Origin of the sequence: uncultured Sulfitobacter sp., assembly GCF_947502895.1 — a bacterium.
GTDB lineage: Bacteria > Pseudomonadota > Alphaproteobacteria > Rhodobacterales > Rhodobacteraceae > Sulfitobacter.
This window is the reverse complement of the sequence record NZ_CANNBM010000004.1, coordinates 171,965-287,307: the sequence shown is the minus strand read 5'-3', so window position 1 is coordinate 287,307 and position 115,343 is coordinate 171,965. Positions and strand designations below refer to the sequence as shown.

At 55.3% G+C, this 115,343-nt stretch carries 98 protein-coding genes and 3 tRNA genes (2 of these 101 running past the window's edge); 45 read left to right on the top strand and 56 right to left on the bottom strand.

Annotated elements, in window-relative coordinates:
* From Q0903_RS16405 to Q0903_RS16375, 7 genes are all read left to right on the top strand, one after another.
* Nucleotides 1–142: the end of a cyclopropane-fatty-acyl-phospholipid synthase family protein gene (locus Q0903_RS16405; protein ID WP_299417118.1), read on the top strand. The gene continues 1,067 nt to the left of window position 1, outside the view; 142 of the gene's 1,209 nt are visible here — the last part of the coding sequence; its start codon lies beyond the left edge, outside the window; it ends in the stop codon at nucleotides 140–142.
* 30 nt (nucleotides 143–172) lie between these two features.
* Nucleotides 173–613, top strand: coding sequence for a TrgA family protein (locus tag Q0903_RS16400; protein ID WP_299030548.1), 441 nt, complete (start codon nucleotides 173–175; stop codon nucleotides 611–613).
* Nucleotides 614–616: 3 nt separating this feature from the next.
* The gene (locus Q0903_RS16395; RefSeq protein WP_299417115.1) at nucleotides 617–1,729 is read left to right on the top strand and encodes an NUDIX domain-containing protein; all 1,113 of its coding nucleotides are present in this window, start codon (nucleotides 617–619) and stop codon (nucleotides 1,727–1,729) included.
* Nucleotides 1,730–1,768: 39 nt separating this feature from the next.
* Complete coding sequence (locus tag Q0903_RS16390) at nucleotides 1,769–2,803, top strand: cysteine synthase A (RefSeq protein ID WP_299417114.1); 1,035 nt, start codon at nucleotides 1,769–1,771, stop codon at nucleotides 2,801–2,803.
* Nucleotides 2,800–5,229: a DUF3772 domain-containing protein gene (locus Q0903_RS16385; protein WP_299417112.1), complete on the top strand. Its 2,430-nt coding sequence runs from the start codon at nucleotides 2,800–2,802 to the stop codon at nucleotides 5,227–5,229. The genes Q0903_RS16390 and Q0903_RS16385 overlap by 4 nt, the downstream gene beginning before the upstream one ends.
* The gene (locus Q0903_RS16380) at nucleotides 5,226–5,945 is read left to right on the top strand and encodes an alanyl-tRNA editing protein (protein ID WP_299030544.1); all 720 of its coding nucleotides are present in this window, start codon (nucleotides 5,226–5,228) and stop codon (nucleotides 5,943–5,945) included. Before Q0903_RS16385 ends, Q0903_RS16380 begins: the two co-directional genes overlap by 4 nt.
* A 70-nt stretch (nucleotides 5,946–6,015) precedes the next feature.
* Nucleotides 6,016–6,105, top strand: a tRNA-Ser gene (locus Q0903_RS16375).
* Between the two features lie 129 nt (nucleotides 6,106–6,234).
* Here Q0903_RS16375 and Q0903_RS16370 read toward each other — a convergent pair.
* On the bottom strand, nucleotides 6,235–6,447 hold the full coding sequence (locus tag Q0903_RS16370; protein ID WP_299417110.1) for a hypothetical protein: 213 nt from the start codon (nucleotides 6,445–6,447) through the stop codon (nucleotides 6,235–6,237).
* A 284-nt stretch (nucleotides 6,448–6,731) separates the two neighbouring features.
* Nucleotides 6,732–7,301: a DUF882 domain-containing protein gene (locus Q0903_RS16365; RefSeq protein ID WP_299030541.1), complete on the bottom strand. Its 570-nt coding sequence runs from the start codon at nucleotides 7,299–7,301 to the stop codon at nucleotides 6,732–6,734.
* Between the two features lie 343 nt (nucleotides 7,302–7,644).
* Between Q0903_RS16365 and Q0903_RS16360 the strand changes: the two genes are divergently transcribed.
* Genes Q0903_RS16360 through Q0903_RS16340 form a run of 5 tightly spaced genes read left to right on the top strand, consistent with a single transcriptional unit; the run spans nucleotide 7,645 to nucleotide 12,280 of the window.
* Complete coding sequence (locus tag Q0903_RS16360; protein WP_299417108.1) at nucleotides 7,645–9,261, top strand: L,D-transpeptidase family protein; 1,617 nt, start codon at nucleotides 7,645–7,647, stop codon at nucleotides 9,259–9,261.
* 33 nt (nucleotides 9,262–9,294) lie between these two features.
* On the top strand, nucleotides 9,295–10,386 hold the full coding sequence (lpxD, locus tag Q0903_RS16355) for a UDP-3-O-(3-hydroxymyristoyl)glucosamine N-acyltransferase (protein ID WP_299417106.1): 1,092 nt from the start codon (nucleotides 9,295–9,297) through the stop codon (nucleotides 10,384–10,386).
* 34 nt (nucleotides 10,387–10,420) lie between these two features.
* Nucleotides 10,421–10,684 (top strand): acyl carrier protein, encoded by a 264-nt coding sequence (locus Q0903_RS16350; RefSeq protein ID WP_299030533.1) that lies wholly within the window; start codon nucleotides 10,421–10,423, stop codon nucleotides 10,682–10,684.
* Nucleotides 10,681–11,889 carry a beta-ketoacyl-[acyl-carrier-protein] synthase family protein gene (locus Q0903_RS16345; RefSeq protein ID WP_299030532.1) on the top strand — a complete coding sequence of 403 codons (1,209 nt, stop codon included), beginning with the start codon at nucleotides 10,681–10,683 and terminating at the stop codon, nucleotides 11,887–11,889. Before Q0903_RS16350 ends, Q0903_RS16345 begins: the two co-directional genes overlap by 4 nt.
* 1 nt (nucleotide 11,890) lies before the next feature.
* Nucleotides 11,891–12,280, top strand: a complete 390-nt coding sequence (locus Q0903_RS16340; RefSeq protein ID WP_299417103.1) for a VOC family protein — start codon at nucleotides 11,891–11,893, stop codon at nucleotides 12,278–12,280.
* A gap of 58 nt (nucleotides 12,281–12,338) precedes the next feature.
* On the opposite strand, the gene Q0903_RS16335 is transcribed toward Q0903_RS16340, so the two are convergent.
* Nucleotides 12,339–12,959, bottom strand: a complete 621-nt coding sequence (locus Q0903_RS16335) for an invasion associated locus B family protein (RefSeq protein ID WP_299030529.1) — start codon at nucleotides 12,957–12,959, stop codon at nucleotides 12,339–12,341.
* 495 nt (nucleotides 12,960–13,454) lie between these two features.
* On the opposite strand from Q0903_RS16335, the gene Q0903_RS16330 reads away from it, so the two are divergent.
* Nucleotides 13,455–15,047, top strand: a complete 1,593-nt coding sequence (locus Q0903_RS16330; RefSeq protein WP_299417101.1) for a helicase HerA-like domain-containing protein — start codon at nucleotides 13,455–13,457, stop codon at nucleotides 15,045–15,047.
* A 108-nt stretch (nucleotides 15,048–15,155) separates the two neighbouring features.
* Here the strand turns inward: Q0903_RS16330 and Q0903_RS16325 are convergent, their stop codons facing one another.
* The 8 genes from Q0903_RS16325 to Q0903_RS16290 all read right to left on the bottom strand — a co-directional run bounded on the left by Q0903_RS16325 (nucleotide 15,156) and on the right by Q0903_RS16290 (nucleotide 23,258).
* Nucleotides 15,156–16,493 (bottom strand): branched-chain amino acid ABC transporter permease, encoded by a 1,338-nt coding sequence (locus Q0903_RS16325; RefSeq protein WP_299417099.1) that lies wholly within the window; start codon nucleotides 16,491–16,493, stop codon nucleotides 15,156–15,158.
* Nucleotides 16,490–17,503 carry a branched-chain amino acid ABC transporter permease gene (locus Q0903_RS16320; RefSeq protein ID WP_299030522.1) on the bottom strand — a complete coding sequence of 338 codons (1,014 nt, stop codon included), beginning with the start codon at nucleotides 17,501–17,503 and terminating at the stop codon, nucleotides 16,490–16,492. The genes Q0903_RS16325 and Q0903_RS16320 overlap by 4 nt, the downstream gene beginning before the upstream one ends.
* Nucleotides 17,503–17,961, bottom strand: a complete 459-nt coding sequence (locus tag Q0903_RS16315; protein WP_299417208.1) for a GNAT family N-acetyltransferase — start codon at nucleotides 17,959–17,961, stop codon at nucleotides 17,503–17,505. Before Q0903_RS16315 ends, Q0903_RS16320 begins: the two co-directional genes overlap by 1 nt.
* Before the next feature lie 2 nt (nucleotides 17,962–17,963).
* Nucleotides 17,964–18,782 (bottom strand): ABC transporter ATP-binding protein, encoded by an 819-nt coding sequence (locus Q0903_RS16310; RefSeq protein ID WP_299030520.1) that lies wholly within the window; start codon nucleotides 18,780–18,782, stop codon nucleotides 17,964–17,966.
* Between the two features lie 115 nt (nucleotides 18,783–18,897).
* On the bottom strand, nucleotides 18,898–19,680 hold the full coding sequence (locus Q0903_RS16305; protein ID WP_299030519.1) for an ABC transporter ATP-binding protein: 783 nt from the start codon (nucleotides 19,678–19,680) through the stop codon (nucleotides 18,898–18,900).
* A 126-nt stretch (nucleotides 19,681–19,806) separates the two neighbouring features.
* Nucleotides 19,807–21,000 (bottom strand): ABC transporter substrate-binding protein, encoded by a 1,194-nt coding sequence (locus Q0903_RS16300; RefSeq protein ID WP_299030517.1) that lies wholly within the window; start codon nucleotides 20,998–21,000, stop codon nucleotides 19,807–19,809.
* A 162-nt stretch (nucleotides 21,001–21,162) separates the two neighbouring features.
* On the bottom strand, nucleotides 21,163–22,257 hold the full coding sequence (locus Q0903_RS16295; RefSeq protein ID WP_299417095.1) for a hypothetical protein: 1,095 nt from the start codon (nucleotides 22,255–22,257) through the stop codon (nucleotides 21,163–21,165).
* Nucleotides 22,254–23,258, bottom strand: a complete 1,005-nt coding sequence (locus tag Q0903_RS16290) for a GlxA family transcriptional regulator (RefSeq protein ID WP_299417093.1) — start codon at nucleotides 23,256–23,258, stop codon at nucleotides 22,254–22,256. The genes Q0903_RS16295 and Q0903_RS16290 overlap by 4 nt, the downstream gene beginning before the upstream one ends.
* A 185-nt stretch (nucleotides 23,259–23,443) precedes the next feature.
* Between Q0903_RS16290 and Q0903_RS16285 the strand changes: the two genes are divergently transcribed.
* Nucleotides 23,444–24,814, top strand: a complete 1,371-nt coding sequence (locus Q0903_RS16285; protein ID WP_299030511.1) for a class II 3-deoxy-7-phosphoheptulonate synthase — start codon at nucleotides 23,444–23,446, stop codon at nucleotides 24,812–24,814.
* A 42-nt stretch (nucleotides 24,815–24,856) separates the two neighbouring features.
* Here Q0903_RS16285 and Q0903_RS16280 read toward each other — a convergent pair whose 3' ends face one another.
* Complete coding sequence (locus Q0903_RS16280; RefSeq protein WP_299417091.1) at nucleotides 24,857–25,582, bottom strand: PAS domain-containing protein; 726 nt, start codon at nucleotides 25,580–25,582, stop codon at nucleotides 24,857–24,859.
* Between the two features lie 276 nt (nucleotides 25,583–25,858).
* Here Q0903_RS16280 and Q0903_RS16275 point away from each other — a divergent pair, with 276 nt between their 5' ends.
* From Q0903_RS16275 to phoB, 10 genes are all read left to right on the top strand, one after another.
* Nucleotides 25,859–26,749 (top strand): YicC/YloC family endoribonuclease, encoded by an 891-nt coding sequence (locus tag Q0903_RS16275; RefSeq protein ID WP_299417089.1) that lies wholly within the window; start codon nucleotides 25,859–25,861, stop codon nucleotides 26,747–26,749.
* 3 nt (nucleotides 26,750–26,752) lie between these two features.
* Nucleotides 26,753–27,394 (top strand): guanylate kinase, encoded by a 642-nt coding sequence (gene gmk, locus Q0903_RS16270; RefSeq protein WP_299030506.1) that lies wholly within the window; start codon nucleotides 26,753–26,755, stop codon nucleotides 27,392–27,394.
* Nucleotides 27,391–27,912: a gamma carbonic anhydrase family protein gene (locus Q0903_RS16265; protein WP_299417087.1), complete on the top strand. Its 522-nt coding sequence runs from the start codon at nucleotides 27,391–27,393 to the stop codon at nucleotides 27,910–27,912. The genes gmk and Q0903_RS16265 overlap by 4 nt, the downstream gene beginning before the upstream one ends.
* 4 nt (nucleotides 27,913–27,916) lie before the next feature.
* Nucleotides 27,917–28,954: an ATP-binding protein gene (locus tag Q0903_RS16260; protein ID WP_299417085.1), complete on the top strand. Its 1,038-nt coding sequence runs from the start codon at nucleotides 27,917–27,919 to the stop codon at nucleotides 28,952–28,954.
* A 148-nt stretch (nucleotides 28,955–29,102) separates the two neighbouring features.
* Complete coding sequence (locus tag Q0903_RS16255) at nucleotides 29,103–30,140, top strand: substrate-binding domain-containing protein (protein WP_299030499.1); 1,038 nt, start codon at nucleotides 29,103–29,105, stop codon at nucleotides 30,138–30,140.
* A gap of 80 nt (nucleotides 30,141–30,220) precedes the next feature.
* The gene (gene pstC, locus Q0903_RS16250) at nucleotides 30,221–31,732 is read left to right on the top strand and encodes a phosphate ABC transporter permease subunit PstC (RefSeq protein ID WP_299417082.1); all 1,512 of its coding nucleotides are present in this window, start codon (nucleotides 30,221–30,223) and stop codon (nucleotides 31,730–31,732) included.
* Nucleotides 31,729–33,054 (top strand): phosphate ABC transporter permease PstA, encoded by a 1,326-nt coding sequence (gene pstA, locus Q0903_RS16245; protein WP_299417079.1) that lies wholly within the window; start codon nucleotides 31,729–31,731, stop codon nucleotides 33,052–33,054. Before pstC ends, pstA begins: the two co-directional genes overlap by 4 nt.
* Nucleotides 33,055–33,067: 13 nt before the next feature.
* A complete protein-coding gene (gene pstB, locus Q0903_RS16240; RefSeq protein ID WP_299030490.1) occupies nucleotides 33,068–33,865 on the top strand; it encodes a phosphate ABC transporter ATP-binding protein PstB in 798 nt (265 codons plus the stop codon).
* 4 nt (nucleotides 33,866–33,869) lie between these two features.
* Complete coding sequence (phoU, locus tag Q0903_RS16235) at nucleotides 33,870–34,580, top strand: phosphate signaling complex protein PhoU (RefSeq protein ID WP_299417077.1); 711 nt, start codon at nucleotides 33,870–33,872, stop codon at nucleotides 34,578–34,580.
* A 3-nt stretch (nucleotides 34,581–34,583) separates the two neighbouring features.
* On the top strand, nucleotides 34,584–35,273 hold the full coding sequence (gene phoB, locus Q0903_RS16230) for a phosphate regulon transcriptional regulator PhoB (RefSeq protein ID WP_299030484.1): 690 nt from the start codon (nucleotides 34,584–34,586) through the stop codon (nucleotides 35,271–35,273).
* 68 nt (nucleotides 35,274–35,341) lie between these two features.
* On the opposite strand, the gene Q0903_RS16225 is transcribed toward phoB, so the two are convergent.
* Both Q0903_RS16225 and Q0903_RS16220 read right to left on the bottom strand, forming a co-directional pair.
* Entirely contained in the window at nucleotides 35,342–36,373 is a 1,032-nt protein-coding gene (locus Q0903_RS16225) for an ACP S-malonyltransferase (protein WP_299417074.1), read from the bottom strand.
* Nucleotides 36,370–38,553 carry an alpha-ketoacid dehydrogenase subunit alpha/beta gene (locus Q0903_RS16220; RefSeq protein ID WP_299417072.1) on the bottom strand — a complete coding sequence of 728 codons (2,184 nt, stop codon included), beginning with the start codon at nucleotides 38,551–38,553 and terminating at the stop codon, nucleotides 36,370–36,372. The genes Q0903_RS16225 and Q0903_RS16220 overlap by 4 nt, the downstream gene beginning before the upstream one ends.
* A gap of 338 nt (nucleotides 38,554–38,891) precedes the next feature.
* Between Q0903_RS16220 and aroQ the strand changes: the two genes are divergently transcribed.
* A complete protein-coding gene (aroQ, locus tag Q0903_RS16215) occupies nucleotides 38,892–39,326 on the top strand; it encodes a type II 3-dehydroquinate dehydratase (RefSeq protein WP_299417071.1) in 435 nt (144 codons plus the stop codon).
* Nucleotides 39,323–40,078: a LuxR family transcriptional regulator gene (locus Q0903_RS16210; RefSeq protein ID WP_299417070.1), complete on the top strand. Its 756-nt coding sequence runs from the start codon at nucleotides 39,323–39,325 to the stop codon at nucleotides 40,076–40,078. The genes aroQ and Q0903_RS16210 overlap by 4 nt, the downstream gene beginning before the upstream one ends.
* Nucleotides 40,079–40,467: 389 nt before the next feature.
* On the opposite strand, the gene tsf is transcribed toward Q0903_RS16210, so the two are convergent.
* The 5 genes from tsf to Q0903_RS16185 all read right to left on the bottom strand — a co-directional run bounded on the left by tsf (nucleotide 40,468) and on the right by Q0903_RS16185 (nucleotide 44,304).
* Nucleotides 40,468–41,343, bottom strand: coding sequence for a translation elongation factor Ts (tsf, locus tag Q0903_RS16205; protein WP_299030469.1), 876 nt, complete (start codon nucleotides 41,341–41,343; stop codon nucleotides 40,468–40,470).
* A gap of 79 nt (nucleotides 41,344–41,422) precedes the next feature.
* Nucleotides 41,423–42,211, bottom strand: a complete 789-nt coding sequence (gene rpsB, locus Q0903_RS16200; RefSeq protein ID WP_299030466.1) for a 30S ribosomal protein S2 — start codon at nucleotides 42,209–42,211, stop codon at nucleotides 41,423–41,425.
* 171 nt (nucleotides 42,212–42,382) lie between these two features.
* Nucleotides 42,383–43,216, bottom strand: coding sequence for a lysophospholipid acyltransferase family protein (locus Q0903_RS16195; RefSeq protein WP_299417069.1), 834 nt, complete (start codon nucleotides 43,214–43,216; stop codon nucleotides 42,383–42,385).
* Nucleotides 43,213–43,977 carry a GNAT family N-acyltransferase gene (locus Q0903_RS16190; RefSeq protein WP_299417068.1) on the bottom strand — a complete coding sequence of 255 codons (765 nt, stop codon included), beginning with the start codon at nucleotides 43,975–43,977 and terminating at the stop codon, nucleotides 43,213–43,215. Before Q0903_RS16190 ends, Q0903_RS16195 begins: the two co-directional genes overlap by 4 nt.
* 144 nt (nucleotides 43,978–44,121) lie before the next feature.
* The gene (locus Q0903_RS16185) at nucleotides 44,122–44,304 is read right to left on the bottom strand and encodes a DUF3553 domain-containing protein (RefSeq protein WP_299417066.1); all 183 of its coding nucleotides are present in this window, start codon (nucleotides 44,302–44,304) and stop codon (nucleotides 44,122–44,124) included.
* 33 nt (nucleotides 44,305–44,337) lie between these two features.
* Between Q0903_RS16185 and Q0903_RS16180 the strand changes: the two genes are divergently transcribed.
* Complete coding sequence (locus Q0903_RS16180) at nucleotides 44,338–44,934, top strand: histidine phosphotransferase family protein (protein WP_299417064.1); 597 nt, start codon at nucleotides 44,338–44,340, stop codon at nucleotides 44,932–44,934.
* Here the strand turns inward: Q0903_RS16180 and Q0903_RS16175 are convergent.
* From Q0903_RS16175 to Q0903_RS16125, 11 genes are all read right to left on the bottom strand, one after another.
* The gene (locus Q0903_RS16175; protein ID WP_299417063.1) at nucleotides 44,931–46,190 is read right to left on the bottom strand and encodes a glutamate-5-semialdehyde dehydrogenase; all 1,260 of its coding nucleotides are present in this window, start codon (nucleotides 46,188–46,190) and stop codon (nucleotides 44,931–44,933) included. The two genes, Q0903_RS16180 and Q0903_RS16175, sit on opposite strands and share 4 nt — an antisense overlap.
* A gap of 9 nt (nucleotides 46,191–46,199) precedes the next feature.
* A complete protein-coding gene (gene proB / locus Q0903_RS16170) occupies nucleotides 46,200–47,306 on the bottom strand; it encodes a glutamate 5-kinase (protein ID WP_299417061.1) in 1,107 nt (368 codons plus the stop codon).
* Nucleotides 47,294–48,328, bottom strand: coding sequence for a GTPase ObgE (gene obgE, locus Q0903_RS16165; RefSeq protein WP_299030448.1), 1,035 nt, complete (start codon nucleotides 48,326–48,328; stop codon nucleotides 47,294–47,296). Before obgE ends, proB begins: the two co-directional genes overlap by 13 nt.
* A gap of 16 nt (nucleotides 48,329–48,344) precedes the next feature.
* Nucleotides 48,345–48,878, bottom strand: a complete 534-nt coding sequence (locus tag Q0903_RS16160) for a GNAT family protein (RefSeq protein WP_299030445.1) — start codon at nucleotides 48,876–48,878, stop codon at nucleotides 48,345–48,347.
* Nucleotides 48,879–48,880: 2 nt separating this feature from the next.
* Nucleotides 48,881–49,483, bottom strand: a complete 603-nt coding sequence (locus Q0903_RS16155) for a LysE family translocator (RefSeq protein WP_299417059.1) — start codon at nucleotides 49,481–49,483, stop codon at nucleotides 48,881–48,883.
* The gene (locus tag Q0903_RS16150) at nucleotides 49,480–49,986 is read right to left on the bottom strand and encodes a GNAT family N-acetyltransferase (RefSeq protein WP_299417057.1); all 507 of its coding nucleotides are present in this window, start codon (nucleotides 49,984–49,986) and stop codon (nucleotides 49,480–49,482) included. The genes Q0903_RS16155 and Q0903_RS16150 overlap by 4 nt, the downstream gene beginning before the upstream one ends.
* Nucleotides 49,983–50,540: a GNAT family protein gene (locus Q0903_RS16145; protein ID WP_299417055.1), complete on the bottom strand. Its 558-nt coding sequence runs from the start codon at nucleotides 50,538–50,540 to the stop codon at nucleotides 49,983–49,985. The genes Q0903_RS16150 and Q0903_RS16145 overlap by 4 nt, the downstream gene beginning before the upstream one ends.
* 102 nt (nucleotides 50,541–50,642) lie before the next feature.
* Nucleotides 50,643–50,912 carry a 50S ribosomal protein L27 gene (gene rpmA / locus Q0903_RS16140; protein ID WP_299030431.1) on the bottom strand — a complete coding sequence of 90 codons (270 nt, stop codon included), beginning with the start codon at nucleotides 50,910–50,912 and terminating at the stop codon, nucleotides 50,643–50,645.
* Between the two features lie 11 nt (nucleotides 50,913–50,923).
* Complete coding sequence (locus tag Q0903_RS16135; RefSeq protein ID WP_299030428.1) at nucleotides 50,924–51,655, bottom strand: 50S ribosomal protein L21; 732 nt, start codon at nucleotides 51,653–51,655, stop codon at nucleotides 50,924–50,926.
* Between the two features lie 244 nt (nucleotides 51,656–51,899).
* The gene (locus tag Q0903_RS16130; RefSeq protein WP_299030426.1) at nucleotides 51,900–52,745 is read right to left on the bottom strand and encodes a DUF2059 domain-containing protein; all 846 of its coding nucleotides are present in this window, start codon (nucleotides 52,743–52,745) and stop codon (nucleotides 51,900–51,902) included.
* Nucleotides 52,746–53,588: a DUF2059 domain-containing protein gene (locus Q0903_RS16125; protein WP_366141511.1), complete on the bottom strand. Its 843-nt coding sequence runs from the start codon at nucleotides 53,586–53,588 to the stop codon at nucleotides 52,746–52,748.
* Between the two features lie 159 nt (nucleotides 53,589–53,747).
* Here Q0903_RS16125 and Q0903_RS16120 point away from each other — a divergent pair.
* Nucleotides 53,748–53,837: transfer RNA gene (locus Q0903_RS16120), tRNA-Ser, on the top strand.
* A 358-nt stretch (nucleotides 53,838–54,195) separates the two neighbouring features.
* Here Q0903_RS16120 and Q0903_RS16115 read toward each other — a convergent pair.
* The 5 genes from Q0903_RS16115 to Q0903_RS16095 all read right to left on the bottom strand — a co-directional run bounded on the left by Q0903_RS16115 (nucleotide 54,196) and on the right by Q0903_RS16095 (nucleotide 70,571).
* Nucleotides 54,196–61,332 carry a DUF4214 domain-containing protein gene (locus Q0903_RS16115; RefSeq protein WP_299417053.1) on the bottom strand — a complete coding sequence of 2,379 codons (7,137 nt, stop codon included), beginning with the start codon at nucleotides 61,330–61,332 and terminating at the stop codon, nucleotides 54,196–54,198.
* Nucleotides 61,333–61,631: 299 nt separating this feature from the next.
* A complete protein-coding gene (locus tag Q0903_RS16110) occupies nucleotides 61,632–64,784 on the bottom strand; it encodes a DUF4214 domain-containing protein (protein WP_299417051.1) in 3,153 nt (1,050 codons plus the stop codon).
* Nucleotides 64,785–64,987: 203 nt separating this feature from the next.
* Nucleotides 64,988–69,106: a Calx-beta domain-containing protein gene (locus Q0903_RS16105; protein ID WP_299417049.1), complete on the bottom strand. Its 4,119-nt coding sequence runs from the start codon at nucleotides 69,104–69,106 to the stop codon at nucleotides 64,988–64,990.
* A 336-nt stretch (nucleotides 69,107–69,442) separates the two neighbouring features.
* Entirely contained in the window at nucleotides 69,443–69,841 is a 399-nt protein-coding gene (locus Q0903_RS16100; protein WP_299417047.1) for a thioredoxin family protein, read from the bottom strand.
* Between the two features lie 16 nt (nucleotides 69,842–69,857).
* Complete coding sequence (locus tag Q0903_RS16095) at nucleotides 69,858–70,571, bottom strand: cytochrome c biogenesis CcdA family protein (protein WP_299030409.1); 714 nt, start codon at nucleotides 70,569–70,571, stop codon at nucleotides 69,858–69,860.
* Between the two features lie 211 nt (nucleotides 70,572–70,782).
* On the opposite strand from Q0903_RS16095, the gene Q0903_RS16090 reads away from it, so the two are divergent.
* Nucleotides 70,783–73,851 carry a Hint domain-containing protein gene (locus Q0903_RS16090; RefSeq protein ID WP_299417045.1) on the top strand — a complete coding sequence of 1,023 codons (3,069 nt, stop codon included), beginning with the start codon at nucleotides 70,783–70,785 and terminating at the stop codon, nucleotides 73,849–73,851.
* 1 nt (nucleotide 73,852) lies between these two features.
* Here the strand turns inward: Q0903_RS16090 and Q0903_RS16085 are convergent, their stop codons facing one another.
* Nucleotides 73,853–74,593 (bottom strand): RlmE family RNA methyltransferase, encoded by a 741-nt coding sequence (locus Q0903_RS16085; protein WP_299030403.1) that lies wholly within the window; start codon nucleotides 74,591–74,593, stop codon nucleotides 73,853–73,855.
* Nucleotides 74,593–75,714 carry a Ppx/GppA phosphatase family protein gene (locus Q0903_RS16080; protein ID WP_299030400.1) on the bottom strand — a complete coding sequence of 374 codons (1,122 nt, stop codon included), beginning with the start codon at nucleotides 75,712–75,714 and terminating at the stop codon, nucleotides 74,593–74,595. The genes Q0903_RS16085 and Q0903_RS16080 overlap by 1 nt, the downstream gene beginning before the upstream one ends.
* A gap of 266 nt (nucleotides 75,715–75,980) precedes the next feature.
* Between Q0903_RS16080 and Q0903_RS16075 the strand changes: the two genes are divergently transcribed.
* From Q0903_RS16075 to Q0903_RS16065, 3 genes are read left to right on the top strand one after another with little or no spacing between them, the layout of a single operon-like run.
* Nucleotides 75,981–76,277: a virulence factor gene (locus Q0903_RS16075; RefSeq protein ID WP_299030397.1), complete on the top strand. Its 297-nt coding sequence runs from the start codon at nucleotides 75,981–75,983 to the stop codon at nucleotides 76,275–76,277.
* 35 nt (nucleotides 76,278–76,312) lie between these two features.
* Nucleotides 76,313–77,233 (top strand): methylenetetrahydrofolate reductase, encoded by a 921-nt coding sequence (locus Q0903_RS16070; RefSeq protein WP_299417042.1) that lies wholly within the window; start codon nucleotides 76,313–76,315, stop codon nucleotides 77,231–77,233.
* 11 nt (nucleotides 77,234–77,244) lie between these two features.
* Nucleotides 77,245–78,324, top strand: coding sequence for a methyltetrahydrofolate cobalamin methyltransferase (locus Q0903_RS16065; RefSeq protein WP_299030391.1), 1,080 nt, complete (start codon nucleotides 77,245–77,247; stop codon nucleotides 78,322–78,324).
* 65 nt (nucleotides 78,325–78,389) lie between these two features.
* On the opposite strand, the gene Q0903_RS16060 is transcribed toward Q0903_RS16065, so the two are convergent.
* Together Q0903_RS16060 and Q0903_RS16055 are read right to left on the bottom strand one after the other, a co-directional pair.
* A complete protein-coding gene (locus Q0903_RS16060) occupies nucleotides 78,390–80,171 on the bottom strand; it encodes a gamma-glutamyltransferase family protein (RefSeq protein ID WP_299417040.1) in 1,782 nt (593 codons plus the stop codon).
* Nucleotides 80,172–80,370: 199 nt separating this feature from the next.
* Nucleotides 80,371–87,492, bottom strand: a complete 7,122-nt coding sequence (locus tag Q0903_RS16055; protein WP_299417037.1) for a DUF4214 domain-containing protein — start codon at nucleotides 87,490–87,492, stop codon at nucleotides 80,371–80,373.
* A gap of 512 nt (nucleotides 87,493–88,004) precedes the next feature.
* Here Q0903_RS16055 and Q0903_RS16050 point away from each other — a divergent pair.
* From Q0903_RS16050 to Q0903_RS16030, 5 genes are all read left to right on the top strand, one after another.
* Nucleotides 88,005–88,694 carry a M20/M25/M40 family metallo-hydrolase gene (locus tag Q0903_RS16050; RefSeq protein WP_299417035.1) on the top strand — a complete coding sequence of 230 codons (690 nt, stop codon included), beginning with the start codon at nucleotides 88,005–88,007 and terminating at the stop codon, nucleotides 88,692–88,694.
* 29 nt (nucleotides 88,695–88,723) lie between these two features.
* The gene (locus Q0903_RS16045) at nucleotides 88,724–89,761 is read left to right on the top strand and encodes a TRAP transporter substrate-binding protein (protein WP_299417032.1); all 1,038 of its coding nucleotides are present in this window, start codon (nucleotides 88,724–88,726) and stop codon (nucleotides 89,759–89,761) included.
* A 67-nt stretch (nucleotides 89,762–89,828) separates the two neighbouring features.
* Nucleotides 89,829–90,329 (top strand): TRAP transporter small permease, encoded by a 501-nt coding sequence (locus Q0903_RS16040; protein ID WP_299417030.1) that lies wholly within the window; start codon nucleotides 89,829–89,831, stop codon nucleotides 90,327–90,329.
* Nucleotides 90,326–91,618: a TRAP transporter large permease gene (locus Q0903_RS16035; protein WP_299417029.1), complete on the top strand. Its 1,293-nt coding sequence runs from the start codon at nucleotides 90,326–90,328 to the stop codon at nucleotides 91,616–91,618. Before Q0903_RS16040 ends, Q0903_RS16035 begins: the two co-directional genes overlap by 4 nt.
* A 310-nt stretch (nucleotides 91,619–91,928) precedes the next feature.
* Nucleotides 91,929–92,306, top strand: coding sequence for a VOC family protein (locus tag Q0903_RS16030; RefSeq protein ID WP_299417027.1), 378 nt, complete (start codon nucleotides 91,929–91,931; stop codon nucleotides 92,304–92,306).
* 331 nt (nucleotides 92,307–92,637) lie between these two features.
* On the opposite strand, the gene Q0903_RS16025 is transcribed toward Q0903_RS16030, so the two are convergent.
* From Q0903_RS16025 to Q0903_RS15975, 11 genes are all read right to left on the bottom strand, one after another.
* Nucleotides 92,638–92,714: transfer RNA gene (locus tag Q0903_RS16025), tRNA-Arg, on the bottom strand.
* An 87-nt stretch (nucleotides 92,715–92,801) separates the two neighbouring features.
* On the bottom strand, nucleotides 92,802–94,022 hold the full coding sequence (locus Q0903_RS16020) for a cysteine desulfurase (protein WP_299417025.1): 1,221 nt from the start codon (nucleotides 94,020–94,022) through the stop codon (nucleotides 92,802–92,804).
* A complete protein-coding gene (locus Q0903_RS16015) occupies nucleotides 94,015–94,605 on the bottom strand; it encodes a YIP1 family protein (RefSeq protein WP_299030366.1) in 591 nt (196 codons plus the stop codon). The genes Q0903_RS16020 and Q0903_RS16015 overlap by 8 nt, the downstream gene beginning before the upstream one ends.
* Nucleotides 94,602–95,090: a YIP1 family protein gene (locus Q0903_RS16010; RefSeq protein WP_299417023.1), complete on the bottom strand. Its 489-nt coding sequence runs from the start codon at nucleotides 95,088–95,090 to the stop codon at nucleotides 94,602–94,604. The genes Q0903_RS16015 and Q0903_RS16010 overlap by 4 nt, the downstream gene beginning before the upstream one ends.
* A 1-nt stretch (nucleotide 95,091) precedes the next feature.
* Nucleotides 95,092–96,372, bottom strand: coding sequence for a Fe-S cluster assembly protein SufD (gene sufD, locus Q0903_RS16005; RefSeq protein ID WP_299417021.1), 1,281 nt, complete (start codon nucleotides 96,370–96,372; stop codon nucleotides 95,092–95,094).
* Entirely contained in the window at nucleotides 96,372–97,127 is a 756-nt protein-coding gene (sufC, locus tag Q0903_RS16000; protein WP_299417018.1) for a Fe-S cluster assembly ATPase SufC, read from the bottom strand. The genes sufD and sufC overlap by 1 nt, the downstream gene beginning before the upstream one ends.
* Before the next feature lie 90 nt (nucleotides 97,128–97,217).
* Nucleotides 97,218–98,018, bottom strand: a complete 801-nt coding sequence (locus tag Q0903_RS15995; RefSeq protein WP_299417016.1) for a polysaccharide pyruvyl transferase family protein — start codon at nucleotides 98,016–98,018, stop codon at nucleotides 97,218–97,220.
* Between the two features lie 48 nt (nucleotides 98,019–98,066).
* Nucleotides 98,067–98,258: a hypothetical protein gene (locus Q0903_RS15990; RefSeq protein WP_299417014.1), complete on the bottom strand. Its 192-nt coding sequence runs from the start codon at nucleotides 98,256–98,258 to the stop codon at nucleotides 98,067–98,069.
* Entirely contained in the window at nucleotides 98,258–99,781 is a 1,524-nt protein-coding gene (gene sufB / locus Q0903_RS15985) for a Fe-S cluster assembly protein SufB (protein ID WP_299417012.1), read from the bottom strand. The genes Q0903_RS15990 and sufB overlap by 1 nt, the downstream gene beginning before the upstream one ends.
* Nucleotides 99,782–99,806: 25 nt before the next feature.
* Nucleotides 99,807–100,970, bottom strand: coding sequence for an aminotransferase class V-fold PLP-dependent enzyme (locus Q0903_RS15980; protein ID WP_299417010.1), 1,164 nt, complete (start codon nucleotides 100,968–100,970; stop codon nucleotides 99,807–99,809).
* 47 nt (nucleotides 100,971–101,017) lie between these two features.
* Nucleotides 101,018–101,476, bottom strand: coding sequence for an Rrf2 family transcriptional regulator (locus Q0903_RS15975; protein WP_299417008.1), 459 nt, complete (start codon nucleotides 101,474–101,476; stop codon nucleotides 101,018–101,020).
* Nucleotides 101,477–101,647: 171 nt separating this feature from the next.
* Here Q0903_RS15975 and Q0903_RS15970 point away from each other — a divergent pair, with 171 nt between their 5' ends.
* From Q0903_RS15970 to Q0903_RS15955, 4 genes are all read left to right on the top strand, one after another.
* Complete coding sequence (locus tag Q0903_RS15970) at nucleotides 101,648–102,301, top strand: alpha/beta hydrolase (RefSeq protein ID WP_299030338.1); 654 nt, start codon at nucleotides 101,648–101,650, stop codon at nucleotides 102,299–102,301.
* On the top strand, nucleotides 102,301–102,534 hold the full coding sequence (locus Q0903_RS15965) for a hypothetical protein (RefSeq protein WP_299417006.1): 234 nt from the start codon (nucleotides 102,301–102,303) through the stop codon (nucleotides 102,532–102,534). The genes Q0903_RS15970 and Q0903_RS15965 overlap by 1 nt, the downstream gene beginning before the upstream one ends.
* Nucleotides 102,534–103,121 carry an HD family hydrolase gene (locus tag Q0903_RS15960; RefSeq protein WP_299417004.1) on the top strand — a complete coding sequence of 196 codons (588 nt, stop codon included), beginning with the start codon at nucleotides 102,534–102,536 and terminating at the stop codon, nucleotides 103,119–103,121. Before Q0903_RS15965 ends, Q0903_RS15960 begins: the two co-directional genes overlap by 1 nt.
* A gap of 93 nt (nucleotides 103,122–103,214) precedes the next feature.
* On the top strand, nucleotides 103,215–104,429 hold the full coding sequence (locus tag Q0903_RS15955; protein ID WP_299030330.1) for an NADP-dependent isocitrate dehydrogenase: 1,215 nt from the start codon (nucleotides 103,215–103,217) through the stop codon (nucleotides 104,427–104,429).
* 85 nt (nucleotides 104,430–104,514) lie between these two features.
* Here Q0903_RS15955 and Q0903_RS15950 read toward each other — a convergent pair whose 3' ends face one another.
* Nucleotides 104,515–104,718 carry a DUF6356 family protein gene (locus Q0903_RS15950; RefSeq protein ID WP_299030328.1) on the bottom strand — a complete coding sequence of 68 codons (204 nt, stop codon included), beginning with the start codon at nucleotides 104,716–104,718 and terminating at the stop codon, nucleotides 104,515–104,517.
* Nucleotides 104,719–104,834: 116 nt separating this feature from the next.
* Between Q0903_RS15950 and Q0903_RS15945 the strand changes: the two genes are divergently transcribed.
* The 3 genes from Q0903_RS15945 (at nucleotide 104,835) to typA (ending at nucleotide 107,558) form a co-directional block, all read left to right on the top strand.
* A complete protein-coding gene (locus tag Q0903_RS15945; RefSeq protein ID WP_299417002.1) occupies nucleotides 104,835–105,293 on the top strand; it encodes an Lrp/AsnC family transcriptional regulator in 459 nt (152 codons plus the stop codon).
* 12 nt (nucleotides 105,294–105,305) lie between these two features.
* Complete coding sequence (locus Q0903_RS15940; protein WP_299030322.1) at nucleotides 105,306–105,638, top strand: SMR family transporter; 333 nt, start codon at nucleotides 105,306–105,308, stop codon at nucleotides 105,636–105,638.
* 102 nt (nucleotides 105,639–105,740) lie between these two features.
* A complete protein-coding gene (gene typA / locus Q0903_RS15935) occupies nucleotides 105,741–107,558 on the top strand; it encodes a translational GTPase TypA (RefSeq protein ID WP_299030319.1) in 1,818 nt (605 codons plus the stop codon).
* A 102-nt stretch (nucleotides 107,559–107,660) separates the two neighbouring features.
* Here typA and Q0903_RS15930 read toward each other — a convergent pair whose 3' ends face one another.
* From Q0903_RS15930 to recA, 3 genes are all read right to left on the bottom strand, one after another.
* Nucleotides 107,661–107,948 (bottom strand): DUF1330 domain-containing protein, encoded by a 288-nt coding sequence (locus Q0903_RS15930; RefSeq protein ID WP_299417000.1) that lies wholly within the window; start codon nucleotides 107,946–107,948, stop codon nucleotides 107,661–107,663.
* 3 nt (nucleotides 107,949–107,951) lie between these two features.
* Nucleotides 107,952–110,606 (bottom strand): alanine--tRNA ligase, encoded by a 2,655-nt coding sequence (gene alaS, locus Q0903_RS15925; protein WP_299416998.1) that lies wholly within the window; start codon nucleotides 110,604–110,606, stop codon nucleotides 107,952–107,954.
* A 141-nt stretch (nucleotides 110,607–110,747) separates the two neighbouring features.
* Nucleotides 110,748–111,818 carry a recombinase RecA gene (recA, locus tag Q0903_RS15920; RefSeq protein ID WP_299030311.1) on the bottom strand — a complete coding sequence of 357 codons (1,071 nt, stop codon included), beginning with the start codon at nucleotides 111,816–111,818 and terminating at the stop codon, nucleotides 110,748–110,750.
* Between the two features lie 203 nt (nucleotides 111,819–112,021).
* Between recA and Q0903_RS15915 the strand changes: the two genes are divergently transcribed.
* On the top strand, nucleotides 112,022–112,621 hold the full coding sequence (locus tag Q0903_RS15915; protein WP_299030308.1) for a gamma-glutamyl kinase: 600 nt from the start codon (nucleotides 112,022–112,024) through the stop codon (nucleotides 112,619–112,621).
* Here the strand turns inward: Q0903_RS15915 and Q0903_RS15910 are convergent.
* Nucleotides 112,618–114,930, bottom strand: coding sequence for an ATP-binding protein (locus Q0903_RS15910; RefSeq protein ID WP_299416996.1), 2,313 nt, complete (start codon nucleotides 114,928–114,930; stop codon nucleotides 112,618–112,620). The two genes, Q0903_RS15915 and Q0903_RS15910, sit on opposite strands and share 4 nt — an antisense overlap.
* 130 nt (nucleotides 114,931–115,060) lie before the next feature.
* Nucleotides 115,061–115,343, bottom strand: partial view of an RsmB/NOP family class I SAM-dependent RNA methyltransferase gene (locus Q0903_RS15905; RefSeq protein WP_299030305.1) — the 3' end only. It continues 881 nt past the right edge of the window; the window shows 283 of its 1,164 coding nt (coding positions 882–1,164); its start codon lies off the right edge, out of view — the gene reads right to left on this strand; it ends in the stop codon at nucleotides 115,061–115,063.

Sequence of the window (115,343 nt, the reverse complement as noted above, 5' to 3'; positions counted from 1 at the left end):
CGAGAAGTGGGACCAGATCGCGGCAATGGGTTTTGACGAGCGGTTTAAAAGGATGTGGAATTTTTACCTCACTTCTTGCGCTGCGACATTTGACAGTGGAAATTGTGATGTAACGCAGATTACGGTGCGCAAGCCGGGTTGATCCGGTGCGCGCTACCGAAGGAAGATCACGATGCCTACAGCTGCACGCCTTGTCGCTGCGATCCTGCTCTCTATTCTAGGGTATATCCTGTCCGATCTTGTACGGCCGTTGATGCCCGAAGGAACCGACTTTGGTTGGTTCAACTATGTGAACGCCTTCACAGGTCTATGCATCGGTTGGGTCGTTATGGGCAGTCGGGCAGGGCGCGGATTTGTGCAAGGCATCAACAACGGTCTCACGGGTGTGGCTGTTCTGTTTATTTGGTGTCTGGCGATACACTCGTGCTACGAAATGTTCCGCCTTGCCATGCGCAACCGGTATGATGGCCCAATGGAAGCGATCACCGCGATTTTCTTGATCGCCTCCGAGTTCGGACTGCTAATCGCAACCCCTGCGGTGCTGGGTACAGCAGTTGCAGGCGCGTTAATCATCGGGCCGGCAGCGGATTTTGCGGCAAAGCGCTGGCGCTAAGCTGTGACAAATGCATTGTTTTTCTACGGCACGTTGCGACATTTGCCGCTACTTGAAGTTGTTTTGGGCAGACCGTCGGACACTATCCAAATAGACGCCACCCAGCTGGATGGCTACGCCGTCTATGCCGTCGCGGAAGAGCCGTTTCCGACGATACAACGGTCGTCGGGTGCATCGGCCAAAGGTGTATTGGTCAGCGGGCTTACGGACGAGGATGTCAGGCGGCTCGACTTTTATGAGGGCGGATTTGACTATGATCTCATAGATGTCACGCTTGTTAATGGTGCGCAGGCACAAATGTACATTTGTGCGCCGGATCGGTGGGCCACGGCTGGCGCATGGGATTTTGACGCTTGGACAGCTGATTGGGCATCACTGTCATGTCATGCTGCGCGCGAGGTAATGGGGCACTATGGTGTTCTGGACCGCAAAGAAGTGGCCGAAATTTTTGGACAAATTCGTGGCCGCGCGTGGTCTAAAGTCCTCGCCGAGCGGAGCGCACCGAGCCAAGGTGTGTTTCGAGGCGATGTTGAAATTATTCGGAAAACTCGTGCTTACACAGGCTATTTTGCTGTAGATGAGGTGCGGCTGCGGCACACGTTGTTCGATGGTGGCCAATCAGATGTGTTGGACCGGTCGTATTTTGTTGCGGGCGATGCTGCATTGGTACTGCCTTATGATCCGCAGCGTGACTGTGTTTTGGTGGTCGAGCAGATGCGCATGGGCCCTCTGGGACGCGGCGACGCCGAGATCTGGCATCTGGAACCTATCGCGGGGCGCATTGATCCGGGCGAAACGGGTGAACAGGCAGCATTGCGCGAGGCCATGGAAGAGGCGGGCCTGACACTGGACTCGCTTGAGACGGTCGCGCGTGGTTACTCCAGTCCCGGTGATTCAACAGGATTCTATCATATTTTTGTGGGTGTAACAGAATTGCCCGACAGCATTGCAGGAACCGCAGGCCTCGTGTCAGAAGATGAAAACATTCGTTCGCGTTTGTTTTCATTTGAGGAATTTATCGCAATGGCAGAGCGTCAGGCGCTTGCCAACACACCGCTGACACTGTTGGCCTATTGGCTGGCACATCATCGAAGCAGGTTGAGGTCCGCGATCTAGGCAGCTAGATGTTGCACAGACACAAAGAGAGGTCCTGAGATGCATGTAGCGCGCGATCTGGAACAAGCAGTAGGCAATACGCCCCTGATCAAATTGCGTGCGGCCAGTGCGCTGACAGGATGCGAGATTTACGGCAAGGCCGAGTTCATGAATCCCGGACAATCGGTGAAAGACCGTGCGGCGTTGTTTATCATTCGCGATGCCATCGCGCGCGGCGATCTAAAGCCGGGTGGCACAATTGTAGAAGGTACGGCTGGAAATACGGGCATTGGATTGGCGTTGGTAGGGGCCTCGATGGGGTTCAAATCTGTTATTGTCATTCCCGAGACCCAATCGGAAGAAAAGAAAACCATGCTGCGCCTTGCAGGGGCGGAGCTGGTGGAAGTGCCCGCCGCACCGTATCGCAACGTGAACAACTTTATCCGGTACTCCGAACGGCTGGCCAAGGCGTTGGCGCGCTCCAGCAATGAGGGTGTGATTTGGGCAAACCAGTTCGACAATACCGCCAACAGACAGTCCCACATCGAAACCACGGGTCCCGAAATATGGGCGCAGACGGACGGCAAGGTCGACGGGTTTATCTGTGCCGTCGGTTCGGGTGGTACGCTGGCAGGGACGGCGATGGCGTTGCAGCCAAAGGGCGTAAAGATCGGTCTTGCTGATCCTGATGGTGCAGCCCTGTATAGCTATTACACCAAAGGAGAGCTGGCGACAGAAGGCGGGTCAATCGCAGAAGGCATCGGTCAGGTCCGCATCACGCGCAATCTTGAAGGGTTTACGCCTGATTTTGCCTATAATATTCCCGATACGGAAGCACTGCCTATCGTGTTTGATATGCTGGAGCATGAGGGATTGTGCCTTGGTGCATCCTCGGGGGTGAATATCGCAGGTGCCATCCGCATGGCGCGCGAAATGGGGCCAGGTCATACGATCGTGACGATCTTGTGCGACTATGGCACGCGCTATCAGTCCAAACTGTTCAATCCTGCATTCTTGCGTGAAAAGAACCTGCCTGTTCCTGCATGGCTGGACCGTGCGCCGACTGATGTACCATCGGTTTTCGAGGACGTATGATCCGAGCCCTGCAAAGGGCGATCCGGCCTGCGCTGATCGCGGTAATGTTGCTCTGCGCGTCGGTGTCTGGCGCGCAAGACCTAACAGAAGTAGATTTGGCGAATTGGAACGTCATTGCTACACGCTCAGAAGCAGCAGTTGACGATCCTGATACCGCCAACGAGGCGTTAGAGGCGTTACGTGCGCAAATTGTGACCTACCGCGAAGCATTTGCAACCTCACGCGGAATAAATGCGACGCGCATCGCGAGCTTGCGGGATCAATTGGCCCTTTTGGCACCGGCCCCTACGGACGGAGAGGCCGCACCAGAGGCTGCCGAAATCGCGCAAAAACGTGCGGAACTCGAAGAGCAGCTGGCGACATTGACAGCACCCGCACAGGTTGCCGATAGCGCTTTTGCCCGTGCTGACGGGTTGGTGGGCGAGATTGATGCAATCTTGCGCGAGCGGCAGACCGAAGCTTTGTTCGAAGTGATCGAGACACCGCTCAATCCCGTATTATGGCCGAGTGCAGTGCAAACCTTGCAAGGTGCCGTGTCTCAGCTTTGGGTGCCGAGTGCAGCGCGTGAAGTTGTCGCCCGCCGCGCAGAGCTGCGCCGCAATATCCCTTTGATCCTTCTGTCGTCACTTGCGGGTCTGGTTTTGATCCTTCGTGGGCGGCGCTGGTCAAAGCTGATTGTCGGGCGCCTGCGTAAGAATGGCGCACGCGGCATCGGAATTTGGCGGTTTGTTCTGTCGTTGCTGCGCATTTTGTTGCCCCTAGCGGGACTGGCGCTGCTAACATTTGCTGCCCACCGGACCGGATATCTGGGCGAACGGGGTGAGCAACTCGTTGTGCTGATACCGATACTGGGCGGGGTCATGCTTGGCTTTCGCTGGGTTGCAGAGCAGGTTTTTGCACGCGAAGAAGACGAAGCACTGCTGGTTCTGGATGAAAAAGACCGTACCGAAGCGCGGTTCTGGGTGAGTGGCATTACGCTGTTCATGATTTTTGACCTCCTTTTGTTGAGTATTCTGGAACTGGATCAAAGCGATACGGCCACCAAAACTGTGGTGAGCTTTCCCTTCACGCTGATGATTTGCTATTCCGTCTACCGGATTGGGCGACTGCTGCGTCGCTACGGCACCGAAGTCGTAGAGAATGAGGATGAGGAAACCACCCGTGCCAGTACGTTGGCACATCTTGTGCGCAGTCTGGGAACAGCAGCGATCACTGTAGCGATCGCCGCGCCTTTGCTGCAGGCCGCTGGGTATTATAACGCGGCGACGTTTCTGGTCCGTCCTACAGTTCTTTCATTGGTTATTCTTGGGCTGGTGCTGGCACTGCAACGGTTTGGGGCCACGGTATACGGTGCCATCACGGGGCAGGGTCAACAGGCCCGCGAGGCGCTGTTGCCTATCTTCATCGGGCTTATTCTTTTGCTGTGTGCAATGCCTGTACTCGCCCTTGTCTGGGGGGCGCGTGTTGCTGACCTGACCGAGATTTGGGACACGTTCCGCCGCGGCTTTGCTCTTGGCGACTCTCGTATATCTCCTACAGATTTTTTGACTTTCACTTTGATTTTTACGGTAGGTTATTTGGCGACCCGTTTGGCCCAAGGGGCGCTGAAAACCAACGTTCTCCCTAAAACCAAGATCGATAAAGGCGGGCAGAACGCGATTGTTTCAGGCCTTGGCTATGTCGGTATTTTCACGGCCGCGCTTTTGGCGATCACGGGCGCGGGGATTGATCTCAGCTCGCTTGCGATCGTGGCGGGAGCCCTGTCCGTTGGCATTGGGTTCGGCCTTCAGAACATTGTATCCAACTTCGTGTCGGGGATCATTCTATTGATCGAGCGTCCGATTTCAGAGGGCGACTGGATCGAAGTGAGCGGTGGGCAGATGGGCTATGTGCGCGATATCTCTGTGCGCTCGACCCGCATCGAGACGTTTGACCGCACGGATGTGATCGTACCGAATGCTGATCTGGTGAGTGGGACGGTTACGAACTACACCCGCGGCAATACGCTGGGCCGTGTGATTATCCCGATTGGTGTGGCTTATGGGACTGATACGAAACGGGTCGAGGCGATTTTGCAAGAGATTGCAAATGACCAGCCTATGGCGTTGGCAAATCCGGCGCCGACTGTGCTGTTCGTAAATTTTGGCGCTTCGTCGATGGATTTTGAAATTCGTATGTTTTTGCGGGACGTCAACTGGATGATGGTCGTCAAAAATGATGTGAACCATGCAATCGCTAAACGGTTCATGGAAGAGGGCATCGAGATACCCTTTGCACAGCAGGACATTTGGGTGCGCAATCCGGAGGCACTGGGCGCGCAACCAAACACGAATGCTCCGGAAAGCCGGACAGCGCCACAACCAGAATCCGTTCAGAACGCAGATGAAACAACGCTGGATGCCGCAAAAGGAGAAGGCGACCGATGACACATATGCTCTTTCGGGATGATCCTTACTTGCGCGATGCGCCTGCTCGGGTGATTGCGCATACTGTTGAGGGCGGTATCGTTCTGGACGCCACTGTTTTTTATCCCAAAGGTGGCGGCCAACCAGGCGATAGCGGTTGGCTGGAATGGGACGGTCAGCGGCTTTCTATAGCAACAGCAGTAAAGGGCGAGGGCGGCCATATCGTTCTTGTCCCGTCAGAGCCATTGGCCCTGCCGCCCGTGGGGGCACATGTGGTGCAACAGCTTGATTGGGATCGCAGGCACAGGCATATGCGCGTGCATACGGCACTCCATCTGCTGTCGGTAGCTGTTCCTTTCGGGGTTACAGGAGGCTCTATTTCGGCGACGCATGGGCGGCTTGATTTCGACATGCCCGATGCTCCTGACGACCGCGCCGCATTGGAGGACCGTCTGAACGCCTTTGTCGAGCAAGACGCGCGGGTGAGCGACGGATGGATAACCGAAGAAGAGTTGGAAGCCGCGCCTGAGCTGGTCAAGACCATGGCCGTCAAGCCACCGCGCGGTGCAGGCGATATCCGCCTGGTTCGTATCGGTGAAGAGAGCGACTGGGTAGACCTTCAACCCTGTGGCGGCACCCACGTCGCAAGAACAGGCGAGATTGGCGCGTTGCGGCTAGGAAAGATTGAAAAGAAGGGCCGGATGAACCGCCGGATTTACCTGCATCTCGACAGTTGAATGTTTGCACGTCTTTGGCTTCATTTCGTGCTTGCGCTTACGCACAGTCCCTTGTTAAAGACCCCCCAATGGATCGGTGGCCGAGTGGTCGAAGGCGCACGCCTGGAAAGTGTGTAGGCGGGAGACCGTCTCCAGGGTTCGAATCCCTGTCGATCCGCCACTACCCCTTTTGTTTTAACTAGCATTCTACCGTGCAAAGTTATTTCTGTTGGTAAATATGTTTGCTGGTGCATGGCAGAAACAAGTCAGTGCGCCACTTTTTTGGTACTGCCCGTACCGCTGGCGGTGTTCACAACCCATTCGCCGCATGCGCACTATTGCGAACACCAGCCGTCACTACACGTAACCCCAAGAAGCCCTCACGAAACAGCTTGATCCCGTTGCCTGTGCGCGGTGGTGGTCCAGCACTGACGATAGCGACGTCGATCGGCGCGTACAGTTGGTCGTCGGCCACTGATGTGTGACCAAAGTCCGAGAGGGCAGCTTCGACGCCTTCGTTCACGTCTGCAGGCCGTGTGACATCCCAAGCGCCAACGGGATCCGGAACTGGAATAAAAAAGAACTCAAAGCGCAGAAATGAACTCTTGCGCGGGCTTCGATCAACCGCGCCTATTTGCTCCGGTATCGCAGGGATCAGGACACTGGACCCGATTTCTAAATCCCATGATACCTGCACGCAATTTACGCGATGAAGGGTATATACATCTACCTACAATTTGGGACTGTCTCACCCACGAAAAAAGCGCCCTAGGGCGCTTCTGTCTGGTTGATCGTTCCTGCCGAGGCTTAGCGACCCCAGGTACGGACGGTACCGCAATCCATATGCACAAAGTTCGACCCGGAGTAGCTGCCAACACCACCGCCGCGGCAAACAGCAGCCGCTTTGGCGATCTGGCGTACCGAGCGGGAATTCAAACGCAGGTCAGCGGCCTGACCACGCATGTGAAGAGAGTTCTTGGCAACCCCGCGTGAGCGGGACCGTAGCATCGCATTGGTTTTGGGGCTGCGATAACCAGACAACAGCATGTAAGGCTCGTCAGCGTCCATAAGGTTATGGGCTGCGGCCATAATGTCGACAGTGCGCAGGTCCATTTTCTTTACGTCATTGGTGCGCCAATCCCGCATGAAGTAGTTCACTTCTTTCACGGCATCGCGGATGTACTTGCCTTCGATCCAGTAGATCATGTCAATCCGTTCACCGGTGCGACCAGAGTACATCTTGATGCGGCGGATATCGCCACCGCCGCGCAGAAAGCCTGCTGCATTCGAATACGTCGGGGCTGCTGTTACTACTGTCGCCGCGAACGCGCCAAGAAGGCCGCGTCGGGTCATGCCCGAAATGTTGCTTGCTGTCATACTATCTGTCCCGTTTCTTGCCCAAGTGAGGCGTGCCTGTGGATCCTGCCAATGTGCCCATGATGTTACACGGACCTTATTTTCATCTCCCCAGATGCCTTATCTCTATTGCATAGAGAAAAATTGGAACCAAGAGGTGAATCAGTTCTGATGAGATTGTCGGGAATTTTCGGCAATTTCTTGCGCATTTGTAGTTGATGTTGCGGCATCGCAGCGAGGGCAGGTGACCTTTAGGCGACAATAACAGCAGAATTCCGAATAATCTCTTTTTTGTGAATGGACTTAGCGTGCTGCATTCACGAAAACTTGTCCCAAGGGAACTTACATTTTCAGGAAGAAATTTATGCTGCCAAAGTTTGATATCTTCACCGCTCCACGGTCAGTCGCTCTTGCGCTGGCTTTGGGGGTACTATTTGTCGCAGGTCCACAGCCGGCAGATGCGCAAGTCACTGCATTCAAACAGGCTGTCGCCGAGACTGGTTCGCGCGATGATGATATTGCGAAATTTTACCGCGCCCAGAACTTTGAAGGTGTCTGGACGGGAACCGATCCAATACATGAGGCCCGCCGCGCAGCATTGATGGATGCGTTGCGCCGTGCGGGCGACCATGGTTTGCCTGTCGCGCGCTACGGTGTTGAGGCACTTGAACGGAAAATGGCCTCCGCGCGCTCCGCCCGCGATCTGGGCATTGTAGAGGTTGAGCTGACGCGCGTCTTTCTGCAGTACGCCCGCGACATCCAAAGCGGCGCTTTGGTTCCTCAAAAGGTAGTGAGCGCGATCAAGCGGGAGGTCACTTACACAGACCGCGCGGAATTGATCTCGGGTTTTTTATCTTCTAGCCCAGCAGCTTATCTGCGTGGTCTGGCGCCCCGCACGATGGAGTATGCTGCTCTGATGAAGCAACGCATGCTGCTTGAGGAACAATCCCAGCGGGGCGGATGGGGTCCTACCGTCAACGCCAGCTCGCTCAAACCGGGCGCATCAGGGGCTGCCGTAATTGCATTGCGTAACCGTTTGATGGTCATGGGTTTTCTTGAGCGTTCCAATGCCAAAACCTATGACGCCGCGATGACCGAGGCCGTCGACAAGTTTCAAAAAGCGCATGGCCTGAATGCTGATGGTGTCGCGGGCAGCGGCACGATCAAACAGGTTAATATCGATATCAATACGCGCCTGAAATCAGTCCTTGTCGCCATGGAGCGGGAGCGTTGGTTGAGCAAAAAACGGGGCAACCGTCATATTCTTGTTAATATCCCAGATTTCACAGCCAAGATCGTCGACAACGGCCGTGTCACATTCGAGACGCGTTCGGTTGTTGGGGCAAACAAATCTGACCGCCCAACACCAGAGTTTTCGGATGTGATGGATCACATGGTGATCAATCCCAGCTGGTATGTGCCACGCTCGATTATTGTGGGAGAGTATCTGCCCGCGCTGCGCCGCAACCCGAATGCAGTGCGCCACATCGAAATCACAGACCGCCGTGGGCGGGTGGTGAACCGCTCGGCAGCGAACTTTGCCAAATATACTGCGCGCAATTTTCCTTACTCCATGCGCCAGCCTCCCAGCCGCTCGAACGCGCTGGGGCTGGTGAAATTCATGTTCCCAAACAAATACAACATCTATCTGCATGATACGCCTGCAAAAAATCTGTTTAGCCGCGAAGTGCGGGCCTACAGCCATGGATGTGTACGCCTGAATGATCCGTTTGATTTCGGCTATGCGTTGCTGGCCGTGCAAGAGGACGACCCAAAGGCATTCTTCCAGTCGCACCTGCGCACTGGTCGCGAGTCGCGGGTGAATCTGGACGAGCCTGTTCCGGTGCATCTGATCTACCGAACTGCCTATACAGACGCACGTGGGAACCTGAACTTCCGCCGTGATGTTTACGGCCGCGATGCACGTATTTGGGATGCGCTGCAAAAGGCAGGGGTGGAACTTAACCGCGTTCAGGGGTAAATCTGCGCGCAACCTTGAGAGGGGACGCGCGACATGACCCATACCGTAAAAGACATTGCAGTGGCGCTGGGGGCAGAGGCCTTTGGCGCCACTGATATTTTGGTGCGCCGCGCAGCTGAACCTGCAAGTGCGGGCCCCGATGATCTCGCCCTCGCCATGAACCCGAAGTACGCCGAAAGCCTTGGCGAAGGGGAAGCGCGCGCTGCAATGCTTTGGGAGGGGGCCGATTGGCAGGCACTCGGGCTGGAAGCCGCAATAATCGCTCCGCGCCCGCGCTACGCTATGGCTGGCCTTACTCGGATGCTGGATGCGGGGCAGGGGTTTGTGCAGGGGGTTCATCCGACTGCCTTTGTTGATCCACAAGCTGTTCTGGGTGATGGTGTTAGCGTCGGGCCGCTTGCCGTCATCTCCGCAGGTGCACGGATCGGTGCGGGCAGTGTCATCGGGCCACAGTGTTTCATCGGCTGGAATGCGACACTGGGTGAAGGCGCCTATCTACGGGAAGCGGTCAGCATTGGCGCCCGTGTCACCATCGGCGTACGGTTTATTGCCCAGCCGGGTGCGCGTATCGGCGGCGACGGGTTTTCGTTTGTGACTGCAGAGCCATCCAGTGTTGAAAGTGTGCGTAAAACACTGGGCGATCAGGGCGATGCAAAAGCCCAAGACTGGACGCGGATCCATTCACTGGGATCTGTCCGTATCGGGGATGATGTGGAGATCGGTATGGGGGCCACGATTGATTGTGGCACCATCCGCGACACGATGATCGGCGATGGCACCAAGCTGGATAACCAAGTGCACATGGGCCATAACGTAGTGATCGGGCGCAATAGTTTGATTTGCGGTCAGGTCGGAATCGCGGGCTCAGCCACCATCGGTGATAATGTCGTACTGGCGGGCCAATGCGGTGTGAACGACAATATCTTTGTCGGCGACGGCGTGATCGCGGGCGGTGGCACAAAGCTGATGTCGAATGTACCGGCAGGCCGAACCATGTTGGGCTATCCCGCCACGCAGATGGACAAGCAGGTCGAAGGCTACAAAGCACTGCGCCGTTTGCCGCGTCTGATGCGCGACGTTGCGGAACTGAAAAAGATGGTTTTCAAATCCTCGACAGATACCTAAATGCAATCCGCACATGCGGAAAGGAATCCCAGCCATGAACGTACAAGATCAGGTCATTGCCATCATCGCCGAACAGGCCGTGCTGGAGCCTGAGGACGTAACACTGGACAGTACGCTTGAGAGCCTCGGAATAGACAGTATGGGTGTGGTCGAAAGCATCTTCGCGATTGAAGAAGCGTTTGATATCACAGTGCCTTTCAATGCCAACAAACCGTCCGAGTCTGATTTTGATATCACATCGGTTGCAACCATCATCGCAGGGATAGAGCGGCTACGGGCCGAGCAGTCCAGCGCATGAAGCGCGTCGTCATCACGGGCGCGGGTACAATCAACGCTCTGGGTCACAATGTGCCCGATACCTATGCCGCTATGCGCGAAGGTATCTGCGGGATAGGCCCGCTGGATTTTCGCGATGTAGAGCGGTTACAAATACGCATTGGCGGGCAGGTCAAAGGTTTCGAGGCCGAAGGTAGATATAACCGCCAGCAGATATCGCTCTATGATCGCTTTACCCAGTTCACGCTCGCAGCGGCACGTGAAGCGATTGAGCAATCGGGCCTTGTGTTCACAGGCGATCTGGCCGCCCGCTCGGGAGTGGTTCTGGGAACCGCGGGTGGTGGCGTAAGCACATGGGACGACAACTATCGCGCCGTCTATGAAGAGGGCAAAAACCGCGTGCATCCTTTTGTGGTGCCAAAATTGATGAACAACGCTGCCGCCAGCCACGTCAGCATGGAATGGAACCTCAAGGGGCCGTCTTTCACAGTATCAACGGCATGCGCTTCCTCAAACCACGCTATGGCGCAGGCGTTTGCGATGGTGCGTTCTGGCATGGCACCGGCCATGGTGACTGGTGGATCGGAATCCATGCTGTGCTTTGGCGGTGTCAAAGCATGGGAAGGGTTGCGCGTGATGTCGCGCGATGCCTGCCGCCCGTTTTCGGCGAACCGTAATGGCATGGTACAGGGTGAAGGTGCAGGTATTTTCGTTTTCGAAGAGTATGAGCATGCCCGTGCAAGAGGGGCCGATATTTTATGCGAGTTGGCTGGTTTTGCCATGTCCTCGGATGCTTCGGATATCGTTATGCCTTCCAAGAACGGTGCTGCGCGCGCGATGGCAGGTGCATTGGCGGACGGGCGCATTGACGCCTCCGAGGTCGGGTATATCAACGCACATGGCACAGGTACGGCAGCCAATGACAAAACCGAATGTGCCGCTGTCGCTGATGTTTTTGGCCAGCATGCCGACCGCCTGATGATCTCATCAACCAAATCCATGCACGGACACCTGATCGGCGGTACAGGGGCTGTTGAACTGCTGGCCTGCATAATGGCGCTGCGGGACGGTGTCATCGCCCCTACAATTGGCTATGAAGAACCCGATCCTGAATGTGCGCTGGATGTTGTACCGAACACCGCCCGCGAGGCGCAGGTGGATGTGGCGCTGAGCAATGCGTTTGCATTCGGTGGGATGAACGCGGTTGTCGCCTTGCGCCGCATCTGACATGAGCCAGACCATTGCCCATATCGCCCTTGTAGTGCGCGATTACGACGAAGCAATTGCATGGTATCGCGACGTATTAGGGTTTGAATTAGTCGCAGACGAATACCAGCCCGAGCAGGATAAACGCTGGGTCGTGGTGCGCCCATCAGGGGGTGGCACTTCGCTGCTTTTGGCGCGGGCAAGCACGAATGATCAGGCCGAATTTATCGGCAATCAAGCGGGCGGACGCGTAATGATGTTTCTGCAAACCGATAATTTTGACCGTGACTATCAGAGTTACCGAGACCGCGGTGTGCGCTTCGTCCGCCCGCCAACGGTTCAGCCCTATGGCAAGGTCGCGGTTTTCGAAGATCTCTACGGGACCAAATGGGATCTAATCCAGTTCTCGTAATCCATAAAAAAAGCCGCCCGAACACTGGGGCGGCTTTCTAACTTGGTCGCGGAAACGGTTACTGGTTCAGAACCGATACTTTGTCATAGGATGCTGTGAACCCTTCGAGTGACATGGTCAGGATGACTTTCTGGTCGGGGGCCAACGCGGGCACAATCGTCATCTTGGCTTCGTTACCACGTTTGAACGCAGACACGTCCTCTGCAGTCAGGCCCAGACGTACGTAACAGCCAACAGGGTTACAGAACGCATATGGATAACGCCGCGCCTTGCCACCGTCGATTGAGATGGTCAGCTGCTGGGGCAGTGCGGTTTCAAGCGGTACGATAATGGTCGCGCCGGAAACTGCTTTGCCGCCAGAGGGCAAGCGGAACAGAGATACCTCGGCAACTGGCGCGTCTTGGTCGTCTTTCATGAGTTGGTACATCTGGCAGGGCTCTTCGCCTTCTTCCACCTTGATGCACCGCATTTCCCATGCGCCGATTGTCTCACGCGTGTAAGGCTGGCCGATTTCAGCCTCTTTGTTCTCGTCATCTGCAAAGCTGAGCTGATCCTCTACCGAAGTGGAGGCAGGCGCGTTTTCGTCCGTTGTTACCGTTACAGTCTGTGCAAAAGCCGAAACAGGTGCAAAAAATGCAAGAGCCGCACAAATTGGCAGAGCTGTCAAAAATCTGTTCATGGGAAATCCGTCGTTTCATTTCTGTTACCTTCGCATACCACTCCGAACAGGGGATGTCAGGGGGATTGCGGCGCCGTTTGCGTACCCTTTGGCATTTTTCTGCTTAGAGTGCTGCCGCCTGTAACAATTGAAATGTGCCAAATGCCCAGACACAAAAAAAGAGGACGCTAGCGGCCCTCTTCTTTCGGTATTTTCATACTCCCTGCCGGACTGTGCCGACTTATTGAGGTAACGATATGCAAGCGGCGCTACGTGGTCAACAGGAAAAGGAAGAAACTTTTGCCATTGAAATTCAACCATTTGGTCAAAAATAAGATGAAAAAAGTGCCGTACCCGAAGGTACGGCCAGTCTGACAGGGAGGAAGTGTCGAACGGTCAAGGACATTTGTCCGTCCGACAAATTCACTATGGCGTACAAAGGTTAAGTAAGTATGCTCTCGCGGGGCGCTTTGCACAGGCCAGAGCGGCGGAATTTGGTAACAGGAGCGTTTGATCGTGAGTTCTGATCTTTTCATCGGGGGCGGCGGGCCAGACTATGGCACGCAGCAGTTTTTATCTCTCAAATACGCGAACCGCCACGGGCTGGTTGCAGGGGCGACAGGTACGGGCAAGACGGTCACACTCCAGATCATGGCAGAGGGTTTTGCGGATGCTGGCGTGCCTGTCTTTCTATCGGATGTGAAAGGCGATCTGAGCGGTTTGGCGGTGGCAGGCGATCCCGCGCACAAACTGCACGGGCCCTTTACCGAGCGGGCAGAAAAAATCGGATTTACCGATTTCAAATATGATGCTTTTCCAGTCACCTTTTGGGACTTGTTCGGGGAGCAGGGACACCCTGTCCGCACAACTGTATCTGAGATGGGACCGCTTTTGCTGGCGCAGTTGCTCGGGCTGACAGAGGCGCAAGAGGGCATTCTGAACATCGCTTTCCGCGTCGCAGACGAAGATGGCATGGCGCTGCTGGATCTCAAAGACCTGCAGGCATTGCTGGTCTGGATTGGAGAGAACGCCAAAGAACTCTCGCTGCGCTACGGGAATGTCTCGACCTCATCCATCGGGGCCATCCAGCGTCGCCTTCTGGTACTGGAAAATCAAGGTGGAGCTAAATTGTTCGGGGAGCCGGCCTTGGCCCTATTGGATCTGATGCGCACGGATGCAGACGGGCGCGGGATGATCAATATTCTTGCTTCTGACCAACTGATGGGCGCGCCAAAACTCTATGCGACGTTTCTGCTGTGGCTGCTCTCCGAGCTGTTTGAGGAACTGCCCGAAGTAGGTGATGCGGATAAACCCAAACTCGTCTTCTTTTTTGACGAGGCTCATCTGCTGTTTGACGACGCCCCCAAAGCATTGGTCGACAAGGTAGAACAGGTAGCAAGGCTGATCCGCTCAAAGGGTGTTGGTGTCTATTTCATTACGCAAAACCCTGCTGACGTGCCCGAAGATATCCTCGGGCAACTGGGCAACCGCGTCCAACACGCCCTGCGCGCCTTTACCGCCAAAGACCAAAAAGAGCTGCGGCTTGCGGCCCAGACCTATCGTGACAATCCGGCCTTCAGCACCGAGGAAGCAATCCGCGAAGTTGGGGTTGGCGAGGCAGTCACATCCATGCTTCAACCAAAGGGCGTGCCAGGGGTGGTCGAGCGTACATTGATCCGGCCGCCGTCTTCCCAATTGGGACCAATATCGGATGCGCAGCGCCGTGCGTTCATGGCGTCTTCGGCTATGGCAGGCAAATACGATACTCCTTTGGACCGCGAAAGCGCCTTTGAAATTCTGCGGGGCCGCGCCGAAAAAGCAGCCGCCGAGGCAGAGGCTGCCGAGGCGGCTGTCGAAAAGGCAGAAGCAGATGCAAAAGCGGCCAAAACAGCAGCTGCACAAACCCCATCGCTGCGCGAGTTCAAGAAGGCGCGGCGCTACGCAGGCAAAACAACCGAAGCGCCACCACGTCGTACAAGCAGCCGCCGCGTCCCGGCAGGCGAGGGGATTGGCGGTGCGATCGCCAATGTGGTCATCAAAGAGTTAAAGGGCACAACAGGGCGCCGCATTGTTCGCGGCATTCTCGGCGGATTGTTCAAAGGCCGTTGACCCGAACCAAAGAGGGCGCGCCGACATCTTGTCAAAGCGCGCCCTCCGTCTTCTTTATTTTTCCTTTAAACTCAATCCTGCAGGAAACCCACGTGATCCTGTCAGCCTTTATTTCTCCGGTATCAGCCCGCGCGGGCTAAATCGCAGTACAAGGATCATTATCACCCCCATGGTCATCAGGCGCATTTGTGCGGCACTGTCGATCAGATGGGCGCGCAGCCAATTGTCCTCGGCCATACCAGATGTGATGATATCCATGATGAACAGGCCAATAGGCTCCACCTGCACCCATAAGAACCAGATCAGGAAGCCGCCAAGGATTGCACCCAGATTGCTGCCTGATCCGCCAACGATAACCATGACCCATATAAGGAAGGTAAATCGCAACGGCTGATAGGTGCCGGGGGTCAGCTGTCCGTCAAGCGTTGTCATCATCGCACCGGCAATACCACAAATTGCAGAGCCCAGAATGAACACCTGCAAATGGCGTGCTGTCACGTCTTTGCCCATCGCTTCGGCCGCAACTTCGTTATCGCGGATCGCGCGCAGCATCCGCCCCCAAGGCGAATTCAGCGCACGCTGCGTAAGCCAGAAAATGATCCCCAGTACGATCGCAAATAGGGCTGCATAGAGCAGCTTTACAAAAATCGTCGAACCTTCGACAGGGTCAAAGCCCATCGAGGCCGCACGTTCGACAAAGGCGGCAGAGTTCTGAAGATCAAGCTCGTAGGGAACAGGGCGCGGCACACCGACCACGTTCTTCACACCGCGTGTCAGCCAGTCTTCGTTTTTCATGACAGCGATGATGATCTCGGCAATGCCAAGCGTCGCAATCGCGAGGTAATCCGATCGCAGGCCTAGCGCCGCTTTGCCGATCAGCCATGCAGCACCTGCGGCAAACAATCCACCCACGGGCCATGCGATCAGCATGATCCACCCGTTGTCACGGTAAGTGTCCGCTGTGCCCGGGTTCAACCCGCCCAAATAGCCGGTTGCCGCCGGGTTCACGTCTTCGATCAAACCGACAGAAGGGTCGAGAAAGCCGCGAAATACAAAAAAGCCAAAGATAAGAATTGCCGTTATCGCAAGGCTGCGGTTCCGCCCGGCTGCCATACGTTTGTAGGCAAATACTGCTGCAACAATCGTTCCCGCACCCAGAACCAGCGCCAGAATAACGCCGGGTCCGCCAGCGTTGAACGCACCAGGTGTTGCAGGCATACCGATCAACACAGCAGCGAGGCCACCCAGAGCAACAAAACCCATGACACCGACATTAAACAGTCCGGCAAACCCCCATTGAAGGTTCACACCCAAGGCCATAATCGCCGAGATCAACCCCATGTTCAGGATGAACATTGCGTTGTTCCATCCCTGAAAAAAGCCCGAGATGATGATCAACGTGAACACCAGCGCAAAGAGCAGCAAATTTTTCACAGTATCGGTCATGTTGTGGACTGCCCTTTAAAGAGGCCCGTAGGCTTGAACAAAAGCACGATCAGCAAGATCACAAAGCTTACGGCAAATTTATAATCGGTAGACAAAAGCTGCACGAGGCCCGAAGGCTCAAGGCTTTCCGGCATCAAATACACAAGGATTTTCTTCCATGCGTAGGTGATTGTCACCTCTGAAAAGGCGATCACAAAGCCGCCCGCAATCGCCCCGAGCGGGGAGCCGATGCCACCAACAACTGCCGCCGCAAAGATGGGCAGCAGCAATTGGAAATAGGTGAATGGCTTGAACGACTTGTCCAATCCGTAAAGCGTGCCCGCAATGGTAGCCAGCGCTGCAACGATGATCCATGTCAGCATGACAACCCGCTCGGGGTTGATGCCCGACAGCAGCGCAAGATCCTCGTTATCGGAATAGGCGCGCATGGATTTTCCCGCGCGTGTCTTGTTCAGGAACCAGAACAGCAATGCCACAACTATCACTGCGGTAATGACAGTTATCACCTGTGTTGTCTTGATCGACATACCTTCATCAAGGCCAGTCAACGTCTTGAAATCTCGTGCCGAAATAATGAACCGCGGCCCGTCGGAAAAGCTCTGGTCATCGGGCCCGATGATAAACCGCACAACGCCGTTCATCACAAACATCACACCCATCGAGACGATCACGAGGATCACAGGCTTTGCCTTTTGCACGCGGTAGAACTTATACACCGCGCGGTCGGTGATAAGAACCAGCACGATGCAGCCCAAAATACCAAAGGGCAGGGCCAGCAATGCAGTGGGAAGTGGCCCAAGGCTGATCCCAACCGACTGCATCCACCATGTCACCAGAATGGTCACCATGGTCCCGAACGCCATAGTATCCCCATGTGCAAAGTTCGAGAACCGCAGGATACCGTACACCAGCGTCACCCCGAGCGCACCAATGGCCAACTGGCTGCCATAAGCGATGCCGGGGATCAGGACAAAGTTGCACAGGGCAACAATTGCATTAAGAAAATCCATCAGAGTGTAAGCTCCATATACCTGCTAAAAGGCGCGTTGGCCTCATATGTGCCAAACGCACCGCAATCGCGAAACCCATGTCGTTCATACAGACGGTGCGCTGCATCCAGACCTGTTCCTGTCTCCAGCCGTAGTACAGGCAAGTTCTGCCGTACTGCTTCCGTCTTGATCTGTTGTAACAGCGCTTCAGCGATGCCGCGGCCGCGCGCATCAGGATCGAAAAATATCGATTTCAGCTCACCATAGTCACCCCGATTGGCCAAGGCGGCACAGCCTAACGTACTCCCACCGTCTTTGGCACTGAAGAAGCTGACATCGGGTTGGCAAAGGCCTTCTATAGAAAGAAAATGATTTGCTTCCGAGGGAAACAGCGTGCGCATCAGATCATGACTGGCTTGCAGCAGAGCACGCGTATCAGGCTGGGTTGGGTCGGCTTTTTTTATTGTCAAAGCTACCATCATCAGCCCCCCAAAAAGCTCTTGCGAACTTCGGGATCAGCCAGCAATTCCTTGCCCGTCCCCGTAAACGCATTCGCGCCCTGCACCAAAACATAGCCTTTGTCCGCAATCTCAAGCGCTTGGCGCGCGTTCTGCTCAACCATCAGGATCGGAATACCCGTCCGCGCCACCTCGATAATCCGGTCAAACAGCTCGTCCATGACAATGGGAGAAACCCCTGCGGTTGGCTCGTCCAGCATCAAAACCTTAGGCTGGGTCATCAGCGCGCGGCCCACCGCCACTTGCTGGCGTTGCCCGCCAGACAGCTCGCCTGCGGCTTGGTTGCGCTTGTCCTTGAGGATTGGAAAAAGATCATAGATTTGCGCAATCGTCTCGCGGTAATCATCACGGCGGATAAACGCACCCATCTCCAGATTTTCCTCAACCGTCATAGAGGTGAAGATATTTGAGGTCTGCGGCACAAATCCCATGCCCTTGCTCACCCGCGCTTGTGGGCTGAGCCCTGTAATATCCTCTCCGTCCAATTTGACCGAGCCTGAGCGCACATCGAGCATTCCGAAGACGGCTTTCATAGCCGTCGATTTACCAGCGCCATTCGGACCGACAATCACAGCGATTTCGCCCTTATCCACAGCAATTGTGCAGTCATGCAAAATATCGGGCCCTTTTCCATAACCGCCCGTCATTGTGTCCCCGATCAGAAACGGTCCTCCAGGCGAAGCATGGCTCTTCCCGCTTGCCTTTGGCATTACCGAACCTTGCCCCTTCGGATTTCCAACCGACAAATCCTTGTTCCCGCGGTCGCTATATCCGTCGCTCATCGCAGCGCTCCCGTATGCAAAAGGTCTTCTTTATTTTTCCTATAAACTCTGGGGTTTGGGGCAAAGCCCCAAGACAGCTGCCCCGAGCAGAACCGTGTGCATTCATGCTGCGACATCACGCCCCCACCTGCTCTTTGTTTTTGAGACCCGTGCCTAGGTAGGCCTCGATGACCTGCTCGTTCGCTTTGATCTCGGGCAGGGTGCCGGTGGCCAGCACGCGGCCTTCGGCCATGCAGATTACCGGATCACACAAGCGGCCGATAAAATCCATATCATGCTCAATGACGACAAAGGTATAGCCGCGCTCTTTGTTCAAGCGCAGGATCGCATCGCCGATCGTGTTGAGCAGCGTCCGGTTTACGCCAGCACCGACTTCGTCGAGAAATACGATTTTGGCATCCACCATCATGGTGCGGCCCAGCTCCAGCAGCTTTTTCTGCCCGCCAGAAATCTGTCCAGCCTTTTGGTCCGCCAGGTGTTCGACGGTGAGAAATTCCAGCACTTCGTCCGCTTTCGCGCGCAGGGCGCGCTCCTCGTCGGCGATGCGTTTGCGGCCAAACCATGTGTTCCACAATGTCTCGCCCGACTGACCACCGGGAACCATCATCAGGTTCTCTCGGCAGGACATGGAATGAAACTCATGGGCGATCTGGAAGGTGCGCAACAAACCCTTATGGAACAGCGTGTGGGGCGGTAATCCTGTGATATCTTCGCCTGCCATGGTGACAGTGCCGGAAGTGGGCTGAAGAACGCCCGCGATCACATTGAAAAGTGTCGTTTTTCCGGCGCCGTTCGGCCCGATCAATCCGGTGATAGAGCCTTCTTCGATAGTCAGGCTCGCACCATCTACGGCATGAAATCCGCCGAAATGTTTGTGCAAATCGTCTACGACGATCATATGTTTTATCCCCGTCCTATGGCCCATGTTGATAAGCATGTCGTTGCATGCAGGCCTGTCCCTTGTGAAAACAGCCCGAGGTATCCCTCGGGCTGTTCCATACTGTAACCCCTTGCGGGGGCAGTCTTATTTAAAGCCGACTGTTTCGTTTTTGCCGTCTTTTACTTCGATCATGCGGTAGGAACCGGCGGATTCGCCAGGCCCGATCAGCTCAACAGCCGATGCGCCGACATAGTCGATGTCAGTCCCTGCTTTGATCAGCTCAAGCGCCTTTGCAAGTTCACCTGGGAAGATTTGCTCGCCCGGTGCGTTTGACACATGCAAGATGTGGTCTTTGTATACCGCTGGGTCGGTGGACCCTGCTGCTTGCATTGCCAACAACAGCAGTGCTGCCGCGTCATAGCTTTCAGGTGTGTAAGGTGATGCACCCAAGAAGCCGGCCTCTTCTGCCATTTTCTCGAATGTCTCGATGCCTGTACCCTGCGAGCCGGCAATCTGGCCGTAAGAGCCGTTGAGGTCCGGACCGATGTTTGCAGGCAGTGCTTCGCCGATCATGCCGCCGGGCAGACCAAACTGCTCCCAAGCGCCAGCATCCAGTGCTGCTTTGATAATGCCAGCACCACCTTGGTCGAGGTAGCCTGCAACAACAAGTATATCACCACCAGCAGATGCAAGTGCGCCTACTTCAGCCGAGTAGTCGGCTTTGCCGTCTTCGTGCGCTGCAACGATAGTGACTTCGCCGCCGATTGCTTTGAACGAAGATTCAATCGCGTCTGCAAGACCCTTACCATAGTCATTGTTGGTATAGGTCAGGGCGATGGATTTCACGCCACGCTCTTGCAGGATTTCTGCCATGACCTGACCTTCACGTGCATCCGATGGGGATGTGCGGAAAAACAGACCGTTGTCTTCCATCGTTGTCAGACCGGGCGATGTAGCGGAGGGCGAAATCATGACCATACCGTTGGGAATGGCGACGTTCTGCAAAACAGCACCTGTCACACCCGAGCAGTCGGAGCCTACGATGCCCGCAACGCCATCAGCGATCAGACGCTCGGCGTTGGACACAGCCAGACCGTTGTCGATGCAGCCTGAGTCAACGCGCATTGCTGTGGCTTTCATGCCGTCCAGCAACATGCCGCTTTCGGATACTTCGTTGATTGCCAGTTCGGCACCATCGGCCATGTGGCCTGTCAGCGATTCAATCGGGCCGGTAAAGCCGAAGTGAATACCGATTTTAACTTCTTTTGCGTGTCCGTCGGCGAAAGCGCCGGTCGCGACAAGTGCTGCAGCCGTTGTGGCCATAAGCATCTTTTTCATGTGTCTCTCCCATGTTGGAACGTAATGTTCGCCGCACAGACTAAGCGGCGGTTGAAGAAAAGAGAAGCGGATTTTTTCAGTCAATCGCCCCTATTTGACGTTGTTCTAAAGGCCGATAGTCTGAATCAGAGAGGTTTCACATCCCGACTGTCCTGCGATGCACTATTGTGGATCGCTGGCGGTGTACCACGTCACAGAAAACTGCCGCTCACTTGCCGTTGGGGCAGTTATAGTGCTGCGCGCGAACGCCGCGTGGCGCAGAATGTCACGGCCCCAAATCAGATCATTGGGCATAGGCTGTTGTGTGGCCAGCGCGCGTGCAAGAACCGCAGGGTCGCGCAAGGCGGCAACGTCCGTCAAAAGCGGTGCAGGATCAATTGCATCGCATGCTTCACGGTGAAGTGGCGCGCAAAGAACGACAAAGGCGATGCGCCGCACTTTTATCCCGCTGATCAGCAGTGTTTCCTGGTCCATGCGGATCGCCATTTGATCTGTCTCGAAGTTCTCCAGGGTCCGCGGGCGCCATTCCTCGCTGCGCACCTGAATTCCGACAACCCCTTCGCTATGCAGGTTCCTCGCCCATTCCTGCGCGGCTTGGGTGAGTGCGTAAAGCTTGTCAGCTTCGTCGTTCGGATAGGTTTGCCAGACCAAGGGCAATGCCAGCGTGCGGTGGTAGGCATAGGGCGTAGGCCAATAGCGAACGTCGTCGCGCAAACGCAGTGGATCGGATGCGGTGTCAAAAGCCAGCAACTCTGCGTGGGTCATCGTCTCTTTTTGGCGCAGGGCGGGGCGGCTTGCAGCAATTACATCAGCTAGGTCCATATCTGCGCGCTTGCAGGTCGAACGGCCCAGAAACCCAGACCTGTCGCGCTCGGGTTCTATCACGCGGATCATTTTGATCGGGAACGGCGTGCCTGCGCAACGGCGCGGATTGCTTCCAAAGATTTTGGCAATCGACGGGTCCAGCACGCCACGGACTGCAAACTCAGGAGAAAGACCAGCACCGCGCGCCAGCAAAAACCACCCCGTCTTGCCGTCACGACCCTCGTACCAGCTGTCATAGGTCAGAACACCCGTGCTCGGGCCGTTCTCGGCCAGGGCCAAAAGCGCGTCAGTGTCATAGACATCAAGGCCATCGCGCACCGCATGGGGGCGCAAGCCGTAGAGGGTTGGTCCCGAAAAAAGTACAATCGCAGCCAGAGCAAGCCCTGCACAGGCAGCAATAGTCAGCAGCAGAATGCGTGCGGCTGCCCTCAAATGGACAAGCGCGCGGCGTGGCTGCCCCGTTCGCGGTAGGGTGTTGTGTCATAGTGTGCGCGGTAGCATTTCGAGAAATGCGAAGGCGAGGCAAAGCCACAGGCCAGCGCCACGTTAATTACGCTCATATCCGTCTGCATCAACAGATTGCGCGCTTTTTGCAGGCGTAACTCCATGTAGTAACGCTTTGGGCTGCGGTTGAGATAGCGGCGGAACAACCGTTCAAGCTGGCGGGTTGACATGCCGACGTCGCTGGCAAGGATCGACGGGCTGATCGGCTCTTCTATGTTGATTTCCATAATCTGGATCACCTGACTCAGTTTGGGGTGACGGACCCCAATGCGCGTTGGCACAGACAAGCGTTGCGTGTCCTGATCGGTACGGATCGAGCTATAGATCAATTGGTCGGCTACCGCATTTGCCAGATTTTCGTCTTGATCATCTGCGATAATCTTGAGCATCAGATCAATGGAGGACGTGCCACCGGCCGTTGTCATACGGTTGTTGTCCACGACAAATACAGATTTTGTTAAAGTAACCTCTTCGAATTCCTCGCCAAAGCTGTCTTGATTTTCCCAGTGGATAGTCGCGCGCTTGCCATCGAGCAGTCCCGCTTTGGCAAGGCAATAAGCCCCCGTGCACAAACCACCGATTATCAGCCCCTTGCGGGCTTCGCGGCGTAGCCATGCCAGCACCTTTTTGGTGGTAGCAGATTGTACATCAATGCCTGAACACACCATGATTGTATCGTCGCGATTCATTTCAACCAGATCGTTGTCCAGCTGAAAAACAGTGCCCGCCGAACACTCCGCTTGTTGCCCACCCTCACCAATAATTGTCCATGTATAGATAGTCCGGCCCGCCATTCGGTTGGCGATGCGCAGACTTTCCAGCGCCGTGGAAAAGCACAGCAGACTAAAGTTGTCCAACAACACAAAAACAAAATGGCGTGGTTTGTCAGGGTTTTGCGGAATGCGTTGGGCATGAGGTGTTTGGGCCATCGGGCGAATCCACGGGTAAACAGGTGAACAAAACTATAGGTGCAAGACTAGGACATTAGGATAAATGCAAGGTCAAGCGTTCAAATGGGTTATGGCCTTGCTCCTTTGGGTTTTGTATAGGGTTTATCTGACCCTGCGTTTGCGCCAACAGAACCCGCGCATTCGCCATAGACCGGAGCGATGACATGACGAACTGGAGCAAATCAAGCTGGCGCACAAAGCCGCGGATTCAGATGCCTGATTACCCTGACCAAGCGGCGCTGAACGCGGTCGAAGAACAGTTGTCGCGCTATCCACTTTTGGTCTTTGCTGGCGAGGCGCGGCGCTTGCGCAAGCATCTTGCTGCCGCTGGCCGTGGCGAAGCGTTTTTGTTGCAAGGCGGCGATTGCGCAGAAAGCTTTGAGCAGTTCAGCAGCGACATGATCCGTGACACCTTCAAGGTCATGCTGCAGATGGCGGTTGTGCTTACATATGGTGCCAAAGTGCCGGTGATCAAAGTCGGCCGTATGGCGGGACAATTCGCCAAACCGCGATCAGCCAACACCGAGACAATCGACGGGATCGAGCTGCCCAGCTACCGCGGTGACATCATTAACGATCTGGCCTTTACGCCCGATGCGCGGATACCCAACCCCGAAAACATGATGCGCGCCTATACGCAGTCAGCCGCGACGCTAAACCTGCTGCGGGCGTTTTCAACGGGCGGGTATGCGGATGTGCAGAAAGTACACGGCTGGACCCTTGGCTTTACCGATACAGAAAAGGCTGCGAAGTACCGCGACTTGGCTGCGCGCATTTCCGATACGCTGGATTTCATGACCGCCGCCGGTGTGTCGCCCGAAAACGCGCATACGCTGCAATCAGTTGAATTTTATACCAGCCACGAATCCCTGTTGCTCGAATACGAAGAGGCGCTGTGCCGCCAAGAGGCCGAAACAGGAAAGTGGCTGGCAGGTTCGGGCCATATGATCTGGATCGGTGACCGTACGCGCCAGCCTGACGGCGCGCATGTGGAGTTCGCCTCGGGCGTGCAAAACCCGATCGGGTTGAAATGCGGCCCCAGCATGGAAGTGGATGATCTCAAAAAGCTGATGGTCAAACTCAACCCCGACAATGAGGAGGGGCGTCTGACCCTGATCGCGCGCTTTGGTGCAGGGTCTGTCGGCGATCATCTGCCGCGTTTGGTCAAAGCAGTGCGAGAAGAAGGCGCGAATGTCGTTTGGACCTGCGATGCGATGCACGGCAACACCATTAAATCGGCGTCGGGGTACAAAACCCGCCCCTTTGAAAGTGTCCTGCGCGAAGTGCGTGAATTCTTCGGGGTTCATGCCGCCGAAGGTACCGTGCCGGGTGGCGTGCATTTCGAGATGACAGGACAGGATGTGACCGAATGTACAGGCGGCGTGCGTGCTGTATCTGACGAAGATCTCTCAGACCGCTACCACACTGCCTGTGATCCGCGCCTGAACGCCAGCCAGTCGCTTGAGCTTGCATTCCTCGTTGCAGAAGAGCTGTCGGCGCGACGCACAAAATCCGAAGCGCAAGCAGCAGGCTAAACACAATCAGTCAGACGGGGCATACCTGTCTGACTGGCAGTTTCACCGTTCTTCGTCTGTTTTGACCAACCGAAGGTAAGGCGGGCGTTTTTTAGCGTCCGGCTTGGTTGTATCTTGTACCGCTGGCATCGGGGGTGTGGGGGCAGGCGTGAAGGGCGTCTTTGGTTCTTCGAATACTTGGGCCGCTTTAGGCGCAGGTGGCGCGACACTAGGCTCGGGTGCCGAGCCGAGGCGGCGCAACTGTGTGTCGCGAATATCAAAGCGACGCGGTGCTGCGCCCAATTCGCCGACGCTTACCAGACAGCCCAATATGCGGCTTACGTCACCTAGATCGCTTTTCAATGGCAGCAGGATCATGCGCGCGTCCAGTGCTGGCTGCCCGAGGCTGCCAGTTGAATGCATCATAATTTCAGCAGTGCCAGGGGTCTGAAACACTTCTTCCAGCAATCCGGCAACGCGGGTGCGCGCATCTTGCTCGAAAAATGCGGTAAGCGGCATTCCACGTGCTTCCATCCCCATGATGTCATGCAAATGACTGCCCGCAATCCGCATACGCGCCACACCGGGCGCGACCCGCTCTAGAATAAAAGCGTATTCTAGCGCGCTCTCGATACCACGCGGATCAATCTCTGCGCGTTTGGGCATTTCGCGACCCGCCCGCAGCGCATCCCAATAGGCCTCTACAAGAGACAGGGGCGCGTATCCGCTATGAGGCTGATAGTCAGACATGGTCACTACATTTTGCTGTGTTTTAATAGAATTGTCCATTGAAGCTCTCGTTAGGAAATCAGGAATGCGGGAAAAGCGGCGAATATTTGCACCGCAGGCTTGGATTCAGGCATTGTTTCGCTTGAATGAGCCGTTCTGGCGTTTTTGGTTGCTTGCCTATCTATACCTATTGCTGCCTCAAGTTGGTCATATTTCAGTCATAAAGGTTAACGCTGCTATTGCGTCTCTATGGTGCATATCGGGTTGGGGGGGCTTGCAGATAAGGGGGAAAAACCCCTATGCCTCCCCGTGACGGAACGCAAAAGGACTGCCCCCATGACCCACTCAATGACAGGTTTTGCCACATTAGCGGGCGCATTGGGGCCACATAGCTGGAGCTGGGAGCTGCGCGCGGTCAATGGAAAAGGTCTGGACCTGCGCGTACGTGTCCCTGACTGGATACCAAGCCTTGAAGTAGAGCTTCGAAAAGCACTGGCCACAGGGATCGCGCGGGGGAACGTGACCCTCGGTCTGCGGGTCATCCGCGAAGAAGCTGGGGGCGGTTTGAGCGTTAACACCGCACAGTTGACTACCGTCCTTGACGCGCTCGGCCAGATCGAAACGGCGGCGATGGATGCAGGTGTGTCGCTCGCGCCGTCTAAGGCGACGGACATCGTAACGATGCGCGGCGTGCTGGAGCAATCGGTGCCAGAGGATGATAATGCAGCACTTGCCGCCGCGCTTGTGACGCAGTTCGACAGTGTATTGCGCGACTTTAACGCGATGCGCGCCGTTGAAGGTGCCGCACTTGTGCGTGTGATGCAAAGCCAGCTCGACGAGATCACTGTTCTGGTGGCCGAAGCGGCCGAACTGGCGCAGGCACGCAGCGCGCAGGCCGCAGAAACGCTCAAACGCAATCTCGCACGGGTAATGGACGGTGTCGACGGGATCGAGCCCGAGCGTATTGCAGCAGAGCTCGCGTTGATCGCCGTTAAATCCGACATTACCGAAGAAATTGATCGTTTGCGTGCGCACGTAGATGCTGCGCGGACCTTATTGGCTGTTGATGGCCCTGTAGGCCGCAAGCTGGACTTTCTGATGCAGGAGTTCAATCGTGAGGCGAACACGCTTTGCGCCAAAGCCCAGAGCAGTGATCTGACACGCGTAGGGCTTGCGCTGAAGGCCGTGATCGATCAATTGCGCGAGCAAGTACAAAATGTGGAGTAAACCATGATGGACCGTCGCGGCCTTTTGATCATTCTGTCCTCGCCGTCCGGAGCGGGAAAGTCCACATTGGCCAAACGGTTGATGCGCTGGGACGAAACGTTGAGCTTTTCGGTCTCGGCCACAACCCGCGCGCCCCGTGAAGGAGAAGTGGACGGCAAAGACTATCTTTTCGTGAGCGAAGAGGATTTTCGCAAGTGGGTATCAGAGGGCGAGATGCTGGAGCATGCCCATGTCTTTGGCAATTTTTACGGCTCTCCCAAAGGTCCGGTCGAGCGGGGGATCAACGCCGGCAATGACGTGCTGTTTGACATCGACTGGCAGGGTGCGCAGCAAATTCGTAACTCTCCTCTTGGTTTGTATACGCTGTCGATCTTTATATTGCCGCCTTCTATTGCTGAATTGCATCGCCGACTGGTCAACCGAGGGCAGGATGATGCGGCTACCATCAGCAAGCGGATGCAGAAAAGCTGGGACGAGATCAGCCACTGGGATGGCTATGACTATGTGATCGTGAACGACGATCTGGACACAACAGAAGACAAACTGAAAACGATCATCGCGGCAGAGCGGCTGAAACGCACGCAACAGCCGCATCTGAGCACCATCGCGCGCCGCCTACAATCTGAATTCGAGGATCTGGAATGACAATTTACGCCCTTGCCGACATTACCCCGCAAATCGATCCGACAGCGTGGGTCGCCCCCGATGCGAATGTCATCGGAAATGTGACGCTTGCCCAGAATTCCTCGGTTTGGTTCGGGTGCACTCTGCGCGGCGACAACGAGCTTATATCGGTTGGTGCAGGATCGAATGTGCAGGAAAACAGCGTATTTCACACTGATCCGGGCTGTCCGCTCACCATCGGTGAGAATTGCACCATCGGCCACAAAGTGATGTTGCATGGCTGCACGATTGGTGACAATTCCCTTATTGGCATGGGGGCGACGGTTCTGAACGGTGCCAAGATCGGCAAGAACTGTTTGATCGGGGCAGGGGCGTTGATAACGGAAAACAAGGTCATTCCCGACGGCAGCCTTGTGATGGGCGCACCAGGGAAAGTGGTGCGTACTCTGGATGACAAAGCGATAGAGGGGCTGAGAATGAGTGCTATGCATTACCAGCAAAACGCCGCCCGCTTTGCTGCTGACCTCAAACCTGTGTAATGCGATGGACAGGCCACTGCCCGTTGGACAGCTGATTGCAGCGCTTTCTATGCCAGCACTTGCGATTGCGCCTAACGAGCAGATTATCGGGTTGAATACCGCAGCCCAAAAGCTGTTGGGGATGCCTGCCGAAGGAAGACATTTCGTGACCGTCCTGCGGCAGCCGTCGGTGGTTGAAGCTGTCGAGAAGTGTCGTGCATCCGGTGGGCAAACCAGCGCGGAGTATCTTGGTCGCGAGAACGGCAATGATACCACATACGCCGTCACGGTACGTCTGGTGGGCGAGACCGGGATCGCCATGTTGACCTTTCAGGACATCACATTTGTAACGGCCGCGGGGCAGATGCGCCGCGATTTTGTGGCCAATGTCAGCCATGAATTGCGCACCCCCCTAACGGCGCTTATGGGCTTTATCGAAACTCTGCGTGGCCCTGCCAAAGACGATGCGAAAGCGCGGTCACGGTTTTTGGCCATCATGCAAAACGAGACAGAGCGGATGAACCGCTTGGTTGGTGATCTGCTATCGCTAAGCCGTGTCGAGGCAGACCAACGCGTGCGCCCGACAGACCAAGTTGATGTGCGGGCGGTTCTGGAAAGTACATTGCGCAATCTAGCCAGTCTTGCACGTGAGGCGGATGTGACGTTTGTACCTGATTTGCCGCAAGAGCCTGTGACCGCTAATGCGGATGCGGACCAACTTCAGCAGGTTTTTACCAACCTCATCGAAAATGCGATAAAATACGGGGGCGGGGGCAAACGCGTGTTTGTCACGCTGGCGGTGCATGACACTGTCGCGGTTCTGCGCGGTGCGGGCATTGTAATTGCTGTGCGCGACGAAGGGCCAGGCATCGAAGCACGACACCTCCCGCGCCTTACCGAGCGATTCTACCGTGCTGACGATCATCGCAGCCGTGAAATGGGCGGGACCGGTTTGGGCCTCGCGATTGTTAAACACATCCTGAACCGTCATCGCGGTCGGCTTAAAGTAGCTTCGATTGTGGGGCAGGGCGCTGAATTTAAGGTATTTTTACCGCTGCGGTGATCTGTGTTATCCAACACGTCACGCGCCTCCATTCGAGCGATTGTCATAAAACTGTAACGCTACTGTCGCAAAAGCACAGCACGCAGGCCCTAGGCGTTGCCCTAGTCACCACTGGGGGTGGCTGAAAATTCTATGACAGGAGACTTCCATGTCTTTCGTAAAGCTCACTACTTCCGCTCTGGCCATTGCGGGCCTTTCTGCCACTGCTGCTGCTGCGCGCGATCAGGTACAGATCGCAGGGTCCTCTACAGTGCTGCCCTATGCTTCCATCGTTGCCGAAGCCTTCGGCGAGAATTTTGACTATCCTACGCCAGTTGTTGAATCAGGCGGCTCCTCCGCAGGTCTCAAGCGGTTTTGTGAGGGTGTCGGCGAAAATACGATCGATATCGCCAATGCCTCCCGCCAGATCCGCGAGAACGAGATTGCGGTGTGTGTGGCCAATGGGGTGAGCGAGCTGATCGAGGTGCGTGTAGGCTATGACGGGATTGTTTTTGCCTCGGACATCAATGGCAACAGCTTCGCATTCACTGCCGAAGACTGGTACAAGGCATTGGCCGCCGAGCATTTCGTTGATGGCGCGTTGACCCCCAATACGCTGACCTCTTGGGATCAGGTCAATCCGGATTTCCCCGCCCAGCCCATCATGGCCTTCATCCCTGGCACCAAGCATGGCACCCGTGAAGTATTCGAGGAAAAAGTGCTGCTTGCAGGGTGTGAAGATGGTGGATTTTTGCAGGCGATGCTCGACGCCGGCGTCGATGAAGACACTGCCGAGGGTAAGTGCATGGCGGTCCGCACAGATGGTAAATCCGTAGACATTGACGGTGACTACACCGAAACGCTGGCCCGTATCGACAGTAACAAAGATGGCATCGGCGTTTTTGGACTGGCCTTTTACGAGAACAACACAGACCGGTTGCAAGTCGCGACAATGGCGGATGTGGTACCGAGCATCGAGAGCATTTCAACAGGCGAATATCCCGTCTCCCGCCCCTTGTTTTTCTACATCAAAAAAGCGCATATCGGCGTGATCCCGGGCCTTAAGGAATTCGCCGAGTTCTTTGTAGCAGACGAGATCGCAGGGCCGGACGGACCACTGGCGGAATACGGCTTGGTCTCTGATCCCGAGCTTGCCGCGACCCAAGAGATCATCGCAAACGAACAAGCGATGGATAACGGCTCCTGAAACAGGCGCTGATGGATTAATAAAAGAGAGGCCGCCAGACCTGCGGCCTCTTGTCTTTAACGCCACTTGGCGGAGTATTTATGCCACTTTCTTTTCTCGGCAATCCCCTGACGCTACTGGTGATCGTGCTGGTAATCGCAGTGATCGGCTATGTCGCAGCGCGCAACCGTGCAATGGCGCGTGCAGGCGGTGATGCGCGACGTCTGCATTCGCTGCCAAACTATTACGGTATGACGGCAGCAATGTTTGCTGCGGTACCGGCGTTGGGCGTTTTGGTAATCTGGCTGCTGGCGCAACCGATGATGATCCAGAATTCCATCCTGCCCATGTTGCCCGATGCCGCAACCCAGACAGCTGGCGAGCTATCGTTGGTGCTTAGCGATGTGAACCGCGTGGCCGAAGGGCTGGAAGTCGCTCAGGCGCAAGGCGTGCTGAGCAATGCGGCCATTACTGCGCTACGCGATGATCCGTCTACCTTGCGTGCCACACTTGCCGGAGTGGGTGTTGCCCTTGGCTCGGAGGTGCAACCTTTTGTGCTGGCCGCAGCACAGAGCGCACGCGCGCTGGATGCTCGGTGGGACAGTGTTCGCGCGATCGTTGTGATTGTCCTAGCTCTCGCCGGGTTGGGTATAGCAGTGCGCGCAGCCAATCCTGCGTTTCGCGCCCGAAATGTGGTCGAACGTGGTGTGCTGGGGTTGCTGATTGTTGCCGCGTCTCTCGCGATCCTCACAACTGTTGGCATAGTCTTGTCGATGGTTTTCGAGACGGTGAATTTCTTCTCGCTCCATCCTTGGCAGGATTTTTTCCTTGGCGGATCATGGGCTCCCAACTTTCGCGGCAACAGCGAGCTTTCGATCCTGCCGCTCCTCTGGGGAACGCTGTATATCTCGGTGATTGCTCTGTTTGTGGCCGTTCCAATCGGCTTGTTTGCCGCGATTTACCTTAGCGAATATGCGGGGCCGAAACTGCGCGCGATTGCAAAGCCTTTGCTGGAAATCCTCGCTGGTATTCCTACCATCGTCTACGGGCTGTTTGCGCTGCTGACGGTTGGGCCGTTTCTGGTGGATGTCTTTGGCGCGAATGGTGTGCTTAGCGCAGAAGGGCTGCGGGATGGCGATCCGCTGATGTCCGGCGCTACGGCGGTCATAACGGCGGGTCTGGTCATGGGCATCATGCTGATCCCGTTCGTTTCCTCGCTGAGTGACGATATCATTAACGCCGTCCCACAATCGCTGCGCGACGGATCATACGGGCTGGGCGCGACCCCGTCCGAGACGATCCGCCAAGTGGTTCTGCCTGCGGCCCTGCCAGGGATTGTAGGGGCGATCCTGCTGGCGGCCTCCCGTGCGATTGGTGAAACGATGATCGTGGTTCTTGGGGCAGGGGCCATCGCCCGCATCTCCGGTAATCCTTTCGAGGCTATGACCACCATCACAACCCGCATCGTTAGCCAACTGACGGGTGATACAGACTTCGCCAGCCCTGAAACACTGGTCGCCTTTGCATTGGGTCTGACCCTGTTTGTGCTGACCCTTGGCCTGAATGTGGTAGCCCTGTTCATTGTCCGCAGATATCGGGAGCAATACGAATGACCGATGCAACACACAAATCCTTGCTGGTGCAAGATGCCCGTACCGCGCGACGCAACCGTGCCGAGCGGCGGTTCAAATCCTATGGTCTGATCGCCATTGGCATCGGGGTGTTGATGTTGATGATCTTGCTCACCACGATTATCGGGCGGGGGACGGGCGCATTTCAACAGACCTACCTCAGCCTTGAGGTAACTCTCGATGCGGCCAAGCTGGACAAGAAGGGCAACCGCGATATTGCCGATGTGAAAAAGGTCTCGACCTTTGGGTACAAGCCGCTTCTGTCGGACGCGTTCGGGCAGCTTATCGCCAGCGGTGTGGTCCGCTCGGATCTGAAGCCGAAAGAAATGGCAGGGCTTTTGTCGAAAGGAGCCGAGGCACAGATGCGCGATGCCGTACTGAATGATCTTGATCTGATCGGCCAGACGGTGCGCTTTGATTTTCTGGCTTCCGGTCGTGTGGACGGATACCTAAAAGACCGTGTAACGCGCGATAGCATCGCAAACGACAAACGGATCAGTCCCGAACAGTTGGATCTGGTGGACCAAATGCGCGATGCAGGATTGCTGGAAAAGAAATTCAATCTGGCGTTCATCACCGGTGCCGACAGCTCGGATGCGCGGCCAGAGGCGGCGGGATTTGGCGTGTCGATGGTCGGCTCTTTGACAATGATGTTGGTGGTTCTGGCCTTGGCCCTGCCGATAGGTGTCGCAGCCAGCATCTATCTGGAAGAGTTCGCACCTAAAAACTGGATCACGGATGTGATCGAGGTGAATATATCCAACCTTGCGGCGGTGCCGTCGATTGTCTTTGGTATTCTGGGTCTGGCGGTGTTCATCAACTATATGCACTTGCCCAATTCTGCCCCTCTGGTGGGGGGGCTTGTGCTAACGCTGATGACACTACCGACGATCATTATTTCGACCCGTGCCTCGCTTAAATCAGTGCCGCCCAGCATCCGCGACGCGGCGCTGGGGGTGGGGGCGTCCAAGATGCAATCGGTGTTCCATCATGTTTTGCCGTTGGCCGCACCGGGTATTCTTACGGGCACAATCATCGGTTTGGCACAGGCCTTGGGTGAAACGGCGCCGCTGCTGCTGATCGGCATGGTTGGCTTCATCGCTTCCAACGGGCCCGAGAACATTAACGAGGCATTGCTGAACCCCAACTCTGCCATGCCTGCGCAGATTTATGAGTGGGCCAAACGGGCCGACCCCGCATTCTATGAACGTGCATGGGGAGGCATCATCATTCTGCTGGTGTTCCTTATCACTATGAACGCCGTTGCCGTGATACTGCGCCGCCGGTTCGAGCGGCGCTGGTAGGGCGGCAGACAACATGCGAGACAATACTCAAACACCGGAGGCTCATGTGGCCAATACATCCAAAATTTCCGCCAAGGGCGTTCAGGTCTATTACGCGGACAATCACGCCATCAAGGACGTGAACGTCGAGATCGAAGACAAGACTGTCACTGCATTTATCGGGCCCTCTGGCTGTGGCAAATCCACTTTTCTGCGTTGCATTAACCGGATGAATGATACGATTGATATCTGCCGTGTTGAAGGGAATATCCTGATCGACGGAGAAGACATCTATGACCCCGCTGTCGATCCTGTTCAGCTGCGTGCCAAAGTGGGCATGGTGTTTCAAAAGCCAAATCCGTTTCCGAAATCCATCTATGACAACGTGGCTTACGGCCCGCGCATCCATGGTCTGGCGCGCAACAAAGCCGAACTGGACGAGATCGTTGAGCGTGCCTTGCGCCGTGGTGCCATCTGGGACGAGGTGAAGGACCGGCTGCAAGCGCCCGGTACGGGACTGTCGGGCGGCCAGCAACAACGGCTGTGCATTGCACGTGCCGTCGCAACAGAGCCAGAGGTTTTGCTGATGGACGAGCCTTGTAGCGCGCTGGACCCTATCGCGACGGCACAGGTTGAAGAATTGATCGACGAGCTGCGGCAAAACTATTCTGTGGTGATTGTCACCCACTCCATGCAGCAGGCCGCACGGGTCAGCCAGCGCACCGCGTTTTTCCACCTCGGAAATCTGGTGGAGTTCGGTGATACGGACAAGATATTCACTACTCCTGAAGATCCCCGCACTGAGAGCTATATTACCGGAAGGATCGGTTAAGATCATGGAAGAACAAAACCACATCGCCTCTGCCTTTGACCGTGATCTGGAAGCGGTACAGGCGCAGATCATGAAAATGGGTGGGCTGGTTGAAGACGCCATTCGCCTTGCCGCCAAAAGCCTCGAGACACGCGACGAGCCGCTGGCCGAACAGGTACGCGCTGCTGACACTGCAATTGATGTGCTGGAGGCAGAGATCAACGAGAAAGCTGCGCGGATCATCGCGTTACGTGCGCCTACAGCAGTTGATCTGCGCATGATCCTGAGCGTGATGAAAATCTCGGGAAATCTTGAGCGGATTGGCGACTATGCCAAGAACATGGCCAAGCGCACCAGCGTTCTGTCGCAAATGCCACCCGTAAATGACAGCACGGGTGCGATACGACGCATGGCCCGTCTGGCGGAAGAAATGCTCAAAGATGCGCTGGATGCGTATATTCGCCGCGATGCTGATCTGGCAGCTGATGTTATTGCGCGCGATGAAGAACTGGACCAGATGTACAATGCACTGTTCCGCGAATTCCTGACCTTTATGATGGAAGACCCGCGCAACATCACTGCTTGTATGCACCTGCATTTCATCGCCAAAAACGTCGAACGGATGGGTGATCATTGCACTTCTATGGCCGAGCAGGTGACATACCTCGTGACTGGCGCGCACCCTGACGAGGCGCGACCCAAAGCTGACCAGACATCTCTCAACCCGCGAGGATAGCGGATGCCCATGGATCAAATACAGATCCTTCTGGTCGAGGACGAACCCGCACAGCGCGAAGTCTTGGCCTATAATCTGGAGGCGGAGGGTTTCACAGTGCGCCGCGCCGAGAACGGCGAAGAGGCGATGCTCTTGATTGATGAGATTGCCCCTGACCTGATCATACTCGACTGGATGATGCCGCTGCTTTCTGGAATAGAGGTGTGTCGCCGTGTGAAAACCCGTCCAGAAACCCGTGCCATCCCTGTTATCATGCTAAGCGCGCGTTCTGAGGAAGTGGACACCGTGCGCGGTCTTGATACAGGGGCGGATGACTATGTCGTGAAACCCTATAACCTGCGCGAGTTGATGGCCCGTGTGCGCACCCAGTTGCGCCGTGTACGGCCTGCGGTTTCGGGTGATACGCTGCGTTTTGAGGATATCACCCTTAATGCGGAGACGCACCGCGTAATGCGTGGTGATGCAGAGATCAAACTGGGGCCTACCGAATACAGGCTTTTGGTTACACTCATGGAAAAGCCCGGACGGGTGCTGAGCCGCGATCAGCTGCTGGACATGGTTTGGGGGCGCGATATCTTTGTCGACACGCGCACAGTCGATGTCCATGTCGCGCGTCTGCGAAAGGCACTGAAGGGTCAGGGATTGAGTGATCCGATCCGAACAGTGCGTGGCACCGGATATTCGCTGGGTTAACTGTTTGCGTGGGTTGAAGGTGCGGGATTGAGTTTAAGGGAAAAATAAAGAAGCCATTTGGCCTGTGTTCAGAGCGCCAGCGCCCGCTGATCCTCGCGGCCCATGCTGATCAGGATTGGATCGGATGTCTGACGCGCAAGAAATGCTTCTTTGCTGTCGATACCTTGCCATTTGATCGCGATGAGGGCTTGTGCCACTGCGCCGCCGAGGGTCGCACCGGGGCCTGTGATGACAAAACGGTCGGGCGCAAAGTTGCGTGCGGCTGATTGGATCGCTTTGGTGAAATCGTAGGTTCGGGTAATCTGATGGTCAAAGGTATAGTCGTAAAGAGCGACGGTATCGCTGGCATGGGGATGCCATACTGTGCCGCGACCATCGATCAATGCAATTTTTGGCGTGTTGAGAAGCGCATTTGGCAAGCTGTCACGGCCTATGGCCGCGACTTGCTGCATCATCTCAGTATGGAAGGCCGCATGGTTTGGAAGGCGCAATGGCTTGCGGCTCGAACGATCTGACACGGTCGTTTCAAAGGTGTTCAATCCGGCATCGTTACCTGCAACGACCAACATCCCCCCCAAATGGATGGACAGGGAAAGCGTGTGATTTGGTTTGCTGTTAATCTGTGCAATCAGGCCTAACAGGTGCTGCTCTTCTCCCGGTATCGGTTGCCAGTTATCATCCACGAATGGCAGCAGGATTTGGCCGCCGGGGCCGTGCTGGTGCATCAAGGTTCCCATTGTGTTGACAATGTGCATCCCTGCGCGCGCATCCGCAGCACCGCCTACAGCAAGCGCGATGTACCAACCCAGCGAATTGCCGGTCACGGCGACAATGTCATGACTACTAATAGCAAGCTGTGCGTCAAGAAGGCTGCACGCATATATCAAGGCGGAGGCGTTGTCTCCGGTGGTGTGCTGCGCGGCACTGAACCGCGCGGCGCCGTCCAGTGAGGTCAGCGTTTCCTGACCCATTTCGCGACGCATTTCATCCCATTCAGCAATGCTTGGGTGATCTGCATGGGTGCGCGCCAAGGTGCCCAGCTCTGATTTATTGTAGGTGCCGCGTCCGGGACAAATGAGGACGGCTGTTTTACGGGTCATGATGCCACCAGTGCTTTTGCCGCGCTCGTAATCTCAGCGGTTGAGGGCAGGGTGACTGCATAGGCGGGTCCTGTCGCGATAAAACTGTCTTGGGCAGTTACCCTGTACAGCCGCGTTCTGCCTGCCTCTGCAAATAGCGCCATCAATCCCTCGGACTGGCTTCCTGTCCGGCGGCATTCATCGACGATCAGGATATTTTTACAAGCTTTCGTTGCCTCCAACAGCGCGTCTTGAGGAAGGGGAGCAAGCCAGCGCATATCAATCACCCGACAAGCAATACCGTCTTTTTCCAATGCCTTGGCAGCCTGTGTTGAGAGGTAGTGGCCGTTTGCATAACTAACAATAGCCAGTGTTTCGCCGTCTCCCTGCACACCGATTTCACCAATACCAATCTTCTGGTCTGGCGCAGGATAGGTGGTAAGCCATCCGTTATCACCTGAATCATGCAGATCACGCATGGGATAGAGTGCGATGGGTTCGACAAAAACCACAACTCGCTGCTCTTCACGTGCCAAGCGAACTGCCTCGCGCAGCATCATCGCTGCATCCGCACCGTTCGAAGGGCAGGCGATAATCAGGCCCGGAATGTCACGCAGCACAGCGAGTGAATTGTCGTTGTGAAAATGCCCTCCAAAACCCTTTTGATACCCAAGCCCTGCAATCCTGAGCACCATGGGATTGGTGTATTGGCCGTCCGAGAAAAAACTCAGCGTAGCCGCTTCGCCCCGCAACTGATCCTCGGCGTTATGCAGGTAGGCCAAAAACTGGATTTCGGGGATGGGTACAAACCCGTTTTGCGCCATGCCGATGGCAAGACCAAGAATGGATTGCTCGTCCAGCAGTGTGTCAATCACGCGGTCTGGGCCAAACCGGTTTTGGAGTTTTTGCGTGACGCCATAGACACCGCCTTTGCGGCCAACATCCTCGCCAGCAAGAACAATTTCGCCATGCTGGAGCATAAGATCGGCCAACGCCCAACTTATCAGACGGCTCATCGGTTGTGGCTCTGCCATGAGTTTCAGATCATTGCCGAAAACAGCGGAACGTGCTTGGGGCGATGGGCCATTTGTTGGGCTGCACTTGCGGGGCGGGGGAATGATGCTCTGCATAACCTGTGGCGCGGTGGTGAGGGTTTCTTGTTGCATCACCTCATCTGACACACGTATACAGGTTCTGTCTATTTCATTATATATATCAATTGATTGTTGAGGTGTCCTAATGTCAAGATCCCGCAAGATCCGCACAGAATGGAGCAGTGGATCATTCGCCTCAGACGCCTCGATATCTGCCTTGTCGCGGTACGTCATTTCGACATCGGATCCTGCATGGCCATAAAGACGGACCGTTGTGATGTGCAAAAACGCGGGTTTCCGTGTTTGGCGTACATAGGCGGCAGCTGCTTGGGACACACGCAGAGTTTGCGCCATATCCAGCCCGTTGCACGTGAAATACCGCAGCCCGGGACGGTTTGCAAAATTCGCCGCAATCCAGCCGCGTGGCGTGGGAACAGAGATGCCTATGCCGTTGTCTTCGCACACAAATAGAAGAGGTAGAGGGACAGATTGATAGCTGGTCCAGCAAGCAGTGTTGATAGCACCTTGGGCCGTGGAATGGTTGGATGACGCATCCCCAAAACTACACATAACAATGCTGTCATCGGGCAGCTGGCAGTGTTCAGGTGCTGTGCGGCGTGAGAGGCCGATAGAATATGCAGCACCAACAGCTTTGGGCAAATGGCTGGCGATGGTAGACGTTTGCGGTGGAATATTCAGTATTTTTGAGCCCAGCACCTTATGGCGTCCGCCCGAAATCGGGTCGGCCATGGCCGCACGAAAACTAAGAAGCATGTCCCAAACCGGTGTCTGACCAGGGACTTGCGCGGCGCGCTGTATCTGAAACGCCGCATCACGGTAGTGCAGGAACGCCATGTCCGTAGGCCGCAGCGCCTCGGCAACGGCTGCCATACCTTCGTGACCGGATGAACCGATCGTGTAGAAACCTTTTCCCGCAGCCTGCATCGCGCGGCTGGTACGGTCGAGCTGGCGGCTCAGAACCTGACTGCGGAAAATCTCGACCAGCTTTCCAGGTGCAAGGGTTGGATCAGGCGCGGCGCCATCAGGCAGATCGTTTTCGCCAAGTCTGCGCAAGAAGTTCTGGTGAACGATAGCGGCGCGATCCATGTCAGGCTCCAGTGATTAAACGCTATTTGCAAGTTTCATATCTGGTGCAGAGAGGTCAATGGGGATTTGGACGATTGTAGGAAAGGCGGTATGGAACTACATGCTTTGCGTTTACTTGTAATCTATATTATGTAATATATTGATTGACAGTTAAGAGAGCAAACGCAGTAGCAAAAGCGGTTATAATCGCGCCAAATTTTGCCGCCTGCCAAGATAACAAAGACCTGCGCACAACGTGATACATTTTCGCCGCGTCGCGCGTCCTGTTTGATGGCTGAGGCTAGACAGAGAGCATCAAGGCTGGCAGGTTTTTTGAGCAACTGAAAATCGGATACTATATGCCCTCGGTCCTTGTTCTGAACGGTCCTAACCTCAACCTGTTGGGTCAGCGTCAACCAGAAGTATATGGCAGCACCACGCTGGCAGATATCGAAGCCGCCTGTACTGCGCATGCCGTAGACTTGGATGTTGCGTTTTTGCAGAGCAATCATGAGGGCGTGCTGCTGGATGCGATCCATGCTGCAAAAGGCGTCCATGGCGGTCTGATAATTAATGCCGGTGCCTATACCCATACCTCGATCGCATTAATGGACGCTGTAGCTTCGGTGGAGCTGCCAACAGTCGAAGTACATCTGAGCAATATCCATGCGCGCGAACCGTTCCGTCATGTCTCATACTTGTCCAAAGTGGCGATCGGACAAATCTGTGGGTTCGGGCCGCAAGGCTATCTGATGGCGCTTGATGCTTTGGCAGCGCGTCTGGCAACATCATGAGCCTGCGTAAGTATCTTCTTGGGGTTGCCAACAGCCAGAGCATCGAGACGCTCTGGGAAGCACATGTCGAGAAAATGGCCGAATACGGTTTTGACCGGCTTTTGTATGGTTTCACGCGCTACCGGACTTCGACGTCGTTGGGTGATCCGAGTGACTTTATCATTCTTACCAACCACAGCCGCGCGTATACCGACGTCTTTCTGGATGAAGGCCACTATTTTCATGCACCCATGGTCCATTGGGCGCTGGAAAACGAAGGTGCCAAAAGCTGGAAGCTGCTTGCAGAGATGGAGCGCACAAAAACGCTCAGCGCACCCGAGCGGCGTGTTCTGGAGTTCAACCGCGACATGGGGGTGACTGCGGGCTATTCGATCAGCTTCAAGGCTATTTCGGCACGATCAAAGGGTGCAATTGCCCTGACGGCCAAGGCGGGGATGGAGCAATCACAGATTGATGAGGTATGGACACAGCATGGCGCTGACATCACTTTGATGAACAATATCGTTCACCTCAAGATCCTCACCCTGCCCTATACAGCGCCCAACCGTTCGCTGACATCGCGCCAGCGTGAAGCACTGGAATGGGTTGGTGATGGCAAGACAACGCAAGACATCGCCATGTTGATGGGGCTGACAGCAGCTACCGTGGAAAAGCATCTACGCCTAGCGCGTGAGGCGCTGGCGGTTGAGACAACTGCACAAGCGGTTATGAAGGCTGCTTTTGCAAATCAGATGTTCATTTTGGACGTTTGAATCTCTGCATTAACCTTTGGTAAGGTATACCTTACTTTCCCTAGGGGAATTTTCAGGCCACATTCACCTTGTCAGATCGATAAAGCTTAGCTGGTTTGGCAGACGACTCGGAACTCTTTGTAATTACAAAGCTCTGTCGGGTCGCCGGCTCCAGTGGGTTTATTTCATACCCCGCTGGCCGGAGCAATGTTGAGGCCCCTACTCTCCCCAGAGTTGTCAATCGTTGGGGGCTTCAGGTTAACGCGGTGTCCCTGCCCGAGGGCCGCCGCGTTGGCTGTTTCTGGGCCTGAATGACACTGGGCATCAAGTTCTTTACACAGGCATCTGTGCAAACAGAAAAAGGCGAGGATTGCTCCCCGCCTTTTTGTATTCTTGAGATCGGAAAGGGTTTAGCCCTTTACCGCCTTTGCAACTTCTGCAGCAAAGTCTTCTTTGATCACTTCAATGCCTTCGCCAACTTCCAGACGCACGAAACCAGTGATTGTTGCACCTGCTTCTTTAGCGGCATCAGCCACAGTCAAATCAGGATTGATTACGAACTGCTGGTTCAAAAGTGTCACTTCGGACATGTACTTTTTCATGCGGCCAACGATCATCTTTTCGATCACCGCTTCAGGTTTGCCGCTCTCGCGGGCGATATCGATCTGAACCTGTTTTTCCTTCTCGACGACGGAAGGGTCGAGATCGTCTTCGGACAAAGAGGCCGGGTTCACAGCTGCGATGTGCATGGCAACCTGTTTGCCGAACGCATCGTCGCCACCGCTCATCGCAACGAGAACGCCGATTTTACCCATGCCGGGCGCCGCTGCATTGTGTACATAAGACACAACCAGATCGCCCTCGATCGCGGCCATACGGCGCACGGACATGTTCTCGCCGATCACGGCGACCGCGTCTGTCACTGTTTGCTCGACAGATTTACCGTTCATGTCAGCCGCTTTCAGGCTGTCGATGTCGGATGCGCCTGTGGCCACATCGGCAATGCCTGCAACCATTTTCTGGAAATCAGCGTTTTTGCCTACAAAATCGGTCTCGGAGTTGACTTCGACCGCGACACCGCGCCCGCCTTCAACCTTAACAGCCACAAGACCCTCCGCCGCGGTGCGGCCCGATTTCTTTGCTGCTTTCGCCAGACCCTTGGTGCGCAGCCAATCAACCGCTGCCTCCATATCGCCTGCTGTTTCGGTAAGTGCCTTTTTGGCGTCCATCATGCCCGCGCCGGTGGAGTCGCGGAGTTCTTTGACCATGGATGCTGTAATTGCCATCTCTATGGGTCTCCTATCTTGGTGTGAATGAATGAGGCGGGTTGCCCCGCCCCAAGTATCAACAGTATCGGCGCAGCGCTTAGCTGGCTGCGGGTGTCTCGGCGGCAGGTGCTTCTTCAGCGACCGCTTCTTCGACAGGTGCTTCTTCCATCGCCCCCAGATCGACGCCAGCAGCGCCCAGCTGTGCGGACATACCGTCCAAAGCGGCACGTGCCGCCAGATCGGTGTAAAGCGCGATAGCGCGTGCCGCGTCATCGTTGCCCGGAATGATGTAGTCGATGCCATCAGGCGAACAGTTGGTGTCAACCACGGCCACAACTGGAATGCCCAGCTTGTTGGCTTCGGCAATCGCCAGCTGCTCTTTGCGCACGTCGATAACGAAGATCAGGTCGGGACGACCGCCCATTTCGCGAATACCGCCCAGCGATGCCTGCAGTTTGCCCTGGTCACGTTCCATGCCCAGACGCTCTTTTTTCGTCAGGCCAGCGAAACCGATTTCGGATTGCTCGTCGATGTGCTTGAGACGCTGAATGGATTTGGACACAGTCTGCCAGTTGGTCAGCGTGCCACCGAGCCAGCGGTGGTTCATGTAATACTGTGCGCATTTCTCTGCGGCTTCGGCAATCGGCTGTGCAGCCTGACGCTTGGTGCCAACAAAAAGGATGCTGCCGCCTTTGGCGACTGTATCACGGATGATTTTCAGCGCATCGTCCAGCATTGGGACGGTCTGTGTCAGATCCATGATGTGGATGCCGTTGCGCGCGCCGTAGATGTACGGACCCATACGTGGGTTCCAGCGCTGCGTCTGGTGGCCAAAGTGTACGCCTGCTTCGAGCAGCTGACGCATGGAGAACTCAGGAAGAGCCATGTCGTTATACCTTTCCGGTTTAGCCTCATCGGGGGAATGATACGCGGATGCGCACCAACCGGCGGAACCTGCGGGATTTCTCCCCACGTGTCCCATCCCCGACTGCGGGATTAAGTAGGGCGCGCTTAGCGCAGAGTGGCACAGTGTGCAAGTGCAAAAGCACCTGTGCGCCTACTGCGCGGCCAAGGCTTTGGTATGGGCCGATCTCACGGATGCCTCGCAGGCTGCTGCCAGTGCCTTGCGATCGGGAAATTCAGCAACTTTCAAAGGCGTGCAATATGTAACACTGACTGACCCGGGCCGTGCAGGTGCAAGAGTGGCCAGCAGATGCGCCCCAAACTCCATACTTCCCCACCAGCCGTAGAACCGTTGGTCGGTTCCGTATGGTGCGCGGTAAACAACGGCAACAGGCTGCACATAGATTTCTTCGCGCAGATTAGGTGCGAGGAATGCTTGAAACAGCGTGGTTTTGAAGGGCAGAACTTGCAAACCGTCCGTGCTGGTCCCTTCAGGGAAGAACAACAGCTTATGCCCAGCCAACAGGCGTTGCTCGAACATCTGCGTCTGGGCGCGTGCACGTGCTGGGTTGCGCTCGATAAACACTGTGCCGGTTGCCCGTGCCAGCCATCCTATTCCGGGCCATTTGGCGACTTCTGCCTTGGAGACAAAATAGATGCGTTTGGCCGCGTTCAGCGCAAAAATATCGAGCCAGCTGGAGTGGTTCGCAACCACCGCGCCGCGGTGCGTCATGGGCGTGCCACTGATCGCAAACCCCATCCCCAGAATGCGAAACGCACTGCGGCACACAAATTGGGTGATGTATGGCGTGATGGGCCGATGCTGACCGTATAGCGGCCATTCAACTAGACGCAGGGCAAGCAGGCAAATCAATCCACCAAAGACCAAAACAATCAGGACTGCGCCCCGCAGGAACACACGCAACCAGCCCGCCAGATCAGTTTTTGGCATGTCGGGGTGCGTGCCTTTATCCCATGTCGGGCTCATGATGTACGCCCACCATAGATTTTGGCCTGCCGCGCGTTAAGCTGGGCTGTGTCCATCAGCAAACAGACATCGGTTGTATTGAAGCTGTGATCCACAAATGCCCCCTCGCCCACACATCCACCCAATCGCAAATACGCTTTGATCAGGCTGGGCATCTGTACCATCGCAGCGCGACGGTCAAGCGTTTCCGGCTTGATGAGGTCCATCCGCTGAAATGCGGTGTCATGCGCTCTGACCCGCAATTCGCGCGGGGCCAGATGGCGGTCGTGCAACAAAGACAGCGGAGCCGCCAGTGCATTGATGTCGGTCCCGTGAAAGCTCGCTACACCAAAAAGAACATCAATAGAGTGCTGGGCCACATAGTCAGCCAACCCTGCCCAAAGGCAATGCAGTGCCATGCCGCCGCGATATTCGTGGTGCAGACACGAACGCCCCAGCTCCAGTATGCGCCGCCCCGAGGATTTGAGCAGGGTGAGATCGTATTCGCTTTCGGAATAGAACCCGCCCGCTTCTTTCGCCTGAGGTTCGCGCAGCAGGCGGTAAACGCCAATGACGTCGGTACTTCCTTTCGGCATGAGGATCATGTGGTCGAAATAGGGATCATACCTGTCGCGCTCTAGCTGCTGGTCGTGATCAACCAATGGGCCAGCGGCCCCCAGTTCACGTACAAACACCTCATACCGCAACCGCTGGGCGGCTTGCAGCTCGCTTTCGGTTTCGGCCAGTTTGACGGTGAATTCTGCCCTGCCCTGACGGGTCATGACGTGCCTCGCGCAGTTAGGGGCGCAGTGTGTTGCTCTCTGGTCTGATCTGGATACCACATTAGAGATACATGAATACAACCTAAAGTTGACACACTTTGCGCAAATTGACTCGTTACGAAGTGTTAACCCTTTTCTGTAACGTTAACCATCAAACACAGGCATTAACGCGACCCTGCTGCTGTCTATCACGATCTTCCCCGCTTCTCTGAAATTCACCGTAAGTTTGCCGCCGATGTTACTCTGAACCTGCCCAACACCCCAATCCGGCATCATCGGATGCCGCACCAACATTCCCGGCGTCAAAATTGCGTTGAGATCATCCATCCGTATTTCCTCTTTCGTCAGGAGACTGTCCATATGGGCCAAGATTCTAATTTTGCCACGCTGATTGGCAGCAGGATTTGCCATGACCTGATATCGCCTATCGGTGCTATCAACAACGGCATCGAGTTGCTTGAAATGAGCAAACCGTCAAGCGGTCCTGAAATGGCACTTATCTCGGAAAGTGTGAACAACGCCAGTGCGCGCATCCGGTTTTTCCGCATTGCGTTTGGTGCAGCGGCGGGTCAGATCGTCGGGCGACCGGAAGTGACCTCTATCCTCAAAGATGTATATGCAGGCGGGCGCCTGACAGTGGCATGGGGACCACTTGATGGCCAGCCACGGCGGATGGTGCGGCTCGCGTTTCTGGCGCTGATGTGTCTGGAAACAGGTATGCCATTTGGCGGGCGGATCGAGATCGCGCAAGACGGCGAAGATCTCGAGTTGACGGGCCATGGCGACAAACTCAATATTGACGCAAGCTTATGGGAGATGCTCACGACAGGAGCACCGACATCCGAAGGATTGCGCCCTGCCCATGTTCAATTTGGCCTGCTGCCCGTCATTGCGCACGACGAGGCCCGCAACCTGCGTGTCACACTCACTGATACGCGGATCACCATGCGTTTCTAGGCGCGCACTGTACCTTCACCAACAACCAGATATTTAAAGCTGGTCAGCTGCTCGGCTCCTACAGGGCCGCGCGCGTGCATCTTGCCTGTCGCGATCCCGATCTCTGCTCCCATCCCGAACTCTCCGCCGTCCGCGAATTGGGTCGAGGCATTGTGCATGACAATCGCACTATCAAGAGTGTTCATAAACGTCCCAGCCGCAGTTGCGTCCTCGGTCACGATGCAATCGGTGTGGTTGGAGCCATATCGCCTGATATGCGCAATCGCTTCGTCAATGCTGCCGACTTCGCGCGCAGCAATAATCATATCCAGAAATTCCTGCCCCCAGTCACTTTCTGTTGCGGGTGTCACGCCAGCAATGCGTGTAAATGCGCTGTCTGCGCGTACTTCTACACCCGCGTCGAGAAGCGCACGGACAAGCCCTGCACCTATGGAGGCACTTATGTCCTTGTGGATCAACAAACACTCGGCCGAGCCGCAGATCCCTGTACGCCGCGTTTTCGCATTCAGCACAATCTTCAACGCTTTTTCCGCATCCGCCTCGGCATCGATATAGATATGAACGATGCCCTCAAGATGGGCAAAGACAGGCACACGGGCCTCGCGCTGGACCAGACCAACAAGCCCTTTACCGCCACGCGGCACAATCACGTCAATCGTATCAGTCATGGTCAGCATTTCTTGCACCGCTCCGCGATCACGGGTGGGAACAAGCTGTATTGCGTCTGCTGGTAAGTCAGCATGGCGTAGACCTTGTTGCAGGCAGCTGTGCAAAACCTGGCTACTGTGAAAACTCTCTGAACCGCCCCTCAGGATAACGGCATTGCCCGCCTTGAGGCACAGCGCGCCTGCATCAGTAGTCACGTTGGGGCGCGATTCATAAATCACACCAATGACCCCAAGCGGCGTGCGCACGCGACGGATATTCAAACCATTGGGCTGATCCCATTCTGCCAGCACCTCACCCACAGGATCGCGTTGCTCGGCTATGGCGCGCAACCCGTCTATAATGCCACGCAAGCGGTCCTCGTCCAGCTTGAGACGGTCCAGCATCGCAGGGCTGAGGCCTTTTTCAGCGCCATAAGCCATGTCTTTTACATTAGCTTCGTAGATTTCCTCACGCATCCGCCACACGGCATCGGCGGCAGAAATGAGGGCTGCATGTTTGCGTTCGGCGGTAGCAGTGGCCAGCACGGTTGCGGCGGCTTTTGCGCGGGCGCCGATGTCTGCCATCAAGGCGGTGATGTCTTGGGTCATTTCGTATCCTTACAATGCCATGTCGTCACGGTGGATCAGGGCAGCACGGCCTGGATAGCCCAACAACGCTTCGATCTCCGCGCTCTGATGTCCTTTGATCTGTTCGGCCTCAACTGCGGAATAGCGCGCAAGCCCGGATCCGATACGCGTGCCATCAGCACGCAACAGGGCCACGGCATCGCCACGCTCAAACGCGCCAGAGATCGCTGTAATGCCTGCTGGCAACAGGCTGGTCCCCCGCGCCAATGCAGCGACTGCACCCGCATCCAGCGTGAGCGTGCCTAGCGGTTTCATTGCAGCGATCCAGCCCTTGCGCGCTGCTTGGGGATCGGTGTGCGCGGTAAACCATGTGGCATTCGCCCCCGCTGCCAGCGCAGAAAGCGGGCGCAAGGCAAAGCCATCTGTAATTGCCATCGCGCATCCAGCCGACACAGCAGTTTTGGCGGCCATCAACTTGGTTTTCATACCACCTTTGCTAAGCCCGGAGCCCGCATCGCCCGCCATTGCTTCGATTTCGGGAGTAATCTTGTCTATCGTGTCATAGCGTTTTGCGGTGGAATCCTGACTGGGATTGGCGCTATAGAACCCGTCCACGTCGGACAACAGGATCAGCTGGTCCGCACCTACAGTCACTGCGATCTGTGCTGCAAGCCGGTCATTGTCGCCAAAACGGATTTCATCCGTGGCGACAGTATCGTTTTCGTTCACGATAGGCACCGCACCCAAAGCCAACAGCGTCTCTAACGTCGCGCGGCTATTGAGGTAGCGGCGACGGTTTGCGCTGTCCTCCAGCGTCACCAGAACCTGTGCAGTGGTAATCCCGTGCGGAGCCAAAACTTCTTCATATGCACGGGCAAGGCGAATTTGCCCTACAGCCGCTGCTGCCTGCGATTGCTCAAGCGCAAGCGAGCCATCGCCTAACCCCAGCACCCCGCGCCCCAAGGCGATGGACCCTGACGAGACAAGAACAACATCTGCGCCCGACTGCTTGAGCCAGACCACGTCTTGCGCCAGCCCTGCCAGCCAATCCGCCCGCAATGTGCCTGTGGTACGGTCAACCAGTAGTGCCGAGCCGATTTTGATTACGATACGTTTTGCGTCAGTCAAGGCTGCCAAGGAGCTTCCTCCTCGGCAGGTTTCTGGCGCAAACGGTCATCGTCAATCTCGCCGCGCAAAGCACGCAAGACCTCGACCGTGTTGGTTTGTGCAACACCTGACATCGGCATCACAACGCCATTGCATGCTTTTTTCAATTGTTTCATGGCGCTTGCCTGCTCTTCCTCATCCAGAGCATCAATCTTGTTCAGGACTGTAATCCGAGGCCTGTCAGCCAATTCGCCGCCATAAGCTTCTAGTTCACCAATGATCGTCTCGTAATCCTCAACCAGCGTGGGTGACGTACCATCCACCAGATGAAGCAAAACCGCACAGCGTTCCACATGACCCAAAAACCGGTGACCCAGCCCTTTGCCATCATGCGCACCCTCAATCAGCCCAGGAATATCCGCGACGACGAATTCCGTGTTGTCCACACCGACCACGCCCAGATTTGGGTGGAGTGTGGTAAACGGATAGTCTGCAATCTTGGGCCGTGCATTCGATGTAGCTGCCAGAAAAGTGGATTTGCCAGCATTCGGAAGACCCAGCAAACCTACATCGGCGATTAATTTCAGGCGCAACCAAAGCGTGCGCTCCACCCCGTCTTGACCCGGGTTCGAGCGGCGGGGCGCTTGATTGGTCGCCGATTTGAAATGCAGGTTACCCCAGCCGCCATTGCCACCACGCGCCAATTGCACCCGCTGGCCTAGCTCTGTCATGTCGGCAATGACGGTTTCCTGATCTTCGTCCAGAATTTCCGTGCCAACGGGAACCCGCAGCACGATGTCGTCGCCATCTTTGCCGGTGCGTTGCTTGCCCATGCCAGGCTGGCCGTTTTTTGCGAAAAAGTGCTGCTGATACCGAAAGTCGATCAGCGTATTCAGCCCGTCCACCGCTTCGGCCCAGACGGTACCACCACCGCCGCCGTCACCCCCGTCAGGACCGCCATATTCAATGTATTTTTCGCGCCGAAACGACACACAACCGCCGCCACCGGCACCTGAGCGAATATAGACTTTGGCAAGATCGAGGAACTTCATGTTTTATCCTAAGGGTTTACAGCAGTTTCTTGCTGTAGGTCCATGTGGGTACGGTGGCGTTTCGAGCCAGACAGAATGTTTCGGCATCACCCAAATAGGCAAAACCCGTGTTTGTCAGTACTTTGGCAGAGGCAGGGTTGTCATGGAAGACCGATGCAAACATTGCATCGTTGCCAAGAGGATTGCCTGTCACGATCGCTTGCACCGCGTCCGAGGCAATGTGGGTATTCCAGAACGGCGGTGCGACCCAATAGCCGATTTCAGACTGATTGCGATCAAGGCGCGTCAGGCTAATAACACCCATCACCTCGTCACCGTTATCGGTACCGCCGTCCATTACCCATACATCCTCCTCACGGATCGGCGCCATTGCACGCTCGATGAAACCGGCAATCAAGCCCGGTGGCAGCGGGTGCGGCAAGCGGGGTGTGTGCATGGCCAGACGGCTGTCCGCTGCGTAGTGCTCGATCCGCGTAAGGTCGGACATGCGTACAGGCCGCAGGACGAACCGTGCGGTGGTCAGGGTGGGTTGGTTTGTTAGGGTATCCATGATCACAACGCTCCGCCAAATAGAACAAACAACACCGATGCGACGGTGAGGCCCGCAAGGGTCCACATCAAGTACGGCTCCGCCGCTGTACCGGAAACTGTGCGCGCAATCGCGCTGCCGCCCAACGTCCACAGCGGGTGCATCACCAACTGACAGCTTAGCAACACCGCTGCAACGGTTGCAGTTGCGGTGAATGTTGGAATGTCCGGTCCAACAAAGGCGGTAAAGCTGCCGACAATCATTGCCCATGCTTTAGGATTGAGTGGATGCACAATGAGGCCCGCAAGAAAACCAGGTGCTGTCTGTGCCCCGTCGCCCTGCCCCAGACGCAGGTTTGCTACCTTCCACGCCAGCCATATGATATATGCCGCCGAAATATACTTGAGCGCGCTAAAAACTGCTGGCGCCGCCTCAGCCAGCTCCATCAGGCCATAGCCGATAGGCCAGATAATCAATTGTTTGCCAAGCGCCACGCCAAACACAAAAGGTAGTGCTGCCCGAAAGCCAAAGCGCGCACCGGTCGCCATAAGCGCCATATTGGCCGGACCAGGCGTGCCGATCTGGGAGGCCGCAAAAACTGCGAAAGGCAAGAGTGCGATGCTCATGTTAACTGCTCCCAGCGTTGTTTGGTCAGCACGACCGACTTTCCAGCGATTTCCGCGTTGCGTGATTTGATCTGCAGCAAGGTATTGCCCACGATCTCAAAGCCGAGCTTTTCCAGAACGCGGGCGGAGCCGTGGTTGTCATCGATGTAGCTTGACTTGACAGGGGTATCGAAGCTGGAAAAGTGCTGGGTCAACAGCGGTTTAGCCGCCTCTGTTGCATACCCCATTCCCCAGTGCTCTTTCGCGATCCAATAGCCCAATGTGTTTCCCAGACCCATCGCACCAACAAGCGGACCATCTTTCAGACAAACGGCAAGCGCATCCTGCGCTCCTTCGGCAATAAACCATTCTGCATCTGCCTGAAGATAGGGAAAAGGCACCATAAGCAGACCACGGCTCATTTGTGGATCATTCAGTGCAGCTGCGATAGCAGGCGCGTCGCTGGGCCCGAACGGGCGCAGGATCAAACGTCGTGTCTGGATGGAAGGGGGCAGATGTTTCACCCGACCACCCCTTTGTATTCAGTCTCCAGCAGTCCCATTAACAGATCATCGTACCACTTGTCGCCCACCAACGCAGATTCCCGTTCGCAGCCTTCCAGCACAAAGCCTACCTTTTTATACGTCGCAATGGCACGATCATTGTACGACAGCACACGCAACGACAGCCGGTGCAAACCTAATGCGTTAAATGCCTCGGCCAGCAACAGGTGCAACGCCCGTGTGCCATAGCCTTTTCCAAAGTCCTTGGGGTGCAGCAGGCCCATGGCAAGGATGGCCCGCTTGTCTATCTTGTTGACCCCATGCAGAAAAATTACACCGCTCAGGCGCCCGTCAACATCGATGAACCACGAGTTTGGATTAGCCTGATGGTACTCTACCCATTTTTCGGCCTTGTCATGCGTGATGGGCTCAACACTGCCCTTCTTCGCGCCATACATGTGCTGTATTTCTGCGTGATTACCTGCGGCAACCCGTGCGTGCACATCATCAGCTCTCGGTACGCGCAGGCACAGGTTCCCATCGGTGAGAGTGGGACGTGTCTGTGTATCAGTCATAAGATCTCTCCTTTCGATCTGGGATTATGCTTGCGTTACAATATAAAAAAGGGACCGGCGTTTCCGCCGATCCCTGAATGTGTCTCATCGTACGGGTACGGCTTATTCAGCAGCTTCCGCTGCCGGTACGATGGAAATGAACGTGCGGTTTTTCAGGCCCTTGTGGAACTGAACGTTGCCGTCAACAGTTGCAAAAATCGTGTGATCCTTACCCATCCCGACGTTCTGGCCAGGCCAGAACTTCGTGCCGCGCTGACGCACGATGATGTTACCAGGAACGACAACTTCGCCGCCATATTTCTTTACGCCAAGGCGACGACCAGCTGAGTCGCGCCCGTTACGGGATGAGCCGCCTGCTTTTTTGTGTGCCATTAGGTCTCTCCTTAGCCTTTTGCCAGTTCTTTAGCTTGTTTGATCCACTCTTCGCGACCAACACGCCCTTTGAACGACAGTTTCTCTTCAATAGCTTCCACATCCGCATCTGTCCATGCTGCGATCTGAGCGAAAGTAGTAATACCTTCTGCGTGCAGCTTGCCTACGATGACAGGACCTACGCCAGAAATGGTCGACAGATCGTCACCATCTGTGGCGGCAGCTTTTTTCGCCTTGGCAGGCTTCGCTGCGGGCTTTTCTGCTTTCGGTGCTTCGGCTTCTTTGGCGGGCTTCGCTGCTTTTGCAGGCTTGGCCGCTTTGGCTTTCTTGGCGGGGGCTGCATCTACAGATTTACCTGTAATCGCCGCGACAGCTGCTGCGGAAACAGAACCTGTACCGATTGCTGCTGCAACACCGGATTTGCCTGCGCCAGATGCGAGGATGTCTGTAATCTTCACCAGCGTCAGCTTTTGACGGTGGCCTTTCGTGCGCTTGGAGGAGTGCTTCCGGCGGCGCTTGACGAAGTGGATAACTTTCTCGCCTTTGATCTGGTCAACGACTTCGGCTTGTACGCCTGCGTCTTCGATCATAGGTGCGCCGACTTGGGGGTTGTCACCACCCAGCATCAACACTTCGTTAAACTGCACGGTTTCACCGGCAGAGGCCGCAATACGTTCAACGCGCAGCATATCGCCCGACTGAACTTTATATTGCTTACCGCCTGTTTTCAGGACCGCAAACATAGGTCTTCCTTCACATTTTCCGCGTCTTGTGGTCCCCGTATCGGGTGTTCACGGATCAGGTCAAAGCCTTGATCCACCTCGGACAGCGCGCCCTTGGGGCGTCATTAAAATAGGCCCGAACACGCAGAACGCCTGTCGGGATGGCGGCTTATCAGGCGATTACGGGTGTAAGTCAAGCGCCTAGGCGGGAATTGAGCGACAATTGCAGTGTGATGTTGGGCCCGCATAGCAAGGCCACCACCGTCTACAGCTCTTCCGCTGCCATATTCAGCGCCATCGCCCGACCGATCGCGTAAGAGATATCCTCATAGAGCGGGTCAAACCCTGCGAACAGTCCTGCGTTCAGGGCCTTACCCGCTGGGGTTTCGGAGAATTCTGCATAGACGTTCAGCTCATCTTCGCTCAACGGGCTATAGGCCAGCAGCATGAACGCACCGAGCCAATTGAGTGTATCTGCTGTAATCTCGTCCCGCTCGGACAGAACATCTGACAGAATTTCATCGTCTGTCATGACATAAACATTGCCGTCAACCAGTGCGCGCAGAAAGTTATAGTTGGAATTAAGCGCAGAAGTGACGTTTCGGTTGATGAGATCGCCAGCATCAATCATGCGATTGATCTGGGAAATGCGCGGATCACTACTGCCTTGAAGTGCGGCAAATCTCGCGCGTGCCTCTTCCTCGACCGCAGGCTCCGCCAAGGCCCGTCTTGCAGAATTCTCAAGCGTTATGATCCGTGATCCCAGATCGGAGGCGAAAAACGCGATTGCGTCTTCAAGTACGTCACCTTCCAATGCAGGCTCCAATCCCGCACGGATACCTTCTATAATGCGTTCCGGATCATAAATGCGGACAACCTGCTGTGTCCACGCGGGGCCGCCCTGCCCCTCAAGCCAGTCGCGGTCCAGCGTCGCGCCGAATTCTAACCCTTCGATATGCAGGATTTGGCCTAGTTCGCGCACCTGCAGCACATCCATCAGCACCGTATGTCGCGCACCGGCCCAGAGCGGCATCGCCACAAGCACCGCACAGCACACGGCCAGCACCGCCCGAAACCGGCTCATCTGCTGGGCATAGGACCGCAGCAGCACTTACAAATCCTGACTGGGTTGCATCACACGCAAACGGTCGGCCACAGCTTCGAAGCGGTTTGCCATGATTTCGTATTGGACTGCATTCATCAGTGCGTAGACTTCTTTCATGTCGGGATGCTCCAGTGCCTCGGCATAGGCGATCATCTCGTCATCCGAGAATGCCTGATAGGTGTAGGCGGCTCCTTCCAGCGCACTTTTTCGCAGACTGGTTCGCAGTTCGGATTCTTGCGATCGCATTGCCTCCCGCAGATCAGGTTCGTCCATCTGCAGTTCGATCACCCCTGCCCCTGCGGCGGCCAACAGAAATCTGATCTGCACTTCCTGAATAGAGCGCAACGCATTTTCCTCGCTGCCGCTGGCGCCATTGAGCCGCTCGAGTATCGCAACGCGGGGGGAGCCGATGCTGCGCAACCCTTCGATGATCTGCCCGCCGCTTTCGGATTTCAGACCGTCTTCCTCGATCATATGGGAGTTGTTCTCAACCACCACCAAACGCTGCCCCAGATCGGACGCGTAAAAGCCGGCTGCGTGCGCCAACAGCGTGTCCGATAGCGTCTTTTCCAATATGTCGATGGCCATGTTGTGCATAAGCTCTGTCTGGAACACCTCTGCAACCAGACGCTTCCATTCTGAACCAAAATCCTCGGCCTGAAGGCCCAGCATCTGCGGAGCCGCATCAGCGGACAATGTGATGCTCTCAAGAGCTACATCAAACCCTGTGACCTCCAGAAACGCTTCCAGTTTTTCACGCGGCGGTGCTTCGGCTTGTGCGGCCATGCTGCCCAGCATCAGGGTAAGTGCAACAAGGGGAAGTATCAGGAAGTGGCGGATCATCTGCATGCGCTGTCCTTTTCTACGTTTCGGCCATAAACTAGTCTTTCTGCAAAGCTCTGCAATGGAAAACCCAGAACAGCTTTGCTTGGTGCGCAAAGAACTGCAAAGACGCTCTTGCCCCAGCCTCAAATCCCGCCTAAACGAGCGCCACAAGACCCCAAGCGCGGAGAGGTGCCGGAGTGGTCGAACGGGACGGTTTCGAAAACCGTTGAGGGTGCAAGCCTTCCCAGGGTTCGAATCCCTGTCTCTCCGCCACATTTCTACATCAGGGCCTCGTAGGGAAAAACGCCGGATTGTCTGAAATAAACCCTCACTCATCCTAACAGTTTGTCTCATTCCACGTCAAAAAGTTGCGTGCTGTTTCGCGTCACAATAAGATGGATCATAAATGTTCTGCACGTCTGAAAGCAGGCAAAATACGTAGTGACGCGTTTAGTAAAACCTTTGCTATCAGCACCCTAGGCTGGATTGCGAATTTTCGCGGGTAACCGCTGATCCTATTTCCGCAAGCGTTTATTCCACGGCCTGTGTTGACCAATGTTTTTTTGACCACTGCTTTGCCTGACTGCTAGACATGCAGTTCGGCAAAGCAGGCCTTTGATTTGTTGGCGCATCAGATCAGGATCATATCGTCGGTCACATCGTTAATTGCTGTTTGGCGCAGGGTAACTGTGGTCCCTTGATCATCGAATACGACGGAGCTGCCGGTTTGGGTGAATTGCGCGCGCACATCGGCGACGTCGGTATAGCCGAACCCTTCAAAGCTCAGGAAATCCCATGCTTCCAGATCAATAATCGTGTGGGCGCCTTCATCCTCTTGGGCAAAGTTGAAATGGTCGGCCATCAAGCCGCCGGCAAGAAGGTTCTCGCCTGCGCCACCATCAATATCGTCACCTGCCTCCAGATCGCGGACCCACTGCTTTAGCTCGGGTGCGGTTTCCGCTCTAAACTCGGCGCTTTGCGAGAAGCCTTGCACGACTTCCTCCCGCGATAGGCCGTCTGCCATCTGCTCAAGCCAACCGGTAAGGCCAGCGGCATCGGGCGCGCGGTCTAGGACGTTATTGTAAAGCAGCGTTACAAAGTCGGTAGGATTTTCCAAAGCACCATAGACATTTGCAAACTCGGCAGAATTTGTGAACCCCGCGATAATACGGGTGAGATCGGCGCCTTGGGACAACTGCTCTGCCCAGCCCGTAAATCCACCCTGATCGGGATCGCGATCCAGTGTCGCACGGTACAGGCGGTAGACGTCATCGCTCCAGCTGGTGACTTCGCTGTTTATCGCCAATGCGTTTGCGGCTTCGAGGGTTTTGTTGATCAACTGGCGGCTTTCGGCGAAGCCATTCACCAGATCAGCCCGCGTAAATGTCGCATTAAGCTGGCTCGTCCAGCTGTCAACTTCCGCTTGGGTCACTTCGCCTTGATCAAAGTCGCGGTCCAACACGTTGATATACATTTCTTTTACGAAATCACCGTCGCTGAACCCTTCATATTTGTTGCGGAACTCTTGGGAATTCACAAACCTGTCACGCACTTGCGCCAGTGTCTGGGCACCCGTCGAAAGCACAGAAGTCCAAAGCATGTGACCCGCTGCGTCCGGCGTCCGGTTGAACGTGGCCTGATAAAGGCGGAAAATCTGGTTTGCCTGCTCTAGCGCATAGCTGATCTGGAAGTCGTCGCCATAAACAACATCATCTTGCGCACCGGACCACAAAACGTCTGCGCCTTCACCACCGTTGAGACTGTCATCGCCATCGCCACCTGCAAGAAAATCACTGCCACCGCGGCCATACATCAGGTCATCGCCTGCTTGCCCACCCAGCATATTAACGGCGTCGGTACCTCTCAGTATATCATGCATTGCACTGCCCACGGCATCTTCGATGTTCATGAGGATATCGCCATTTGCATGACCACCTGTCTGGGCCATCCGGTTGAGATCGATCTGAACAGCTGCCGAAGAGGTTGTATAATCGGCGCGGTCTCCCAGTCCTGCACCGCCATCCAATGTATCGCTGCCTGCGTCACCATAAAGAGTGTCGTTGCCTGCGTCGCCCTTCAGAGCATCATTACCATTACCGCCAAAGATGGCATCATCGCCTTCGCCGCCCATGAGTGTGTCATCGCCTTGCTGGCCGGATACCAGATCATTTCCCGAACCGCCCAAAACGCTATCGGCGCCCAGACCGCCTGACAGTGCATCATCACCGCTTCCGCCGTCGACCGTGTCTTCGCCTCCTCCACCGAATACTTCATCTGCGCCCGCATTGCCGCTCAGAAGGTCGCGACCTTTGTCACCGTTCAGGAAATTGCTTTCGCCATTGCCGGTCAATGTATCGGCGTGTTCAGAGCCGATCACATTCTCTACCCCGAGGTACAGATCGCCCTCGGCTGCGCCTGCGCTACCCAAGCCCGTAGTGAGATCAACACGCACGCCCGCGGATGATTCACTGTAATAGACCGCATCATTGCCTTCGCCGCCGTCAATCACATTGGCACCTTCAAAGGCTACAATCTGGTCGTCGCCATCTTGCCCCTGAACTACGCCCAGTGCCTTGCGCATTGCGGCATCGGACCCGCCTGTGCTTGTTTCCAGAAACCCTGCCCCAAGGTTTGATGTTTCGTCGCCTTGCGCCCGTTCAGCCCGGGCCAGTGCGGCCGTGACTGCACCGCCAAGGTTGCTCAGGTCAGGGTTGAACGTCGCATCGGTGGTGACGATTTCAAAATTCGCACCATTTCCGCCTGTCTGGAAATAGTCACGGACCCGAATTGTACCGCCTGATGCCGTAACGATCAGGTCATTGCCCTGTGCCGTGAAAGCCAGATCAGCACGGGCATGGTCTGTGAACATCAAGCGGCCGCCACCAATGTCTTCTGCTGCGATTACATCGTCGCCAAAATCCGCGTCGAAAACATAGGTGTCCAAGCCCGCTTCGCCTATCAGCACATCATCCCCAGCGCGCGAGAGCAGCACATCATCCCCTGCGCCACCAAAGAGAACCGAATTACCCTCGGCGGCTAACAAAACATCGTCCCCGGCACCTGCGGTCAGGTGATATTTCTCAATCGTTAGCAGCTTGAACAATGAGAGTGCGTCGCTGAAATAATTGATACCTGTTGTATCGCTGAGGCGGGCCATAAGGCTTTGGGCTGTTGCAAGATCAAACCCTGCGGCCGTGACCATTTCGCCCGAATGAGTGAATACATCTGTCAGTACCCTAAGCGAGATTTCACCCTCGGCCTCTCCCACGAAGGTATCAATGCCCTCTTGGCCAAAGAAGTCGGCCCCTGAGGTGCCTTTCGTGGCAATAAGCAAGTCATCGCCAGTGTTTCCTTCCAGCCGGTCCAGCAGGCCGCCACCTGTTTCGAGCGTGTCATTGCCCGCGTTGCCCGAGATCAGATCACCGTAGTCAGATGCACCGCCCACAATGCGGTCGTTACCCTGCCCTGACAACAGAATGAAACGCTCCATCTCGGCGATCTCGCTGCCGTCCCCGATAGACCAGTATACTGGTTCGGCTGCTACATTGTTGTAAGCATCTCGTCCGTCTGCCCGCAGCAGCAGATCATCTGTTACATCAGAGAGTATTGCGGCAAAAGTATCGGTGGCAGTGCCACGCCCGCCAAAATACAATATGCCTTCGTCATGGATAAACAAATCGCTGTGCAGGTCGGAGCCGATGATTGAAATCCCCTCAACCCCCAGCACATTCACCTTGTTACCGCCGATGATAATATCTGCGCGTTCGTCCACTGTTTGCTCGAATGTCGGGCCGAACAGTTCAAACATACCCGATGTGCCGCCAAGAATACCTGTTTCGGCGGCCCCGCTTGCGTCATAGAACTGCCATTCTATTGCACTGCTCAGTTGTTCGTCGGCATTGCCGATGATCAGATTGTCATGGCCGTTTCCACCCTCAACCGTGGCATTGCCCTCACCACGCCAGCGGATCACATCGTCGCCGTTACCACCACGGATCAGGTCATCGCCCGCGCCGCCATCTAGCGTATCGTCCCCATCACCGCCGTGCAGGAAATCTTGCAGTGCACCGCCTGTGAAATTGTCGCGGTTGGCAGAGCCAAGCAGCATGGCACGGTCTGCACCAATCACTTCTGTGCCGTTCTCTAGCGTCTGACCTGTTGTTTCATTGTCCGTGATGGTGAAAGTGATGCCGACCTCGGAATTGGTGAATTTACCAACAAAAACATCCGCATCTCCGTCCCGCTCGCCCATATCGTAATAGGTGCCTTGCTGGTACACGACCAGATCGTCATATGCGGCAGAGCCTAATACGTTGGTTTTCTCGACAGAGATGAATTCAACCCCAAGACCCGTTCCGTAACCGATGTTGAACACAGACAACGCGTTGTAGGGATCAGAGTTGAGAAGCCCCCAAAGATCGCCAAAGTTGCTCTCGGCGTTGCGTACAGGCGCGTTGTTGATGAAGAGGTTAAATACATTGGCCGTGTAGCGATAGTTCAGGCCCGCCGTAACACTTGTATCGTCGCGGTCTCCGATGATGAGCCAGTCAATCTCTGCAATAGACTCGTTTCCAAGCGCCTCACCGCCGCGGACAGTATCCAGCCCGTCATTGGACCACATAAATATGTCCGAGCCGGCTTCACCAATCAGCAGATCGGCGCTGCGGTCATCCCCGCCGTCGATAAAATCATTACCCGCGCCGCCATTGATATAATCTGCGCGACTTATCTCGCCTGACCCGATAAAGCGGTCATTGCCGTCCGTACCACGCACGTAGAGCCGGTCAAAACCGCTGATGCCCGAACTGTTTACGAAATTGAGGTTGGAGGCTGAAGAAATATCCAGCGACACGTTCTCGATATCGGTCAGACGCGCGATTTTGCCACCGCCGTCAATCTCGCCCTTATCCAATGTCTTTGTCGCCGCAAAATCTGCAACAAAAAGATCAATCGGGTTCCTGACATCGTTAAACGCCGAGCCAACATACGCATCTGAACCCGTGGCGCCCGTAAACAGGGCGATGTTGCTGACGCCGGAATTCACCCGCGCACCGATCGCCTCAACATCTGCAAAAATCACGGTCGAACCAAAATCGTTGTCACGACCGTGGGTGTAATGCACGGCTGCGACTTCGCTGCTTTCAATATAACTGCCGTCTGTCAGCGCAAAACGCGCGAGGTCCCCAGGTGCGTCGACAATATTGTCGGAATAGGCGCTCAGTAGGCGCCCGATGTCTGAAAAACTATCATTTCCCGTGATCCCCTGACCCGAAAATGCCAAGGTTCCGTCAGCCGCCTGAATGTTGATGCCGATGGCGCGGTCACTGCTGTTGAACTGGGTGTTGCCAATAGCGCGGCCGCCGATCAGGTTGACTTGGTCCAGCCCGTCACCACCTGCGTAGAAGTCGCTGATGTTGTTGGCGTTCGTGCCATAGGCATGTGCCAGATCATCGCCCGCGCCCAACAAGATAACGTCCTTGCTGATGTCGCCGTTATGGTCCTGAGCGGAGAGTATTCGGGTGGTGAAGTCATTTGACACAAAGTCATTCCCGCCGCCCGTATCAACAAAACTCTGGCCCATCTCGGTGGTGAAATTGCTAAACCCGGTACTAAACAAGGGAATGACGACCTTGTCGTTGCCTGTCCCCAACTTGATGAAGAAGCCTTCAAAATTATCAACGTGCAGGGTTTCATGGGGATAAAAGGTTGGGATTGTGGAGCCAGCCCCCCAATCGAGCGCATTAATCACAACATCGCGGCCTCTGGTCTCCGCGCTCAGATCTGCGACGAAAATGTCATGGCCATCCCCGCCATCAAAATACTGACTGTAAAACGTACTGTTGTACGTAATCAGATCATCACCGCTGCCACTGATGACGTTGACGCCGGGTGTTCTGCCTATAAGGTCCTCACGCCACAACAGCTGGTTGCTATCAAGACCACTGCCACTTTGATATCCTGAAGAGCCTGATCCAAGGCCCGCGTCCGGATCATAGGTGTGCAGCAGTTGCAGTTTTCTTTCGAAACTCGACCTGACACCTGCTCCGATACCACTGTTGAGCGATGTAATATCATCGTCCCATGAGGTGCTGTCAGTCGGGATTTCCCACAACAACCAATCAGAATTATCCCATGATGTCAGCGTGGTATAGCCGCCACGGAAGTAAAACGTGTTCACGACAGAGGCCGCGCCGGTCGGGCTTGCCTCTGACGCGGCCTGCACCGCATCAAAGCTGCCCCGGTTTGTGGCATCGACGAAATCTCCAGTCTCTCCGCCTAGCAGTTCTGTCAGCGAAAACAGCGAAGAGTTCTTCACATCATTGATAAGGCGCAGCAGTTCATCGTCTGCATCCGGCGCATCGGGGTCATAGCCACTGGGGGCAAAGTCGGAATAGGCGACATCGTACACTTCGGTGACTGTATTGAAATCACTGACCGTATATTCCGAAATGCCCGGTATGATGAAATCAAACCCGACACCGTCTTCGGGGAAACGTGCATCCAGTGCCGAGATCTCGAACTTGGCTTCATCGTCGAACAATGTGCCGCTGAATTCGGCCTTTAGGGCTGTCACAGTGAGCGCACCACGCACATCAAGCCCCATGCCCAGCTCATATTCAGCCTTGAGGGAATAGCGCGCCGTTACTTGTGCGCTGCCAATTCCCGTGCTGATAGCTCCTGCGCTGGCGGTGTTAAGATCAAAGGTATGGACCTGCCCCAGTTTGGTGGTGGTGGACGTGTTGAGGTGATTGTCACTAGTATCCAGTGGCGTCGGGTCGAAGACCAATGAGACAGCAACATCCGCGTCAGCGCCGTTGTTTGTAAGATCCAGCGAAGCACGCTCTTTCACCGAGACATCCAGTACCGCGCCCAGATCAAGCGCGGTTATCCCAAGGGAGAGTTCGCCTTCAGGAATAAAGCTGAGATAGTCGTTAATGTCATAGGTTTCTTCACGGAAAATCGTCTGCTCAAGACGCTTACCGATCACTGATGTTACTCTGAGCGATTTGAGACCTTCGGTAAACAGCTTGTCGATGTCGATCTCTGCCTCGATGAATTTGACAGGAGAGACACCTTCGCCTTCAACTTTTGACAGTCCGTTTGCGATTTCATCAATCTTTGCGCCCGCAGGGATGTTCAGAGTTGCGGAAAAAACACCATTTTTGCTCTCGTACTCAAAGAGTGTGTCGCCCGCGCCCAGATCAAACAACGGGATGCGTTCATCAATCTTGGGAAAATCAAAATCGCCTACATCGGCCTCATAAATCGTGATTTCTGGGGTTTCACCGAGAAAGTCGAGGTCAATCGCGGGCAACCCTGCCCAGAAAGAAAAGTCTCTCAGCCCCGCATCCAGCTCAAGGATCAAATCAACCCCGACAGTCGGGGTGGCCTCGCCGTCTTCCCCCAGACCAAAGCCCAAGTGATTTATGCTGGTTCTGCCGTAGCTATAGTCACTGAAATCAAATGTCAGTGAAATGGGGCCACCGTCGCCCGTGTAGACCGCTCTTGTATAATCAAGGTCGACCATCAATTCAGCAGCCGCATCAAAGGTCCCAGCAGTCGCAAGATTGACATAGGCCTCTAACCCTACGCGCCCCTCAAACACCAAATCCCCGTCAAGCCGTAAAATACCGATATCAAATCCGATGTCCCTGTTCACCGAAATGTCCTGAATAAAGCGGTCTTCGGTTGATAGACGGTCGACGGGAACGTCGGCGCCCCAGACGGATTGGTTTTCTGTTTTGAAGGAGAGTGTTGTCCGCGTCATAATTAGTCTCGATAAATATTCTTAAATAGGCATCAGCATCGCAAAAAAACGCGCTGTGGCCAGCAGCGTCTAGGCAGGCTTTTGCTGAGTCAATAAAATTAACTTTTGATACTCAAAGTACCATTGAATCTGTTGGATAAAAAATTCGGAAACCAGTTAAGAATTATCAATAACCTATAGAAATATCTCGATCTGCATGGGGTATTATAGCATCAGACACACCCTTAACGTGTGCACCTCTAACGGCGATCCACATTTTTCACGGGGACAGGCGCGAGTGCCATTAGCTTTGTCTTTGCCTAGAAACCCAGCATGTCATCTGTCAGTGACGTGAGTTGAGTATTCTCAAGCCATATCTCTGTGCCAGCACCTGAAAAGTATACATCTGCATCGCGCTGGACCATCTGTGTGCGTACATCTGCGGCAGATGAGTATCCGTACCCGCGCAAGCTCAGCGCGTCCCATTGCTCTAAATCACGCACGCGATGCGTGCCCCTATCTTCCACATTGAATACAAAAACGTCAGCGAACAGGCCGCCGACCAAAATGTTGCTATCCGCGCCCCCGTCCAGCGTGTCATCCACCCCGAGGCCCTTCATCCATGCCGTAAGGTCTGCGGCGGTGGCTTGGACAAATTCACCGCTTTGGGAAAAGCCGCCAACGACGCTTGCGCGGCTGGCACCGTTTGCCAACTGGTCAAGCCATCCTGCCAGCCCGCCCGCATCCGCGGCCCGCCCCAGTACATTTTGATAGAGCAGTTCGACAAAGGCGGCATCGTCAAGCAAACCATAGGTGTTTTGAAATTCGCGGCTGTTTACAAAACCATTGGTCGCCGTAGTGAAATCCGTTCCGCTGGCCAATGCGCTGGTCCAGCCCTCAAATCCCGCTTTATCCGGTGCGCGGTCCAGTGTCGCCTTATACAGACGGTACACATCGTCAGACCAGTTGGCCTGGGTCGCAGCGTTGGCGAAATTGGTCGCCTGTGCTGCTGTATCGCGCGAAAATTCGGCACTGTTGGAAAAGCCAACGACCACGTCAGCACGGCTGCCACCGTTGCCCAGCACATCCAGCCAGCCATTCAGCCCTGCGGTGTCCGGTGTACGACCTAGCACGTTTTGATACATCAGCCCGACAAAACCTGCATCATCCAACCCGTCATACACATTTCGGAACTCGGCACTATTGACGAAACCACTGGCAATCTGGGTGATCGACTGGGTTGCTTCAGACAGGATTTTGGCCCATCCCAAATGCCCGCCTGCGTCTGGTTCACGGTCTAGCGTGGCTTGATATAGACGATATACCTGATTGGCCGCGTTGCCGGTGTTGCCAACTTCCAAGCTATCGCCATAGAGGTAATCGCTGAAGGTGCCACCGCGCAGATCATCAGAGCCGCCTGCCCCGGTAAGCGTGTCGTTACCTCCCAATCCACTGATTACATTGTCCGTGGCATCCCCTGTCAGGTTATCATGTCCATCGGTACCCGTCGGATTGAAAGGAGGCACAAAACTGGTCGCGAAGGATCCGCTGTCCAGTGAAGGTGTTGGATCGAGAATAACCAATTCATCAGCAAACTGGATCCGCTCGACCCCTCGCAGAGTGCCTATGTATTGCTCCTGAACAAATGGAGGCTCTGTGCTTTGATAGGGCAGATAAAGATAGCCAAATGTGTAATAGCCGTCTTCTTTGGTGATCACATAGTCGGCGCGGTTGCCAAAGCTTGTAGCGGTATCAATGCCCGTGCCGCCATCCCATGTGCCGCCCCATGAATTGCCAAGCCTTACTGTATCATCGCCACCGCCAGTGTGCAGCAGATAGCCGTCCGCCACTGTGGAAAACCGAGCCGCTCCTGTATCATCGAATTCGGTACCTATGATCCGCTCAAAACTGATCTGGCTTGCTGCACTGAGGTTGGTGCCAGCGGTAAACAGACTGAAATCGAGTGTATCGATCCCGCTGCCGCCGTTTTTGGCGATGGTGTTGTCAAATTCGGTTTTCAGCGCAAATACATCATCGCCCGCCATGCCGAACACTTCACGTTGCGGGTTGGATTCGTCAGGCGCACCGCCAATCCAGACATCATCCCCGTCGCGCAAATAAACAGTGTCTGCACCCGCTCCGAACTCAATCACGTCATCTTGCGGCGTACCATGGATGACATCATCGCCATCCGTCTGGAGCGCGAAATCCTTGCGCGGGATGGTGAAGGTGCCGCCGATCAATTCATTCGTGCCAGCACCGTTGCGGTCGGTGGCGCCGGTCCAGCCGATAAACAGCTGGCCATCCGCCCCTGCGCTTACAAAGGGTGGCGCGATGCGTGACCCTTGCACTGCATCATCTGCAATCACCACCGTATCGGACAGCACAAACCCCTCTTGGGCAACAAGCTGCGCGTAGACCGAAAACTCTGGCAGGTCACGGGTGCCGCCGGACACACCTGTCCAGACAACAGCGATGCTGCCGTCGGGTAGATAGGTCGCGGCAGCGGCACTGTCTTGTGCAGGCGTGAAATCAAGGCTCGGTAGATCGGTCCCCAGCTCAACAGTTGAGCGGGTGACCGCATCTTCGCTGACGAGCAGGCTTGCAATACTCTCGAATGGTGGTGTTCCGTCCGGATACGGACTGCTCTGGAAATTCTGGATAAAGCCCTTTTGCCAGAAGGTTGTGAAAATCCGGCTGCCGCTGGCGATCACCGCGACAGCATTGCCCTGCCCATCCGCGGCATAATCATCGTCAAAGCGGAAAGGGTTGAAGTTTCCCTCGCCCCCACTGCCGGGGGAGGCCATCTGCAAATGGCCCTCACTGGTGCGGTAGGTCTGGCCCAGCACAAAGGTATTGCTCCGCTGGCCTACAATTGTGAAGGTGTCGTCCCCGAGCGCCAGCAGTTCGCTTGTTTCATCGGTGACGTTTCTGCGGCCTGCCACCCGCTCGCCCACTGCGACACCAGCGGCGTCATATTGCTGGTACATCCATGTCTCATCGCGATCAAAAAGCGCACCATCTTCCCAAGAAACGACAAAGCCACCATTGCTTGTGGGGGCGACCTGCGCGATCCGCTGCTCCCCTTCGGTGAAGGTCGAGACATCCATTTCGGCTGTAACCGGTGTTCCATCAGGCCCGATGATCCGCACATGTGCATCCACATCGAAATCGGTCAAGTTCGGACCGTCAATCCACGCAACGGCAACATTGCCATTGGTCAGCAGGGTAAGATCAGGCTGGCCCTGCCCGTCTGCTGTGGTTTCATTGACCTGAAAGACCTCGCCGCGCGGCGTGCCGTCAGCATTGAAAACACGCCCCAATATCGCTGTGCTGCTTTCATCGGTGACATTTGGTATTGGAAAAAGACTAAATACCAGATGGGTCCAGACGGCCATAAAGCCGCCGTCCGCCAAAGTAATCACTTCGCCATTGTTGGAGCCCCCCCCGACGGGTGCAAGCACTTGTGTCATATTGACTATCCTTAAAAATATGGACCTTAAAAATCAAAATCTGCAAAACTAGAAACAAGTAGAACTGGACATCTTAGGTTTAAGCAAGCGTTTTTGTCGCAAAAAGCTGCGTTTTCACGGTCAATTCACGCTGAGAATGGTTGTGCAGGGCAGTCTGGATGCGCTTTCACACTGAAGGAACTCAGCATGAAAGCGCAGATTATTCAGACGAAAATATAGTCGACATTCTGCAACGTGGCCAGATCGCTGCCCGCGAAAATAACGGTAACGCCTTCGTCTACCAGCCGCACATCTGCACCTGTCACCGACATATGTGAAAGCGCATCAGCGGCAGTTGCATACCCAAAGCCCTCAAGCTGCAATGTGTCCCAATCATTAAGTTGCAGCACTGCATTTGTACCGTCCTCGGCGGCATCAAAGATAAACGTGTCGGCAGAGTAATTACCTGCAAGCGTATCGTTACCGGCACCGGCATCCAAAACATCACCGCCGGCAGCTTTCATATAGGAGGTGAAATCGTTTGCCGTTTTATTGATGAATTCTCTGCTTTGCGCAAAGCCGCGCACCACGTCTTCACGGCTCAGACCTTCGGACATGTTGAGCAACCACGCGTCCAGCCCTGCGGTATCCGGCGCACGATCAAGCACGTTTTGATAAAGCAGCGTTACAAAGTTGGTGTCATCCAATGCACCATAGGTGTTGCGGAACTCGGTCGAATTGGTGAAGCCCGCCGCGATTGAAGTATATTCCTGCCCGTTTTCCAATTGGGTGCTCCAGCTTTCGAGACCTCCTTGGTCCGGATCACGGTCCAGCGTGGCACGGTAGAGGCGGAAAACATCGTCTAGATAGCTGGCCTGCCCCCGCTCGAACAATGCAGTTGAATACGCGTTGGCTTCGGTGGCGGTGACGCTTTTGAACTCGGCACTTTCGGAAAAGCCTATGACAACCTGTTCGCGGCTGGTGCCGTTCTCCAACTGGCCCAACCAGCCCGCCAACCCGCCTGCATCCGCATCGCGGTTTAGCACGTTGTTATACAGCAGCGAGACAAACCCGCTGTCATCAAGGCTGCCGTATACGTTCTGGAATTCGCGTGAAGCGACGAAACCCGATACCACATCAAGGATCGTGCCTGCCCCCGAAGCCAGATTATCTACCCAGCCTTCGAAGCCGCCGGTATCTGGGGCGCGGTCCAGCGTCGCGCGGTAAATGCGAAACACCTGCCCGCCCTCGATACCATCCGCAGCCGTATCTGCACCGCCGATCAGGAAGTCATTCCCTGCCTGACCCATCAGCGTATCTGCACCAGTACCGCCGATCACAGTGTCATTGCCGTTTCCTGCGCGCACCAGATCATCGCCAGCCAGCCCGTCATAACGGTCGTTACCTGCCAGCAGGTTTATCACATCAGGGCTGGTTGTGCCGTCCAGTACGTCGTCCCCATTGGTGGGAACGCGCGGGCCGTTCTGGATTGAGACGATACCCGCAGGGATGGTGCCAACAAATGGAACGCCGTCCTGTGGCGTCACGGACAGCGCAAAAGTTTCGGTGATCTCGTCCAGACCGTCCCCAAGGATTTGCACCTGCACGGCCGCACTCATCTCGCCGGGCAAGAAGGTAATGCTGCTGTCAAGCAAGCGGTAATCAAGGCCCAGTTCGGCAGATTGATCCACCGCCGCCACATCAAAGCTGAGAGCCACAGAAGCTGTGCGCGACATGTAGATCGGGATCTCATATTCAGCAACATCGACGCCCTGTTCGCGTGTTATGGCTGGGGCTACAGATATCGCGCGGTTCGGGCCAAGACCGTCATCGTCAAAAATCCACCCATGGGCCAGCGCCGTGCTGGTCCCGCCAGCAAAGCTGGCACCAGTGGCGTTGGACAGCTCCATTATGATTGTCTCGTCACGCTCATCCAGACTGTCTGTATTGGCCTCGATGTACAAAAGCCTGCTGGTTTCGCCGGGGTTGAATGTAACCGTGCCGACAGTGCGGTTTGTCACATCAAACCCCCAGTCCAGATCAGTGCTGATTGCTGTACCCTCGCGGGCGCGGTAGTCAATTGTGACAGGGCTGTTAGAGGCTTCTGACAGGTTAATCTCGAAGGTAAGATAGTTGTTGTCAGCCTCGCGGCTTACGGCGTCAGCAATGGAGATCACGGGCTGTGGTGTGGTATCATCATCCTGAATTGTTGCCTCACCAGCCAATCCCTCTTCGTTCAGGCTGATATTGTCTGGCGCTGCGACAACCAGTGCAAATCGCTCTGTCACCTCTGCATCCGCATCCCCCAGAATATCGACCGCTACGGTTTTTACCGTTTCTCCGGGCGCAAATGTCAGAGTGCCAAGCGCTGCGGTATAGTCGCTGCCCGCGGTGGCTGTGATGTCACGGGTTTGATAGTTCACGTTTACCGTATCGGCGACAGCCGACGACAGGCGCACTTCGAACACAGCTTGCTTTACGCCAATGTCCCCCTCAACCAATACAGGATCTGACACAAGCAGCGCCACATTCGAACCTGTTCCATCATTATCGGTGATGATGCCTGTTGCGCGCAACGAGGTCTCACCACCTGCAAACCGCGCGTTTTCGCTTAGATTTGCAAGATCGAGGTAAACGCTTTCGTCTCGCTCATCGAAGGAGTCGGTGTTTGCTTCGATGTAGATAATGCGGCTGGTCTGACCCGGGGCAAAAGTGACAAAGCCGACCGATCGGTCCGACACATCAAATCCCCAGTCCAGATCATTGCTGCTCGCGGTACCTTCATGAGCGCGGTAGCGCATTGTCACGGTGTCCAATGCCGCCTCGGACAGGCTCACTTCAAAGCTGAGGTATTGGTTGTCGCCTTCCAGCGCCACGGCATCAGCAACCGACACAACAGGCCCAGAGCCTGTATCATCGTCGCGTATTGTCGCCTCACCTACCAAACCACGTATGCCGACGCTCGGGTCGCTGGGCGCATCGATTACCAGCGCAAACTGCTCTGATCGTTCGGCCAGAGCATCACCCAACACATCCACGCTGACGGATTTCACTTCCTCGCCCGCGGCAAAGTTTAGGGTTCCGCTGCGCGCGACATAGTCTTCGCCAGCTACCGCGCTGATGTCGCGTGTGGAATACGTTACAGTGAAATCAGTGGTGGCAGGTTGGGACAGCCGCACTTCGAACACAGCCTGCTTGCTGCCAGCGTCTCCCTCGACCAACACAGGATCGGAAACAAACAGCGCAAGGTTGGACCCTTCGCCATCATTATCGAGTATCACGCCCGTCGCGCGAATATGATCTTCACCGCCCGCAAAGCGCGCGTTCTCGCTTAGATTGGTCAGCTGCAGGATAACGCTTTCATCCAGCCCGTCAGCAGAGTCGCTATTGGCCTCGATATAAATCACTCTGCTGGTCACACCCGGTGCAAACTCGATCTGGCCTACTGTTCGGTCCGATACATCAAACCCCCAATCCAGATCATTGCTGCTGGCTGTCCCTTCCAGTGCGCGGTAGGTCAGCACGACAGTATCCAGCGCAGCCTCGGACAGTGTGACCTCAAAGCTGAGATAGTTGTTGTCCGCCTCACGGGCTACAGCGTTGGAGATTGACACAACCGGGAAACCGGAAGCGTCATCATCACGGATGACAGCCTCGCCAACCAGTCCTTTTGTTCCCACAGTATGCCCGCTTGGCGCATCCAGCACCAGTGCAAAACTCTCGCTCGGTTCGGTCACCGTATCCCCGAGAACCTGAACGCGCACCTCTTTGACTTCCTCGCCCTGTGCGAAGTTCAATGTCCCGAAACTCGAGATATAGTCGGTGCCGCTTGTGGCCGAGATATCGCGGGTTCCATAAGTGACGGAAAACGCCTCGCTTGCGGGCTGTGAAAGCCGTATTTCAAACACCGCTTCTTTGGTTCCGACATCGCCTTCGACCAGCACAGGATCAGAAACCAACAGCGCGAGGTTCGATCCGGTGCCGTCATTGTCGAGGATTACCCCAGAGGCGCGTAAAACGGATTCGCCGCCTTCAAAATCGGCGTTTTCGCTGAGATTGCTCAGTTGCAGGGTGATGCTTTCATCCCGTTCGTCAAACGAATCTGTATTTGCTTCGATGAAGATCGTCTCGCTTGTTACACCTGGTGCAAGAGTGACGGTGCCATAAGTCCGACCTGAACTGTCGAACCCCCAATCCAGATCATTGCTGTTGGCCGTCCCTTCAAACGCCCGATAGCTGAACGTAACCGGATCAAGGGCGGCTTCGGAGAGGTTCACTTCAAAACTGAGAAACGCGTTGTCCGCTTCTTGTGACACAGCGCGCTGGAGAGAGAGTATAGGCATAAAGGCAAGTTCCCGGATTTGAACGAAAGCAATGGATTGAAATAGCAGAATTCATTAACACCTGCCCCGACCCCGCGCGGCCCACTTGAAACGGGCTTGGCTAAGGGTAGGTCAGACAACACTAAAGGGTCGATTGTGTCTGATCGTGCAGAATTTCAAAGCCAATGGCAATTGTGATATTCGATTTACGGGAATTGTAATAAATTGCGGCGGCGAATATGGCTTCGCCGCCGCGCAGATATCTGGTGTTTGCTGTTTTACATGGCGGCTTGTTGCGCGCCGCGCGGCTGTATCACGATGGCACTTGAGTAAAAGCGTAACAGCCAGCAGTGACAGTTACAGTCCGGTATCCATCAGCGCCTTGATCTCGCTTTCGCCGGTGCCGGCAACAATGCGGCCCAGCTCTTTGTCGCCGCGCAAGACCAGCAAAGTTGAGCGGCGGGGAATATTGCGCGATTTGGTGACGCTATGCTTGCCGAAATCATCCCAGTCCACTTTCACAAATACCATCGCCGCGTCATAGTTCGGATTGCTTTTACGCAGCGCGTTGATCACGCGACCCTGACGTTTGCACGTGCCGCACCACGACGCAGAATAGTCGACGAATACGGTCTTGCCCTCACCCAGTGCCTTTTCAATAACACCAGGGGAATAGGTTACGAACTCAGCTGCGAATGCGGCGTGGGGCAAAGCGGCCAGTGCAACTGCGGCAGTGATGAAATGACGGCGGTTCATGGTAATTCTCCGTTGGTTAGAATGCGACAGACAAGTCCTGTAGCCAGATTGGCATGATATCCAGCGCGATTGCTTCGATGATGTGGTTGATTTTGAAAAACAGCATGAGGCCCACAGCGATAAACGTAGCCCCAAGGATGGGTTTGGAGCGGGATGCAAGCCCGCGCAAAGTCTGGGCACGGGTGCGTATTGCCTCACGGGCGCCAAATCCGAGCACGACAATCAAGGTCGACACACCCAGCGCGAAGAACAGCATGATTGTACCTGCGTACCAGAGGTTTCCGCCCTGCGAAGCAAGGGCAATTGCACCGCCTAATGTCGGGCCGATGCAGGGAGACCAGACAGCACCCAGCAACAACCCCCCCAAGAATTGCCCGCGCAGACCAGACCCATCCATTTGATTGATCCGGTTGTCCGCCCGTGCTGCCATGCCTGCCGTGGCGGTCTCGAACTGGTGCGCGAAAGCGGGTACGATCAAAACGACCCCGAAGAATATCATCAAGACAGCGCCGATCTGGGCAAGACCATCCTGCGTCAATCCGATGGAGGCACCAAAGGCTGTCACAAATAGTCCAAACGTCACGAATGACACGCTCATCCCCGCCGCAAGCGCCGCCGGACCATAGCGGTTCGCATTGAGTGCGCTGACCAGAACAATGGGCAAGACAGGCAGCACACAAGGATTGATGAGCGTGAGCAAACCCGCGAGATATGAGAAAGCAAATTCCATACAATTGATGTGACGCCTTGCAATTGTGTTGGCAAGTCACCCTTGGTCAACGCCCGCTCACAAATGCGTCAGAACAGCTGGGTAAATGGACCCTCAGGGCACGCCTTTTAGGTCGAAACACATTGCGAAAACTTGTCTGTTTTTACGCAACTGCAGATTCATCAAACCTTGGTATCGCATGGCCACAGCGCAAGCATGGGGAGCGGTCAGGATGCCAGATCAGGTTATATACGGATACAGCAGTAACGCCTTCTATATGCCAACGGGCAACACCGTGGCACTTGATCCGGATTTCGACGCCTCCGCCGACATCTTACGTTGGGATATTGATGATGCAGACGCCACTCTCGAAGGCGACACCGTCAACAACGAAGTTGGCGATGACACAACACAATACGCCACCAAATATGACGCCAACGGCAATTACCTCAACGATGGTCAAATTTATGCGGAGATGTTTTACATTCTGGATGACGGGGCCGGAAATACCATCACGCTCTATGCCATCGAAGGATCGGGCGGCGCGGTCTCTGGGTATTGGGCAGATGACGAAATTGTTCCTGGCGTTGAATACGAATTGGCTACATTCGGAGAGGTAGACAGCTCAAACGCTCCGAATTACAGCGACATCCATACCCCGGCATTCGATCCCGATGATACAAACGCCATAGAGGGCGGCGCGTATAACGACACACTTGATGGTGGTATCCGCAGCGATACAATTGACGGTGGCGCGGGCGATGACAGTGTTTTCGGGGATACTGGCAATGACAGCCTCAGCGGTGGACAGGGCGATGATACCGTGTCGGGTGGCGGAGGTGTCGATACGGTCAGTGGTGGCAGCGGCTCGGACTTGCTGGATGGCGGTGGCGGTACATCTGATCGCGTCGTCTTTGACGGAGCGCATAGCGACTACACATTTGACATCCTTCCCACAGGTCAGGTCGTTGTAACGGACACTGTAAATGGTGGGTCGGATACCATCGGCGGATTTGAACAGATCGAATTTGCAGACGGCCTATGGGATCTTCGGATCGGCAGTGATGGTAACGACAATATCGGAGACAATGGCGGCCTGCCAGATTTTGTCATATCTGGCGACGGAACAGACAATGCAGGAATGTCGGGTGGGGATGACATTTATGTGGGCGGGTCTGGCAGCGACAATCTGGGCGGTGAAGGCGGCAACGATACGATTTATGGCGGCGGCGGCACAGACGGGATCGGCGGTGGTGACGGTGACGATCTGATTGATGGCGGCGCTGGCAACGATGGTATCGGCGGGGATGCAGGCAATGATACCATTTATGGCGGGGCCGGAAACGACGGGATCGGCGGAGGCGCAGGCAACGATCTGATTGATGGCGGCGCCGGGAATGATGGCATTGGCGGCGAAGCGGGCAACGACACGATCTTTGGCGGCGCAGGTGACGATGGAATGGGCGGCGGCGACGGCGATGACGAAGTCTATGGAGGCGCTGGCAACGACGAAATCAGTGGCGATGCGGGCAATGACAGCGTTTACGGCGGCACTGGTGACGACTCGCTTAGTGGCGGGACGGGTGATGATTTCATCGACGGCGGTGAAGGTTCGGATACCATCACGCTCGAGGACGGCTTTGGCAATCAGACAATTAATGGTGGCAGCACAGGATCAGACGAAGATGTGATTGACCTGTCGGACCTTTCCGGCCCTTTAACCGTTGTGTACTCCGACACCGAAGACGGGACGATCAGCGATGGCAACGTTACCGTTTCGTTCAGCGAAATTGAACGCATCATTCTGACCGATCAAGCAGATTCCGTCGATGCGTTTACGACGGACGGCGTCACCATTGATGCAGGTGACGGGGACGACACCGTGCTTGGTGGCAACAGCAACAACACGGCCGCAGATTCTATCGATGGCGGTGCAGGCAATGACAGTATCGAGGGCTTTTGGGGTGCGGATACGATCATTGGGGGGGACGGTGACGATACAATTGATGGGGGCGACCAGGGCGATATCATTCTGGGCGGCGCTGGTAACGATCTGATTTTCGCCGGCGAAGAAGACGGTATCGGAGATGATGACAGCATCAGCGGCGGCGATGGGAACGACACCATCATCTCCGTTGAAACCGATGACCGCTCTGACGATACAATTAGCGGCGATGCGGGCGATGATTTGATCCAGACCCAAGGCGGTGATGACAGCCTGTCCGGTGGCAGCGGCAATGATACGATTGATGGTGGGACCGGTGACGATGAAATCGACGGCGGCACAGGTGATGACGTTCTGGCGGGGGGCGCAGACAACGACAGTCTCACGGGCGGTGCCGGTGATGACAGTCTTTCAGGGGGCGCGGGCGCCAACACGCTGACAGGTGGCGCGGGTAACGATACGTTCGTTGCGGGCGAAGGTACGCAAACCATCACTGATTTCAATACAGGCAATACCGGCACACTGGATGATGGTGACAGCACCAATAATGATTTCGTCGATCTGTCAGGCTACTACGACCATATATCAGAACTGTACAAGGATCAGGAGGATGATGGCATCCTCAACCAGTCCAACACCGAGGACAGCCGCGGGAACGCGGTAGACTACAGTGACAATGACAGCTTTGGCGCAAATACGATGCGCTTTGACGGGGCATCGGCGGATAGCAGCAGTTTCACCCAAGAAAACACGGGCGTTGTGTGCTTTACAGCGGGCACCGCGATTAGAACACCACACGGTGACGTCTTGATAGAAGAGATGCGTGTCGGGGATATGGTCTGCACACTGGACAACGGGCCGCAGCCTATCAGGTGGATCGGGCAGCGCCACCTAGGCGCAGGTTTTCTTGCCGCCCGCCCTGCCCTGCGCCCGATCTTGATCCAGCGTGGCATCTTGGGGGCGGAGCGTGATTTACTTGTCTCCCCCCAGCACGGGGTACTTATCGGTCAGCACGGATCGCATCTGGCACGGGCCAGACATCTGGCCGAAAACAGCGCAGGAATCCGCACCGCTCATGGCAAGCGCGAGATCACCTATATCCACATTCTTTTTGATGCCCACCAAATCATTTTCGCTGAAAACGTCCCTAGCGAGAGCTTCTTTCCAGGGAAGATGGCTTTGAAAATGATCGGCCACGCGCAATTGAAAGAAGTGACGGACCTTTTCCCTGAACTGTCCCCCGATGCGACAGATCAACACCACGGTTTTCATTCAACAGCTCGGGTTTTCGCCCGCAAAACAGGTGTTCAAAGGTTAATGCGGCAATCGCGTGTTTTGCAGGTTGGGATGCTCTAGTTTACTCTTCCTCGTCCGCGGAAACATCGGCGCGAAACCCGGTCGCTACAACGAATTTTTCCGAACTGTCCTGACGGCTGGAGGGGGGTTTGATGTTGTATACCTTGCGAAACCGTTGCTTGAGCAGTTTTTGCAATTCGCCTTCGGCTCCGCCAGCGAGGGTCTTGGCAATGAACGTGCCATCCTCCTCCAGAACGTCGAACGCGAAATACGCCGCGGCTTCGCACAACGCGATAATGCGCAAGTGGTCGGTTTGCTTGTGCCCTGACGAGGACGCGGCCATGTCGGACATCACAACATCCGCGCGACCACCCAGCCATTCCTTTACCTTCAGGTCTGCATCGTCTTCCATGAAATCCAGTTGGTGAATCTCACAGCCCGCAATTGGTTCCATCTCTTGCAAGTCAATCGCAAGGATTGTGCCCATGGCCTTGCCGCTTTTCTCGCCCAGAATGTTCGAGCGTTTGACCGCCACTTGGCACCAGCCCCCAGGTGCGGCGCCCAGATCAACAATGCGCGCGCCTGGCACCAAAAAGCGGAACTTGTCGTCCAGCTCCATAATCTTGAATGCCGCGCGGCCGCGATAGCCTTCGGCCTTGGCGCGTTTCACATACGGATCGTTCAACTGGCGCTGCAGCCAACGGGTCGAGCTAAGCTTGCGGCCACGGGCGGACTTTACCTTCACCTTCAGGTCACGCTGCCCGCGGCCCGATGTATTCTTACCTGTTGGCGTTTTGCCCATTAGAACGTTCCTTCTTCGAGCACGCCATCCGCGCTCATCTGTGCGTATAGCAGACCTTCGCGCAAACCGCGATCCGCCACACTAAGGCGGTCTGTGGGCCAGCAGCGCATCAATGCCTGCAAAATAGCGGCCCCCGACATAATCAGCGCTGCGCGGTCATGCCCGATGCAGGGGTCAACCCGCCTGCCCTCTGGCCCCATGGCCAGATAATGATGGATAACCGTATCGATCTGCTGGCTGGACATGCGCAGGCCGTCCACTTTGGTGCGGTCATAGCGGCGCAATCCCAGATGGCTTGCTGCAACTGTGGTCACGGTACCCGAGGTCCCTACGATCTGGAAACGCTCTTGGGATTGAGCGGATTGATAAGGTGTGAAATCGGTGAGGTTCTCTTCGAAAAACCAGCTCATCAAGGCAAAGCGCGCGGCATCATCTTCGACGTCCGAGAACTGGTCACGAAGTGTTGCCACACCCAAAGGCACACTGATCCAGTCAACGACCCGCGCGGCGGGTATATCCGTCGGTGCCTGCACAAACCCGTTGTGCAACCGCATGATGGATTGCGCACGGTCGCGTTTCGGCACACCACTGATGTCGATCCACACCAACTCGGTCGAGCCGCCGCCGATATCGACGACCAGCAGGTTCTCTGTTTTCGGACTGACCAACGGCGCACATGAGATAACGGCCAGCTGCGCCTCTTGCTCAGGTGCTATGATATCCAGCTTTAGTCCCGTCTCACGCGTCACCCGACGCATGAATTCATCCCCGTTCAACGCACGGCGGCACGCCTCGGTGGCGACAAGACGCATCCGCTTTACTTTGTTGCGGCGCAATTTTTGCTGACAGATACGCAATGCCTGAATGGTGCGCGCCATTGAACCGCGCGACAATCGCCCGGTTTTCTCCAACCCTGCGCCCAATTGCACAGACTTTGAAAAACTATCCACCACATGAAACCCCCCGCCTTTCGGCTGGGCGATCAACATGCGACAGCTATTTGTGCCCAGATCTAGGGCCGCATAGAGGTCGTTCGATCCGGACGAAACTGGCGCGGGGCTCAGAGCCGTCGATTTGCTACGTTCGAGCGCGCCCGCACCTTTGGAGCGCTTTGGCGCCATAGGTTGCGCCTTTCATTACGTGTTGGTGCAATGATACGTCTTGGCGCTGCCCCGCGCAAGCACCACCATGCGCGAAGGACCGCTCTTTTTAATCAAGCTCAAGATGTTCATGCGGGGAATGATCCGGCCTTGCAGGTGCAGCTTGCATCACGATGGTGTAGACAAAGGTCGCTGATGGAACCGGTATTGTCGAAAACGACAGTCGCACATCCATGCCCTTCGGATAGAGAGGGAAAAACGCCCATGAGGCAGGAGAGGAATCGCATATGGCAGAGGTCGTGATTGTGTACTGGCGGGATATTCCCGCGCAGGTCATCGTGGGCAAGGGCCGCCGCGGCCAAAAGCGTATTTTGCCCGAGCGTTTCGAACAGGCAATCGACCGGGCCGCGATGAAAGTCGGTGCGGAAGACACCGATGCCTACCTTGCCGAGTGGCGCAAAGCTGCTCCGTTCACAGTTGAAGGCGATGATGCCGAGGTCGCAGACGCGCAAGCCGCCAAGCTGGACGCCGAATATGACCGTGAGCGCATCAAGGCACTGATTGCAAATGATGGCTGGGCCTGACCCGCACACTATTGATCACAGGAAGGAGCCAAAAAATGGCACTGCTGAATTTCCGGAAAAAAGAAACAGCACCCGACGAGGTGAACCCGCAGGTTGAGGCATTCTTGCAAGACTTCTCTATCGAAGTCATGCCGCGCACGGCTGAGAAAGTGGAAGATTTCCGCGCGCTCTTGCCTGAAGGCACCCGCGTCTACATCGCACACATCGAGGGCACCCCGATCGAGGAAATGGTTGCGACTGCAAAGCGGCTGAACGCAGACGGTTTTCAGGTTATGCCGCATTTTCCTGCGCGGATTATCAAAGATGACGCCGTGTTGGGCGACTGGATAGCCCGCTATCAGGGTGAGGCGGATGTAAAGCAGGCGCTGCTTCTTGCGGGTGGTGTGACCAAGCCGCATGGTGATTTCAGCGACAGCATGCAGCTGATGGAAACGGGGTTATTCGACAAGGCAGGCTTTACCAACTTGCATGTGGCAGGCCATCCGGAGGGCAACCGCGATATCGACGCATCAGGCACAGCAAATGTCGATGCGGCCTTGCGCTGGAAGAATGATTTCCAGACCCGCACAGATGCTAATCTGGCAATTGCCACACAGTTCGCTTTTGACGCCAAGCCGATCATCAAATGGGCCGATACCATCGCTGCAGAAGGGATCACCCTGCCCGTCCATATCGGCATTGCGGGTCCTGCAAAGCTGCAAACTCTGATCAAATTTGCAATTGCTTGCGGTGTGGGTCCCTCGCTCAAAGTGCTGCAAAAGCGTGCGATGGATGTGACCAAGCTGCTGCTCCCCTACGAGCCAACGGACGTGCTAGCCGAGTTGGCAGCGCACAAGGCCGCTAATCCCGACTTTAACATCACCCACGTGCATTTCTTCCCGCTGGGCGGAATCAAAACCAATGCCACATGGGCGCAAAACAATGGCGGCAGCGCTGCCGTGCCTGCAACCGCCTGAAAGAGACAAGCATGACAAGAACAATCGTCGAATCCAAAACCAAAACTGCCATCATCGGCTTTGACCAGCCGTTTTCTGTGATTGGTGAGCGGATCAATCCAACAGGCCGTAAAATTCTTGCTGAAGAGCTCGAGCGCGGTGATTTCAGCCGTGTCGAGGCTGATGCGATTGCGCAGGTTGCCGCTGGTGCAAACATCCTCGACGTGAACTCTGGTGCGGTCTTCTCCAACAAAATGGCCGAAGATCCGCGTTATGCCGACAACAACTTTGTCGAGCCGATGTTGATGCCCGAAATGATCGCGCGCGTTCAGGCTGTCACCGACTGCCCGATCTGCATCGACAGCTCCGTGCCGGGAGCTCTGGAAAATGGGTTGGAAGCTTGCGAGGGCCGCCCGCTGCTCAATTCGGTCACAGGTGAAGAAGAGCGGCTGGAACTGGTGCTGCCTCTGGTCAAAAAATATAATGTGCCTGTGGTTGCGATCAGCAATGATGACACAGGCATTTCAGAGGACCCCGACGTGCGCTTTGCTGTCGCCAAGAAGATCGTCGAGCGTGCCGCTGATTTCGGCATTCCTGCCCATGATATCGTTGTTGATCCGCTGGTTATGCCAATTGGTGCTATGGCTACAGCAGGCCATCAGGTGTTTACCCTGGTGCGCCGTCTGCGTGAAGAACTCGGCGTGAACACGACCTGTGGTGCATCAAACATCAGCTTTGGCCTGCCCAACCGTCACGGCATCAACAATGCGTTTTTGCCAATGGCGATGGGTGCGGGCATGACGTCTGCGATTATGAATCCTGTCGCTCTGCCCATCAACGCAGCTAAGATCGCCGCCAAGAAAGAAGAGCTGGCGGCCCTCGGTGTGGTCCTGCCCGAAGGGATGGACGACGAGGTGTTTGTACAACTTTTCGGCATGGGGTCCACGCTGCCCAAGCCTGGCAAGGAAATGGAAGCGATCCGCGCTGCAAACTTCTTGTTTGATCGCGACCCCCACGGTGGGGACTGGATTAAATTCAACAAAGTTGCGCCCAAAGCAGGCCAAGAAGGTCGGGGCCGCGCGGGCCGTGTAGGCGGACGCCGCCGCGGCTAAGTCCAGTGGGTAACTCGCATCAAGGGCGGCTATGGGGCCGCCTTTTTTAGGTTAAATGATGCCTATTATCGGCCAATCGCATAGGCCTGCATCAGTCGCGGCGTTGCAGCCGCGTGCAGCATCCCGTCAACGGTGCGCATGGCGGCTGTTAGTCGTCCTACCGTCCAAGGCTCGGCTACTGTTACGATATGGCCCTTCGCGCGCAGATCCGCGATGACATCTGCGCCTACGTCAGGTTCGATCATCATCTCTCCTGCTTTTACCTCACGCGGAAAAAACGACCCTTGGAAGTGCATGGTGTGGAACAGCGGTGCATCCATCCCTTCTTGCAACCCAAATCCGTGATGCACAAAGCGCAAGAACCAGATCAGCTGCCACTGGTCCTGTTGATCACCGCCCGGTGTGCCAAACACCAGCCGCGTGCCATCTTTTTCAGCCAGACTAGGGGTTAGGGTAGTACGAGGACGCCGATGCGGGGCCAGCGATGTGGGCAGTCCCTCCTCCAGCCAGAACATCTGTGCGCGTGAGTTGAGTGGAAAGCCAAGACCGGGGATTACGGGATTGCTTTGCAGCCACCCGCCGGAAGGGGTTGCACTTACCATGTTTCCCCAGCGGTCAACGACATCCAGATGCACAGTATCCCCGCGTTTTTCGGTAAGGTGTGACATGGTCGGCTCTTGTGCTTCCACCACACCCACACCGAAATCGCGCGCGGCACGTTCTATATAGCGGTCGGCCAAATGCTCAAACCCCGGCACACGACCTGGTAGTTGATCGTGTGACGCGGTTGCACCGATCTGCTGTCGTCGCGCATCGTTGTATTCATCACTCAGTAGGTAATCCATCGGGATATCGCTCTGCGCAGGATCACCGTAGTATGCCTCGCGATCCGCATAGGCCAACTTCATCGCTTCGATTACAATATGGGTAAATTCAGCACCCAACGGGTCCATAGCAGCCATATCAAACCCTTTCAGCAGCGCAAGCGTCTGCAACATTACTGGGCCCTGCCCCCAGCTTTGGGTCTTATGAACGGTCCATCCGTGATAGGTATAGCTGAGTGTTGGTTCGTATTGCGCGGACCAGTCAGCCATATCGGAGGGCGCCATGACAGCGCGATGTGCTTTGCCCGAGACATCCATGACCTTTGCATCTGCCAGATAGTCAAAAACCGCCTCTGCAACAAAGCCAGCGGACCAAGCGGCGCGAGCGGCGTCTATCCGCGCGTTGCGGGTGTCACCGCTACTTTGCGACAGTCTTTCGTAGGTGTCTGCCAGATCAGGGTTCTTAAAAAGCGCATGCGGTTCAGGCGCCTTGCCGTCTGGCGCCCACACGGTAGCCGAGCTTGGCCAGTGTGCTTTGAAATAAGGGACCAGACCTGCAATTGTATGGGCTACGCGAGGCAGAACCGGATGCCCGTTACGCGCATACTGAATGGCAGGTTCCATCACCTCTTTCAGTTCCATAGTGCCGTGGTCACGCAGCATTAGCATCCAGCCGTCGAACGCACCCGGTACAACAGTGGAAAGCAGCCCGGAACCCGGAACAAGCGTAAGCCCTTGTGCGCGGTAATGCGCGATCGTGGCGCCGGCTGGTGCCGTACCCTGCGCACAAACCACCTGTGTCTCCCCTGTATCCACGGAGTGGAATATCGCAGGCATGTCCCCTGCCGGACCATTCAGGTGTGGCTCAACAATTTGTAACACAAGTGCAGTCGCGACCGCCGCATCAAACGCATTTCCACCCTTTTCCAGCATTGCCATCCCCACAGCAGATGCGATCCAGTGGGTTGAAGCTACGACGCCGAAAGTGCCCTTGATCTCGGGTCTGGTGGTGAAATCTGACATAATGCCTCTCCGATGCGCGGGGATACCGCATGGCATAGGTTTATCCCACTCAGGACCAAAGACCAGCCCGTGTCAGTGCGCCATCGTCAACACCCGCGTGGTGGGGATAGTTTCGGCAGCGTCTCGGACCAAAAACGCGCGACCCTCAGAAAAGGGCCGCGCGCAGTGTTGGTACATGATCTCGTGCTGTTTAAATTGCTCAGAGTAGGAGCATATCATCTGTAATGTCGGCCAATGCAGTGTTCTGGAACACAATAGAGGTGCCCAGATCATTAAGCACCAGATTGTTACCGGTTTGTGTCATTACAGCCCGCACATCATCAGCTGAAGTAAAGCCAAATCCGTTCAGATCGATGTAGTCCCACGCCTCCAGATCAAGGACAGTGTTGGTCGAGAGGTTGGACTGGTCAAAGACAAAAACATCCGCCATCTGCCCACCAGCCAGCGCGTTAGTGCCGCCGCCGCCATTGATCTGATCGTCCACACCTGCGTTACGAATCCAGTCTTTCAGATCGGATGCTGTATTTGCGCGGAACTCGGCGCTTTGCGCCAATCCTCGTACGACCGCTTCGCGCGTTCCGCCTGCTTCAAGACTGTCCAACCAGCCCTGCAAACCGCCTGCATCAGGCGCACGGTCAAGCACGTTTTGATAGAGCTGGGTTATGAAGGCCGTAGAACCGGACAGATCGCCATAGGTGTTTTGGAACTCGAATGAATTGGCAAATCCCGCGATCACCTCATCATAGGCGCGCCCGTTTGACAGTTGCTCGGTCCACGCCAAAAAGCCTCCGATGTCGGGATCACGGTCGAGGGTTGCACGGTATAGACGGTAAACATCATCCGACCATTCCGCAGGGTTGGCATTTACAGCGACTGCATTTGCAGCATCAAGGGTCGCAATCTTGAACTCCCTGCTCTCGGAAAATCCGTTCACAACCTGCGCAAGCGATTGTCCTGCATCCAGCTGGTCGGTCCACCCCTTGATTTCGGCATCGCTCACCTGATTGGCATCGAAATCGCGGTTCAGAACATTGCGGTACAAGGCTTTGACAAAGTCGGCTTGATTCAGACCATTGTAGGTGTTGGCAAACTCTTGCGAATTCACGAACCCTTCGGTCACGGGGGTCAAGCTCTGAACACCTGTAAACAACTGTTCTGTCCACCCTTTGTGCCCACCTTCATCTGGTACACGGTCAAATGTCGCCTGATAGAGACGGAATACCAGATTGGCTTCGTCCAAGGCATAGCGCAACTCGAATTCATCCCCAAAGAGGTAGTCGTTGCCAAATCCGCCGAGCAGAACATCCGGCCCACCGCCGCCATTTATCGTGTCTGCGCCCGCAAGGCCGCTGATAACTTCGGGCAAAGCTGTACCTGAAAGCCGATCATTGCCGGCTGTACCTGCTGCACCAGTTCTTCCGACAATGGCACTGGAGGGCGATGAAATAACCGCCTCATTCGTGCCCTGCGCGTCGGTATAGGACACCTGCGCCGTCATCTGAGTGCCGACATCTATTGCCGACAGCGTAAAGGTTGCAGCTGTTGCGCCGCTCACTGCGACGCCATCGCGCAACCATTGATAGCTGAGAGAGCCCAACCCGTCTTCATCCTCTAGCGTATTGGACACAGACAAGACTGAACCCGCGGCGGCGAAGCCGTTGATGATCACGCGACCCGACGGGGCGTCATTGACGTTTTCAACAGGCACAGTCTGTGCGCTGCTCGCGGTCTCGCCGAAACCGCCTTGATCGGTATAGCGTGCCACAACCGAGATTTGCCCGCCCACGTCAGTCTGGCCCAACGTATAGCTCGCATCAGTCGCACCATCGATGTCGACACCGTTGCGCACCCACTGATATGAGATTGCGCCCAGACCATCCGCATCGGCCAGCGTGGAGACAGCGGACAGCTGGCCGTCTTCGACAGGTGTTCCCGTAACGCTCACACCGCCGGTTGGCGCATCGTTTATATCGCTGATTGCTACTGTGGATGCGCTGCCCACGTTTTCTGCAAAGCCGCCACCATCTGTGTAAGCGACCTCCACAGCGATCTGTGTGCCTACATCAGCTTGGCTGAGCATGTAGCTGGCGGCAGTCGCACCATCAATGGCTGTGCCCCCTCGCGTCCACTGATAGGAAAGCGCGGTCAAACCGTCTGCATCCTCAAGTGTGGACACTGCGGTGAGTTGTCCGCCTTGGGTCGGCGTACCCGTAATGGTGATATTACCCGTTGGCGCATCGTTGATATTATTCACCGTGATCGTCAGTTCGGATTCAATATCAGGTGAGGATCCCACTGAAGGATCTTCAACAGTGACCGTGACATCCAGCTGCGTTTTGACCGCGTGATCCAGTGATGTACCAGCGCGCAAGAACAGCTCGGCCCCGTCAATTTCGAACAGGTTGGCGTCTGATCCAGACAAGCCGAGTTCATTGCTGCCGTTTCCATCGTCTGTGACAGCGATATCCGCGATTTTGATCCGCGTTGTGGTGTCTGTTTTCTCATCGATGTCCGTGGTCACGGACGTCAGATCAAGGGCCGTTGGTGCCGCATTCGGGTTCTCGAGAATGAAAGCAAGGCTATCATAGGCCAGCAGTGTGTCATCAAATTGTATGAACTCAACATCATCATGGATGATGTCTGTGCCATCTACGCTGGACACCTCAAGGCTGCCGTTGAAGTCATTGCCTGTGATCTGGAGACTGGACGCGGCGATCACGGCAGTGTCGTCACCAGCCCCCCCGAACACCATATCATCACCCAAGCCGCCGATCAGCATGTCATCGCCGGTGCTGCCGTCTATTGTATCATTGCCCGCCTCACCATCCAGCGTATCGTCACCGTCATTGAGCCAAAACGCCTCGTCCGCCTGTGCGCCGGGCGCACGTAGAACCGAAGGGGTGAAGCTGGGTTTCGAGCCGCTGACGAGATAGCCTTCCTTGTCGCCGTTGCCGCCTATGAGGATATCGTCACCATCATACCCAACCAAATGGTCGCTCTGATAAGAGCCGGTCATAGTGTCGTTGCCGTTGAAGATATTGGTCTGGTAGAATGCCCAGTCGGCTGTTTGCATGTCTTCCAGCGTCTGGAAAAAGCCCTGTATGCCGAAACGGTCATTGGTTGATCCCGTCGGGTCAATCCGAACGGCGTCTACGATTGCAGTCTCGACATCGGTGCTGTTAAACCCCGACCCACGAAAACGACCCAAACCGCCATCTTCCGTCTCATATCTAAATTCATTACCGCTGTTTGAGCCTTGATTGGCTGTTCCACCAACCAGAAACGATGTGCCGCCGCCTTCTCGTGACAGATCAATTGCCTGCCCGATAAAGAAATCGCCCGCACTGACCACGACGGGATCTTCGCGAATGGGCCGGATTGTATCCAACTCAATTCGTCTGTCGGTGAATTGCACCTCTTCCACAGAAGTCAGGCGCAACACACCTTCGCTGGTGGTCAGGATTGTGACATTGCGGTCGGAAAAGTCAAAGCTGACGCTGGCATCGTCGCTAGCCACGCCGACCACCACTCTGTCATCACCTGCGCCCCCTGCGATTGTGTCATCGCCGCCTGCCCCCGCAAGTACGTTATCACCCGTGTTGCCATCGATCCGGTTTGCTGCAGCATTTCCTGTGCCGTCAATGTCGTCTGTGCCTGTTAGGATCAACCGCTCGATATTGGCAGAAATCGTGTAATCCACAGACGCGCGAACTTCGTCATCGCCCGCGCCCGCGCTCTCAAGCGCTATGTCGTTGGTGTCATCCACAAAGAACCGGTCATTGCCTGCCCCACCCAACATGTGGTCGGCACCTGCCCCACCGTCGATAAAGTCATTGCCCGCGCCTCCGTGCACATGATCAAAGTCAGCACCGCCATTCATGCGGTCATCGCCTGCACCACCTTCAAGAGAATCCGTGCCGTCTCCACCCGCCATGGTGTCTTTGCCTTCACCGCCGAACAGCGTATCGGCGCCTGTTCCACCATCGATAGAGTCGTCTCCTGTACCGCCCTCCAGCGAGTCATCACCACTGTTACCCAAAAGCGTGTCATCGCCTGCCAGACCGGTCACAGTATCATCGCCGCCAAGTGCATCAATGAGATCAGACAGGTCGCTTCCCGCAGCGATGTCATCACCTTCAGTGACGACAAGTTCGATTGTCACGCTCAGCGTCTGGATAGAGGTATTGCCATCTGCGTCCGTTGCCCGAATTTGAATGTCACGCGACCCGCTAGAGACATATGCCGCATCCAGTGTCAGAGGCTGTTCGGAACCAGTGGCGTTGCCAAACGCGACAAAGCCGCGCCCGTCGCCCCAATCCACGCTCAGCGCTGCACCTGCTGCTGCGGTGACATTAATGGTCGGGGTCGGATCGGGCGTTGTGTTTGAGCTGTCGCCACCTTCTAATGACAATGGCGACCCTACTGAAAAGGCACTGACACCGCTATCGCTCTGACCTGCAACATAGAAATGCGTTTTGCCGTCAATTTCGGCAGTGGCGATGCCGACGGCCTCAGACAGTTGCAACCCACCAAGGCCAATCCCGTTTGTATCGCTGATGTTGGCTACATTGCTCATCTGGCCCAGATCATTCACCGCAAAGATCGACACGCCATCGTCCAGAAATCCGGTTACGAACAGATAGGTTGTTCCGTCAATTTCGGCTGTGTCCAGTCGAATAGCACCTCCAATTTCAAGTGCCGCATCATCAATCACAGCATCGGCAAGCGTTAGGCTGCCGTCACCCGAAACAACAAATGATGTCACACCGCTTTCGTTGAAACCTGTTGCAAACAGATAGGTCAGGCCGCCGATCTCGGCTGTGGTCAGCGATTGCGGACCAGCGAGTGCGGTGATGTTTGTATCGTTGAAATTAGCAACTGCTGTAAGCTGGCCTGCGGCATCTACCGACAGAACGCTCAGCCCTTGCGATATAGCGCCGTTGCCTGCGTCTCGCACACCTGTGATAAACAGGTAGGTTGTGCCGTCCACTTCGGCAGTCGTCATTCCCCTTGGATCGGTGATGTTGAGGAGGCCGAGATTGTCGCGATTACCTACGTTCGTCAGCTGGCCTGTGCTGTCTGCGGAATAAACTGAAAGGCCGAAATATACGACAAAACCATCTGCCGTATCGCGATTGCCCCCCGAAGTGATAAGAAACGTGTTCCCGTCAACCTGTGCTGAGGTCATATACCTGTGGGTATAGTCCGTATCTGGTTGCAGGCTATCGGCCAGATTGAAGGTATTGGTGATCATGCCGTCCGGTGCGATGGAAAAAGCTGAAATCCCATCCGACGAGGATGCGGCGGTGTAGACATAGGTAACGCCCCCGATTTCAATGACTTCGGCATGCAATGCCTCGTCGAGAAAGGGTGGATTGGTGGTAAAGCCGTCGCGGACCGTATCTACAAGGGTCAGTGTGCCATCGGCTGCGGCCGAGAATACCGACATGTTCAAATCTCCGCGTGACAGAACAATGACATATGTTGCGCCGCCAATCTCGGTGGTCTCGACAGCATAGCTGCGAAACAGATCAATCACGCCGCCATTCTCGACGTTGTCGGTGTTCATTATCTGAAGCGGGAACAAGGAGGACGTATCGGCGGCGGGTAACCGCGGCGGTCCGGCGTCAACTGGGCTCGTAGAGTTTACAGTGAAGACACTGATGCCATCGTCGAGCAGGCTGGCTACATAGATATGGGTAGCCTCGCCGATCGTGGCCGTCGTAACGCCGCTTGCTCCTTCAAGTTGCAACCCCCCTAACGAGATACCGTTTGTATCACTGATATTGGCCACATTCGTCATCTGGCCCAAGTCGTTGACAGCAAACACAGACACGCCGTCATCGTCTTGTCCCGTAACGATCAGATAGACCGTTCCGTCAATGGTTGTAGAGGTGAGCTTGTACGCGCCGCGCAGGTTCAACAGCGCATCGTCCACAATAGCATCTGCGATCGTCAATTGCCCGCTGGCCGATACTTCAAAAGAGGTGATACCGCCATCGTCAAAGCCCGATGCAAACAAATATGTGGTGCCGCCGATCACTTCTGTCATCATTGACTGGATACCGCGCAATGCGGTCAACGCCGTATCGTCAAAGTTGCTGACCAGTGTTGGCACCCCGCCCGCATCCATCGAAAAGACGGATATGCCATTGTCGCCGTTGCCCGCGCCAAACAGATAGGTTGTGCCGTCAATTTCGGCGGTGGTTAGTGCCGCGCGCTTCAGATCCAGTCCTATCAACGTGGCAAGGTTGAGCGTGGCATCATCCGCCACTGTTGCAACGCGCGTCAGCTGCCCCGACGTGTTGATGTTATAAACGGTCAATCCCTGATAATCGCGGGGCTGTCCCGGCTCGTCGCTGTTCCCGCCGGATGTTACCAAATAGGTGCTGCCGCCGATCTGTGCTGATGTCACCGCGAGATCCGAGAAGTTTGAACTTGGGCGCCCGTCGTCAAACAGATTGAAGATGTTTGAAACGACACCACCTGCTGCAATAGAAAACCCAGATATCCCTTCAGAGCCTGTTACATATACATGTGCAACGCCGTTCACCTCTACCACGGTCGCGTCATATGGAGAGCGAAGAAAAGGTGCTGTGTCTGTAAAGCCGTCCGAGATGCTGGTGCTTAGCGTCAATGTGCCGTCTGCGGCGGCGGAGAAAATAGAGATGTTGTTTTCATACAATCCAAGAGCGATGATATAAGTCTCGGCACCCACCTGCACGGTCAGCATTGTGTCGGCACCAAGCAAATCAATTGCGCCGCCGTTTTCGACATTCTGGACATTGGTGGTCACCATTGCGTCCGCCATTGTCGCACCATAGCTTTCGCGCTGCTCGCGGGAAAAAGGAGAACCGATGCTGCCAGACAGCTGGAAGCTGTCGGCATCATATCCGCCAACCCGCTGAAGCGTACCAACAACATTCACCCCTGTCGCCAGCGACAACGCCTGCACAAAAGCGGCCCCCACATCGGTCGCGGCAATTTCACAAGCTGTAATTGCAATGACACCCGTCGCCGCCATCGCGTTACCGATCCGTGCAAGCAGTGCCGCATGGCGGGGAAGTGTCTCGATATCCAGTGTAATATCGCCCAATCGCAGACGCCCTGCTTGGGCGTGGCCCACAATATGCAGCTCGCTTGGCCGCACGCTCAACTGTTCAAGCGCCTTTGCGATGTTTTCCAGGGGGTGCTGGTCGGTCGACAGAAATGTCGCGCTCAGATCACTCTCAAGATTGCTGGAAAGCAGCATATGCTCCGATACAGACGCGTCAATTGCAACGAGGCCGCGATAAGAGGCCGCTTGGACAGAGTTAGACATGGTTTTCCAGACATAATGAGAGCGCGCCAAAGCTGATGGATCGGCGGATCGAAAATTCGAAAATGAAGAAATGCGTGTAGAAATAGTGATAGGCCATTCCCCTACCCCTAGCATAATTTGTCGCTTCCAATAAGCATTACTTTACATAATCCCGCATAGCGGGAATTGTTTTTTCCTATTGTTCCCGTAGAAAAGCCGACATGGGACAATGCGCCAGATCAGTGTGCATCCAACCTCTTGAGTTTGCTGCCCTTTGTTACATTACATTCGTTCGGTCTTATTGGATTGCGATTGCTTGCACTCGACAGAGTAATAATTCGACAAGGTTGCGGCGGCATCATGTTTTCGCGGGGAGCGTGAAATTAGGCCGCTTTTGCCCTGTCTATCGATGGGACAGCGTGAGGAAATGCAGGATGCAAATGTATATGAGGGTACATCGCATCAATCTTCAGAACGATTGAGCAGACGGCAGATTGTTTGCGATTTTGGGATCAGCCGAGACAGTATGGTAGATGTTGGCTTATTGCGCCCGTGAGCATAGCGCCACGCATGCAAGTGCGGCGCTGTCATCGGCAGATGATATCAAAATCACCGTTCGCGCAGTTGGCGCGCATGGATCAATGCCGCACACAGGGACCGACGCGATTGTTGCGGGTGCGAGTTTCATCACTACCGTTCAACAGGCGGCCACACGGCTTGTGGATTCGCGCGATGCGGGCGTTATCTCTTTTGGTCTGTTTCAGGGTGGTACTGTTCGCAATGTCTTGCCGGAATCCATTCGCATTGAAGGAACAATGAGAACAACCGCCGTTGAAGTGCGCGACCGTCTGGCACAGCTTTTGCACGATGCAGCCCGCGCCACCGAATTGACATTCGGGGTCCAGATCGAGATCGACGTCTGCAAAGTCGCCCCTGTTACAATGAACCACCCCATGGCCGTTGCCGCAATCACGGCCTCTGCCACGCGCACGATCGGCGCAGACAAAGTGCAAGAGAACGCGCGGGGCATCATGGCGTCCGAAGACTTCTCCGAGCTGTCTGCCCGTGTGCCGGGTGCGTTCTTTTTTGTCGGCCATGATAGTGCCACACCGCATCACCCCGAGTTCATCTTTGATCCCGAAATCATCCCCGTTGGCGCGGAAATTTTTGCCGATCTGGCAAAAACGCGCACCAGCACGACGCTCAACTCGAAACCCAACTAAAAACGAAAAACCATCAAGGGAGACCACCAATGTTCCACCTCACATCCAAAATGCTCAAGGGTGCAGTTGCAGCCGCAGCTTTGCTCGCGGCATCGGCCCACATGGCAAGTGCTCAAAACCTCACCATGTCCTCGTGGTTGCCGCCCACGCACTTTGGCCACACGGATTTTCTCAAGCCTTATGCTGACAAAATCGGTGAAGTCACAGACGACCGCGTTACCGTTACGATCCTGCCCGCGCCGCTTGGCTCGCCTCCCCAGCCCTGGGAACTGGCGCGCACAGGGGTTGCAGACATCACATGGGGCAATTTCACCTACGAGCCCGAGCGCTTTGTGACCATGTGGTCCTCGGAATTTCCCAACGCGGGCACGAACGGCGTGGCACAGTCCACCGCCCTCTGGCGCACCTATGAGAAGTTCCTGAAAGACAACGCCGCTTTTGCAGGTGTAAAAGTTCTGGGCGTCGGTTTGTTGGGCGGCGGTCAGCTGCACCATGGTAAAAAGACTATCCAGACCCCCGAGGATATGAAGAACGAAAAGTTCCGCATGGGCGGCCCGATCCAGAAGCAACCGCTTGAAGGTCTGGGCGCAATCCCTGTCGCCGCACCTGGCCCGAAGGCCTATGAGATGCTGGAGAGCGGTGTCATCGACGGCTCCTTGCACCCGATGGAATCTGTTGTGAACTTCCGCGTAGACGAGAGCCTGAAGCACCACACTGTCTTCCCGAACGGTCTGTATGATGCGTCTTTCTTCTTCATCATGAACGGTGCCAAATGGGACAGCCTGAGCGATGAGGACAAAGCGGCGATTGACTCTATCTCTGGTGAAGTCATGTCCGCCAACTGGGGCCGCAACTTTGACGCGCAGAACCCTGCCGCTGTTGAAAAGCTGACCGCTGCTGGCAACACAATCGTTGAGGCGTCGCCCGAGTTGGTCGCAGCCGTGGATACCATCTATGACGCCATGGTTGCCGATTGGATCGTGGCGGCAAAAGGTGCCAGTGTGGACGACCCTGAAGCGATGCTGAAGTTCTACAATGACACCTATAAAGAACTGGCAGGCGAGTAATCCCTCGCCATAAGCAGTCTATAGGGGCGGATCTTCCGCCCCTTTTTCACATGTGAGGAGACGGGAAATGCGGGCAATCGCGTGGAAAATCCGCTGGGCCGTTGAAAGTCTGATGGCTTTCTTTCTGATGTCCATGGTGGCACTGACATTCTTTGATGTCATCGGACGCCGCCTGTTTAACAAACCGATCTACGGGTCAAACGATATCACCGAACACCTGATGGCGTTGGTGGTTTTTGCGGGCCTGCCGCTGGTCACGCTTGCCGGTGCGCATCTGACAATTGATTTGTTTGATAAACTTCTCAAAAGTCCGGCCATGGCATGGTTGCGGGCGCTGACCACGGTGCTGATCGCTGTGGTTCTTGCAACAATTGCTTGGTTGTTTGTGAAACACGGCCTCAACGCCTCGAAAATTTCCGAGATGAGTCAGGCGTTGCGCATTCCACGAGGGCCGCTCTACTTCTACATGGCCTTCAGCTGTGCCTTGTCCGCGTTGGCTGCCCTTGTCATTGGCATCACCGGACCAATGGTGGACCCCAATGATACCCACGAAGAGGAAGCACTATGATCGTCGGCTCACTCTCGATGTTGGCGGCCATTGTGCTGGCCTTCCTGCGCGTGCCACTCGCGTTTTCCTTGCTTGCGGTTTCTGTGGTCGGCATCGGCCTTGCGGTGAACTGGAAAATTGCCTTTTTGCTGCTGCCCCTGACCATTTCCGAAGCGGTGCTGTCCTACGACCTCGCCGTCGTTCCAATGTTCATTCTGATGGGCAACGTCATCTCGAAAACCGGTATCGCGCATGATCTGTTCCGCGCCGCCTACGCCTTTGTCGGGAACGTGCGCGGGGGGCTTGCCCTCTCGACTATGGTGGCCTGTTCGGGGTTTTCTGCCGTGTGCGGGTCGAGCTATGCGACCGCAGCTACAATGGCAAAAGTCGCTTATCCGAGCATGAAGAAATACAAGTACTCGGATGAACTTGCCGCGGGGACCATTGCCGCGGGGGGGACGCTGGGCATTCTGATCCCGCCGTCGATTATCATGGTGATCTATGGTATCCTGACCCAGACCAACATCGGACATCTGTTTATCGCAGGCGTCATTCCCTGTCTGCTGGGCTTGCTGATGTACATGGTAGTGATCCGCCTTGTTGCGGCCCGCGATCCAGATCAGGCACCCAAAGGCGAATATACCCCGTGGCCCGAAAAATTACGCGCTTTGTCAGGTGTTTGGCCGTTCATTCTGCTGTTTGGTCTGATTATCGGCGGCCTCTACGGCAAGATTTTCACTCCCACCGAAGCTGCGGGAATGGGTGTCGGTCTTGCGATCATCATCGCGACATTGCATGGCCGCCTCGGCTTTTCGATGTTGCGTAAGATCATAATTGACACGGCCTATACCTCGATCTCGCTCTATACCGTTTTGTTTGGCGCGCTTATGCTTTCCAAGCTCCTTACGCTGTCTGGTCTGGCTGGCGGTGTTCTGGGTCTGGTGCAGTCCACGGGCCTTGAGGGTCTCGCGCTGATCATGGTGATCATGCTGGTCTTCCTTGTGTTGGGCTGCGTGATGGATTCCATGGCAATCATCCTAATCTTCGTGCCTTTGTTCGCACCTATTGTGGTCGCCCAAGGCTATGATCTGGTCTGGTTTGGTATCATCGTGATCGTGGTGACCGAAATCGCGCTGATCACGCCGCCTGTCGGTATGAATGTCTTTGTTTTGAAGGCGGTGCTGCCTGACGTGCCAGTTGTGCGCATCTTCAAAGGCCTCGTGCCGTTTGTTGCGATTGATGTTGTGCGCCTTGCCTTACTGGTCGCTTTTCCGGCCATCACGCTTTGGCTTGGCAGTACAATTGGCTGAGCATTTTGGCGCGATCTGAAAAACGCTCCGCACAAACCCGCGCAAGGGTTTGTGCCACCCCGAAGGTGCCTGTGGCGGGATTTAATGTGTGGTCAGCACAGCGCGCCTGTTGATGGGGTCAGTGTGGGAGCATCATAACAAGACGTTCAGAGCGAAAACTACTTATGCCTGAAAACCCAAAAACATCTGTATTTTCGAGCGAAGCACGGATTGGCATTAAGCATTTTTACACTTGAGCTAAACCTTACTTGATCTTTTCGGATTCCACTTGTCCGAGAAACTTCGGTTCAAAACCAGAAAGTGAGAGTCCATGAAATTTACAATGGCAGGTATCATTCTCTTCACGGAGAACTACGAGGAATGTGTTGAGTTCTACGGCACTGCACTAGAACTGAAGATTCTGCACAAGATTGACCGTCCAAACGAAAGACTGACCGCCTTTCTGTTGGGTGATACATATCTGATGGTGGAGTCCGGTGGTGTCTCGTCCGACACTGCAAAGACAATCGCGCAAAATCCCGCAAAATTGCGTTTTAACGTCCCAGACGTGTTCGAAACATGCAGTCTTCTCAAAGACAAGGGCATCAATGTTCAAGTCCTTGAGCACTCATGGGGGACAACTGCCGAGTTTTGCGATCCTGACGGAAATCTATGTGCGTTGCGGTCAGACAAGGGTTTCGGCGATTAGATAACCGTGAAAAACACATTTGCCCTTGCGGGTTTTAACGCCGAAAGCAATTTATGGTCGCTAGCTTTGATTGCGTCACTTGTCTGACCATTATCATACGTGCGCATTTGCCAAAAACGATCATGAGTCCAGCCTGCGCTGCTCAGCCGGATGTCGAATTCTTTACAAGGTCAAAGAAGCGGAGTTACCCAACTCCTTAATATGAGAAGGAACGTAAGATGCAGAGCTTGCCGCCGCATCAAGTGTATCGCCGGCCTGCAAGTGAGCTCTTCAGGGCAAAATAGAATTATCTATTTTTTCCAGTTATTTACGCAGTGAAAATCAAGAATTGTGGCGGACCATAGAGGATTCGAACCTCTGGCCTCTGCCTTCGGAGGGCAGCGCTCTATCCAGCTGAGCTAATGGTCCACAAGCAGCGGTATAGTCTGACCACCCTGCCCCTGCAATTCAAAAAGAAGCGGACGGGGTGCAAAACCGATCTACGCCCGCACACTGTTATCCGAACAGATCATGCGCCAATTCAAGAGCGTCAATAAACGTATCGATCTCGTCTGTGGTGTTGTACATACCAAATGACGCACGACAGGTCGCGTTAAGCTCCATATGTTCCATCAGCGGACCACAACAGTGTTGACCCGCGCGCACCGCCACACCTTTCTTGTCGAGAATGGTGGAGATGTCGTGGGCATGCGCGGCCCCTTCCATTGTAAAGCTAAAGATTGCGCCCTTGTCAGGCGTCGTTCCCTGTACCTGAATCCAGTTAAGCCCAGCCAGCTTCTGCACCGTGTAATCACGCAATGACGCTTCATGCGCTGCAATTTCAGCCAAACCGACGCCCGTCATATAGTCAAGCGCCACACCAAGGCCGATCGTCTGGACAATACCCGGCGTGCCAGCTTCAAACTTCATGGGTGCATCATTGTAGATGACACCGACTTTGGTGACTTCTCGGATCATATCGCCACCGCCAATGAATGGGCGCATCTCATCCATCCGGCTGGATTTTACATAGACCGCACCGGACCCCGATGGGCCATACAGCTTGTGCCCTGTCAAACAGTAGAAATCACAGCCGATGTCCTGTACGTCGACAGGCATATGGACAGCGGCTTGGGAGCCATCCACAAGCACCGCAACACCTTTTTCATGGGCTGCTGACGTGATGGATTTTACATCAACAACCGTCCCTAACACATTGGACATATGGGTTATTGCAATTAGTTTTGTGCGCGGCGTGATCGCGTCGATCACCGCTTGAGGGTCAAGCGCACCTGTGGCGTCGACATCTACCCACTTGATCACAACTCCCATGCGTTCACGCAGGAAATGCCATGGCACGATATTGGCATGATGTTCCATGATACTGAGGATGATCTCGTCCCCCGCCTCCATACGTGGCATAGCCCAGCTGTAGGCAACCATATTGATTGCTTCTGTGGTACCCGAGTTAAAGATGATCTCGTCCTCGGTGGCAGCATTGATAAATTGCGCGACCTTGCCCCGCACTGCTTCATATTTGTCCGTTGCAAGGTTCGACAAGTAATGCAGGCCACGATGTACATTTGCATATTCATGGCTGTAGGCAGTGCTTATTGCGTCAATCACCACCTGCGGCTTTTGCGCGGAGGCGCCGTTGTCGAGATAGACAAGCGGCTTTCCATTCACCTCGCGCGCGAGGATCGGAAAATCACGGCGGATCGCAGCGACATCATACATTTGCGGGTACTCCCATGCTGCCAAGGCCGATTAGCCCTACGAGCAACATCAATCCAAAAACAATTCCTACGGCTGACAAAACCAAAACACCGATGCCGTGACCAAGACCCGGTTTGCCCTGTGCCTCGGATATAAAGTTAATCGTGATCCACAGCCCCAATATGCCGACAGCAAAAGAGAAAAGCTGGGCCAATACGGGCGATAGCAGTATCAAAAAGAACATCACAGCTTGTGCGACCGCACGCAACGCTTGCAGCCAGACAAAAAGCGCCAACAGATCGCCCAGATCACCCTCACCACCAAGCGCGCGGCCAGTCCAGTGAAACGCGTGGATCGTAACGACCAACACGCCCGTGATGATCACGAAAAACAGGATGGGGTTGCGAAACAAGGCAGGCAACTGTGATGTGTCCCCAAACAGCAGAGAAAAGCTATAAATGATCGCGTTGATCACAGCTACAAGGCCCAGACTGCTCCATAAAACATCACGGCTCAGGTTCAGGTTCATAACTTTCTGGGCTGCTGTTCGCGGGCTTTGAATGGTCTCGAATGCTAGCGATTTCAGGGCATCAGTGTTCATCATTCAACCGATCCATCTGCACAAAGCAGTCCTGTAGCCCAAAACCAACCGAAGACAGCCAGCCATATGAAACCAACCAGTTGCAACTGTATGCTTGGCCCGATGAAGCCAGCCGTAAGCCCCAGTAGCAGGATCACAGGTGTCGAGGCGAGCAAGGCCCAAATCAACGTGAACCGTATCGCATAGCCCGTCACTTTGCGCCTCGCGATCCAGGACAGCGCCTGAATACAAAAGGCAAACAGGTAGACCAGGATCGGAAAGATCAGAATGAAGAAAAACGCGCTCCAGTACAGCCTTGCCTGAAACGGGATATCGGGGTCCAGTTGGGCTTCTCGCGCTTGGTAAGGTGCTGCAGCGATGAACATAAGCACCCCTGCAATCAACACGAACAAAAGGGCGCGCACTTCGTTTCGCCCCTGCGCCAGAAAGCGCCTGATAACCCGCGACGGCCCCCGATAGGTGGCAACAATATCTTGCGTCAGCGCCACATCAGCTCCCGTGTCTTGTGAGCCAGGCGGCCAAACGTGCAGTCATGTCCTCGCGCAGGGTCTCGTCTTCAATCTCGTCGACGGCTTCGGCCAAAAACGCCAAGGTCAGCAGGTTTGTCGCTTCTGCTTCTGGCACGCCGCGCGAACGCAGATAGAACATTGCATCCTCATCAATTGCACCCGACGTCGAACCGTGGCTACAGGCTACGTCATCGGCGTAAATCTCAAGCTCGGGTTTGGCGAGAAACTGACTGTCCCCATCCAGCAACAGAGATTGGCTGATCTGATAGCCATCCGTTTTTTGCGCGCCCGCTTTTACAAGGATTTTGCCCTGAAAAACGCCTGTCGCGCCATTGCGGAGGACTTTCTTAAAGACTTGACGGCTCTGACAGTTGACCGCGTCGTGGGTGATAAAGATCGTATCATCGTGGTGGAAATCACCGTCGCCCACACAGGCGCCGCCGACGTTCGCGATTGCGTTGTCACCTGTCAACTCGATCACACAATCATTGCGTGTTAGCTGACCGTTTACTGTCATTGTGAACGACCGAAACTGCGATTCCTCTCCCAGACGGGTGAAGATATGGGTGGCAGCACGCCGCTCATGATCGCGGCCTTGAGCGCGGATGTGATGAAACGATGCGCCATCGGCGATTTCGACTTCCATCACCTTGTTGAACCGCGCGGCAGCTGGGCCATTCTCCAAAAGCGTGATTTCCGCGCCTGCATCCAACTTAACGCAGTGATGAAGGATCGCATCAGAACTCTCTGAATTATGGCGATAAAAGAGGTTTACCGGCTTGCTTGGCTTGCCAGTTACATGGATCAACACACCGTCTGTCGCAAAAGCGGTATTGAGCGTGGCAAGCGGACGCTGCACAGGGTTCTGGCCGCGGCTTTCCAGAACGCCATAAAGGTTCTTAGCCCAGTGAAGATCACTATCCGCAGCGGCCAAACGCTCAATTGTAATGCCTTCAAGGCTTAGATCATCCGAGGCTTCGGGATCAAAAACACCATCGACAAAAACGATGTGTAGACGATCGACGCCGTCAAACAAGGGCGCCTCATCAGTTACCAAAACTGCTGCTTTGGGCGCTTCGGTCTGTGTCAGTGTATCGGGGCGCGTATACTTCCAGTACTCGTCACGGCGCTGGGGCAACCCCATACTGCGCAGGCGGCTCAAAGCATCTGCACGCGCAGGCGCATCCCACGTACCTTGCGGCAGGTCGAGCGAGGCGATCATCGCTTCCGTCGCGTCTGTTTTAACTGCTGCGTCAGCCATTATGCCACCTCGGAGAGGATATCAGCGTAGCCGTTGTTCTCGACTTCCAGAGCCAGCTCTGGCCCGCCTGTCTTTACGATACGGCCGTTCGCCATGATGTGTACGACGTCGGGCTTGATGTGGTCCAACAGGCGCTGGTAGTGCGTGATCACCAGAAATCCACGCCCTTCCGAGCGCAACGCATTAACACCTTCTGCGACCAGCTTCATGGCATCCACGTCCAGCCCAGAGTCCGTCTCGTCAAGAATGCACATTTTTGGCTCAAGCATCGCCATCTGCAAGATTTCATTGCGCTTTTTCTCACCACCCGAAAAGCCCATGTTCACAGGCCGCTTGAGCATGTCCGCGTCGATCTTCAGATCTTTGGCCTTGGCGCGCACGACTTTCAAGAATTCCGCTGCCGACATTTCTTCTTCACCGCGCGCCTTGCGCTGTGCGTTCACCGCAGTGCGCAGGAATGTCATATTGCCAACGCCTGGGATCTCAACCGGGTACTGGAACGCCAGAAAAAGGCCTGCGGCTGCACGCTCTTCAGGCTCCATATCCAACAGGTCAACGTCTTCGAGCGTTGCAGTGCCGCCGGTCACTTCATAACCGCCCTTGCCAGACAAAACATATGAGAGGGTCGATTTTCCCGACCCGTTCGGGCCCATGATGGCGTGCACTTTACCGCCCTCAACTTCGAGATCGACGCCTTTGAGGATCTGCTTGTCTTCGTCTTCCAGTTTGACCTGAAGGTTTTTGATGCTCAGCATGGCTGTGTTCCTTTGTTCTGTCTGGTGATCTGCGCAGGGCGCAGCGTGTTCAATGTAGGTATGCGCATAAAGCGCGAGATTCTTCGGGTGCTACGCACCTGATTTCAAATGATCGGGAAAGCTGTCCAGCAAAGCCTCGCGCGCGGCGTCAATGCCGTCTTGATAGCCAATCTCGCCAAAGGCAGCCTTGGGCGCATCATCAATCGTAAGGGGCGTAGACATATCCGACCGGCCGATAGATGCAGCATAGTCGTGATACTTGAGCCAGCCCTGTTTGCCAGGCGCAATCCAGCGATTTGGCACACCATAAGCGTCAGCCATAATCAGCCCGTGCAGCGATGACGACATTACCCGCGCGCAAGACGCGATTTGATGGCAAACCTGCTTCGCATCATCCCGCGGATCAATCAGCATAAAGGCAGGATCAGACGCCGCAAAAGCAAGCATTTCCGGGTCATCCATCTGCCCGTGATGCGGTACAATCCCGACACGGTCATTGCGCGTGCCGTCGAATGGCAACGCGCTGTCTATCAACAACCCTGGATCACCAAAGCGGCGCAGCTTTTGCTTGAGCAAGGCCGCCGTGATCGGGCCACGCACCAGATGCACATCGACTTTTTCCAGAAAGTCATGGCCAAAGACGGGGTTTAATATACCGGTCCCCCAGACATTCACGGGCGGCTGATCTTCTGCGACGTCTTTGCGGGTACGCTTGACCACCTGCAACATGGAACCGATGGCGAACAGGTTCGCCTTCTGCGGCCCCGCAAATTCAACCTCGGCGCCAGACACATGACCAACGATCAACGGATTTATCGCGTCGCCAAAATTCGGCACACCGCGCCACCAATGAAGCCTGATGGGCTCTGCTGTCTTTGTACTGGCTGTCATAAAATCGTACTTTCACTTGTGCATTTCAAACGGGGCAGAATTTCCGCTTTACGCGTCTTTGCCGCGCCCTTTGAACCAGCGGATACCAAGCCCGACAACGAAATAGAACACCGCAAAGATCACCGAAGACATAAGAGCCTCGCGCCAACCTTCGCCCTCATCCAATCCAAATCCCAGCCCGAAGCTCAGCGCGAAATAGATGATGGCAGCGATGCCTGTTTCCTTGAAGAGTTTTTGCATCAGCCAACGGACCCTTCCAGCGAGATTGCCACAAGTGCCTGTGCCTCCATGGCGAATTCCATCGGTAATGCCTGCAAAACATCTTTGCAGAAACCGTTGACCACCAGTGCCACCGCCTCTTCCTCGTCCATACCGCGCGAGCGGCAATAGAACAGTTGCTCGTCGTCTACTTTGGAGGTTGTCGCCTCATGCTCCACACGGCTCGAGTTATTTTTGACCTCGATATAGGGTACCGTGTGCGCCCCGCATTTGTCGCCGATAAGCAGGCTGTCACACTGCGTGTAGTTGCGTGAGTTCTTCGCCTTGGGGTGCATCGACACCAACCCGCGATAGGTGTTTTGCGCCTTGCCCGCCGATATCCCCTTGGAGACGATCCGCGATTTGGTGTTTTTGCCCAAATGCACCATCTTGGTGCCCGTGTCTGCCTGCTGCATGTTGTTGGCAATCGCGATTGAGTAAAACTCGCCTTGGCTGTCGTCCCCTCGCAGGATGCAGCTTGGATACTTCCATGTGACGGCCGAGCCTGTTTCGACCTGTGTCCACATTACCTTGGCACGGTCGCCACGGCAATCGGCGCGTTTGGTCACAAAGTTATAGATGCCGCCCTTGCCATTCTCGTCGCCCGGATACCAGTTTTGCACGGTCGAATACTTCACCTCTGCATCTTCCTCGATGATGATCTCGACGACAGCTGCGTGCAGCTGGCTCTCATCACGTTGTGGCGCGGTGCAGCCCTCAAGATAGGACACATAGGAGCCTTTGTCGGCAATGATCAGCGTCCGCTCGAACTGGCCTGTGTTTTCCGCATTGATACGGAAATAGGTCGACAGCTCCATCGGGCAGCGCACACCGGGCGGTACATAGACAAAAGAACCGTCGGAAAAGACTGCCGAATTCAACGTGGCATAAAAATTGTCCTGCACAGGCACGACGGAACCAAGATACTTTTTGACCAGTTCTGGATGCTCTTTGATCGCTTCGGAAATCGAGCAAAAAATGACGCCCGCTTTCATCAACTCATCCTGAAAGGTCGTACCGACAGAGACAGAATCAAAGACCGCATCAACAGCTACTTTGCGCGGCGCGTCGGACATCTCCTCAGCGCCTTCTACGCCTGCGAGAATAGCCTGCTCTTTGAGCGGAATACCCAGCTTTTTATAGGTTTCCAGCAATTTCGGGTCTACATCATCCAGCGACTTGGGTTTGACGGCCATGCTGGTCGGTCGGGCATAATAATACTGGTTCTGGAAGTCGATTGTCGGATAGTCGACCATGGCCCAATCGGGCTCCCGCATCTGCTGCCAGCGGGCATAGGCGCCAAGGCGCCAATCCGTCATCCACTGCGGCTCTTCATTCTTGGAGGAGATCAGCTTGACGATATCTTCATCCAGACCCAGCGGGGCATAATCCATTTCGATGTCTGTGGACCAGCCGTGCTTGTATGCACCGCCTACTTCGCGAACCGCGTCGACCGTTTCCTGATCAACACCGTCTTTGACGCCACTGTCTACTATCGTGTCCATGCTCAACTTCCTCTCAAGATCGGGCTTACGCGGCCCGCGTCTGATGTTTCCGGTATGTGCGGCACCACGCATCGGCAAAGCGCAACACCTCGTCTTTTGTCGTCTCGAGACCCAGTGACACGCGCACCGCACTTGCCGCCTCGGTTTCGTTGTATCCCATGGCAAGCAATACCTTGCTCGCCTTGACCTTCCCGCTGGAGCATGCCGACCCCGCCGAGATCGCAAAACCCGCTAAATCCATCTGCATTACCTGCGTCTCCCCCTTCCAGCCGGGGGTCAGCATGCATGATGTATTCGGCAACCGTTCCGCTTCATTCCCGACAAAAATAGTCTGATCTGACGCGGACGCAATAGCCTTTTCTAGAATACTTCTAAGTTGGGCCACTTCGTCCCACCTGCCTGCCGCAACGTCACGCCCCGCGGCCTCCGCAGCAGCCCCAAAACCTGCAATACCGATGATATTCTCGGTGCCCGAGCGACGGTTCATTTCCTGCCCGCCGCCCCGCAATATCGGCTCTGGATCATCAGCCGTGAAATTGATCAGGGCACCCACGCCTTTCGGTCCGCCCAGTTTATGCGCGGACAGTATTGCATAAGAAGGTGTGACCTCATCATAGATTACAGGCATCTTGCCTGCGAGCTGTGTGATGTCACAAATCGTGGAGTAACGCCGTGTACCACGCCTGAGGCCATGCACCTTGCCACTACCCACAACCTTACCGCCATTTGCCAGTACACCTGTTTCGCTATTTGCAGCAGACATCGCTACAAGCGCCGATGCTTCCTCCGAGGGGCCAATTTCACAAAGCCAGTCCAGAAAACGCGCCGCTCCCTCAACAGACATTTTCCCTTGAGAATTTGTGAAGCTATCAAGTTCCGCCTCGCTCCAGATCTCAAGGCAATCATGCTCTGTCGGCAGTGCCGCAAAAACCCCGCCGTGCCGCGCCTTTTGCGCCACAGCCAAGGCTGCCGCTTCGGTCGCACTAGACGTAAAAACAACCTGCTGGACATTGCACCCGACCAGCTGCGCCACTTGCGCCCGCGCCCGCTCAACCAGCATCTTGGCCGCGCGCCCTTCTGCATGGACCGAGGACGGGTTGCCCACTACATCCATCGCGCCGCCCATCGCGTGACGCGCTTCAACCCTCAGAGGGGTCGTCGCATTATGATCAAGGTACACCCTGCCCACGTCCACCACCCTATTTTTTCTGGCCACAAATACTCAAGACCACCCGGTCACTCGTCCACAACGGCAAATATTTCGGGTACGGCTGGACACGGTGTCATCTGGTTCTCGATCACATCCGACAGCCGTGTCTGATGCAGAAAGACATAAACATGCGCCGATAGCCCCTGCCACAAACGATTGGTCAATGATTGCGCGCGGCTGCCTGATGCGCCGCCCGAAGCGCCAGCCCCTTTGTGCATTGCGTCGACCGACTCATCTACCGCGCCCAGAATGTCGACCACGCGAATATCCGAAGCAGGCCGTGCCAAACGGTATCCGCCTCCTGGCCCACGCACAGATGTAACCAACCCTTCGCGGCGCAGCTTCACAAACAACTGCTCCAGATACGGCAGCGACACCTGCTGGCGCAGGGCAATATCGCCGAGCGAGACCAACTTGTCCCCCGGTTGCAGCGCAATATCGGCCAAAGCGACCATCGCATAGCGCCCTTTTGTCGAAAGTTTCATCGCAACGTCCTTACCAGATCAGGCTTTTGTTTGACGCAAGCGCACATAATGCCTACATCCCTCAGACGCACCCCAGCACTTTGGGTGCCTGATATTAGAACCGTTCTAAGATGGCCGACCTAATTCGTCAAGAATAACGTGGCCCATCAGAACCTGTAAGAGAGTACACCCATGCCCGAGGTAATTTTTCCCGGACCCGAAGGTCGCCTTGAGGGCCGCTATCACCCGCAAAAAGAACGCGACGCGCCAATTGCGATCGTCCTGCATCCGCATCCGCAGTTTGGCGGCACGATGAACCACAAGGTTGTCTACAACCTGCACTATGCTTTCTACAAAATGGGTTTCACTGTTTTGCGGTTCAACTTCCGCGGCGTGGGCCGCAGCCAGGGCGAATATGATCAGGGCATTGGCGAGTTGTCGGATGCCGCCTCCGCGCTTGATTACCTGCAGTCGATGAATAACAATTCCAAACACTGCTGGGTCGCCGGGTTTTCCTTTGGCGCATGGATCGGCATGCAATTGCTGATGCGCCGCCCCGAGATCACAGGCTTCATCTCGGTCGCGCCGCCTGCCAATATGTATGATTTCAGCTTTCTTGCACCCTGCCCTGCGTCGGGTCTGGTGATCAACGGCACGGGCGACCGTGTAGCACCACCCGCTGATACCGTTAATCTGGTGAACAAATTGCACGAGCAAAAGGGCATCACCATCACCCACCAAGAGGTAGAAGGCGCAGGCCACTTCTTTGAAGAGCCGCATATGGACACGCTGATAGATTCCACCACCGAATACGTCCGCCGTCGCCTGACGGAGAACACACGCTAATGGCTGACGACAGTGTCATCAAAATGGCCAACCAGTTGGCCGAAGAATGTCTCGCCGTTCAGAAAGAGACCGGCGAGGATCGCTTGTTCATGGAGGTGGGCGATGTGCTGGGCGCGTCCTCACAAACTCTGGAAGAGGCGTTCCTGACCGCGGTCAGAACACGCATGGCCGAACAGAAAGGTCGTGCATTTCTGGCGGGCAAACTGAAACGCTACCGTGAGGCCTCACAATAATGACCGAACGGCTTGAGCAGCAGATCGCTTTTCTCAACGAAGCAGACAAACTCAAGCACATCCTACGCGGCACCACCCTTTGTGATGCATCGCGCGCCGAGAACTCGGCCGAGCATAGCTGGCACCTGACGCTTTATGCGTTGGTGCTAGCGGATCAGGCGGGTGCGCATGTTGATATTAGCCGCGTAATCAAAATGCTGATCCTGCATGATCTGGTCGAGATTGATGCTGGCGATAATCCCATATTCGGCAGCTATGACGCGGACGCGATGGAAAAGGCCGAGCAGATCGCAGCCGACCGGATATTCGGCCTGTTGCCAAACGATCTGCGCGATGATTTGCGCGCCACTTGGGAAGAATTTGAAGCAGCGCAGAGCCCTGACGCAAAATTCGCCAAATCCCTCGACCGTTTCCAGCCGCCGATGCAAAACCTGCAATCAGGCGGCGGCAGTTGGACCGATTATAATGTCAGCGAAGAAATGGTCGCCGCGCGCGTGGGCTCGAAAATCGCTATTGGCGCACCGGGTCTTTGGGCCTTTGCACGTGAAAAGATCGCCACCTTCTTTTCGACACAAGCAAAAGACTAAAATTCAAACGGCATACCATCGTATACCGTCTTTCCCTTTGTGGAAATATAGGCTAAACGGCGTCTAAATTCGCCTCTAGCCAAAGGAAAACGCATGACCAAAATCAAGGTAGAGAACCCCATCGTCGAACTCGACGGCGATGAAATGACCCGCATCATCTGGGATTTCATCAAGAAAAAGCTGATCCTGCCCTACCTCGACGTTGATCTGAAGTATTACGATCTGGGCATTCAGGCCCGTGATGAGACAGATGACCAGATCACAATCGATTCCGCCCATGCTATCAAGAAATACGGCGTTGGCGTAAAATGTGCTACCATCACACCTGATGAGGCGCGTGTAGAGGAATTTGGCCTCAAGAAAATGTGGCGCTCTCCCAACGGGACGATCCGCAACATTCTGGGCGGCGTTATCTTCCGCCAGCCAATCATCTGCTCGAACGTGCCGCGCCTTGTGCCGGGCTGGACAAAGCCAATCGTTGTGGGCCGCCATGCGTTTGGGGACCAATACCGCGCGACAGATTTCAAATTCCCAGGTGCAGGCAAACTGACGATCAAATTCGTCGGCGAGGACGGCACCGAGATCGAGCATGAAGTTTTTGATGCGCCCGATTCCGGCGTGGTCATGGCGATGTATAACCTCGACAAGTCGATCATCGACTTTGCCCGCGCCTCCATGAACTATGGCCTGAACATGGGCTGGCCAGTGTACCTGAGCACAAAGAACACGATCCTCAAGCAATATGATGGTCGCTTCCTTGAGCTGTTCCAGCACGTCTATGAGACCGAATTCGAAGACAAGTTCAAAGCGGCAGGCATCACTTATGAGCATCGCCTGATCGACGATATGGTTGCTTGTGCAATGAAATGGAACGGCGGCTATGTCTGGGCCTGTAAGAACTATGACGGTGACGTTCAGTCCGACACTGTTGCGCAGGGCTTTGGCTCGCTTGGTCTGATGACATCCGTTTTGATGACGCCCGATGGGCAAACTGTTGAAGCTGAGGCCGCGCACGGCACCGTTACGCGCCACTACCGCCAGCACCAGAAGGGCGAAGAGACGTCCACGAACTCTATCGCGTCCATCTACGCGTGGACCGGTGGTCTCAAGCACCGTGGCAAGCTGGACGGCAACACGGCTTTGACCAACTTTGCCGAAACACTGGAAAAAGTTGTAGTGGACACAGTTGAAGCTGGCGATATGACTAAAGACCTCGCCTTGCTGGTAGGTCCCGATCAAAAATGGCTGACCACGATGGGCTTCCTCGAGAAAGTAGACGAGAACCTTAACGCAGCCCTCAAAGGCTGATCCGTCACTCTCTAGAATACCGAAGGGCCGCAGATGTTGCGGCCCTTTTTTTATTTGTCTGGTGGGTGTCAGTGCGACGCGGGCCTTACCCGCGATTATGGGTCTTATGATAAAGATCTGCGATGATCGTACTGGCTGTCTTCTCGAACAAGCAAGGAATGATCGCGTGAACAAGTGCCGCACCAGCAGCAAGAAAAAGCTTGCCGGCGAATTTGCTGGCAAAGGCCATATGCTGGAAAAACGTCTCGTCTACTTTTGCGGGATGATCGAGAAAAATACGGTTAATCATAGCAACTCCTGAATTCTGCTTTGACCTTCAATCTATCCACCCACACTGACACATTGATCCCAAAGTGCGTGGCATTAGGGCTTGATCTTGGGATCCTATCTCAAGATGATGGCTATATGCAGAATATTGACACCTTCGACCACAAAATACTCGCCGCTTTGCAACGCGATGCGACCCGATCGATGGACGATCTGAGCGTAGAGATCGGGCTGTCCCGCAATGCCTGTTGGCGGCGCATCCGCGCGTTGGAAACCGCTGGTATTATTAAGGGGCGGGTCGCATTGGTGGATGCGGCAAAGGTCGGTCTGGGTTTGACCGTCTTTATGCAAATACGCACGAACGCACATGCACCCGACTGGCTGCGCAAATTCTCCACTGCGACAAAGGCATTGCCGGAAATCCAAGGTGTCTACAGGATGAGCGGCGATCTGGACTATTTGATCCGCGCGCGGGTTGCGGATATGGCAGGGTACGACCGCCTGTATCAAATGCTGATTGCCCGTGTCGAATTGTCGGATGTCTCTGCCAGCTTTGTAATGGAAGAAATAAAGGAAACGACCGCCCTCCCCTTGTGAAAGCGCACGCCAATGCCCGTATATCTGATCCTTGCCTTTGCCGTTCTGTTCGAGACCATCGGCACAACCGCGCTCAAAATGAGTGTGCAGTTTACGAAGCTAGGGCCGTCTATTGTTGTTGTTCTGGCCTATGCCGCCTCTTTTTATCTTCTGTCAATCACGCTGCGCACTATGTCTGTCGGCGTTGTCTACGCACTGTGGAGCGGTCTGGGCATCATCATGATCGCCACAATCGGCTGGACGATTTTTGGTCAAAAACTGGATTTGGCAGCGATTGCAGGCTTGGCCATGATTATCGGCGGGATCGCTGTAATCAACTTGTTCTCCAATTCTGTCACGCATTGATCACCGTTTAGCCGCCGATGGCAACCAAGACGGGGTTTTTGCTGGCCTTTGCTGCGGATGCACGGTAGAGGCCGCTCAACCCCCTGAGATAAGGTAATCCAAATGGACCTGCGCAACATCGCAATCATCGCACACGTTGACCACGGCAAGACAACGCTGGTGGACGAACTACTGAAACAATCCGGCACCTACCGTGAAAACCAGGCCACCACCGAGCGCGCCATGGACAGCAATGATCTGGAGCGCGAGCGCGGTATCACAATCTTTGCCAAGCCTACATCGGTTGAGTGGAAAGGCACACGCATTAACATCGTCGATACCCCGGGCCACGCCGATTTTGGTGGCGAGGTCGAGCGTATCTTGTCGATGGTAGACGGTGTTGTGCTGCTGGTTGATGCCGCAGAAGGCCCGATGCCCCAGACGAAATTCGTGACCTCAAAGGCACTGAAGCTGGGCCTGCGCCCAATCGTTGTGATCAACAAGGTCGACAAAGCTGACGGTGAACCTGATCGCGCTTTGGATGAGTGTTTTGATCTGTTCGCAAATCTAGACGCCACCGACGAGCAGTTGGACTTTCCCACCATGTACGCCTCTGGCCGCGCAGGTTGGGCTGATATGGAACTGGATGGCCCACGCAAGGACCTGAGCGCGCTGTTCGAGCTGATCCTTGAGCATGTTCCAGCCCCCGCACAGATCGCCGATGCGGACAAGCCGTTCACTATGCTTGCCACCACACTGGGCGGTGATCCGTTCCTGGGCCGTCTGCTGACCGGCCGCGTGGAGAGTGGCACACTGAAAGCGGGCCAGACAATCAAAGCCATGTCTCGGGATGGCACACTGATCGAAAACTTCCGCTGCACCAAGATTCTTGCCTATCGCGGCTTGGACCAAACCGCGATTGAATTGGCCGAAGCAGGTGATATCGTTTCCATCGCGGGCATGACCAAAGCAACTGTTGCCGACACCTTGGCCGAACAGTCAGTCGTTGATGCGATCCCTGCACAGCCCATTGACCCGCCGACGATTACCGTGACCTTTGGCATCAACGACAGCCCGCTGGCAGGTCGTGATGGTAAAAAAGTACAGTCTCGCGTCATCCGCGAACGGCTGCACAAGGAAGCGGAATCCAACGTTGCCATCAAAATCTCGGACACACCCGGCGGCGAGGCCTTTGAGGTTGCAGGCCGCGGCGAATTGCAGATGGGCGTTCTGATTGAAAACATGCGGCGTGAAGGCTTTGAGTTGAGCATCTCGCGCCCGCAGGTCTTGTTTCAAGAGATTGACGGCGTGCGCCACGAGCCAATCGAAGAAGCTACAATCGACGTTGATGACGAATACTCCGGTGCAGTCATCGAAAAACTCACCGGCGTTCGCAAAGGCGAACTGGTTGAGATGAAACCTGCGGGTGCAGGTAAAACGCGCATCGTGGCACACGTGCCTTCGCGCGGGCTGATTGGCTATCACGGTGAGTTCCTGACCGATACGCGCGGCACTGGTGTTCTGAACCGTGTGTTCCATGCATGGGCACCGCACAAAGGTGTGATTCCCGGCCGCCGCGCAGGTGTTTTGATCTCTATGGAGAATGGCGTCGCTGTTTCCTACGCGCTTTGGAAACTGGAAGACCGTGGTCGTTTCTTTATTGGTGCGCAAACTGATGTCTATCAAGGCATGATCATTGGCGAGCACAGCCGCGAGAATGATCTGGAAGTGAACCCGTTGAAAGGCAAGCAGCTGACCAACGTACGTGCATCCGGTACAGACGAGGCCGTGCGCCTGACAACCCCCATCACGCACAGCCTTGAAGAGGCAATCGCCTATATCGACGACGATGAATTGGTAGAAGTGACACCAAATGCGATCCGTCTGCGCAAACGCTATCTGGACCCGCATGAGCGCAAGCGGATGTCGAAATCAGTTTGATATCAAAAGAAAGGCGCCCCAATCCGGAGCGCCTTTTTTTGTTGTCTTCTGTCGCAGTGCGGCTGCGCCGCGTGAGTTTATTGGAAAAATAAAGAAGCTGGTTTACTCGGTCGTTTCAACGATCATCAACTCGCGTTCTGACGCACCTTTGGCGTGTTCCAGTGCTTCCTGGTAGGCGGCCGAGTGATAGCATTTTTCGGCAGCTTCAACATCGGGGAAGCGTGCCACGACATTGCGCGGCCGTTCTTTCCCCTCTAGCTGCACAAAACGCCCGCCACGCGCAATAAACTGGCCGCCATGATCGGCGATGGCAACAGTGGCGCCCGCTGCATATTTCTTATACGCCTCTTCGTCTGTGACAGTAACGTGCGCAATCCAAAGTGCTGGCATTGGTTATCCTTTCAATACGATTTTTGCGGCCTCGATCGCTGCCTGTGCATTATCCGCGGAGGCACCGCCACCCTGCGCCATGTCAGGCCGACCGCCACCGCCTTTGCCACCTAACTCCGCAACGGCGGCACGCAGAATATCCACAGCAGACAGAGTTCCTTTCAGATCATCTGTGACTCCAGCGGCGACAGCCGCTTTTCCGCCTGTGTCGGCAATCAACAAAACCGCTCCCGACCCGATGCGCGACTTATGTTCATCCACCAAGGCGGGCAGATCCTTTCCTGTCACTCCTTGCAACACTTGTGCATGAAATGCGACACCGTTGACTGTTTGTGCCTCTGGCGCGCTCGCACCGCCGGACATCGCCAACTCACGCCGCAGCTGTGCTACTTCGTTAGCCAAACTGCGGCGCTCATCCATGAGCGCACTGATACGCGCAGGAACATCTGCCGCAGGTGCCTTGAGCTCCTGTGCAGCTAATGCCAGCGTTTGGTCCTGTTTGCGTAGATAGTTGATGGCATCTGCACCTGTCAGCGCTTCAATCCGGCGCACACCGGCGCTGCTGGCACTGTCGCCCAAAAGAACAAACGCACCAATATCACCTGTTTGACGCACATGCGTGCCGCCGCAAAGCTCAAGCGAGTAGGTATTACCGTCGGACCCTTTGCCCGACCCATCCTGTACGCCCATCGAGACGACGCGCACTTCATCGCCGTATTTTTCCCCGAACAACGCTTGGGCGCCCAGTGCACGAGCATCATCCGGTGTCATAATACGCGTTTCAACGCTCGTGTTCTGACGGATATAGCTGTTCACCTCGCGCTCAATGGCGACGATCTGATCTGCACTTACAGCCTCGTTATGGCTAAAATCAAAGCGCAGACGATCAGCTGCGTTGAGCGAGCCGCGCTGTGCCACGTGATCGCCAAGCGCATGACGCAAGGCTTCATGCAGCAGATGGGTTGCGGAGTGGTTTGCACGGATCGCACTACGCCGAGCAATATCTACTTCAAGAACCGATGATTGTTCATTGGAAATGCTTCCTTTTTCCACTTCGGCAAAATGAATAAACACACCTGCTGCCTTACGGGTATCGGTGATCCGGGCAACACCCGTATCCGTCCGAATTGCCCCCGTGTCACCAATCTGGCCGCCACTTTCGGCATAGAACGGAGTCTGGTTAAGCGCAATTTGGACCTGTTGACCCATCTGCACGACCTCGACTGCTTTGCCATCCTGAACCAAAGCCGCGATCTTGCCCTCGGCTGTTTCCGTGTCGTAGCCCAGAAACTCGGTCACGCCGGATTTATCCGCCACATCGAACCAGATCGCTGCATCTGCCGCCTCGCCCGAGCCTGACCAAGCTGCGCGCGCCTTTGCTTTCTGCTCTGCCATCGCAGCGTCAAACCCATCGGTATCTACCGCCCGACCCTTTTCCCGCAAGGCATCCTGCGTGAGGTCCAATGGAAACCCAAAGGTGTCATATAGCTTGAACGCGGCATCCCCAGGCAAATCAGCACCTTCGGGAAGGGCAACCAACGCATCGTCCAACAGTTTCAATCCACGGTCCAGCGTCTGACGGAAACGCGTCTCTTCTTGCAGCAAGGTCTGCTCGATCATGGACTGCGCTTGACCCAACTCGGGATAGGCCTGTCCCATTTGGCCGACAAGAGCAGGCACAAGGCGGTGCATAAGCGGGTCTTTTGCCCCTAACAGATGGGCGTGACGCATGGCCCGCCGCATGATACGGCGCAATACATAGCCACGTCCGTCATTACTGGGCATCACACCGTCTGCCATGAGAAAAGATGTTGAACGCAGATGGTCAGCGATCACGCGGTGATGTGTTTTGCCAGCCCCGTCAGGGTCGCTGTTGGTCGCATGCGCCGAGGCTTCAATCAAGCTGCGCATCAGATCAGTTGCGTAGTTGTCATTGGTGCCTTGGAGCAAAGCGGCGACGCGCTCTATCCCCATGCCCGTATCAATGGATTTGTTCGGCAAGTCCCGACGCGTCCCGTCCTCGAACTGCTCGTACTGCATGAAAACAAGGTTCCAGATTTCGACAAAACGATCTCCGTCTTCGTCGGGGGAGCCGGGAGGCCCACCCCAGATGTGCTCACCGTGATCATAGAAAATCTCGGTACATGGACCACAGGGACCTGTAGGCCCTGCAGACCAGAAATTGTCATCAGTTGCGATGCGAATGATGCGATCATCACTTAGCCCCGCGTGTTTTTTCCAGATTTCGACAGCTTCGTCGTCAGTATGGTATACCGTGACCAGCAGACGGGACGCATCGATACCGAAGACTTTTGTCAGTAGATCCCATGCCAGCGGAATGGCATCTTCTTTGAAATAGTCACCAAAGCTGAAATTGCCCAACATCTCGAAGAATGTATGATGGCGCGCTGTATAGCCCACATTGTCTAGGTCGTTGTGCTTGCCACCTGCGCGCACACATTTCTGCGCGGTCGTCGCACGCGAATAATCGCGGGTTTCAACACCTGTGAACAGGTTCTTGAATTGCACCATACCCGCAGCTGTGAACATCAGCGTTGGATCATTGCGTGGAACCAAGGGGCTGGACGGTACAACCGCATGCCCGTTGTCTCCGAAATAATTGAGGAAGGTCGAGCGGATTTCGTTAAGCGTTTGCATGATGTCCATCCTTTGGGCACGCGAATTAGTTCTGTTGAGATAACGCTGGCAATAGGGTCTGTCCACAGTGGGGCATGTAAAAAAGGGCGCCCGCCTGCTGGCGCGCACCCTTTCTTCTAAACATTTTATAGTCTGCGGTTGTTACCCGTCCAGAATATCGGGATCGTCCATGTTTTCAGAGCCGTCGAAATCCAGTCCATGCGCCGCACGGATCTTATCCTCAATATCGATAGCCATATCTTCATGTTCGCGCAGATAGGTTTTGGCGTTTTCACGCCCCTGCCCGATCCGCTCGTCCCCATAGGAGAACCAGCTGCCCGATTTATCGACAATGCCAGCCTTTACACCCATGTCCAAAAGCTCACCCATTTTGGAGATGCCTTCGCCGTACATGATGTCAAACTCAACCTGCTTGAAAGGTGCCGCAACTTTGTTCTTCACGACCTTCACGCGGGTCTGGTTGCCCACGACTTCATCACGGTCCTTGAGAGAGCCGATACGACGAATATCTAGACGAACAGAGGAATAGAACTTCAGTGCGTTACCGCCCGTGGTCGTTTCGGGTGAGCCGAACATAACACCGATTTTCATTCTGATCTGGTTGATGAAAATAACCATACAGTTCGAACGCGAGATTGAACCAGTCAGCTTGCGCATCGCCTTGCTCATCAAACGCGCCTGAACACCAACAGAGCTGTCGCCCATTTCGCCCTCGAGTTCGGATTTGGGCGTAAGTGCCGCGACCGAATCCACGATCACCATATTGACAGCGCCGGAACGCACCAAAGTGTCCGTTATCTCCAACGCCTGCTCACCCGTGTCCGGCTGCGAAATCAGCAGCTCGTCAATGTCTACGCCAAGTTTTTTGGCATACTGGGGGTCCAGTGCGTGTTCGGCATCTACAAACGCGCAGACGCCGCCTGCTTTTTGCTGCTCCGCAACACAATGTAGTGTTAAAGTTGTTTTGCCGGAAGATTCAGGGCCGTAGATTTCAATGATCCGCCCCATTGGCAAACCGCCAATTCCCAAGGCAATGTCCAGCCCCAGTGATCCGGTCGAGGAAGAGCTGATATCTTGTATCGCCCCTTCGGCACCTAGCTTCATGATAGAGCCTTTGCCGAACTGACGCTCGATTTGTGCAAGCGCACTGTCGAGCGCCTTTTGCTTGTCTGCCGATTTCTTATCCATGTTCAAAAGATCTGCCGTTGCCATTTGGGTTCTTCCCTTACTGTCACAGTGCTGAGGTAGCGGCAATCGCCACCGTCGCAATGATGTTGTGTTCTGTTAATGTTCTTATGGGTACAAACGCGGAACATTTCAATCAAATTTTTCTTGTCTAATCTTTGGACCTGATTGGTTAACAAGTTGTTTAAGGCAGCCATTGTTTGTATGCTTGTCCCAACTGGAGAGACTAAATGCTTGTTTTCTTTAAAGAACGCCTGGCGTTTTTATCGGTGCCGAAAACTGGCACAACGGCCTATGAGACTGCGCTGGCAACACGTGCGGATCTTGTTATTACCGATCCCCCCCTTTTGAAGCATGCACCGGTCTATCGGTATAACCGGTTCATCCGGCCCATGTTTTTGAACGTTTGTGATGCCGAGATGGAACTAATGGCCGTTATGCGCGATCCGATCAGCTGGTTAAGTAGCTGGTATCGCTACCGACAACGACCTTTTATGAAGGACAAACCGAACAACACCTATGGAATCACCTTCGATGAATTTGTTCTGGCTTACATGAAGGGAAAGCGTCCGGGTTTTGCAGAGGTCGGAAACCAGCTTAAGTTTCTGGAGCGGCAACCGAACGGTACTGGCATCACTCATCTATTTGCATACGAAGACCAGCCCCGCCTGCAAGAATTTTTGGAAGATCGGCTGGATGTCAAGCTGTCGCTGGAACGGGAAAACGTCTCGCCTTCCATTGAGGTGCGGCTATCGCCTGATGTTGAAGAAAGGTTCCGGCGGAAGTTCTCGGATGACTTTACGCTGTACGACAGTATCCCGCGCAGCTAGTGCAGCTGCTTGTTTACGGTTTCGGTCAACTCACTAAGAGAAAACGGCTTGGGCAGAAAAACCGAATTGGGGATCTTCTTTTGCGCCTCGCCCAAACTGTCTTCGGCATAGCCTGAAACGAATACGACCCGTACATCGGGGCGTACTTTCATCGCCTCCTTGACCCAACTCGGACCATCCATGCCCGGCATGACCACATCCGTGACAAAAACGTCAATCTTCAGACTTGGATCTTCCAGCGTCTCGAGTGCCGCCTCAGCATTTTCAGCCTCAAGCACGGTAAATCCGCGCAAACGTAGCGCGCGGCTGGCAAATGCGCGAACTGGCGCCTCGTCCTCCACAAGCAGTATGACACCACCGGCAGGCGCCGCGTGTACCTCGCCGGTTTGTTCAGTGGCCTTTGGAACAGTCACCGGTGCAGTCTGGTTTAGCACGGGGAAATGGAGGCTGAAACAGGTCCCCACGCCTTCTGTGCTGTCTACAAAAATGTATCCCCCTGTCTGTTTGATAATGCCATAGGCCGTGGAGAGACCCAGCCCAGTCCCTTCGCCTGTCCGTTTTGTCGTAAAAAACGGCTCGAACACTTTCTGGAGCTTGTCTGTCGAAATGCCTGTCCCGTCGTCGCTTACCTTGATTGTGACATACTCGCCCGCCGGAACGGTCACTTGATCACGCAGCAGTGGCTCATCTAGCTTGGTACATTCCGTCTCTATCCGGATTTCACCGCCCGAAGGCATCGCGTCGCGCGCGTTTACCACAAGGTTCATCAAAACTTGCTCAAGTTGGCGCTTATCCGCGCGAATTGGCTGTAATAAAGGGTCATGACTGAGGGTGAGTGTTATCTTTTCGCCCACCAAACGGTTCAGCAGATGGGTAAGGTCAGCCAGTGTATCGCGCATGTCGAGCGTTTCGGGCCGCAAAGTTTGCTTGCGCGAGAAAGCAAGCAATTGTCCAACCAAAGCGGCCGCGCGATTTGCGTTTTGGTTGATCTGCACCAAGTCCCCGTAATCACTATCGCCGTGGTCGTGACGCAGCAACAAAAGGTCGCAATGGCCTGAAATGGCTGTGAGCAGGTTATTGAAGTCATGGGCTACACCACCTGCTAGCTGCCCGATGGCCTGCATTTTCTGGCTTTGTACAAATTGTGCTTCGAGGGATTTCAACTCTGTCGCGTCGTGTAAAACAGCCACAAGAGCTGGCGCGCCTTCTTCCTCGATCCGGTTGAGCGTGACTTGTACAAAAGCTTCGCGATCCCCGCGGGTAAGGCGCAGGAATTCCGATTTTTGCACCAAACGTCCTGCAAGCGTGTCTTCGAGCCAATCAGATATGGAACGCCCTAACCCTTCCATTAACGCTGACAAAGCAGCGCCTTCGACCAGTACCACACCAATCAGTTTCGAGGCCCGTTTGTTAAAGGCTAGAACTGTACCATCCGGTGCTATTTTCACCATCGGGATTGGCATGTCCTGAAAGACCTGCCAATCGGGGTTTTGTACCACCTCCCCCTTCGCTGGCGGCGGTAGCAGATAAAGGGCCCGACGCCCTGCGCCAGCATCTGTTTGAGCAATCAACGCAGGCTTGTTTCCCGAAACTGTCGAGACTTGCATTACTGTTCCGGGTACCACGATCTGTTCTGCGAAAACGCTATCGAGCGACTTGCCTCGCGCGCCTAAAAACTGGCGCGCTGCGTGGTTCATCGACAAAATCGCACCGCTTCGTCCGACCATAATCATCGGTAAAATCCGGTTATCACTGGGCAAGCTACCTGCGGCCTGGCTGTTCTGTGGCTCTACCCTCCATGCAAAACTACCCGCACCAATGGCATGAACTGACAAAAGCAATTGTCCGCTGTTTGTCACAATTTCCTCGCGGGCCGCGCCCGTGGTTTCGGCACGCGATTGCAAGCGAAACAGAATAGCACCTGGGTTACTGATCCGCTCTGACAGGACAGCTGCGAGCGTGCTGTTTTGGGTTTGCCCAAACGTCCGCTCAGCGGCTGGATTAGCGGAGGTGATTTGCCCGTCAACCGCCGTGACAAAGCTGGGGGCAGCATCATTGGTGATGAAATGCGCGACCGATCTATGGCTTTGCCCCGCAGCGAGACCATGCCCCACCCGTAACAAAACGACGGTAATACTTACACACAAAAGACTGAGCGCCGCAGCACCAACGGCCTGCCGTGCATGACCTTCCAACCCTAGCAACGCTGCCACACCCAGAACAGTGGCGAGCCCCGAGAGAACCAGTACTTTTTGCGGCGTGATGCCAATCACTCGCTGGGCAAACGTGGTACCGATGGCTTGCTGCATTCCTGCCCTCCCGCAACGTCCCGAAAAAATATCCGAATCGTGCGTTCACCTTTGACGCGAAGGGTTAACCGCCGATTAACCGAAGCAGATCACCCGCCATGTTTTCCCGCATTGGTTGAAGGGTTGGCAATTATTTGTCTCGCGTCAAGTGCGCAGTATAAAATCCGTCGCCCTCTGCGCTGATGGGATAAGTCTTGCTCCAGTTGCACTTCCAACCTGAATGACGGCCCAAAAATGCCTCGATGCGCATCTTGTTTTCTTCGTCGAGTATCGAGCAGGTTGCATAAGCAAGCGTACCACCCACGCCGACGAGCGCTTGTGCATCGTCGAGAATTTGATCCTGCAATGCCAGTGTCGACGCAAGCTGCGCGGGCGTCAGGTTCCATTTGGCTTCGGGCGCACGCCGCCATGAT

Bases quoted from the DNA above. Each gene is read 5' to 3' on its own strand.
- pstC (WP_299417082.1), top strand. From the start codon at position 30,221: ATGCCACTTTCTTTTCTCGGCAATCCCCTGACGCTACTGGTGATCGTG.
- Q0903_RS16100 (WP_299417047.1), bottom strand. From the start codon at position 69,841: ATGAACCGCCGTCATTTCATCACTGCCGCAGTTGCACTGGCCGCTTTG.
- Q0903_RS16045 (WP_299417032.1), top strand. From the start codon at position 88,724: ATGTTCCACCTCACATCCAAAATGCTCAAGGGTGCAGTTGCAGCCGCA.
- gmk (WP_299030506.1), top strand. From the start codon at position 26,753: ATGATGGACCGTCGCGGCCTTTTGATCATTCTGTCCTCGCCGTCCGGA.
- pstB (WP_299030490.1), top strand. From the start codon at position 33,068: ATGCGAGACAATACTCAAACACCGGAGGCTCATGTGGCCAATACATCC.
- Q0903_RS15955 (WP_299030330.1), top strand. From the start codon at position 103,215: ATGACCAAAATCAAGGTAGAGAACCCCATCGTCGAACTCGACGGCGAT.
- Q0903_RS16065 (WP_299030391.1), top strand. From the start codon at position 77,245: ATGACAAGAACAATCGTCGAATCCAAAACCAAAACTGCCATCATCGGC.
- obgE (WP_299030448.1), bottom strand. From the start codon at position 48,328: ATGAAGTTCCTCGATCTTGCCAAAGTCTATATTCGCTCAGGTGCCGGT.
- typA (WP_299030319.1), top strand. From the start codon at position 105,741: ATGGACCTGCGCAACATCGCAATCATCGCACACGTTGACCACGGCAAG.
- Q0903_RS16225 (WP_299417074.1), bottom strand. From the start codon at position 36,373: ATGACCCGTAAAACAGCCGTCCTCATTTGTCCCGGACGCGGCACCTAC.
- Q0903_RS16095 (WP_299030409.1), bottom strand. From the start codon at position 70,571: ATGGAATTTGCTTTCTCATATCTCGCGGGTTTGCTCACGCTCATCAAT.
- Q0903_RS16055 (WP_299417037.1), bottom strand. From the start codon at position 87,492: ATGTCTAACTCTGTCCAAGCGGCCTCTTATCGCGGCCTCGTTGCAATT.
- Q0903_RS16365 (WP_299030541.1), bottom strand. From the start codon at position 7,301: ATGACAGCAAGCAACATTTCGGGCATGACCCGACGCGGCCTTCTTGGC.
- Q0903_RS15965 (WP_299417006.1), top strand. From the start codon at position 102,301: ATGGCTGACGACAGTGTCATCAAAATGGCCAACCAGTTGGCCGAAGAA.
- Q0903_RS16210 (WP_299417070.1), top strand. From the start codon at position 39,323: ATGAGCCTGCGTAAGTATCTTCTTGGGGTTGCCAACAGCCAGAGCATC.
- Q0903_RS16385 (WP_299417112.1), top strand. From the start codon at position 2,800: ATGATCCGAGCCCTGCAAAGGGCGATCCGGCCTGCGCTGATCGCGGTA.
- Q0903_RS16260 (WP_299417085.1), top strand. From the start codon at position 27,917: ATGGACAGGCCACTGCCCGTTGGACAGCTGATTGCAGCGCTTTCTATG.
- Q0903_RS16110 (WP_299417051.1), bottom strand. From the start codon at position 64,784: ATGACACAAGTGCTTGCACCCGTCGGGGGGGGCTCCAACAATGGCGAA.
- Q0903_RS16390 (WP_299417114.1), top strand. From the start codon at position 1,769: ATGCATGTAGCGCGCGATCTGGAACAAGCAGTAGGCAATACGCCCCTG.
- Q0903_RS16175 (WP_299417063.1), bottom strand. From the start codon at position 46,190: ATGACCCAAGACATCACCGCCTTGATGGCAGACATCGGCGCCCGCGCA.
- Q0903_RS16060 (WP_299417040.1), bottom strand. From the start codon at position 80,171: ATGTCAGATTTCACCACCAGACCCGAGATCAAGGGCACTTTCGGCGTC.
- sufB (WP_299417012.1), bottom strand. From the start codon at position 99,781: ATGGACACGATAGTAGACAGTGGCGTCAAAGACGGTGTTGATCAGGAA.
- Q0903_RS15940 (WP_299030322.1), top strand. From the start codon at position 105,306: ATGCCCGTATATCTGATCCTTGCCTTTGCCGTTCTGTTCGAGACCATC.
- alaS (WP_299416998.1), bottom strand. From the start codon at position 110,606: ATGCAAACGCTTAACGAAATCCGCTCGACCTTCCTCAATTATTTCGGA.
- Q0903_RS16115 (WP_299417053.1), bottom strand. From the start codon at position 61,332: ATGACGCGGACAACACTCTCCTTCAAAACAGAAAACCAATCCGTCTGG.
- Q0903_RS15990 (WP_299417014.1), bottom strand. From the start codon at position 98,258: ATGCAAAAACTCTTCAAGGAAACAGGCATCGCTGCCATCATCTATTTC.
- Q0903_RS16080 (WP_299030400.1), bottom strand. From the start codon at position 75,714: ATGGCGCCAAAGCGCTCCAAAGGTGCGGGCGCGCTCGAACGTAGCAAA.
- lpxD (WP_299417106.1), top strand. From the start codon at position 9,295: ATGACCCATACCGTAAAAGACATTGCAGTGGCGCTGGGGGCAGAGGCC.
- Q0903_RS16280 (WP_299417091.1), bottom strand. From the start codon at position 25,582: ATGGACAATTCTATTAAAACACAGCAAAATGTAGTGACCATGTCTGAC.
- Q0903_RS15930 (WP_299417000.1), bottom strand. From the start codon at position 107,948: ATGCCAGCACTTTGGATTGCGCACGTTACTGTCACAGACGAAGAGGCG.
- Q0903_RS15910 (WP_299416996.1), bottom strand. From the start codon at position 114,930: ATGCAGCAAGCCATCGGTACCACGTTTGCCCAGCGAGTGATTGGCATC.
- Q0903_RS15950 (WP_299030328.1), bottom strand. From the start codon at position 104,718: ATGATTAACCGTATTTTTCTCGATCATCCCGCAAAAGTAGACGAGACG.
- sufD (WP_299417021.1), bottom strand. From the start codon at position 96,372: ATGGCTGACGCAGCAGTTAAAACAGACGCGACGGAAGCGATGATCGCC.
- Q0903_RS16030 (WP_299417027.1), top strand. From the start codon at position 91,929: ATGAAATTTACAATGGCAGGTATCATTCTCTTCACGGAGAACTACGAG.
- rpsB (WP_299030466.1), bottom strand. From the start codon at position 42,211: ATGGCTCTTCCTGAGTTCTCCATGCGTCAGCTGCTCGAAGCAGGCGTA.
- Q0903_RS16220 (WP_299417072.1), bottom strand. From the start codon at position 38,553: ATGGATCGCGCCGCTATCGTTCACCAGAACTTCTTGCGCAGACTTGGC.
- tsf (WP_299030469.1), bottom strand. From the start codon at position 41,343: ATGGCAATTACAGCATCCATGGTCAAAGAACTCCGCGACTCCACCGGC.
- Q0903_RS16305 (WP_299030519.1), bottom strand. From the start codon at position 19,680: ATGATCGTCGTAGACGATTTGCACAAACATTTCGGCGGATTTCATGCC.
- Q0903_RS16345 (WP_299030532.1), top strand. From the start codon at position 10,681: ATGAAGCGCGTCGTCATCACGGGCGCGGGTACAATCAACGCTCTGGGT.
- Q0903_RS16090 (WP_299417045.1), top strand. From the start codon at position 70,783: ATGCCAGATCAGGTTATATACGGATACAGCAGTAACGCCTTCTATATG.
- sufC (WP_299417018.1), bottom strand. From the start codon at position 97,127: ATGCTGAGCATCAAAAACCTTCAGGTCAAACTGGAAGACGAAGACAAG.
- Q0903_RS16135 (WP_299030428.1), bottom strand. From the start codon at position 51,655: ATGTTTGCGGTCCTGAAAACAGGCGGTAAGCAATATAAAGTTCAGTCG.
- Q0903_RS16180 (WP_299417064.1), top strand. From the start codon at position 44,338: ATGGGCCAAGATTCTAATTTTGCCACGCTGATTGGCAGCAGGATTTGC.
- phoB (WP_299030484.1), top strand. From the start codon at position 34,584: ATGCCCATGGATCAAATACAGATCCTTCTGGTCGAGGACGAACCCGCA.
- Q0903_RS16020 (WP_299417025.1), bottom strand. From the start codon at position 94,022: ATGTATGATGTCGCTGCGATCCGCCGTGATTTTCCGATCCTCGCGCGC.
- Q0903_RS16275 (WP_299417089.1), top strand. From the start codon at position 25,859: ATGACCCACTCAATGACAGGTTTTGCCACATTAGCGGGCGCATTGGGG.
- Q0903_RS16015 (WP_299030366.1), bottom strand. From the start codon at position 94,605: ATGATGAACACTGATGCCCTGAAATCGCTAGCATTCGAGACCATTCAA.
- Q0903_RS16160 (WP_299030445.1), bottom strand. From the start codon at position 48,878: ATGGATACCCTAACAAACCAACCCACCCTGACCACCGCACGGTTCGTC.
- Q0903_RS16285 (WP_299030511.1), top strand. From the start codon at position 23,444: ATGACGAACTGGAGCAAATCAAGCTGGCGCACAAAGCCGCGGATTCAG.
- Q0903_RS16400 (WP_299030548.1), top strand. From the start codon at position 173: ATGCCTACAGCTGCACGCCTTGTCGCTGCGATCCTGCTCTCTATTCTA.
- Q0903_RS15995 (WP_299417016.1), bottom strand. From the start codon at position 98,018: ATGACAGCCAGTACAAAGACAGCAGAGCCCATCAGGCTTCATTGGTGG.
- Q0903_RS16310 (WP_299030520.1), bottom strand. From the start codon at position 18,782: ATGAGCGACGGATATAGCGACCGCGGGAACAAGGATTTGTCGGTTGGA.
- Q0903_RS16040 (WP_299417030.1), top strand. From the start codon at position 89,829: ATGCGGGCAATCGCGTGGAAAATCCGCTGGGCCGTTGAAAGTCTGATG.
- Q0903_RS16155 (WP_299417059.1), bottom strand. From the start codon at position 49,483: ATGAGCATCGCACTCTTGCCTTTCGCAGTTTTTGCGGCCTCCCAGATC.
- Q0903_RS16325 (WP_299417099.1), bottom strand. From the start codon at position 16,493: ATGACCGATACTGTGAAAAATTTGCTGCTCTTTGCGCTGGTGTTCACG.
- Q0903_RS16035 (WP_299417029.1), top strand. From the start codon at position 90,326: ATGATCGTCGGCTCACTCTCGATGTTGGCGGCCATTGTGCTGGCCTTC.
- Q0903_RS16185 (WP_299417066.1), bottom strand. From the start codon at position 44,304: ATGGATGATCTCAACGCAATTTTGACGCCGGGAATGTTGGTGCGGCAT.
- Q0903_RS16070 (WP_299417042.1), top strand. From the start codon at position 76,313: ATGGCACTGCTGAATTTCCGGAAAAAAGAAACAGCACCCGACGAGGTG.
- Q0903_RS15945 (WP_299417002.1), top strand. From the start codon at position 104,835: ATGCAGAATATTGACACCTTCGACCACAAAATACTCGCCGCTTTGCAA.
- pstA (WP_299417079.1), top strand. From the start codon at position 31,729: ATGACCGATGCAACACACAAATCCTTGCTGGTGCAAGATGCCCGTACC.
- Q0903_RS16320 (WP_299030522.1), bottom strand. From the start codon at position 17,503: ATGGATTTTCTTAATGCAATTGTTGCCCTGTGCAACTTTGTCCTGATC.
- Q0903_RS16300 (WP_299030517.1), bottom strand. From the start codon at position 21,000: ATGAAAAAGATGCTTATGGCCACAACGGCTGCAGCACTTGTCGCGACC.
- Q0903_RS15975 (WP_299417008.1), bottom strand. From the start codon at position 101,476: ATGAAACTTTCGACAAAAGGGCGCTATGCGATGGTCGCTTTGGCCGAT.
- Q0903_RS16145 (WP_299417055.1), bottom strand. From the start codon at position 50,540: ATGACTGATACACAGACACGTCCCACTCTCACCGATGGGAACCTGTGC.
- Q0903_RS16290 (WP_299417093.1), bottom strand. From the start codon at position 23,258: ATGGCCCAAACACCTCATGCCCAACGCATTCCGCAAAACCCTGACAAA.
- Q0903_RS16125 (WP_366141511.1), bottom strand. From the start codon at position 53,588: ATGCAGATGATCCGCCACTTCCTGATACTTCCCCTTGTTGCACTTACC.
- Q0903_RS15915 (WP_299030308.1), top strand. From the start codon at position 112,022: ATGCTTGTTTTCTTTAAAGAACGCCTGGCGTTTTTATCGGTGCCGAAA.
- recA (WP_299030311.1), bottom strand. From the start codon at position 111,818: ATGGCAACGGCAGATCTTTTGAACATGGATAAGAAATCGGCAGACAAG.
- Q0903_RS16255 (WP_299030499.1), top strand. From the start codon at position 29,103: ATGTCTTTCGTAAAGCTCACTACTTCCGCTCTGGCCATTGCGGGCCTT.
- Q0903_RS16265 (WP_299417087.1), top strand. From the start codon at position 27,391: ATGACAATTTACGCCCTTGCCGACATTACCCCGCAAATCGATCCGACA.
- Q0903_RS16190 (WP_299417068.1), bottom strand. From the start codon at position 43,977: ATGACCCGTCAGGGCAGGGCAGAATTCACCGTCAAACTGGCCGAAACC.
- Q0903_RS16085 (WP_299030403.1), bottom strand. From the start codon at position 74,593: ATGGGCAAAACGCCAACAGGTAAGAATACATCGGGCCGCGGGCAGCGT.
- Q0903_RS16335 (WP_299030529.1), bottom strand. From the start codon at position 12,959: ATGAACAGATTTTTGACAGCTCTGCCAATTTGTGCGGCTCTTGCATTT.
- phoU (WP_299417077.1), top strand. From the start codon at position 33,870: ATGGAAGAACAAAACCACATCGCCTCTGCCTTTGACCGTGATCTGGAA.
- Q0903_RS16105 (WP_299417049.1), bottom strand. From the start codon at position 69,106: ATGCCTATACTCTCTCTCCAGCGCGCTGTGTCACAAGAAGCGGACAAC.
- Q0903_RS16315 (WP_299417208.1), bottom strand. From the start codon at position 17,961: ATGGTAGCTTTGACAATAAAAAAAGCCGACCCAACCCAGCCTGATACG.
- Q0903_RS15960 (WP_299417004.1), top strand. From the start codon at position 102,534: ATGACCGAACGGCTTGAGCAGCAGATCGCTTTTCTCAACGAAGCAGAC.
- Q0903_RS16195 (WP_299417069.1), bottom strand. From the start codon at position 43,216: ATGAGCCCGACATGGGATAAAGGCACGCACCCCGACATGCCAAAAACT.
- Q0903_RS16380 (WP_299030544.1), top strand. From the start codon at position 5,226: ATGACACATATGCTCTTTCGGGATGATCCTTACTTGCGCGATGCGCCT.
- rpmA (WP_299030431.1), bottom strand. From the start codon at position 50,912: ATGGCACACAAAAAAGCAGGCGGCTCATCCCGTAACGGGCGCGACTCA.
- Q0903_RS16075 (WP_299030397.1), top strand. From the start codon at position 75,981: ATGGCAGAGGTCGTGATTGTGTACTGGCGGGATATTCCCGCGCAGGTC.
- Q0903_RS16340 (WP_299417103.1), top strand. From the start codon at position 11,891: ATGAGCCAGACCATTGCCCATATCGCCCTTGTAGTGCGCGATTACGAC.
- aroQ (WP_299417071.1), top strand. From the start codon at position 38,892: ATGCCCTCGGTCCTTGTTCTGAACGGTCCTAACCTCAACCTGTTGGGT.
- Q0903_RS16050 (WP_299417035.1), top strand. From the start codon at position 88,005: ATGTTGGCTTATTGCGCCCGTGAGCATAGCGCCACGCATGCAAGTGCG.
- Q0903_RS16350 (WP_299030533.1), top strand. From the start codon at position 10,421: ATGAACGTACAAGATCAGGTCATTGCCATCATCGCCGAACAGGCCGTG.
- Q0903_RS15970 (WP_299030338.1), top strand. From the start codon at position 101,648: ATGCCCGAGGTAATTTTTCCCGGACCCGAAGGTCGCCTTGAGGGCCGC.
- Q0903_RS16360 (WP_299417108.1), top strand. From the start codon at position 7,645: ATGCTGCCAAAGTTTGATATCTTCACCGCTCCACGGTCAGTCGCTCTT.